Source organism: Arthrobacter sp. FW306-1B-G06A, from assembly GCF_058781765.1.
This window is the reverse complement of the sequence record NZ_JBYSXB010000002.1, coordinates 1-114,368: the sequence shown is the minus strand read 5'-3', so window position 1 is coordinate 114,368 and position 114,368 is coordinate 1. Positions and strand designations below refer to the sequence as shown.

Below are 114,368 nucleotides of genomic sequence, written 5' to 3'. Positions count from 1 at the left end.
GCCTTTGATGTCATCCGCTGGACCACGCGCGGACTGATTTCCAGCACCTGCCGGCCCACGGTCATCGGGCTGGAGAACGTGCCCAAGGAAGGGCCCTTCATCGTGGCCCCGAACCATTTGTCTTTTCTGGACAGCGTTATTGTCCAAGCCTTGATGCCGCGCCCGGTGGGCTTCTTTGCCAAGGCCGAGTATTTCACCACCAAAGGCTTCAAAGGCCGCGCGATGAAGGCGTTCTTCCAGGCCGTTGGATCCATTCCGGTGGAACGCGGAGAGCAGGCAGCCAGCGTGCAGGCCCTCAAGACCCTCCTGGACATCCTGGAGAACGGCAGGGGCATCGGCATCTATCCGGAGGGGACCCGCTCGCGCGACGGCTTGCTCTACCGCGGGCGGACCGGTGTCGGCTGGCTTGCCCTGACAACGGGGGCGCCGGTGGTGCCGGTTGGCCTCATCGGCACGGACAAGCTGCAGCCCGTGGACCGGAACACCGTTCGTCCACAGCATTTCACCATGAAGGTCGGCGAGCCGCTGTACTTCGAGAAGACCGGTCCGGACCATTCCCTGCCGGCCAGGCGCGAAGTCACGGACAAGATCATGGATGCCATTGCGGTATTGAGCGGCCAGGAACGTTCCACGAGCTACAACCAGAGCAAGTCCGCGGAGTAGCCCTCCGCGAAGCGGGCCCGTACGGGGGAGCGCGATTCCCTTACTAGACTGGATCTGTGGCAGATCCAGCGAGTTATCGACCCCAGACGGGAGAAATCCCCACCACCCCCGGCGTCTATCGGTTCCGGGATCCGCACGGCCGTGTCATCTACGTGGGCAAGGCGAAGAACCTCCGATCCCGGCTGAACTCGTACTTTGCCAACCCGGCGGGTTTGCTGCCGAAGACGCACGCGATGGTGCACGCGGCCAGCAGCGTCGAATGGACCATGGTGGGCAGCGAGCTTGAGTCGCTCCAGCTCGAATACACCTGGATCAAGGAATTCAAGCCCCGCTTCAATGTGGTCTTCCGCGATGACAAGACGTATCCGTACCTTGCCGTGAGCATGGCGGAGAAGCTCCCGCGGGTACAGGTCATGCGCGGGGAGCGCCGTAAGGGCACCCGCTACTTCGGGCCATATACGGCCGGGGCCATCCGCGAAACAATGGACACCTTGCTCCGCGTCTTCCCGGTCCGCAGCTGCAGTCCCGGCGTTCTGAAGCGCGCCCAGGCCAGCGGCCGGCCATGCTTGCTCGGCTACATCGACAAATGCTCGGCCCCGTGCGTCGGCCGCGTCACCGCCGAAGAGCACCGGGCCATCGCCGAAGACTTCTGCTCGTTCATGGGTGGCGAAGCCAAACGCTTCATCACCCGCCTCGAAAAGGACATGGGCGCCGCCGTCGCCGAGCTGGACTACGAGCGGGCGGCCCGGCTCCGGGACGACATCATCGCGCTCCGCAAAGTGTTCGAGCGCAACGCCGTCGTGCTTTCCGAAGACACCGACGCGGATGTCTTCGCCCTGCACGACGACGACCTTGAGGCTTCCGTGCAGGTATTCCACGTCAGGGGTGGCCGGGTGCGCGGCCAGCGGGGCTGGGTCGTGGAAAAAGTCGAAGACGCCACCACTCCGGAACTCATCGAACACCTCTTGCAGCAGGTCTACGGAGAGGACAGCGACAACCAAGGCCGTATTCCGCGCGAAGTCCTCGTCCCTGAGATTCCGAGCAACCATCACGAACTGCTCGAATGGCTCGGCGGCCTCAGGGGCGCCAAGGTGGACATCCGGGTGCCGCAGCGTGGCGACAAGGCCGCCCTCATGTCCACCGTCCGCGAAAACGCCGAGCAGGCGCTGAAGCTCCACAAAGTCCGGCGCGCCGGCGATATCACGGTCCGTTCCCAGGCGCTCCAGGAACTGCAGGAAGCGCTCGAGCTTCCCGTGCCGTTGCTCCGGATCGAGTGCTACGACATTTCCCATGTGCAGGGCACCAACGTGGTTGCGTCCATGGTGGTGGTGGAGGACGGCCTCCCGAAGAAGGCCGACTACAGGAAGTTCTCCATCACCGGTGCGGCGGCAAGCGACGACACCGCTGCGATGCACGACGTCCTCACCAGGCGCTTCAGGCACTACTTGCAGGATAAATCCGCCCAGCTTCCCAAGAGCGGAGAAGTTCCGCACCCGGGAACAGGTGAACCGCCGTCGTCGGAGGATGCTGCCCTCACGGGTGCCAAGGCGAAGTTCGCCTATCCGCCCAACCTCGTCGTCGTCGACGGCGGGCAACCCCAAGTGAATGCGGCCGCCCGGGCCCTCGCGGAACTGGGCATCGACGACGTCTACGTCGTGGGCCTCGCCAAGCGCCTCGAAGAGGTCTGGTTGCCGGACAGCGACTTCCCGGTGATCCTGCCCCGCACCTCCCAGGGGCTCTATCTGCTCCAGCGCATCCGCGACGAAGCCCACCGTTTCGCCATCACCTTCCACCGGCAGAAACGTGGAAAGGCCATGACGGTGTCGGCGCTTGACGGCGTTCCGGGTCTCGGCGAAGCCAAACGGAAGGCGCTCGTGGCGCATTTCGGTTCGCTCAAGAAGATCAAGGCGGCAACGGCCCTCGAGCTCACGGCCGCGAAGGGGATCGGCCCGGCATTGGCGGAAGCGGTCGTCAGCCATCTCGCGGCGGCCGGTGCCTCCGGAGAGGCCGCTCCTGCCGTGAACATGACCACCGGCGAAATCCTTGAAATTTAGCTAGGGTAATAAGCGGACCCCTCCTGAAGGGGTCCGCTTGTGGACCATCCCAAAAACTTTGGACCATCTCAGAAACGGGGAAACTTGATGTCAGAGCCAACAGCAGGATCCGGCGAGGAGCAGGACGGTCTGGTACCCGTCAAGCCTGTCGAAGCGGAACTGCTGGTGGTGACCGGCATGTCCGGAGCAGGCCGGAGCACCGCCTCCGACGCCCTGGAGGACCATGGCTGGTACGTCGTCGAAAACCTTCCCCCGCAGATGCTGGGGACGCTGGCGGAAATCGTCTCGCACGCGCCACAGTCCATCCCCAAGCTTGCCGTCGTCGTGGACGTGCGCAGCAAGGGCCTCTTCACCGATATCAGGACGGCGCTCGGCGCGCTCAGCGCCACCGGAATCACCTTCCGCGTCCTCTTCCTCGATGCCAGCGACAACGTCCTGGTGCGGCGGTTTGAGCAGGGCCGCCGCCCGCATCCGCTCCAGGGCGGTGGCCGGATCCTGGACGGCATCGCGGCGGAGCGGGACGTCCTGAAAGAGCTAAAAGAATCCGCGGACGTCGTCTTGGACACGAGCACGTACAACGTCCACGGCCTGGCGACCGCCATCACCGAACTTTTCACCGACACAGGCCCTGTGGCGCTGCGCTTGAACGTCATGAGCTTCGGCTTCAAATACGGCCTGCCCGTGGACGCCAACTTCGTGGCGGATGCTCGCTTCATCCCCAACCCGCACTGGGTTCCGAAATTGCGTCCGCACACAGGGCTCGACGCCGACGTCAGCGACTATGTCCTGGGGGCCGCTGGCGTGAAGGACTTCGTCGACCGTTACGTCCTCGCCTTGGAGCCCGTCCTCGACGGCTATCGGACGGAAAACAAGCACTACGCCACCATTGCCGTCGGTTGCACCGGCGGCAAGCACCGTTCGGTCGCGGTCGCCGTCGAACTCTCCAAACGGCTCGCGCAATACCCGCGGGTCACCGTCACCACAAGCCACCGCGATCTGGGTCGCGAATAATGGGGGTCCTGACCGGACCCCTGCCGCTGGTTCCACCGAAAGGCACGCCGGGCAGCCAGCCCGCCAAAGGCCCCTCGGTTGTGGCGCTCGGCGGCGGACACGGGCTTTCCGCGTCGTTGTCGGCGCTGCGGCTCCTGACCTCCGAGCTCACCGCTATTGTCACCGTTGCCGACGACGGCGGATCCTCCGGGCGGCTCCGCGAAGAGTACGGCGTCCTTCCGCCGGGCGACCTTCGAATGGCGCTGAGCGCACTGTGTGACGACACCGATTGGGGCCGCACCTGGCGGGACGTCATGCAGCATCGCTTCAAGACTCCAAGCGGCCGCCAAGGCTCCCTGGACGACCATGCCATGGGGAACCTGCTCATTGTCACCCTCTGGGAGCTTCTGGGCGACGCCGTGGCCGGACTGAAATGGGCAGGCGCCCTCTTGGGTGCCCGCGGCCAGGTCCTCCCGATGTCCACCCAGCCGCTGAACATCGAGGGCGACGTCCGGGTGCCATTGCCCGGGGGCGGGTACGAGTTCCAGATCGTCAAAGGCCAGGCCAAGTGCGCCGTTGCCGGATCGCTCGAAAACGTCAGGCTCCTTCCGGAAGACGCGCGCGCCTGCATCGAAGCGTTGACCGCAATCGAGCTTGCGGACTGGATCATCCTGGGTCCCGGCTCCTGGTACACGTCAGTGTTGCCGCATTTGCTGCTGCCGGAAATGCGCCAGGCCCTGTGCGACACCCCCGCCAAACGCTGCCTCACCATGAACCTCGCCATGGACACCAAGGAAACCTCCGGGATGTCCGCGGCGGACCACCTGGATGCCCTGCGCCACTATGCGCCGGAGTTCAGCGTGGACGTTGTCCTGGCCGATCCCACCTCGATATCGGACCTCAAGGAATTCGAACGCGCTGCCGGGATGATCGGTGCGGAGGTGGTCTTGGGTAAAGTGGGGGCGTCGAGCCGCCGTCCAGTCCACGACCCGCTGCGTCTGGCATCGGCGTATCACGATATCTTCGGGAATAGTTAGGAACATGCGATGGCACTGACCGCATCGGTCAAGGAAGAACTTTCCCGGCTGGACATCAAGAAGTCGTCCGTCCGCAAGGCCGAAGTTTCGGCCATGCTGCGTTTTGCCGGCGGGCTGCACATCATTTCGGGCCGCATCGTGATCGAGGCTGAGGTTGACCTCGCCTCAACGGCGCGGCGGCTGCGCGCCGCGATCGCCGAAGTCTACGGGCACCAGAGCGAGATCATCGTCGTCTCCGGCGGGGGACTCCGTCGGGGTAGCCGCTACGTTGTCCGCGTAGTGCGCGACGGCGAAGCCCTGGCCCGCCAGACCGGCCTCCTCGACGGCCGCGGGCGACCCGTGCGCGGCTTGCCGTCCGCCGTCGTCAACGGTTCGGCGTCGGACGCGGAGGCTGTGTGGCGCGGCGCGTTCCTGGCTCACGGTTCCCTCACCGAACCCGGCCGGTCATCCTCGCTCGAGGTCACGTGCCCCGGGCCGGAATCGGCGCTTGCCCTGGTGGGCGCTGCCCGCCGCCTCGGCATCCAGGCCAAGGCCCGGGAAGTGCGCGGCGTGGATCGCGTGGTCATCCGTGACGGCGACACCATCGCCGCGCTGCTCACCCGGATGGGCGCGCATGACGCCCTCATGGTGTGGGAGGAGCGCCGCATGCGGAAGGAAGTCCGGGCCACGGCCAACCGCCTCGCGAACTTCGACGACGCCAATCTGCGCCGTTCGGCCCAGGCCGCCGTCGCGGCTGGCGCCCGCGTGGACCGGGCCCTGGAAATCCTCGGTGACGACGTTCCGGACCACCTCAAGTACGCGGGTGAACTCCGGGTCGCGCACAAGCAGGCCAGCCTCGATGAATTGGGCCGGCTTGCCGATCCGCCCATGACCAAGGACGCGATCGCGGGAAGGATCCGCCGGCTGCTGGCCATGGCGGACAAGCGGGCCGGCGACCTGGGGATCCCGGGCACCGAGGCAAATGTGACCCCCGAAATGATGGACGAATAGGGCGCCCGTCCTAGAATCGTCAGGGTGTAGATTTCCGGCCGGTTCGCCGGTCGGATGAACAAAACGAGAGTTACCAAACGGACCCCGGTCCACTACATTGGAGGATTTCGTGACAGAGTACGTACTGCCCGAGCTCGGCTACGACTACGCAGCACTTGAGCCGCACATTTCGGCGAAGATCATGGAGCTGCACCACAGCAAGCACCACGCCGCCTATGTAGCAGGCGCCAACAACGCTTTGGCCCAGTTGGCCGAGGCGCGCGACAAGGGCGACTTCGCCAACATCAACCGCCTCTCCAAGGACCTCGCGTTCCACACCGGCGGCCACATCAACCACTCCGTGTTCTGGAACAACATCTCCCCGGACGGTGGCGACAAGCCCGAGGGTGAGCTGGCTGCGGCCATCGATGACGCCTTCGGCTCCTTCGATGCTTTCCGTGCCCAGTTCTCGGCAGCCGCGCTTGGACTGCAGGGTTCCGGCTGGGGCTTCCTTGCCTACGAGCCCATCGGCGGCAACCTCCTCATCGAGCAGCTCTACGACCAGCAGGGCAATGTCGCAGTCGGCACCACGCCGCTGCTCATGCTGGACATGTGGGAGCACGCTTTCTACCTGGACTACGTCAACGTCAAGGCCGACTATGTCAAGGCCTTCTGGAACATCGTCAACTGGGCCGACGTCGCAAAGCGCTTCGAAGCGGCCCGCGCGAACGCCACCGGGCTGATCGTTCTCTAGGGACTCCGCCCAGGATCGGTGAGTGACGCGGAATACACGGGGATGTAACAAACTTCACATTCAGGTGAATTTCGCCCAAATACCGGATTGTCTGCCCCCGCAGTTGCGGGGGCAGACGTAGTTAAACGTAAGATGGGTCACGGAAGGCGGTTAGCCTTCAGCAATGTGGCTGGTCGCCCTCCGATCTGATAATCACTTCTGCCCAATGGTGTGCGGGAATTGTTAGTTGGAATCAAGATCCGACTCACTAGGTGTGCTTGCAAGAGCACCAAGGAGACTGAAATAGTGACCACCCGTATTGGTATCAACGGCTTTGGCCGCATCGGCCGCAACTACTTCCGCGCAGCACTCGCCCAGGGTGCCGACCTCGAAATTGTTGCGGTCAACGACCTCACGAGTCCCGAGGCACTTGCCCACCTTTTGAAGTACGACTCCGTCGGCGGCCGCCTGACCCAGTCCGTCGAAGTCAAAGAGGGCAACCTCATTGTCGACGGCAGCATCATCAAGGTCCTCGCAGAGCGCGACCCTGCAAACCTGCCGTGGGCCGAACTGGGCGTCGACATCGTCATCGAGTCCACCGGCTTCTTCACCAAGGCCGCCGCTGCGCAGAAGCACATCGACGCAGGTGCCAAGAAGGTCCTGATCTCCGCTCCTGCTTCGGACGAAGACATCACCATCGTCATGGGCGTCAACCACGAGCTCTACGACCCCGCAGCACACCACATCATTTCCAACGCTTCCTGCACCACCAACTGCCTCGGCCCGCTGGCCAAGGTGGTCAACGACGCCTTCGGCATCGAACGCGGCCTCATGACCACGGTGCACGCCTACACGGCGGACCAGAACCTGCAGGACGGCCCCCACAGCGATCTCCGCCGTGCCCGCGCCGCAGCGATCAACATGGTTCCCACCTCCACTGGTGCTGCCAAGGCGATCGGCCTCGTCCTTCCGGAACTCAAGGGCAAGCTCGACGGCTACGCCATCCGCGTCCCGGTCCCCACCGGTTCCGCCACGGACCTGACCGTCACGGTTTCCCGCGAAGTAACCGTTGAGGAAGTCAACGCGGCTCTCAAGGCAGCTTCGGAGACCGAGCAGTTCAAGGGCATCCTCAGCTACACGGCAGACCCGATCGTCTCTTCTGACATCGTCGGCGACCCCTCTTCTTCGATCTTCGACTCCGGCCTCACCAAGGTCATCGGCAACCAGGTCAAGGTTGTTTCCTGGTATGACAACGAATGGGGCTACTCCAACCGCCTCGTTGACCTCACGGAGCTCGTCGCATCCAAGCTGGGCTAGGGTAGACACATGACATCTCACACCCTCAACGAACTGATCGCTGAAGGTGTCCGCGGGCGGTACATTCTTGTCAGAAGTGACCTGAATGTGCCGCTCGACGGCTCTACAGTGACCGACGACGGCCGCATCAAGGCCTCCCTCCCGGTCATCGAAAAGCTCTCGGACGCCGGTGCCCGCGTGCTCGTCACGGCCCACCTGGGACGCCCCAAGGGCGCTCCCGAGGCCAAGTATTCGCTCAAGCCGGCTGTGGCGCGGCTTGCGGAGCTCGCGCCATTCAAGGTCCAGCTCGCGGAAGACACCGTTGGTGAGTCCGCCAAGGAGCTGGCCGGGTCCCTGGACGATGGAGACGTCCTGGTCCTGGAGAACGTCCGTTTCGACGCCCGCGAAACCAGCAAGGACGACGCCGAGCGCGGCGCCTTCGCCGATGAACTCGTGGCGCTCACCGGCGACAACGGTGCCTTCGTGGATGACGCCTTCGGCGCTGTCCACCGCAAGCACGCCAGCGTCTACGACGTCGCCACCCGGCTTCCTTCCTACCAGGGTGACCTTGTGCACACCGAGGTGGAGGTTCTGCGCAAACTCACCACTGATACCCAGCGCCCGTACGTCGTGGTCCTCGGCGGTTCCAAGGTCTCTGACAAGCTCGCAGTGATCGACAACCTCCTCGGCAAGGCAGACACCATCCTCGTCGGTGGCGGAATGCTCTTCACCTTCCTCGCAGCGGCCGGTCACAAGGTTGCGGGCAGCCTGCTTGAAGCTGACCAGATCCCCGTGGTCCAGGACTACCTCAAGCGCGCCTCCGACGCCGGTACCGCCTTCGTCATCCCCACCGACGTCGTGGTCGCAAGCCGCTTCGCCGCCGACGCTGAACACGAAGTGGTCGCCGCTGACGCGATCGAGGACAGCTCGTTCGGCGCCTCCGGCATTGGCCTGGACATCGGACCGGTATCCGCGGAGGCTTTCGCCGAGCAGATCAAGGCCGCACAGACCGTGTTCTGGAACGGCCCCATGGGCGTCTTCGAATTCGAAGCCTTCTCCGGCGGCACCCGTGCCATCGCCCAGGCCTTGACTGAGACGCCGGCATTCACCGTGGTTGGCGGCGGCGACTCCGCCGCGGCCGTCCGGACCCTCGGCTTTGAGGACTCCCAGTTCGGACACATTTCCACGGGCGGCGGCGCCAGCCTGGAATACCTTGAAGGCAAGGATCTTCCCGGCCTGAGCGTTCTGGACCGCTAAGGCTACATGGCCGGCGGGGGGCCCTTCCTTGAAGGCAAGCGCCCCGCCGGCTTTCCCTATCTCAACGCATCTTTGGAGCACACGTGACAACTTCTGCCAACGGAAACTTCATCCGCAAGCCCTTCATTGCCGGCAACTGGAAGATGAACATGGACCACGTCCAGGGCATCACCCTGCTGCAGAAGCTGGCTTGGACCCTCTCCGACGCCAAGCACGACTACAGCCGGGTGGAGGTGTCAGTCTTCCCCCCGTTTACCGATCTGCGCGGTGTGCAGACCCTCGTCCAGGGCGACGAGTTGGACGTCGTCTATGGCGGACAGGACCTCTCGCAGTTCGACTCCGGAGCGTACACCGGCGATATCTCCGGCCAGTTCCTCAACAAGCTCGGTTGCGCCTATGTCCTGGTGGGCCACAGCGAACGCCGCACCATCCACAACGAGGACGACCAGGTCCTCAACGCGAAGGTCAAAGCAGCCTTCCGCCACGACGTTACGCCGGTCCTGTGTGTCGGCGAGGGCCTTGAGGTCCGCCAGGCCGGCACCCATGTGGAGCACACGCTGGCCCAGTTGCGCGCCGGCGTCGAAGGCCTCACCGCAGACCAGGCCGGCGAACTGGTTGTCGCGTACGAGCCTGTCTGGGCCATTGGTACTGGCGAAGTCGCGGGTCCCGAAGACGCACAGGAGATGTGCGCCGCTATCCGTTCAGAGCTCGCATCCTTGTTCGACGATGCTGTGGCCGCCAAGACCCGCCTCCTTTACGGTGGTTCGGTCAAGGCCAACAATGCGGCAGCGATCATGGCCGAAAGCGACGTCGACGGCTTGCTGGTGGGTGGCGCGAGCCTGGACCCCGCCGAGTTTGCTAACATTGTCAGGTTCGAGAGCCACCTCAGCGCGGCTTAGTCCGTTTCCGGTTCCGCTCCCGTTTTCCGTTCTTCTGAAAGGCCGTCGTGGACGTTCTTCAAGTCATTCTGCAGATTCTGCTGGGCATTACCAGCCTTCTGCTGACGCTGCTCATCCTCCTCCACAAGGGACGTGGCGGCGGGTTGTCCGATATGTTTGGCGGTGGCATGAGCTCAGGATTGAGTTCTTCAGGTGTCGCAGAGCGAAACCTCAACCGCTTCACCATCGTCTTGGGCTGCACTTGGGGTGTCGTGATCATTGGACTTGGCCTCATCATGCGCTTCACCGCGGGCGGAGACTCCTAGCACTGCCGTCGCCGGGATCCTCCCACTAGACTAGGCTGCATGGCCTTCAAGCCATGCAGCCGAACTCTCAAGGGGATCGACGATGGTTCATGGTACTTCTGGATTCCGGGGCACACGGGCCGGCGTAACAGCTGGATCGGCCCCAAGAAACCAACCCGACTCTGTAGTCGGCGAAAGCTTGCCGCGTATTCGTGTTCCCTATTGGTGCGCCAAGGGACATGAGACGCGGCTTGTTTTCGTTAAACTCCCGGAAGATCAAATCCCGATCCGGTGGGATTGCCCGAAGTGTGGCCTGGTTGCCGTCCGCGAACAGGGCGAAGCCACCATGGAACGTGCGGACGAAGAAATCTTCAAGAGCCACCTGGACTACGTTAAAGAAAGACGCTCCAGCCAAGACGCGGAGATTGTCCTGGCCGGAGCGCTCAAGCGGCTACGCGCCCGCGGGGTCCTTTCGGACGAGCTGCTGGGGGACGCGTGAGGCTGCATTCTCATCGATAAGCCACAGGGTCCTCGAGCGGCCACTGGGCCCGGAGGCGGGAACCTGCACCGGGTTGGCCCCGGCAAGTGCCAGCCCCACGGCGCCGGCCTTGTCCTCGCCTGCCACGACCATCCAGATTTCCTGGGCGGAGTTGATGGCGGGCAAGGTCAGCGAAATCCTCGACGGCGGTGGCTTGGGGGAGTTCTCGACCCCCACCACCGTACGGTCCTTCACGCGGATACCTGCCTGCTCCGGGAAGAGCGAGGCAATATGCGCATCCGGACCCACCCCGAGCAGCAGGATGTCGAAGCGGGGCAACTCGCCTGCCTCCTCGGGACGGTTGTCCGAGGTGTCCGCGGAGTGCTCGGCCTCGGCAGCGGCTTTGAGCCGGGCCGCGTAGTCCGCCGCGGCCTCGTCCGCGGTGGCGAACTCATCCGATGATCCCGGTTCGTGCACGCGGGCCGGGTCCACTGGCAAGCTGGAGAGCAGTGCCTCACGCGCTTGCACGGTGTTGCGGTCGGTGCTGTCCTTGCCGACGAAGCGCTCGTCACCCCACCAGAAGTTCACCCGGGACCAGTCAACGGCCGGCGCCGCGGGCGAATCGGCAACCGCTTTCAGGGTGCCGATGCCCACGGTTCCGCCGGTGAGGACCACAGTGGCTTCTCCGTGCTTGTCCTGGACGTCCACCAGCTTGGTGATGAGCCGTGCTGCGATCGCGGCCATAAGGACGGCGGAGTCGGGATGGATGCTTACTCTTGGGTCAGCGCTCACTGGGACGGTCACTCCTTGCTATTGGTTCGGGGCAGTCCCATAGTAATCACTTCTCCGAAGACATCGTCCGGATCAAGACGGCGCAATTCTTCGGCGAGGCAGTCCCGCAGGCTGCGGCGAGGCAGTGAAATCCGCTGCGCGGGCTGGCCCGGCTGGGTCAGTTCCGCAATGGTGAGGCCAGGACGGATCAGCTGGACGTCGCCTGTGGCGCGGCTCAGCCGTACCCTGCGGATGCCTGTTCCCGCCGGGTCGGCAACAATCTGGACCGGAGCGTCGAGGAACAGGGTGAGCCAGGCGGCCAGCAGCAGCGTGCTGGGCGAGTCCGAAGCACCCTCGACGGCGATGGCCGTGACGGGGGATTCGTCTACCTGGTCCAGGGCTGCCGCGAGCTGGAGGCGCCAGTTGGTCAGGCGTGTCCAGGCCAGATCGGTGTCGCCGGCCCGGTACGTGTTCCGGATCCGGGCCAGCGCTGCTGCGGGGTCGGCCTCGTTGGCGGAGTCCGTGATGCGGCGGTGCGCGATCCTGCCGATGGATGTCTCGCAGGCGTTCTCGGGTGCTCCGTGCGGCCACCAGGCCACGATCGGCGCGTCCGGGAGCAGCAGTGCCGCGACGAGGGATTCGCTTTCCTTGGCGAGTTCACCGTAACCGCGCAGCACGATGACTTCTGATGCTCCGGCGTCGCCACCCACGCGGATCTGGGCGTCGAGGCGGTTCGGCGCTTCGCTGCCTGCGTCCGCGAGGACGATGATGCGGCACGGATGTTCGCGGCTGGCCTCGTTGGCTGCCTCGATGGCTTCTTCCTCAAGCCCGGACTTGGTCACCACCACGAGGGTCAGGACGCGTCCAAGGGCGATCACACCTCCCTGCTCGCGCAGGGAGGTGATCTTCTTGGAGATCTTGGAGGTGGTGGTGTCGGGAAGATCTACGATCATGGCCTTCTCCAGGTTCGTCCGTCGCGGGCAAGCAGCTCGTCGGCCGAGGCCGGGCCCCAGCTGCCGGGAGCGTAGGGTTCGGGCTGTTCGTCGAGTCCGGCCCAGTATTCCTCGAAGGGGTCCAGGATCTTCCAGGACTCCTCGACTTCCTGGTGCCGGGGGAAGAGCGGGGGCTCGCCCAGCAGCACGTCCAGAATCAGGCGCTCGTACGCCTCGGGGCTGGACTCCGTGAACGAGTGGCCGTAGCCGAAGTCCATGGTCACGTCGCGGACTTCCATCTGCGTGCCGGGAACCTTGGACCCGAAGCGGATGGTGGCGCCCTCGTCGGGCTGGACCCGGATGACCACGGCGTTCTGGCCGAAGTCGTCCTCGCCGTGGCCGCGGAAGAGCAGGTTGGGTGCGCGCTTGAACACCACGGCGATTTCCGTGACGCGGCGGCCAAGACGCTTGCCGGCCCTCAGGTAGAACGGTGCCCCGGCCCAGCGCCGGGTGTTGATGTCCAGGCGGATGGCCGCGTAGGTTTCCGTCTTGGAATCGGCCGGAATGCCGTCTTCCTCGAGGTAGCCCTGCACCAATTCCCCGCCCTGCCAGCCGCCGGTGAACTGGCCGCGGGCCGAATGGGTGGAGAGGTCCTCGGGAAGCCTGACAGCAGCGAGGACCTTTTCCTTCTCGGCACGCAGGTCATCGGCGTTGAAGGAAATGGGCTCCTCCATGGCCGTCAGGGCCAGCAACTGCAGCAGGTGGTTCTGGATGACGTCGCGGGCCGCGCCGACGCCGTCGTAATAGCCTGCCCGGCCCCCGGTGCCGATGTCCTCGGCCATGGTGATCTGGACGTGGTCAACATAGTTGGCGTTCCAGAGCGGCTCGAACAGCTGGTTGGCGAAGCGCAGGGCCAGGATGTTCTGGACCGTTTCCTTGCCAAGGTAGTGGTCGATGCGGAAGACCGCGTCCGGCGGGAAGACGGACTCCACGATGTCGTTGAGCTTGCGCGCGGACTCCAGGTCGTGGCCGAAGGGCTTCTCGATGACCACGCGGCGCCACTGCCCGTCGCCGGCCTGCGCCAGCCCGTGCTTGGAGAGCTGTTGGCAGACCTGCTCGAAGGCCTTGGGCGGGATGGACAGGTAGAAACCGTGATTGCCGCGCGTGCCGCGGGTTTCGTCGAGTTCGTCCAGCGTGGCGCTGAGGCGCTTGAAGGCCTGGTCGTCGTCGAATTCTCCCTGGACGAAGCGGATGCCCTCGGAGAGCTGGTTCCAGACGGCGTCGTCGAACGGGGTGCGGGAGTGCGCCTTGACGTTCTCCTTGACCTCGTTCGCGAAGTCCTCGTTGCTCCAATCCCGCCGGCCGAAGCCGACGAGCGCGAAGCTCGGCGGCAACAGCCCGCGGTTGGCGAGGTCGTAGACCGCCGGCATGAGTTTCTTCCGGGCAAGGTCGCCGGTGACTCCGAAGAACACCAGCGACGATGGCCCTGCGATGCGGTTCAGGCGCCGGTCCCGGGGATCCCGAAGGGGATTGCGGTGGCTTGCCTTTCCGGTGGACCGGTAACCGATTTCAGTTTCTGGCATGTTTGGGTTTGTGCCTTAGCTTTCGAGCGCGCTGGCCTGGCCGGCCAATGCGGCGACGATTTCCTGGAGCTGGGCAACGCCGGCTCCGCGGTCCGTGAGGTGCAGACGCAGTACCGGGCGGCCGTGGTTCTCGAGAACCTGGGCATCGCCGGCCGCCTGGGCTGCAATCAGCTGACCGAAGGTGAACGGCCGTTCCGGAATGGCGATGTCGCCGGTCGCGGAAGCGGTCACTTGCAGGAACGAACCGATGGCCGGTCCGCCCTTGTGGAATTGCCCGGTGGAGTGCAGGAAGCGCGGACCCCAGCCAAAGGTGACCGGACGGCCGCTGACTCCGGCGAGTTCGTCCCGGATGCCCTCGAGCTGAGCGAACGCGATCCGGTCGAAATAGGCCTGGACGCTTAGGTAGCCGTCCGTGCCGAGTTCGCCGAGGAGTGACTTGACGGCATCGGCGGCCGTTGCCGCGTCGCCGAGCCACGCACCTCCGCGGACCTCGATCGCGCCGTCGACGAAGTTCGCCGGCGTCGGCTCGGGACGTGCGTCCAGCAGGCCGCGCGCGGCAATCTTGGCTGCCTCGACGTCGGGCTGGTCAAAGGGGTTGATACCCAGCAGGCGGCCGGCGACCGAGGTGGCGAATTCCCAGACGAACATCTGGGTGGCGAGGCCACCGGCGATGGCGGCTTCGTTTTCGCCGAGTTCGACGTCGGATTCCGCACCGACGAGGCGGATCACCAGGACGTCTTCCGCACCGCTGCTGACCTCGGGTGCGGAAGGACCTGCAACAACCGGCAGGACCCCCGTGCCGAGCTTGCCCGTGGATTCGGCGATGAGCTGTTCGGCCCAGTCCGCGAAGCCGACGATTCCGGAACCGTCTTCGACGATGACGATCTTGTTGCGCAGCGGGGTGGTTCCGCCCAGGGCGGCACCGAGCCGGAGCCCGATGTTTTCGGCGGAGTCCTCGTTGAGGATTTCTGCAGCTTCCTCGGCCTCATCCAGGAACGCCTGGATGTCGACGCCGGCAAGGCCGCTGGGGACCAGGCCGAAAGCCGTCAGCGCCGAAAAGCGGCCGCCGACGTTCGGGTCGGCGTTGAAGACGGCACGGTAGCCGGCTTCACGGGAGGCCTTGTCCAGCGGGGAACCGGGATCGGTCACGATAACGATGCGGCTCTTGGCATCGATGCCGGCCTCGGTGAAGGCCTGCTCGAATACCCGTCGCTGCGAGTCAGTCTCCACGGTGGAGCCTGACTTGGAGGAGACCACGATGGCGGTCTCGGCGAGGCGGTCCGCGAGGGCAGCACCGACCTGTTCGGGGTCTGTGCTGTCCAGCACGGTCAGCTCGACGCCAGCGGTGCCGGCAATGACCTCGGGGGCAAGCGAAGAGCCGCCCATGCCACACAGGACAATGCGGGAGACGCCTTCGGCCCGGAGGGCATCCCGGAGTTCCAGGATCCCTTCGACCAAGGGCTGGGAAACGGTTGCCGCTTCCACCCATCCGAGACGGATGGCGGATTCGGATTCGGCATCCGGACCCCACAAAGTGTGGTCCTTGGCGAAAATCCTGGTGGCAATCCGGTCTTCGACAAGTGCCGGGATGTGTTGCTCGATGGCCTGCTGCGCAGCACCGCTGGCGTCGTAGCTGAGAGTGCTCATGTGGGTTAGGAAGCCTTCCGTGCAGAGGCGAGGGCACCTTCGACGTCGGCCAGAAGTTCCTTCCAGCTGGCGACGAACTTGTCCAGGCCCTCGGATTCGAGGATTGCGACGACGTCGTTGTAGGAGATGCCCAGGCCCTCGAGTGCGTTGAGGACGTTGTTTGCTTCTTCGTAGGTGCCGGAGATGGTGTCACCCGTGACGACGCCGTGGTCGAACGTGGCGTCGAGGGTCTTTTCCGGCATGGTGTTGACGACGCCGGCCGCGACCAGTTCGGTCACGTACAGGGTGTCCGGGTACGCCGGGTCCTTGACGCCGGTGGAGGCCCACAGCGGGCGCTGGGGGAGCGCGCCGGCTTCGGCCAGGACTGCCCAACGCTCGGTGGAGAACAGCTCTTCGTAGACCTGGTAGGCGAGGCGGGCGTTGGCGACGCCTGCCTTGCCCTTGAGGGCCTTGGCCTCATCGGTGCCGATGGCGTTGAGGCGCTTGTCGATCTCGGTGTCCACGCGGGAGACGAAGAAGGACGCCACGGAGTGGATCTTGGAGAGGTCGTGGCCGTTTTCCTTGGCCAGCTCCAGGCCGGACTGGAATGCGTTGATGACGGCGCGGTAGCGCTCCAGGGAGAAGATCAGGGTCACGTTGACGCTGATGCCCTCGGCCAGGGTTGCCGTGATGGCGGCGAGGCCTTCGAGGGTTGCCGGGATCTTGATGTGGACGTTGTCCTTGTTGACCTTCTTGTACAGGTGCTTGGCCTCGGCGATGGTGCCTTCGGTGTCCCACGCGAGGCGGGGGTCCACCTCGATGGAGACGCGGCCGTCCACGCCGTTGCTCGCTGCCGCGACCGGGGCGAAGAGGTCGCAGGCATCGGCGACGTCGGTGGTGGTGATCTCGAAGACAGTCTCTTCGACGGTTGCGCCCTTGGCGGCCTCTTCGGCAATCACGGCGTCGTAGTCGCTGCCGGCGGTGATGGCGGCGTGGAAGATGGACGGGTTGGTGGTGACACCAACGACGTTCTTCTCTTCGATGAGCTTCTGCAGGCTGCCGCTGGAAAGGCGTTCGCGGGAGAGGTCGTCAAGCCAGATGGACACGCCGGCGTCGGAAAGCTGCTGGGTGGGAGTCGTAGTCATTTCTTTAATCTCCTTGGAAATCTGTTCGTTGCTGTCGGATTCGTCTCAAACGCTTTTTCAGCTATTGAGACCCGCGAGGGAGTCCTTTGCGGCGGCGGCGACTGCTTCTGCCGTGATGCCGAACTCCTTGAAGAGGCGCTTGTAGTCTGCCGAGGCGCCGAAGTGCTCGAGGCTGATGGAGCGTCCGGCGTCGCCGACGAATTCCTTCCAGCCCAGTGCCAGGCCGGCTTCGACCGAGACGCGGGCCTTGACGGCGGCGGGGAGCACGGACTCGCGGTACGCGGAGTCCTGCTTGTTGAACCACTCGACGCACGGCATGGAGACGACGCGGGTGGCGATGCCTTCGGCCTGGAGCGCTTCGCGGGCGTTCACCGCGAGCTGGACCTCGGAACCGGTGCCGATCAGGATGACCTCGGCCGGGACCGTAGCGCCGTCCTTTGAAGCCTCTGCCAGGACGTAGCCGCCCTTGGCGACCCCGGCGGTGGAGCCGAAGGTGTCACCCTCGGCAAGGCCTTCGCCGCGTGCGTAGGTCGGGATGTTCTGGCGGGTCAGCACGATGCCTGCCGGGTTCTCGTGGTTCTCAAGCATGGTCTTCCATGCCGCGGCAACCTCGTTGGCGTCGCCGGGACGGACAACGTCCAGGCCCGGAATGGCGCGGAGGGTGGACAGCTGCTCCACCGGCTGGTGGGTTGGGCCGTCTTCGCCCAGGCCGATCGAGTCGTGGGTCCAGACGTACAGCGAAGGGACGCCCATGAGCGCGCCAAGGCGGATCGCGGGACGCTGGTAGTCACTGAAGATCAGGAACGTGCCGGAGAACGCCCGGGTCCGGCCGTGCAGCGAAATGCCGTTCACGATCGACGCGGCAGCGTGCTCGCGGATACCGAAGTGCAACACCCGGCCGTACGGGTTGCCCTTCCACGCGCCGGTGGAGCGCGAGGCCGGGATGAACGACGGCGAACCCTCGATGGTGGTGTTGTTGGACTCGGCGAGGTCGGCTGAGCCGCCCCACAGTTCCGGAAGGACCGGGCCGATCGCGTTCAGGACCTTGCCGGAAGCGGCGCGGGTGGAAACTTCCTTGCCTGCTTCGAACACCGGCAGTGCGGCGTCGAGCTCGACGGGGAGCTTCTTGGCCTCGATGCGCTCAAGCAGTGCCGCGCCCTCGGGGTTGGCGGTCTGCCACGCCTCGAAGGATGCCTGCCATTCGCTGCGCTCGGCTGCGCCGCGCTCGACGACTGCACGGGCGTGCGCCAGGACGTCCTCGTCAACCTGGAAGGAACGCTCGGGATCGAAGCCCAGGACTTCCTTCAATGCTGCGACTTCTTCGGCACCGAGGGCGGAACCGTGGATCTTGCCGGTGTTCTGCTTCTTGGGGGCCGGGTAGCCGATGATAGTGCGCAGCGAGATGATGGACGGTTTGCCGGTCTCGGCCTTGGCGGCGAGCAGGGCACCGTAGAGCTCCTGGACGTCTTCGACGTATTCGCCGGTCTTGGTCCAGTCCACGCGCTGGGTGTGCCAGCCGTAGGCCTCGTAGCGCTTGAGGACGTCTTCGGTGAAGGCCACGTCGGTGTCGTCTTCGATGGAGATGTGGTTCTCGTCGTAGATCACCACGAGGTTGCCCAGTTCCTGGTGGCCGGCCAGCGAAGAAGCTTCCGAGGTGACGCCTTCCTGGAGATCGCCGTCGGAGGCAATGACCCAGATGGTGTGGTCGAACGGGCTCTCGCCGGCGGGAGCATCGGCGTCGAACAGGCCGCGTTGGCGGCGCTGCGAGTAGGCGAAGCCCACCGAGGAGGCCAGGCCCTGGCCCAGCGGGCCGGTGGTGATCTCGACGCCGGCGGTGTGCTTGTATTCCGGGTGGCCGGGGGTCAGCGAGCCCCAGGTGCGCAGGGCCTCGAGGTCCTTCAGCTCCAGGCCGTAGCCGGAAAGGAACAGCTGGATGTACAGGGTCAGCGACGTGTGTCCGGGGGACAGGATGAACCGGTCGCGGCCGATCCAGTCCGGGTGCTTCGGGTCGTGGCGCATCAGCTTCTGGAACAGCAGGTAGGCGGCCGGCGCAAGGCTCATGGCCGTACCGGGGTGACCGTTGCCGACCTTCTCGACGGCGTCAGCGGCCAAAACGCGGACGGTGTCCACGGCGCGCTGGTCCAGGCTTGTCCAAGTCAGTTCTTGCTCTTCCAAATGTGGCACGTAAACCGAGCCCCTCTCTGTGCTGACGGCTGGTGACGGCACATGGCAAGCCTCGGGCACAGGATGGCGCCCGCTGCGAAGTTCCTACCAGCCGTTCACCATTGAAACGTTGATCTATCATCCAGACATGCAAATCTGAGAATACGCTTTCTCGGAAACCTGCGTGAGCTGATCTGCAGACAGCTTAGCCCGGTTCGCCACCCCGAATGGTGGGAATCTCAAAAAATGGACGCATATTCCGTTTTATGAATCACGGCAGCGGCAAAGCGCCGGTGAACTTTCGGAAACAAAGGAAAGTTCCGGGTGCCATGGCGTCGGACAGGCCACGGTATGATATCTGGAGGCCGAACCGGGGTGCCGCCACCGCGGGAAACCCGCCTTGACAACACCAGCAAAGAACAGAGTGACTGCCAACGTGAGCACAACAGATACGCCCCTCAATGCTTCCCCGGCTGTGGGGAAGCGCGGAATGTCCCGTAAGTTCAAGGCGTATCTGGCACTGACCAAACCCCGCGTGATCGAATTGTTGCTGGTCAGCACCCTGCCCACCATGATCTTCGCGCAACGGGGCTTTCCTTCGATCGGCTTGATCCTCGCCACGTTGGTGGGCGGCGCCTTCGCAGCCGGCAGCGCAGGGGTCTTCAACTGCTACATCGACCGCGACATCGACAAGTTGATGCACCGCACCGAAAAGCGGCCCCTCGTGACGGGCGAAGTCACCCCTCGCGAAGCACTCGTCTTCGCATGGATCCTTGGAGCTGCCTCCATCGCCATCCTGTGGTTCGGGGCCAATCCGCTGTCGGCGTGGCTCGGCCTTGGTGCGATTGTTTTCTACGTTGTCATCTACACGATGATCCTCAAGCGCCGCACTGCACAGAACATCGTGTGGGGCGGCGCGGCCGGCTGCTTCCCGGTGCTGATCGCCTGGGCCGCCGTGACCAACACTGTGGAGTGGCCCGCCGTCGTGCTCTTCATGGTGATCTTCCTGTGGACTCCTCCGCACTACTGGCCGCTGTCCATGCGGTACGGCGAGGACTACCGCAACGCCAACGTCCCCATGCTGGGTGCCATCGCAGGTGCCAAGGTGGTTTCCGTGCAGGTGGTTCTCTACGCCTGGGCCATGGTTGCGTGTTCGCTGCTTTTGGTGCCCGTGGGCCGCGCCGGCTGGGTGTACACCATCGCCGCCGTCCTCGCGGGCGCCTGGTTCCTGTATGAATCACACGCCCTCTACAACCGGGCACAGGGCGGGGACGTCTCGAACAAGGGAGCCATGAAGGTCTTCCACGGCTCCATCAGCTACCTGACGCTCCTCTTCATTGCCCTCGCGGTGGACCCGTTCATCGGTTCCCCGATCATCGGCGGCTGACGGCCCGTCACACTCGCCCTCTACATCCCCGTCACCCCCAAACGCCCGCTCACCTTTACCGCCTTTTCCCCGAACGCCCGCTCACTGATAGCGCTAAAACGAAAGACCCTCTTTCACGTCGCATGACGTGAAAGAGGGTCTTTCCTTTGGCTTTCGCAGGGGCCATCAGCCGCCAGGGGCTAGAGCTTCGGGCTGAACCGGGCCACATCCGCCGCGTTCGTGGCGGCACTCATGAGCAGGGCGGCGCCCAACATGTGCGCGCCTACCAGGAGGGCGGGGATGCCGTTGTAGTACTGGGCAAAGCCAATGACCGCCTGCAGGACCGTCACGGCGAGCAGCAGCAGGGCAGCTGTGCGGAACAAGCCGGTGATGCCCTTGCGCAGGACGAAGTAGACGGCGAAGACGGCTCCCGCCGTGATGAGGTACGCGGGCACTGCGTGGATATGCGAGAAGAGGTCCCAATCGAGATCGTTGCGCGGCGCGTTCGCGTCGCCTGCGTGGGGTCCGGCACCGGTCACCACGACGCCGAGGCACACGGCGACTGCCGAGAAGAACGCGACGGCGGTCATGACGGGGCTCATTGCGCCCGGAATCGGCGCCAACGTCAGCTTCATGAAGCGGCCGGTCCGTCCGTAGGCGCGGTTGACCAGGAGCGTGGAGAAGACAACCAGGGCCATCGAAACCAGGAAGTGCAGGCCGACAACCCAGGGGTTCAGATTCGACAGCACGGTGATGCCGCCGATGATGGCCTGGGCCGGAATGCTCGCGAGCAGGCCCACGGCGAGGAGGAAAAGGTCGCGGCGTTCCTTACGGAGGTTCCACAAGTACACCAGCATCAGGACGGCGACGGCGGCCAGGGCGAACGTCAACATGCGGTTGCCGAATTCGATGAAGCCGTGGATGCCCATCTCCGGCGTGTTCACCAGGGAACCGCTGGTGCAGCGCGGCCACGTGGGGCAGCCGAGCCCCGAGGATGTCAGCCGGACCGCGCCGCCGGTGACCACCAGGACCACCTGGCCGATCAGCGACAACATCGCCAGCCTGCGGACGGTGCTGTTGACCTCCGTGGGGAGCTTGGCGGTCAACTGCTGGATGGACTTCGGGAGGCGGGAAGCCGTGCTCACAGTTTTCTCAATTCTCGGTACTCAATTCACGCTGACGTTTTGGTTCCACAACGGGACGCTCAGTTCCATTTGAACCAGCGGACGGCGGCCGCGCCAGGAACGATGGTCCACAGCAACAGCACAAGAACGTAGGGCAGGGAGACGCTGCCATGGAGGAAAGCGTCCCTGAGCGACTGCCCCAGGGCTCCCGAGGGCAGGAAATGCACAATGTTCTGTGCCAGTTCCGGCAAACGCTCGGCAGGAACCACGATTCCGCCGAGGGCGCCCAGCAGAATCCAGAGCAGGTTCGTGATGGCGAGGGTTGCCTCCGGCCGCACTGTACCGGCAACCAGAAGCCCGAGCGCGGTGAAGGCGGCAGCGCCGAGAACCAAAAGCACCAGGCCCGGAAGCCAGCCTTCGGGACGCGGATGCCAGCCCAGCAACCCGGCCACGGCGCCGATCACCAGGACCTGGAGGACCAGGACGGCCAAGACGGCGATGATCTTTCCGGCGATGAGGCCGGTCCGGCCCAAGGGAGTGGTCGAGAGGAAGCGGAGCACGCCGTAGCGCCGGTCGAAGCCCGTGGCGATGCCTTGGCCCGTGAATGCCGTGGACATGGCGCACAATGCGAGGACGCCCGGCGTCGCGATGTCCACACGGCTGGCGCCCAAGCCATCGAGCAGCGGTGTGACGGCGAGTCCCACCAAGGCCAGCAAGGGCATGATCACAGCCAGGATCAGCTGCTCGCCGTTCCGGATCATGGTCAAGGTTTCGTAGCGCCCCTGCAGCAGGATCCTGCGCATCAAAGGTGCGGGTCCGGCGTGGGGTGTGCTGCGCGCGGGGCTCGCAGTGGTCATCGGATGTCCCTTCCGGAAATGTCCAGGAATACGTCTTCCAAGCTGCGCGCCTCCAAGCGGAGGGACGCCGGCATAATGCCCTTTTCGGCCCACCAGGCCGTGAGTTTGGCCAGATGTTGCGGAGTCAGCGTGCCTGCGATCGCGTAGCTGCCTGCCCGGCTTTCCGTGATCGTGAGTTCGTCGCCGATGGCCGCGGCTATGTCGAGTCCGGCCGGGGCATCGAAGAACAGGGTGCGTTCGGTCACGCCGTCCATGGCCTCGTGGCCGTGGCTCAACAAGTCGGCGACGGTGCCCTCTGCGACGTTGTGACCGGCGTCGATGATGTAGACGTAGTCCGCAAGCCTCTGGGCGTCATCCATGAGGTGTGTGGTGAGGATGATGCCCATGCCGGCATCCCGCAGTTCGGCGATGAGCTCGAAGACGATTTGGCGGGACTGGGGATCGAGGCCCGCGCTGGGCTCGTCCAGGAACAGGACTTCGGGGTTGCCGATCAAGGCGGCCGCAAGCGAGAGCCGTTGCTTCTGGCCGCCCGACAGGCGGCGGACTCCGGTGCGGCTGAAAGTGTCGATGCCCAAGCGCTCCACGAGTCCATCCAGGGGCAGCGGGTTTTGGTACATGCCCGCAATGTGCCGAAGCAAGGGGATGGGCCGGGCCGACGGCGGGAGGCCGCCGTCCTGCAGCATCACGCCGACGCGCGAACGAAGGTTCGCGCCGGCCGTATCGGGGTCTTCGCCAAGGAGCGCGATGCGGCCGCCGGTACGTTTTTGAAGGCCTTGCGCGCATTCGAGCGTTGTCGTCTTGCCCGCACCATTGGCACCCAGCAAGGCAGTGATCTGGCCGCGCTCTGCGAACATTGACAGGCCGCTGACTACCCGGAGCATCTTGCCGTCAAGGGAAGCCAGCGGGCCAACGTCCTTGATGAGTCCATCGATGGTGAGGACAGGGGATTCGGGGGATCGCACCAGAGTATTCTACGTGAAGTAGTAGGGGTGCGGCGGGCAAGGTGCCGCAGGCCAGCCTTGCCTTACTGGATGCTCGGACTAAATTACGACATGATTGTGTTGTGTATTCCATGAGGAGTTCTGTTTCCGTGCCCGCAGGGCATAGCGCGGTCATGCCTGTGCCCGGTGGCACAGCTGCTGGCGCGGCTGACGCGGAAGACCGCACCCGCGACCGTGTACTCAACGCGGTGTTGGAGCACGGCCCCGTCAGCGCGGCTGAACTCGGCGACATGCTGGGTTTCACCCCCGCAGCCGTCCGCCGTCACCTGGATCACCTCCAGCGCGCCGGGGTCATTGAGGTAAAACGCGTCGCGAAGGCGGGTGCCGGCGCAGGCCGGCCGGCCCGTCGCTATGTCCTCAGCTCACAAGGGCAGTCGAAGCTCGGGGATGACTACCTGAACATTGCCAGTTCCGCGTTGCGGAAGCTCCGGGACCTCGCAGGCGAGGAAGCTGTCAGGGACTATGCGGTGGAGCGCTTCGCCGAAATGGAAGAGCGCTACGCACCCGAAGTGGACCTGGCGGGTTCCGACATTGCGGCCCGCGCTGTGGCACTGTCCAAGGCGCTGAGCAGGGACGGATATGTCGCGTCCGCTGCGTCTATTGAGACCAAGGCGCCGTTGCCCGCTTCCCTCTCGAGCGTCCAGCTGTGCCAAGGCCATTGCCCCATCCAGCAGCTCGCCGCGGAATTTCCCGTTTTTTGCGACACCGAGACCGAATTGTTTTCCCGTTTGGTCGGCGTCGACGTCCGCAGGCTTTCCACCCTCGCGCAGGGCGGACATGTCTGCACCACCCACATTCCAACCGGCAGGCCGGCCGCCAAGGAAGCCCTCGGGTTTCCGAAGCTGCGGGCCACGCCCCATGTCGAATCCAACAATCAGTAAGAAAGGCCGTGATGACGGGTCAATTAGCTGAAGGAACAGCAGAGAAAGCGCTAGCTGACGGTGCTGTGATCTCGGAGATTCTGGAGAAGAATCCCGAGCTGCACGGTATTGGCAACTACGAGTACGGATGGGCCGACAAGAACGACGTCGGCGCCAACGCACGCCGTGGTCTCAACGAAGAGGTAGTCCGCGACATTTCGGCCAAGAAGAACGAGCCGCAATGGATGCTGGACCTGCGCCTTAAGGGCTTGAAGTACTTCGACCGCAAGCCCATGCCCACCTGGGGTGCAGACCTCTCCGGCATCGACTTCGACAACATCAAGTACTTCGTGCGCTCCACCGAGAAGCAGGCTGCCACGTGGGAAGACCTCCCCGAGGACATCCGCAACACCTACGAGAAGCTGGGCATCCCGGAAGCCGAGCGCAGCCGCCTCGTGTCCGGCGTGGCCGCGCAGTACGAGTCCGAGGTCGTGTACCACCAGATCCGCGAGGACCTGGAAAAGCAGGGAGTCATCTTCCTGGACACCGACACCGCCCTGCGTGAGCACCCGGAGATCTTCCAGGAATACTTCGGCACCATCATTCCGGTGGGCGACAACAAGTTCGCTTCGCTGAACACGGCCGTATGGTCCGGCGGTTCCTTCGTGTACGTCCCCAAGGGCGTCCACGTGGACATCCCGCTGCAGGCCTACTTCCGCATCAACACCGAGAACATGGGCCAGTTCGAGCGCACCCTGATCATCGCGGACGAAGACTCCTACGTCCACTACATCGAAGGCTGCACCGCTCCGATCTACACTTCGGACTCGCTGCACTCGGCAGTGGTGGAAATCATCGTGAAGAAGGGCGCCCGCGTCCGTTACACGACCATCCAGAACTGGTCCACCAACGTGTACAACCTGGTCACCAAGCGCGCCATCTGCGAAGAAGGCGCCACCATGGAATGGATCGATGGCAACATCGGCTCCAAGGTGACCATGAAGTACCCGGCTGTCTACCTGGTCGGCGAGCACGCCAAGGGTGAGACCCTGTCCATCGCCTTCGCCGGCGAAGGCCAGCACCAGGACACCGGCTCGAAGATGGTCCACATCGCGCCGAACACCAAGAGCTCCATCATTTCCAAGTCCGTTGCCCGCGGCGGCGGCCGTGCAGCCTACCGAGGCCTGGTCCAGGTCCGCGAAGGCGCCAAGCACTCCGCCAACACGGTGCGTTGCGACGCCCTGCTGGTAGACACCATTTCGCGTTCCGACACCTATCCCTACATCGACATCCGCGAGGATGACGTGGTGATGGGTCACGAGGCCACCGTTTCCCGAGTCAGTGAGGAGCAGCTCTTCTATCTGATGTCACGCGGTATGCCCGAGGACGAGGCCATGGCAATGATCGTGCGCGGCTTCATTGAGCCGATTGCCCGTGAGTTGCCCATGGAATACGCCCTTGAACTCAACCGCCTGATTGAACTGCAGATGGAAGGATCCGTCGGTTAGCAATGACTGAAATCACTACTGAAAAGGCCCGCATCGGCGCGCCCTCGGCACAGCCATTTATTGACGGCTTCACCGAAGAAGGCGAGAACCTCTCGCCTGTCAACACCGGCACGAACACCTCTTCCACCTCGGAAAAGACCTCGGAACAGGCTCCTTCGGCCGGACCGCTTGCGGGCGCCTCGGCCAAGAGCCACTCCCACGGCGGCGGCGTTGGAATTCCGGACAGTTCGCGCGCAGGTCGACTGACCTCGTACAAGCTGGCCGACTTCAAGCCCCTCACCGGACTGGAAGAAGACTGGCGCTTCACCCCGCTCAAGCGGCTTCGCGGCCTACACAACGAGGTCCTCTCCGGTTCGGCACCGTCGGTCGCCGTGACCGCCCCGGAAGGCGTCGTCGTCGAGACCGTGGGGCGGGACGACGTCCGCATCGGCTCCGCAGCCATCCCGGAGGACCGCGTGTCCGCCAACGCTTGGGAGAACTTCACCGAGGCCACCGTCATTACGGTGCCCGCCGAGCTCCAGCTCGACGGCGAAGTGTCCGTCCTGCTGACCGGCACCTCCACTGAAGCTTCCGCCCAGCACATCGTGATCGTGGCAGGGCGCTTCTCCAAGTCCCGGATCGTCCTGGACCACCAGGGCAGCGCGATCGTTTCGGAGAACGTCGAAATCCTCGTCGAAGACGGTGCCGACCTGACGGTCATCTCGCTCCAGGAATGGAACGACGACGCCGTTCACGCCTCTTCGCAGCAGGCCAAGCTGGGCCGGGACGCCAAGTTCAAGCACATCGTGGTCAGCCTCGGCGGCGACGTCGTGCGCATGACTCCGTCCACGCGCTTCACGGCGCCGGGCGCGGAAGCCGAGATGTTCGGCCTGTACTTCGCCGACGCCGGCCAGCACCTCGAGCAGCGCTTGTTTGTTGACCACGCCGTGGCCAACTGCAAGTCCAACGTCCTCTACAAGGGCGCCCTGCAAGGCCGCAACGCGCACACGGTGTGGGTCGGCGACGTCCTGATCCGCAAGGAAGCAGAAGGCACCGACACCTACGAGGCCAACCGCAACCTGGTCCTCACTGACGGTGCACGCGCCGACTCGGTGCCGAACCTGGAAATCGAGACCGGTCTGATCGAGGGTGCCGGCCACGCCAGCGCCACCGGCCGCTTCGACGATGAGCACCTGTTCTACCTGATGGCACGCGGCATTCCGGAAGACGTCGCCCGCCGTTTGGTGGTCCGTGGCTTCCTCAACGAGATCATCCAGCAGATCAAGGTACCGGCACTCGAAGAGCGCCTCACCGAAGCTGTTGAGCGTGAGCTCGCCGCGAGCGACAACTAATTCAAGCCAAGCAGGGAAAACAGACTATGAGCGATCAGCCACAAGGCGAACTGGTATGCAACGCCAACGAGATCCAGGTCAAGCAGGCGCTGCGCATCCTGATCGATGACTACCCCGTAGCCATCGTCAAGGACTCGATGGGGGAGATCCACGCCATCGGCGACACCTGCTCGCATGCGGACATTTCGCTCGCCGAGGGTGAAATCGAAGGCTGCGCGATCGAATGCTGGGGCCACGGCTCCCAGTTCGATCTCCGCACCGGACAGCCCTTGCAGCTCCCTGCCTATGACCCCGTCCCCGTCTTCGCCGTCACCCTCGACGGTGACGACGTCTACGTGGACGTGACCAACGTTGTGAACGGCGCGTCAGTACAGAACTACTGAGCGCCAAGTGCCTAAAGACTTACGAAAGAAAGAAGAGCATGTCTACTCTTGAGATCAAGGACCTGCACGTCAGCATCGAGACGGAGCAGGGTACCAAGGAGATCCTGAAGGGCGTCAGCCTGACCATCAAGACCGGCGAGACCCACGCAATCATGGGCCCCAACGGTTCGGGCAAGTCCACCCTGGCGTCTACCATTGCCGGCCACCCGCGCTACAACGTCACGAGGGGCACCATCACGCTCGACGGCGAAGACGTATTGGCCATGACCGTTGACCAGCGCGCCCGTGCAGGCGTCTTCCTGGCCATGCAGTACCCCGTAGAGGTTCCGGGCGTCACCATGACCAACTTCCTGCGCACCGCCAAGACGGCAATCGACGGCGAAGCTCCCGCTCTCCGCACCTGGACCAAGGATGTCAAGGCGGCCATGCAGCAGTTGCGCATCGACGCCGACTTCGCACAGCGCAACGTCAACGAGGGCTTCTCGGGCGGCGAGAAGAAGCGCGTGGAGATCCTCCAGCTCGAACTCTTCAAGCCGAAGTTCGCCGTGCTTGACGAGACCGACTCCGGCCTGGACGTCGACGCGCTCAAGGTCGTCTCCGAGGGCGTCAACCGCGCCCACGCCACGGGCAACATGGGTACTTTGCTCATCACCCACTACACCCGCATCCTGCGCTACATCAAGCCGGACTTCGTCCACGTGTTTGTTGATGGCCAGGTTGTCGAAGAGGGCGGCCCCGAATTGGCCGACCGCCTCGAAGAAGAAGGCTACGACCGTTACGCCACGGGCGCCGGCGCAGCCACCATCGCTGCTGCCGCAGCAGCACAGGCCTAGTTAGGACTCCCGCCATGACCGAAATCAACGCGGCTCGCACCAGCCTCGAGGACGTCGAGGAGGCGCTCAAGGATGTCATTGACCCGGAACTCGGTGTCAACGTGGTGGACCTTGGGCTGCTCTACGGTCTGAAATACTCGGAGGAGGACGGCGCCCTGCTCATCGACATGACGTTGACGACGGCGGCCTGTCCGCTGACGGATGTCCTCGAGGAGCAGGTCGGCCAGTCCCTCGACGGCATCGTCGACGACTGGCGCCTCAACTGGGTATGGATGCCGCCATGGGGTCCCGAGCGGATCACTGACGACGGCAAGGACCAGATGCGGGCACTCGGCTTCAACATCTAGGATCCCCACCGCTTGCTTAAAGTACGACGACGGCCGGCCACCTTTCGCGAAAGGTGACCGGCCGTCGTCGTACCCGCACAGCGTCACAGAAGGCCGGGGAGCTGGCGCAGAGGCTAAAATTCGATGATGCCTTTTCTGGACAAACTTCAGCTCTGGGCCGATGACCGCCCCGACGACACCGCCGTCGTCGTCGGCGGCAAACGGCTCAACTGGGCTGACCTTCGGGACGCCGCAACGTTGCGCCTGGGCGAGACCGCCGCGACGACGATACTCGCCGAGCCCAATTCCCTGGACTTCGTGGTGGCGTACACGGCCGCGGTGGCCGGCGAGCGGCGCTGCGCCGTGCTCGACCCGTTGTGGCCGCACGCCATGATCGATGAGGTCACCGGGAGGATGAGGCAAGCCGGGTCCGCCACCGGCCTCCACCATGGCGAAGGCGAACAGCTGACCGACGGCGATCCGGACTCCACGTTCCTGATCGGCCTGACATCCGGAACCACGTCCGTCCCCAAGGCCTTCACCCGTTCACGGCGTTCGTGGCAGGTCTCGTTCGACGCCTCCATCGAATTCTTCGGGCTGACGCCGGAGGACAGGACGCTTGCGCCCGGACCGCTGGCCGCGAGCTTGAACCTCTACGCCTTGTCCGAATGCTTGTATGCGGGGGCGGCTTTCCATACCCTGGAGACCTTCGACGTCGGCGATGTCCACGCGGCCATCGCTTATGACGGGGTCACCCGCCTTGTCCTCGTGCCTACTATGCTGCGCCTCTTGAGTGAGCGCGGATTGACCGGGGGCGTGGACGCATCCGGTGTTCGGAGCATTATTTGCGCAGGCTCGAAGCTGGACGCCCGTACCCTTGAGGCGGCCAGGCGGTGGGCGCCCAATGCGGCAATTTTCGAGTATTACGGTGCGTCCGAGCTCAGTTTCGTTTCCGGAACGCGCCTTGCCGCCGGGGAACCGCTCGACGCCGGCGGAACGGGAATCGGCCAACCGTTTCCCGGCGTCGAACTCAAGATCATGGACGACGACGGCGCGGAGCGGCCCGAAGGGGCAGACGGGAATATCTGTGTCCGCTCCGGCATGGTCAGCAACGGGTATCTGTGGGGCGACGACGGCCAAGCGCTGCGGTGCTTTGACGGTTGGTACACGGTGGGGGACCAGGGCTATGTGGACTCCGGTGTCCTGCACATCCTCGGCCGTCGGTCCGACATGATCATCACCTCCGGGAGGAACGTCTATCCCCACGAGGTGGAACTCGCCCTGGCATCGGTCCCCGGGGTCTCGGCGGCTGTAGCGGCCGGGATGTTGGACGAAGTGCGCGGCCAGAAAGTCGTCGCCGGAATCGTACCCGCCTATGGTTCGGTGACGGCAACCCAAGTGAAGACGGGACTGGACGGTTTGCTCGCCCGGGACAAGCGACCCCTGCGGTATTTCACGCTGTCCGAATTGCCCGTGACGGACCGCGGGAAGGTCAGCCGCCAAATGTTGCTCGACTGGATTGAGAACAACGATCCGCGGGCGAAACCCCTTGCCTAGCCGCGAGCGGGGCACGGGGCTGGACCCTTCGCGCCAGCCGGTGATCATCGCCGCCTTGCGTACACCAATTTGCCGGGCCAATGGGCAACTGAAGCCCCTTCGCGCCGAGGAACTCCTCGCTCCCGTGCTGCGCTCACTCCTCAAAACCACCGGTGTTGCCGGCCCGGACGTCACCGACGTCGTCATCGGGAATGCGGTGGGCGGGGGCGGAAACCTGGCCAGGTATGCCGCATTGCTCGCGGGACTGCCGGTGGGTGTTCCAGGACTGACCGTGGACCGGCAGTGCGGTTCCGGACTCGACGCCATCGCCTTGGCCTCCCGGCTCGTGGCCGCGGGGGGTAACGGCGTCTTCCTCGCCGGGGGAGTGGAGAGCATCAGTACTGCTCCGTTGCGTGCCAGGCGAAATCCGGACCCCGACGGCGAGCCGGACTTCTACACCCGCGCCACCTTCGTGCCGCCCGGGTTCGGGGATCCGGACATGGGTGTGGCCGCTGAAAACGTAGCGCGGGAGTGTGGCGTCAGTCGCGAACAACAGGACGGGTTCGCCGTGCGGAGTCACGAGCGCGCCGTCGCTGCCCGTGCCGCCGGCGCATTCGCCTCCGAAATTGTTCCCTTGGAAGCCGGGGGCACCGTGGTGCAGGCGGATGACGGACCCCGGGCATCCCTCAAGGCCGGACTCATGGCCCGCTTTCCGTCGGCATTCGTACCGGGCGGCACTGTGACCGCCGGAAACTCGTGCTTCGACGCTGACGCGGCCTCCGCCGTCGTGATCACTTCACTCGAGCGAGCACGGCAGCTTGGTGCCGCCGACGGATTGCTCGTCCTGGGCTGTGACACCGCGGGCGTGGACCCGGAATTGCTGGGGCTCGGAGCTTCGGTGGCGGCCAGACGGTTGCTGGCCGGGCTCGATCTTGAACCTGCGGAACTGGACCTCGTGGAATTCAACGAGGCATTCGCTTCGCAGACCCTCGCCTGCCTTGAGGCGCTGCTAGTGGAACCGGAACGGGCGAACCTCGACGGCGGTGCGTTGGCGTTGGGACACGCCTACGGTGCGTCGGGCGCTGTCCTGGTAACGCGGCTACTTGCCCAGGCCCGCAGGATTGCCGAAGATCAGCCCGGCCGGGAGAGCCTGGCACTGGCAATGATCAGCATCGCGGGTGGCATGGGCACGGCGGCAATGTTCCAGTACTCCCAGTTGCAGGGCAATTAGTCTTCCGCGTCGCCAAGACCGCGCGCGGCCAGGGCATCGCCGGTCTGGCGCGCATAGGCAACCGTGGTGATGAATACCGGCAGTACCAGGGCGCGGGGATTGCGTTCGAGGCCGCGCGCACGGGCTGAGTCACGGACATCGGAGAATGCGCCGGCGATGAACGGAAGGCTGCGTAGCATAATGGCGATGGTCAGCGCGAAACGCTCGGGGTCCGCCCCGAACCGCTTGAACGGCTTGGACAGGGCAACCACCCCGTCCAGCAACGCCTGCACCGGAGTCGTGACCGTCAATACCGACGCCGCAACGACGCAGACCAGCACATTGAGCACGATCCGCGCGGCTACGGGGCCGCCCAGTTGCCACCATTGGAAGGCGCCGATCACGGCGAGGATGGGCGTCACGAGCCACACGGAACGCGCGAGACGTTTGAGCCCCGCGCCGCTGAGCAGGAAGAGCACGCACATCACCCCGAGGACGGCTGCCGAGACAAGCCAGTCGACAACGAGGAACGACGCCAGGCCGCAGCCGGCAACGAGCAGGAACTTGAGCCATAGGGGAGTGCGGTGCACGATCGAGTCGCCCGGCACATAATTCGGGATCAGGACCCCGTGGCCCCTCACGTCGCCTCGACCTTGCCTTGTGCGGGCTCAGCGGCGCACAGCGCGCGGTAGTGTTCGACGGCGTCGGCTGCTCCGCCGTCGAACACTATCCGTCCGCAATCCACCACGAGGGCACGATCCGCTTCGAGGGCGAGGTCGAGATCGTGGGTGGACATGATGATCTGTTGCTCCAGGCCCGCAAGCGTCCGCCTGAGCAGCTCCCGGTTGCGCAGGTCCAGCAATGTTGACGGCTCGTCGAGGACCAACACGCCGGGGTTTACCGCGAGGACTGCGGCCAGGGCGAGTAGTTGCCGTTCGCCGCCGGACAGCTCGTAAATGCTTTGGTCGGCAAGGTCGAGGAGCCCGAACCGTTCCAGGACAGCTTCCGCCCGGGCTGTACGCTCCTTGGAGTTCTTGATGGAACGCCGCAGTGATAGTTCGACGTCTTCCCGCCCGGTCGGCATGACCAATTGCGACAGGGGGTCGGTGAAGACGAATCCCACCTGGCTGCGGACCTGGCGGACGTCCCGCAAGCTGTCGGCGCCGTTGACGCTGACGGTGCCTTCGCTGGGGGCCACCAAGCCGTTGAGCAAGCGCAGAAGGGTGGACTTTCCCGAGCCGTTGGCCCCGATGACTGCGACGCGTTGCTCCGTGAGTTCCAAGGAGACGTCCTGCAGCAAAGTCTTGGGCGCCGGGCTGCCATCGATGGCTACGCGCACCGCGACTTCGCTGAGAATGATGGTGTTCATGTACTGATTGTTCCCGCTTTACTTGACGCGGCGGACCAGGATGTCCGGGAAGGCCTTGTGGAGCGAGACGGCGATGATCGCAGCAAGGACGTTCTTGATGGTGTCGCCGGGGTAGTAGGGCAGGTCGGCCAGGAATGCCTTGGCGAAGTCGAACTTGCCATTGACCATGAAGCCAAGCACTCCGAGGCCGTGGATGAGGACGATGGTGCTGATCATGGCTGCGGCAAAGAGGAAAACGGCGCGGTACTTGACAGTCTTGCGGATCACGATCGCTGCCAGCCAGCCGGTGGCGGCCGCCGCCAAGGGAAAGGCGATGATGTAGCCGGCCGACGGTGTCGCCAGGATACCGAGCCCGCTCCGGCCCCCGCTGAAGATCGGCAGTCCGGCGAAACCAAGCAGGGTGTAAAGCCCGACGGCGGCAAAAGCCCGCCCGCCGCCGAGTACGAGGCCCGTGAGGATGACGGTGAGGGTCTGCAGGGTGATCGGCACGCCCAGGGCGCCCACCGGAATGCCTGGAATCAGTGTTGAGGCGGCCACGAGGGCTGCGAATACCGCGATGAGGCCGATGTCCGTGGACGTCCAGCGGGTTCGGGGTGAAGTTTTTCGCGTGGATGCGGTTTCGGTGCTGCTCATCGTGAGTCCTATCTGGTGCCGGGGCAGAGGGAATCCCCTGAAACCGACACTACAGAGCGGCCTGACACTGCATTTTGTAGGGTGTCCACGAGCAACGCGCCCGGGCCTTGGGGCCAAGGTACAAAGAGCGGCGCTGTTGGTTGCCGGAGCCGCCCTGGCTAAGCCTCGACGTCGTCTGCTGTTGGGGTAAAGCCCGCGCGGTCAACCCTGCGGTGGTAGTGCATTCCAGCCAGTCCGCCCAGTGCCGCGGCGATGAGGGTCACTGCTGCCACGACCAAGGCGGCGATGATGCCGATGGTGCTCAGCTGTCCCTCATTCACCGGAATCCTCGGGAAACTGTTCACGGTGGCGAGGATATTGAACCGCGGTCCGGCGAACAAGCCCAGCAACGCGACCAGCACGGCGACAATAATTGCCCAAAACCAGACCATGAGCCCCTGCCTGATGCCGTTGAACCGGGCCATGCGTCCGGCAACGTAGCCGCCACAATAATAGGAGAGGAACAGGATCACCAGAAGCGCGATGATCCCGGCAATGCCAACGGGCTGCGATGATGCCAGGTTCGCTGCGTCACTGACGTTCGCGTTGTTCGCGAGTCCAACAGCGATCCCGGCCGCCGCCACGAGGGCGACGAGGAGCACGGCCATTCCCGTGGCGGTCAGCCAGCCGAAGAAGGCCGAGCCGATCTTGATTCCGCCGAACTGCTCCTTTTCGCGGGCGATGACTGTCTCGCGGGTGGCGGCGTTTGGGTCTGATGCGGCGGGAACCACGGGGTAGCTGCTCGTCTCGTCGACGTAGCTGTTGTCAGTGTAGCCAGGGCCGGTGCCAGGTACATCTCCTACCCGGTCACGGCGTGGTTCGGTGTAAGGGACTTCATCCTGGCCGCGGTCGGCCCGGACGTGTTTGCCATCGGATCCTGTTGTGCTGCTCATCGAGAGCCTCCTTCGCAATCGTCCTACCTTCACCTAACCACGCACCGAAAATAGTAGCAAGGGTGCTTACTATTTCCGGGCCCTTCGTGCCGGGCCTTGGCGCTGGCGAGTGTGGGACCCCGTGGGCGGTAGAATCGTAAAGGCCGTTTGTTCGGCCCCTCCACTTCAGCCGCGCCTTGACTTCGGGTGCTGCGGGTGTTCCCCATTGAAAGGCATCCCCCGAATTGATTACCGTCCAGGAACTCGAACTGCGCGCCGGCGCCCGCCTGCTCATGGACCAGGTGAGCTTCCGCGTGGACAAGGGGGACAAAATCGGTCTGGTGGGCCGGAACGGTGCAGGCAAGACGACCCTCACCCGCGTCCTCGCCGGTGAGGGACTCCCCGCTGCCGGCAAGGTTGCCCGCAGTGGCGAGATTGGCTACTTGCCCCAGGATCCCCGGACCCCGGACATGGAACAGCTTGCACGCGACCGCATCCTTTCCGCCCGCGGCCTCGACGTGGTGGTGGGCAAGCTGAAGCAGGCGCAAACGGACATGTCCAGCGAGGACGCCACGGTCCAGCGCAAGGCCATGAACCGCTACGACCGTTTGGAAGCCGAGTTCCTCGCGGGAGGCGGTTATGCGGCCGAGGCGGAAGCCGCAGCTATTTCCTCCAACCTGGCACTTCCCGAGCGTCTCTTGAACCAGCCGCTCAAGACACTCTCCGGCGGCCAGCGCCGCCGCGTGGAACTAGCCAGGATCCTCTACTCGGACGCCGAGACCCTCCTCCTGGACGAACCCACGAACCACCTCGATGCGGACTCCATCACGTGGCTCCGCGACTTCCTCAAGGGCCACCAGGGCGGGCTGATCGTGATCAGCCACGATGTGGAGCTCCTGGAAGCCACCGTCAACAAGGTCTACCACCTGGACGCCAACCGGGCGCAGATCGACTTCTACAACATGGGTTGGAAGCGCTACCTGCAGCAGCGAGAAACCGACGAGCGCGCCCGAAAGCGCGAACGCGCCAATGCCGAGAAGAAGGCCCAGGTCCTCATGGACCAGGCCAACAAGATGCGTGCCAAGGCCACCAAGGCCGTGGCCGCGCAGAACATGGCGAAGCGTGCCGAACGGCTGCTTGGCGGCCTGGAAGCAGTCCGCGAGAATGACCGCGTGGCAGCCTTGCGTTTCCCGGATCCTGCTCCGTGCGGCAAGACTCCGCTCACGGCAGAGGGTTTGAGCAAGTCGTACGGCTCACTGGAAATTTTCACCGACGTGGACCTGGCAATCGACCGTGGCTCCAAAGTGGTCATCCTGGGCCTCAACGGTGCCGGCAAGACCACCCTCCTGCGGATGCTCGCGGGGGTGGACAAGCCGGACACCGGCGATATCGTCCCGGGCCACGGGCTCAAAGTGGGCTACTACGCGCAGGAACACGAAACCCTGGACCACGACCGCACGGTCCTGGAGAACATGCGTTCATCGGCTCCGGACATGAAGGACGCAGAGGTCCGCGGGATCCTCGGGTCGTTCCTGTTCTCGGGTGACGACGTCGACAAGCCGGCAGGTGTGCTTTCCGGCGGTGAGAAGACGCGGCTGGCCCTCGCCACGATCGTGGCCTCAAGTGCCAACGTGCTGCTACTCGACGAACCCACCAACAACCTCGACCCGGCCAGCCGCGCCGAGATCCTGGGCGCACTGCGAAACTATTCCGGCGCCGTCGTGCTCGTCAGCCACGATGAGGGCGCCGTGCAGGCCCTGAACCCGGAACGTGTTGTCCTGCTTCCGGACGGGGTCGAAGACCACTGGAACGAAGACTACCTGGACCTCATCACGCTCGCTTAGGGCTGAGGGTCAGGGCATTTCCCACGGCGTCAGGGCATTTCCCACGGCACGGAGGCAAGCGGGCGGCCCAGTTCAATGTAGCTTTTCAGATTGGACAGGACCGCCGACCAGCCGCGGCCTGCGATCGCCAACTGTTCGTCGTCGGCGATGTTCCTGTGATGGACCGTGAGCCTTGCAATGCCGTCATGCGACTCGATGGTGAACGTGACAACGTCGGGCTTCACAACCGCCGGAACCGCGGGATCCTCCCACGTGTTCACCAGGCGCGCCGGGGGTGTTGCTTCCAGGATGGTTCCCACGACGTCGGCGGTTCCGGAGCCGTCCGTGCGCTGGTGTTCCCATCGTGAACCTGCCTTCCAATCCGAGACATTGGCATGGCCCCAGTATTCAGCGCTTTGGGCTGCGTCCGTGAGCGCCGTCCAAATCTGGTCCGCGGTTCCTTCGATGTACGTGACGTAGGTGTATTCAGCCATGCTCAACAGCCTAGCCCCAGGCCGCAGCGGAACGACGGCTCCGCCGGATCAATAGCCCGGCGGACTGCTGGCTCAGCGGACCTTGAGGGGCTGGGCGGCCGTAATCCGCTGGAGTTCGCTGTAACTGATGGAGAACATCGAGTTATGGTCACCCGCGCCCGCCCAGAGCAGTGGATGCTCCTGGAGCGAGATGTCGAGGATGGTTCGTAGGGGCCGCGGGTGTCCAAGGGGAGCCACGCCGCCTACGGCCTGGCCGGTGTGCTCCAAGACGAAGTCCGGGCTGGCCCGGCGGATCCTGGCTGTGCCCAAGGAATCCGCGACCAAGGCGGTGTCCACCTTCGCGGCCCCGCTCGCGAGAATCAACAGGGGAGTGCCGTCGAGTTCGAAGACGAGGCTGTTGGCGATGGCCGCAATGGCGCAACCCAGCAAGGATGCTGCCGCAGCGGCGGTGGGGACATCGTCGTCGAAGGTGAGCACCGTGTCCTGGGCGCCCGCCGCGGTCAGGGCGGACTTCACGTTCAACACGGAGGCCGGGATCGTTTCAGTAGCCTTGCGCATCCAGGATGGCGTCTTCCTCTTCTTCGGCCGTTGGCCGCTTTGATTTCCGTGGCGCGGGTGCCTTCGGACGAGGCATCGCGCTGATTTCTTCTTCCTCGTCCTCGGCATCAATCCGGGCATTGCGGGCCTGTTGCCTGGCAGCGTAGCCGAAACCAACGAACATCAGCACGCCGAACGCGAACCACTGCAAGGAGTAGGAAAGGTGGGTGCCCTCGTCGGTGGCCGGCTTGGCGAACGGCGCGGGCATCACCTGGACGGCGGGCGATTCCGTGGCGAGCTGCCCGTAGGCCCCGGTCATGATGGGATAGCCAAGTTCCGTGGCATATGAAGGGAGGTCGATCGATGCCAGCTGGCCGTCCACCGCGCCGCGGCCCAGATCCGGTTCAGAGGCCTTCAAGCGGGCGACGACGGTAACCTCGCCGGCAGGCGGGGCCGGGATGCTGTCGGGGTGCCCGGGTGTCTTGTTTCCGATGGGCAACCATCCGCGGTCAATCACCACGGCGTCGCCGCTCGACAATCGGAACGGGACCACTACTTCGTACCCGGGCTGGCCGTTGAGGGGACGGTTACGGACGACTCGTTGGCCCGCAACGTCATACCTTCCGTGGAGGTCAACTTGTGCCCATTCCCGTTCGGGGTCCAGGGACTGGAACTCCGCCTTGGCGGCGGAGAAGGGAAGGGGAGCGGCCGAGTAGTTGGTGACAACGCGGTTGATCTCGGCCAACGTCTCGGCCCTGCGGTCCATTTGCCAGCGACCCAGCAAGACGCAGCCGGTGGCGAAGATCACGGCCAAGACGAAGTAGCCCAGCCACTTGCTGGAAAAGAGAAAGCGGTACATTCAGCTGGCCTCGCCTGGGTCAGTGGTCATCGCGAACGGGATGGTCTCTTTCCAGAGGCCGCGGGTCTGCAAGTAGTCCTCCAACCATTCCCGGTGTTCCTCGCAGGACAGCCATACTTTGCGGCGCTCGGGAGTGTGGATGCGGGGATTGTTCCACAGGAGCTGCCACGTCGCCTCGGCGCGGCACGCCTTGCGTGAGCAGACGGCCGGATGAGTCCCGCCCCGGCCTGCGTGCTCTTCATTCTCCAGCCCAAGGCCGCCCATAGTGAAGATATTCATGAAGCCGCCTGTTCTTCCCCGCCGAGCGGATATCGCTGCTTGCTGGCACCGGTGTTGTCGGCTGGTTCCGGACCGGAAGCGTCCTGGACGGTGGCGTCGTCGCCGTCGTCGTCGATGAGTTCGCCTTCCAGGACGGTGACGGGCGCCGCCGACGGCGCCCCTTCTTCAGCCGGTGCCGCTTCCAGCTCGACGGCCGGGACGTAGTCCAGCAAGGCGTCGCTGTGGACTTCGGCCTTGTCGCTGCCATTGGCGATCACTACGGCAATCCAGGGCAGGAACACGGCCCCTGCGACAGCGATGATCTTGAACCAGCCGTCGACCACGAAAATGAGGATGAGGCACACCAAGCGGATACCCATTGCCAAGGCGTACTTGATCATTCGTTCGCGCATGTCGTCCGAGTGGGCGGCGGCGGCGTCGGTAATGCTATGCACCACGGGGTCACCTGATACGGCGTCGGGGTCCCCGGGCGCCTGCAGGGGACTGCTATCTCTTGTCACGGCTGATTCATCACGCTCCAACGGCTTCCCTCAATTCTCTCACCCTTGAACGGGCCTCCCAAACCGCGCCAGGTGCAGCTACCCGCGGCCGGGGCCTCGCGGCGGCTAAGATCGATGCAGGAAATCACCCACTTTCAAGCGGCACGGTCCTGCCGCGGAACTCTGGAGAGCAGCATGTCTGAAGCAGTATCAACCGCCCGCAGCGTCCTCATCACGGGCGGAAACCGCGGCATCGGCCTGGCTATCGCAGAGGCATTCCTCGCCAACGGCGACAAGGTCGCCGTGACCTACCGCAGCGAAACCCCCCTTCCCGAGGGCATCCTTGGCGTCAAGGCCGATGTGACGGACGAGGCCTCCCTCGACGCAGCGTTCAAGGAAGTCGAGGCCGCCCATGGACCCGTGGAGGTTTTGGTAGCCAACGCCGGGATCACCAAGGACACTCTCCTTTTGCGCATGAGCGAGGACGACTTCACGTCCGTCATCGACACCAACCTCACGGGCGCCTTCCGGGTGATCAAGCGTGCCTCCAAAGGCATGATCCGCCTGCGCAAGGGCCGGGTTGTGCTGATCTCTTCCGTGTCGGGTCTCTACGGCGCACCGGGACAGATCAATTACTCGGCCTCGAAGGCGGGCATGGTGGGCATCGCCCGTTCCCTCACCCGCGAACTTGGTAGCAGGGGCATCACGGCGAACGTGGTGGCACCGGGGTTCATCAACACGGACATGACCGCCGAGCTTCCCGAAGACACCCAGAAGGCCTACTTGGCGAGTGTTCCGGCCGGCCGCTTTGCCGAAGCCTCCGAGGTGGCCAACGTGGTCCGCTGGATTGCCAGTGACGAAGCCGCATACATTTCCGGTGCCGTCATCCCCGTGGACGGCGGCCTGGGCATGGGCCACTAGATCACCAATCCCGCTGGCATGATTGACTCGGAATTAATAGAAGTTGGATGTTTTCAACAAGTTGGACGTTTTGAATAAAGGAGCACGAATGGGACTGCTGGACAACAAGACGGCAATCGTCACCGGTTCTTCGCGCGGCATCGGCGCTGAAGTAGCCAAGATCCTGGCTGGCGAGGGCGCTGCCGTCGTCGTCAACTACCGCCAGAAGGCCCCCCGGGCCAACAAGGTAGTCGGCGAGATCCAGGCGGCCGGCGGCCGTGCCGTAGCCGTTGGCGCGGACCTGACCACGCAGGAAGGCGTCCAGGCGCTGGCCAGCGCCGCCATGGAGGAATTCGGTTCGCTGAACGTCCTCGTGCTCAACGCTTCCGGCGGCATGGAGTCCGGCATGGAAGAGGACTACGCCCTCAAGCTGAACCGCGACGCCCAGATCAACATGCTCAACGCCGCAGTTCCGCTGATGCCGGAAGGTTCCCGCGTGGTGTTCGTCACGAGCCACCAGGCGCACTTCGTCGAGACCGTTCCCACGATGCCCGAGTACGAGCCCGTTGCCCGGAGCAAGCGCGCCGGCGAAGACGCATTGCGTGAACTTCTGCCGAACCTTAGCGACAAGGGCATCTCCCTCGTGGTGGTTTCCGGCGACATGATCGAGGGCACCGTGACGGCCACCCTGCTGGACCGCTCGAACCCTGGCGCCATCGAGGCCCGCCGGGCCGAGGCCGGCAAGCTGTACTCGGTGGAGGAGTTCGCAGCCGAGGTGGCGAAGATGGCCACGGCCGACGTCGAGAGCGGCCACACCGTGTACGTCGGCGGCGCCGATTACTTCGGCAAGAGCGCCTGATCACCTCTTAGCGCATAAAGAAGCGGCCCGGGACTGTCTGAATGACACTGTCCCGGGCCGCTTCGTCGTTGCGCGTGCATTTCCGCCTAAACGCCGGCGATATGCCGGACCGCGTCCAGGTACGGCATGTTGATGGCGGCATCGGCTACCGCCCGGACGGCAGGCTTGGCGTTGAACGCCACACCGATGCCCGCAGCGCCCAGCATGTCCAGGTCATTGGCACCGTCGCCCACTGCGATGGTGTGCTCCAGGTCGATTCCCTCGGCGGCTGCCCACTCGCGAAGGTACTTCTCCTTGGCGGCGCGGTCGATCACGTCGCCAAGGACCTTGCCCGTCAGGAAGCCGTCAACGATTTCAAGTTCATTTGCGATCCAGTAGTCCAGGCCGAGTTCCTCAGCGATGGGCCGAAGGATCTGGTTGAAGCCACCGGATACCACCGCCACCGCATGGCCGGCGGCCTTGAACGCGGCCACGAGTTCCGCGGCCCCCTCGCTCAGGCGCACCTCGGCGCGGACGGCGTCGACGACGGCGGCCGGCAGGCCTGCGAGGACCGCCACCCGGGCGTGGAGGCTTTGCGCGAAGTCCAGTTCGCCGCGCATCGCAGCCTCGGTCACGGCGGCTACTTCCTCGCGTTTGCCGGCGTGCGCGGCAAGCAGTTCGATCACTTCCTGTTGGATCAGGGTGGAGTCCACATCCATGATGAGCAGCTTGCGCGAAGCGTCACGCAGCGCGTCGGCGACAATCGCGGTGTCCATGCCCGGTGCGGAGGCCTCGGCGACCCTGCGCCGGAGGCCTGACAAGTCGGTGTCAGTAGCCCCGTCAACGGCCAGGCCCATGGTGTAGACCCCGAAGCGCTCGTCGCCCGAACGCGACTCCGACGTGAAGGTAGCCCCCGATCCGGACAAGACCTTGCGCAGGTGTTCAAGCTCCGAAAGGGACAAATTCACGCCATAGCTGACCGCGGTCAAGTTCGAACTCATGGCTGCAATCTTAGCGAGCGGGGAACCGCCGCCCGAACTCGTGCTTCATCCACGTCGTCGCGCAAACCATGTGACCGGGGTTCCAGTTATCTATCGCCCCTATTTTTGTCCTAGTGTCTACTCCTATGAGTGATGTTCTTGAATTGGCTTCCGTCAGCGTTGTCCGAGGTACCAAGACCCTGCTGGACAAGGTTGACTGGCAGGTCAATGAAGGCGAACGCTGGGTCATCCTCGGTCCCAACGGTGCCGGAAAGACCACTCTGCTCCAGATCGCCGCAGCCCGGATGCATCCCACCAGCGGGAAGGCCGGGATCCTGGACGAGACGCTAGGCCGGGTGGACGTGTTCGAGCTCCGTCCGCGGATCGGCCTTTCCTCGGCGGCCCTGGCTACCCAGATCCCGGAACAGGAAAACGTGTTGAACGTCGTGGTCACCGCAGCCTACGGTGTGACCGGCCGCTGGCGTGAGGGATACGAGCGCGACGACGAGCGCCGGGCCTTCGGCCTTCTCAACGAATGGGGCATGGGTCCGCTGCTGAACCGCTCCTTCTCTTCGCTTTCCGAAGGCGAGCGCAAGCGCGTGCAGATCGCCCGGGCCCTCATGACCGACCCGGAGCTGCTCCTCCTCGACGAGCCGGCCGCCGGCCTGGACCTCGGCGGACGCGAAGAGCTCGTCCACAAACTCGGTGAACTCGCCCGTGACGAGGACGCCCCCGCCATGGTCCTCGTGACGCACCACCTTGAAGAAGTTCCTCCGGGATTCACCCACGCCATGCTGCTTCGCGACGGCGGGGTGGTTGCCGCAGGACCCATCGAGGAAGTCCTGACCGCGGAACATCTCAGCAACACCTTCGGCCTGCCCCTGGATGTGACCGAAAACTCCGGCCGATACACGGCCACCGCCCGCCGCTAGGCCGGCAGCGAGAAGCAGTGGAGATCCTTAGCGGCATCCTGATCTTTTTCGCGGGCTTGTGGGCCGGAACCATCAACAGCGTTGTCGGCTCCGGCACCCTGGTGACGTTCCCGGTCCTCATCGCCCTGGGCTACGCGCCCGTCACGGCGACCATCAGCAACGCCATGGGGCTTGTGGCCGGCAACGTGACAGGGGCCTGGGGCTACCGACACGAACTCAGGGGCAGGGGCCGGCAACTGCTCAGGCTCTTGCCGGCGTCGCTGCTTGGCGGCATCACGGGTGCTTGGCTGCTGCTGCACCTTCCGGAAAAGGTCTTCTACTACGCCGCTCCCATCCTGATTGTGGTCGCGCTGCTCATGGTGCTCTTCCAGCCGAAACTCCAACGGTGGGTCCAGGACCGGGCCGGCAACCCGGAGCACGCCATCCACGACAAGCGGCACACCGTGATCCTGGTGGTGTTGGTGTACCTCGCGGGGGTCTACGGCGGCTACTTTGTCGCAGCCCAAGGCATCCTGCTCGTTGGCATTCTGGGTGTCTTCATGACCGGCACCATCCAGAACGCCAACGCGATGAAGAACATCCTGGTGCTGGCCGTCAACGTAGTGGCAGCCTGCTCCTACCTCTTGTTTGCCTTTGGCCGGATCGAATGGCCGGTGGTGGCAGTCATCGCGGTCAGTTCGTTGATCGGCGGTCTGGTGGGCTCCAAAGTGGGACGGCGTTTGAAGCCCCTCGCGCTGCGCATCGTGATCTTCGCGCTCGGCATCGTGGCCCTCGGGTTCATGATCGCCAACCTGCTGAAATAGGAACCCCGTGACTTTCCACTACCTCGAGTCGGCCGACGATCCGTGCGTTGCCGACTACACACAACTAACGGATGTCCACCTCCGCAAGCTCCGCGAGCCCGCGGAGGGCATGTACATCGCAGAGTCGTCACGGGTCCTGCGACGCGCCCTCGCGGCCGGGCACCAACCCCGTTCCTTCTTCCTGGCGGAGAAATGGTTGGAAGACCTCGACGACGTCTTCCAACAGTTCCCGGAGGTCCCGGTCTACATCGGCAAAGCTTCGCTGCTTGAGGAAATCACCGGATTCCACCTGCACCGCGGTGCCATGGCAGCCATGCACCGGCCCGCACCGGTGCCCCTCGAGGAACTTCTCGCCGATTGCGTTCGTGCACGAGGGCGATCAAGGATCGCAGTGCTTGAGGACCTTACCGACCATACAAATGTCGGAGCCGTGTTCAGGTCAGCCGCGGCCATTGGCGTCGACGCCGTGCTGGTGTCACCTCAGTGTGCCGATCCGTTGTACCGGCGCTCGATCAGGGTCAGCATGGGCACAGTTTTTCAGGTGCCGTGGACAAGGGTCGACCCGTGGCCAGCTAGCATCGAACAGCTGAAAGAGGCGGGCTACTTCGTGGCAGGCATGTCCCTGGGGGAGGGAGCCATCACTCTGGATGAGCTGGTGGCCCAGGATCATCAAAACCTGGTGCTGGTTTTCGGAACCGAAGGCGACGGGCTGAAGCCCGAGACAGATCAACTACTTGATGCCCGCGTGACGATTCCGATGATGAACGGCGTCGACTCGCTGAACGTTGCTGCGTCGTCGGCTGTCGCCTTCTACGCGACGAGGTAACGAATGGCATGAAGGAAAATCTGAGACGGGTCAGGGTGCCCAGACATGCATCTGACCGGGTCATTCGCTTGCTCGAGTCATCACCGCAGGGGATCGTCTTTGCGCCGTGCCGCCTGCTTCAGCTCGGCGATCCGCAGCCGAAGGAAAACAATGACGAGGACCAGGGCGTACACCGCCAGTCCAGCCAGCACGAACGTGACGATCGCGTACAGAACCCAATAACACTGAAGGCTGGACTTAAATTCACTGGTTCCCCCCAATAATCGTTAGCCCTAGGCTACGCGGGCGGGGACAGTTATCAGATCAGGTGGACGCCGCCCTCTGGCGTCACGTCGCTGTCACAGATCGGGCGCGGGTGGTGTCTTCATGTCATAGGACCCAGAACCGACCCGCAGGAGGAGTCATGACCAGCAGGATCCCCGCCGCAGAGATCACCGGTTTCTACGGCGCACTCATCAAGAAATTCAGCGCGAAGATGTTTGGCAAAGTCCCGGAATCGTTGGGCGTCATGTGGCACAACCAGCCCGTTCTCAAGGCATCCATGGGCTTCGGACAGAAGCTGCAGAAGTGGAACAGCTGTGACGAGTCGCTGAAGTCCTACGCGCACATGGCCGTGGCCTCACTCATCGGTTGCACGTGGTGCCTGGACTACAACTACTTCATGGCCCACAACCACGGCCTCGACCTGGAAAAGGCACAGCAGATCCCGCGCTGGCGTGATTCCGGGGTCTTCACGCCCCTGGAGCGGGACGTGCTGGAATATGCCGAAGCGATGAGTACGACCCCCGTAACGGTCACTGACGAGCTCGCTGCCCGGCTGCTGGAGCAGCTCGGCGCACCGGCCCTGGTTGAGCTGACCAGCGTTATCGGCTTTGCCAACCTCACGACCCGCGGCAACGTCGCCCTGGGCATTGAGTCCGAGGGTTTCGCGGATGCCTGTGGCTTGAAGCCGCTCGCGGCACGAAGCGGCGCGCGGTAGCGTGGCGGGCATGAGCAGCTCCGGCGCCGCCGACAGCTTGGACCTTTTCGTCACTCATCGCAGCCTGCTCTTCACCGTCGCCTACGAAATGCTCGGCTCCGCCGCCGATGCCGAGGACGTGGTGCAGGAGGCCTGGCTGCGGTGGTCTGACCTGGGCGCCGGAGCCCGCGTGGAGGTGCGTGACCCGCGGGCCTATTTCGTCCGTATCGTCACCCGCCAGGCGCTCAACCGCCTCCGCACGCTGTCACGACGGCGGGAGGATTACGTCGGGGAATGGCTGCCCGAGCCCCTGCTCACCGTGCCGGATGTCGCCGAGGACGTGGAACTGGCCGAAAGCGTCTCGATCGCCATGCTCACCGTTCTCGAATCCCTCACCCCTGTGGAGCGGGCGGTCTTCGTACTACGGGAGGTTTTCGACGTGCCCTACGAGGAGATTGCCGAGGCCGTGGGCAAGTCAGCGGCCGCCGTGCGCCAGATCGTCAGCCGTGCGCGCTCTCATGTGGCCGCCCGCCGCCCCCGCATGCGCGTGGACCGCAGCGAGCAGCAGGAAGTCGTCGAACGGTTCTTGGCGGCGGTCACCACCGGGGATGTGCAGGGCTTGATGGATGTGTTGGCGCCGGACGTCGTACTCATCGCCGACGGCGGCGGCCTCGCGCAGGCGGTTCGGGTGCCGGTGTACGGTGCGAAGAAGGTGACAAATCTGCTGCGGTCCTTCCCAGAGGCCGCGCTCAACCCGAAAATCGCTCTGCTTTGGCTCAACGGCGGCCTCGGCATCCGGATCGACGACGAAGCAGGCGGTCCGTCGCTCATCAGCCTGGTGGTGGAGGACGGCAGGATCGCGCGGATCTTCGCCATGCGTAACCCGGACAAGCTGGGCCACTTGGAGGAGGAGACCCAGTTGGTGCGCTAGCCGCTCCGACCCTCCATTGCGATCTCGGCGCAAGTCGGCGTGGCCTCGTACAGCTGAAGTGGGATCCACCGCTCCACATGCGGACTTCTGAGACAAAGTGCAGCATGATTCTTTGGCTGGGGTCTGCTGTCTCTTCGCCAACTCGAGCCCGCGATTCCGACCCGTCGAACACTAGACGGGCGAGCCAAGCAACAGCCGGCGCTCTGCCCCGGTCGGGCACGCCTGCGGCGCGAAGGGTCTGAGCGTCGTTATCCGGCTCATCCGATAGGTGGACCAGGCAAAACCGAATCGGCGCACAAACTAGTCCCCGAGGATGACGTTTCCGTCGACGCCGCAAAATAAAGTGAAAGACGGCTATCACCTTTGGCGTTGCTGATTCCAAGTCAATCAGAGGTTAGGGGACAACTTGATGAATGCACTGAAGAAGTTGCTCACGGGAACCGCGGCAGCGGCAGCTTCCGCGGACTTCTCCATGTCGATCCCGGACGGGTACGTCGCAGAACTCACCAACGACGGCGGCGTGCAGCTCCGCAACCAGTCCGCCCGCATCGTGATTCCATTCATCAGTGCCCCATGGGCACTCGACTCCAACGGCAAGAAGCTCCCGACGTCGTATACCGTCAACGGGTCCAAAATCACCCAGCACGTCAACACCAACGGTGCTGCCTATCCAATCGTCGCGGATCCCTCGATCCAGTGGATTCCATACCCGGTCGTCGCCATGTACGGCTGGGAGGCTGACACCACAGTCCAGCTCAGGGCTTCTCCTGTGGGGTTGCTACGGATCCAGGATTTGGAATCCTGGAGCCGGGGCCATACCCATGCCAGCCCGCGACTGCGCATAACGCACGAGGAGAAACATGCTTGTCTTCCGGTACATCTATAGTGCTGTATTCGTCTTCGCAATGTTCTGGGCGATCTTCCTCGAAGACCTCCCTGTCTTCGGGCGGCTCGTCTTCCCGCTCTTTGTGCTCATTCCTCTGATACTCAACGAAATACAGATCCAGAAGACGCGGAAGCTGAAAGCAGAACTCCGCTCACGCGAGGCAGAGTCCTTGCCGAACGACGTCCACCACGACTACAGGGAAGCAAACTAGCCAGGACACTTGCAGGCACTCCTGACAGGCGCGGCCAATGAGGAGACCGCCCCCGCGGCTGACCTCGGTTCGTTTGGCCCTGCGGTTTCCGCTATGATTGGTTGTTGGCCCGACCGCTGAAATTTGCAAATGGAAGCAACGGACCACCTCCATTCATACCTGGCAACTGGCAAAATCCAGCTGCGTGAACAAAGGTCCCATTATGAAGTCTGATATCCACCCGAAGTACGAAGCTGTTGTATTCAACGACCTGGCTTCCGGCGTCAAGTTCCTGACCAAGTCCACCGTGTCTTCTTCCAAGACCATCGAGTGGGAAGACGGCAACACCTACCCGGTCATCGACGTCGAAATCTCCTCGGAGTCCCACCCGTTCTACACGGGCAAGCAGCGCATCATGGACTCTGCAGGCCGCGTCGAGCGCTTCAACGCTCGCTTCAAGGGCTTCGGCGGCAAGAAGTAATCAACTTCACCTCCAAGCTTCTGTGAAAGCCCGCACCCGCCGTATCTTCGGTGGCTGCGGGCTTTTGCGTTTTCCGGCAGGATGGAAGCCATGACTTCCAGCATGGCTTTCGAGCAACCCGATCCCCTGCTCCACGGCGAATACAAGGTCCCCGGCGGAAAGCTCGTGGTGGTCGACCTCGACGTCGTGGATGGGCAGTTCGCGCACGTCTCGCTCAGCGGAGACTTCTTCCTGGAACCGGACGAGGCCCTGCAGGACATCAACCGGGCGCTCACGGGCCTTCCGGAAAGTTCGACGCCGGCAGAGATTTCCGCTGCCGTCTCCGCCGCATTGCCCGCGGACGCTGTCCTGTTCGGCTTCTCTGCCGACGCCGTCGCCGTCGCTGTCCGCAGGGCGCTGTCCAAGGCGAGCGGGTGGGCGGACCACCAGTGGGAGGTCATCCCGCCGTCGGTCCTTCCCACCCACCTCAATGTAGCGCTGGACGAGGTCCTCACCGAACAGGTCGGGGCCGGGCTACGCAAGCCCACCCTGCGCTTCTGGGACTGGGAAGAGCCGTCGGTGGTAATCGGCAGCTTCCAGTCTTACCGCAACGAGGTGGATCCCGACGGCGTTGCCCGCCACGGCATCACGGTGGTCCGCCGCATCAGCGGCGGGGGAGCGATGTTCATGGAAGCGGGGAACTGCATCACCTATTCGCTCTATGTGCCACAGAGCCTCGTCGATGGCATCAGCTTCGCCGACTCCTACGCGTTCCTGGACGCGTGGGTCATGGCTGCCCTGGAAAAACTGGGCATTACCGCGTTCTACGTCCCGCTCAATGACATCGCCACCGAGCAGGGAAAGATCGGCGGTGCGGCGCAAAAGCGCCTCGCCAACGGCGGCATGCTGCATCATGTCACCATGAGCTACGACATCGACGCCGACAAGATGGTGGAGGTTCTGCGCATCGGCAAGGAAAAGCTTTCCGACAAAGGCACCCGCAGCGCAAAGAAGCGCGTGGATCCACTCCGACGGCAAACCGGCCTGGCGCGGACGGACATCATCAAAGCCATGCAGGAAGTCTTCACCGAGCGCTACGGCGCCACGGAGTCCCGCATCACCGACGCTGAATTGGCGATAGCCCGGGAGCGGGTGCAGTCAAAGTTCGGTACTGAAGAATGGCTGCACCGTGTCCCTTAACTGCACCGTGTTCCTTAACTGCGGGTGTTCCCTCCTTAACCGGCCCGGTACGCGTCCACTGCGTGTTCCAGGACCGGACCGTAGAGCGGCCATGAATCGGCGGGAGCCGCCACGATGAGGACGCTGCTGCCCTTACTCCCCGCTACGAGGCAAGCCATTTCCCGGTATTGGTTGTTGCCGACGCGGGTCACGTAGCTGTCCTCGACACAGGATCCCGTACCGCCAAGGAAAGCCATTCCGGATCGCTCGGCGATTTTGGTGGGCGACGAGGAGTTCTCGTCCGCCAAGTGATCAATCCTGAAGGTGCTCCAATTGTCCAGCGACTCGCTGCCCTGCCGGGGCGTGGCGTTGAAGTAGATCCGAGGTTCACCCGTTGGGGACGAGACAGCCGCGGACACGCTGCCCGGGTCGCTTTCCGCAGGACTCGCATCGGCAGGGACCGAAAGGACCCCGGTGCCATCCGGGAGGTCCATGGTTCTCCAGCCTGCCGGGGCCGGTGCTGCCGTGAACCACCCGAACGGCGCTTCCGCAGACTGCTCGGGGCGGGAACCCGGGCTTTGACCAGCGGAACTGCAAGCTGCGACGGCGATTATCGCAGCAGCCGTGCCCAAGGAGAGCCCGGCAGACAGTGCCGGTTTAATGCGAGGCGGCGTGCTAGCGGTTTCCATCGCCGTCGTCCGGTCCGCCGTTATCGTCGCCGTCGCGGTCGCCGCCATTGGGGTGCCGCGGGGTCGGCGGCGCCATGTGCGGTGGCGCCGGTACCGGCGGCGGGACCACGGCTGGCGGCGCTGGGGGTGGCGGAACGACGGCTGGCGCTGCGGGTGGAACCGTGGCTGGAACGACGGCGGGTGGGGCAGCAGGCGGTGCGACCGGCGTCGCCGTCGGCGCGGGTGACGGTGTGCTTGGGGCGGGCGTTGTACTCGCCGGCGGCCTTGCGGGCGCCGGAGCGGCAGGTTGTCCGCCGAAGCAGCCCCCGAGCAAAAGGCTGGCACCCAGCGCCGCGACGGCAAGCACGGGGCGAGGAATCTTCATGGTGACCGTCCTCAAGAAAGGCCCATGCGGAGCGCCGGGCTTTGCATCTAAAGACGATGCCGGCGATCCCCTTGGTTCAAGGCCAGCAGTCCACCCCGGGATCGCCGGCTCCTGCGTCAGCCCCGGTCGAGCGCCACAGCTTCCCGTTGCGGGGCACCGGCGGCTTGCGCCGCCAGGGCGCGGAACAAATGGCTTCGCTGCTCAATGACGATGCGTCGGAGCGCCCGCGGGGCCGACGTGTGGGTGCCTAGCCAATCGTCCGTGCGTCGAAGCACCGGATGATCTGCCGGCGCCATGCCGGCCTGAAGATCCTGGGCCGAGGGGAACAGCCCCCGGACAATCCGGCCCGCGATCTCGATGCTCCGGGACTGCCATATGTCTTCCAGGCAGTCGAAGTACGGTTCGGTGAAGCCGTCCAGGAGCCCGGACGGGGCAAGGGAGAAGCCTGCGATTGTCGCGCCCAGAATCTCGTTGGAGAGCCCGGTGTCGTTGACTGCGGCATTCCATGCGGCCGTCTTGACGTCGGCATCGGGACGGGCAGCCGCGGCCAGTGCATGGCCTTCGCGTCCGGAGGCGGTGTGGTCCAGGGCGAGTTCGGCATCCAATTCCGGGAGCGTGGCCGCTCCGTTCGCTGCCAATGCCTGCCACAGGCTCCACCGGAGATCCGCATCCACCGCCAGCCCGTCCACTACGACGTTGCCGGAGAGAATGCCGCGGAAGAATTCGACGTAGGCGCCATCATGCCGCGACAAGTCTGCCAGGGTCCTGGCCCACGCGAGTTGCTGGTCCGAACCCGGCTCGGAGCTTCGCAACCGCATCGCGCTGGCAGCCATCAGGCCCTCCCGGACCTCATCGCGCTGCGGAGCCGGTACGTAGCGCTCGACGGCGGTCACCGCGTTGCCGAGAACGTTGAGGAGGACGCCGATTCCTGGCTCGGCGGGCGCGAAGCGCTCGACGGCGGCGACGTACAGTGCCGCCGGGGTCACGGCGTCGCGAGCTGAATCCCATAAGGCTGTCCAGCACAATGCCCGGGCCATCGGATCGCTGATCCGGTCCAGGGAGGAACGTACTGTTGCTTCGGACCCCGCATCCAGGCGGACCTTCGCATAGCTGAGGTCGTCGTCGTTGACGAGAAGGAGGGCCGGGCGCTGCTTGCCGGCGAGTCCGCCCACGGTAGTGTCGGCACCTTCGAGGTCGAGCTCGATGCTCTCTGTGCGGAGCAATTGGCCGCCGTCGTCAAAGTTATAGAGACCGATCCTGAGCCTGTGCGGGCGGTCTTCCTGCTTGCCCGTGATGGGGTCCACAGAGTCCTGGCGTAGGGTGACTGCCTCCATGGCATCGCCGCTCCCGGAGATTTCGGCCGCAATAGTGGAGATCCCCGAGGTCTGCAGCCACTGCCGGGCCCAGGTTCCAAGGTCCCGGCCCGATGCCGTGCCCAGGGCTTCCAGGAGGTCGGTCAGCGAGGTGTTGCCGTATTCGTGATCCCTGAAGTAGCGTCGCGAGCCGGCAATGAACGCCTCGAACCCGACGTAGGCCACCAATTGCTTGAGGACGGAAGCGCCCTTTGCGTAGGTAATGCCATCGAAGTTCTGCTTGGCGGCTTCCAGGTCGGGAATGTCCGCCACGATGGGGTGGGTCGTGGGCAGCTGGTCCTGCACATAGGCCCAGGACTTGCGCTTGTTCGCAAAATTCACCCAGGCGGTGTCCCAGTCCGTGGCCTTGTCCACGCCGAGGGTGCCCATGTAGTCGGCGAAGGATTCCTTGAGCCAGAGGTCGTCCCACCAGGTCATGGTCACGAGGTCTCCGAACCACATGTGGGCCATCTCGTGCATGAGGGTGTTGGCGCGGGCTTGGTACTGGGCATCGGTGGCCCGTGAGGTGAAGACGTACTTCTCCGTGAAGGTGACCAAGCCGGGATTTTCCATCGCACCGAGGTTGTACTCCGGCACGAACGCCTGATCGTACTTGCCCCACGGGTAGGGGTAGTCGAAGAGATCGTTGAAGAAGTCCAGGCCGTTCTTCGTCAGCCGGAAAAGCTCCGCGGCGTCGAAGGACTCCTGCATGGATGCGCGGCAATAGAGCGCCAGCGGAACCTCAAGGCTGGTGCCGTCGTCGAGCGTCTTGCTCCAGCGGTCAGTAGCGCGGAAATAGGGACCGGCGAGGACGGTGGTGATATAGGTGGACATCCGCTTGGTGGTGGCGAAGTCCCAGCGGCTCGTAGCCGGGTCGCTGGTCAGTTGCGTCCGTGCAAGCTCTGCGCCGTTGGAAGCCACCTGCCAAGCGGAAGGCGCCATGACGTGGAAGGTGAATTCGGCCTTCAGGTCCGGCTGCTCGAAGTTCGCGAACACGCGGCGGGCATCCGCCGGTTCGTATTGCGTATAGAGGTAGCACTGCCCGTCGGCCGGATCGACGAAGCGGTGCATGCCCTCGCCGGATCGGCTGTAAAGGGCGGTTCCGGTGACCGTGACCTGATTTTCGGCCTGGAGATTGTTGAGGTGGATCCTGTCGCCGTCCACCACCTCGGCGACGTCGAGTCCTTTTCCATTGAGGAAGACGCTGTGCACGCCGCCGTGGATGAAATCCAGGAACGTGGAGGAACCAGGCTCCGCGGAGAAGTCAATGATGCTGCGGCTGGTGTACCCCGGCACGCCGGTATCTGCGGCTTCGCGGACGTCAAGGGAGACATCGTAGCTGTGGGTGCTGATCAGGGCTGAACGGGTGGCGGCTTCAGCGCGCGCCAAGTTGTGATTCGACACCCAGCTATCTAATCATGAGGAAGACTGCGCCCAGGGCCAAGATGGCGATAAGGAACCAGGAGCCAAGCGCGACTAGCGCGGCGCGGCCACCCGTGTGCAACAGCGTGCGGACGCGGACCGCCGAACCCAGCCCGAACAAGGCCGAGGCGAGCAGGATGTCCTGGAGCCCTCCTGCGGCGTCCAGCACGCCAGGAACCAGCCAGCCAACGGAACGGACGGCCACCATCGCGATGAACCCGAGCACGAAGAGAGGGACGATCGGCGGAAACTTACCGCCGTCGTCGTTCGCCTCCGTACCGTTGCGCGACTTCCGCCGCATGGACCATCGTTGCGCAAGGCCCGCCCCGGCCACGATGGGGGCCAGCAGGACCACCCTGGTCAGTTTCACGACGACGGCGAGCGCCAGCGCCACCGGACCGGCAGTCTGTGCAGTCGCGACTACCTGGCCGACGTCGTGCACGGAAGCCCCGGTCCAGGCGCCGAATTGTTCCGGGCTCAGGCCCAAGGGGTGCATGAGCAGGGGCAGCACGCCGATCGCGAGCGTGCCGCAAAGGGTCACCAGGGCAACCGGCAGGACGGTGTCCTGGTGTTTGATGCGGCGTACCGCGGCCATGGCTCCGATCGCGGAGGCACCGCAGATGGAGAAGCCGGTGGCTATCAGAAGGGCGCCCTCGCGGGGAAGCTTTACCAAGCGGGCCAGCCCATAGGTGCCCGCGAAACTGAGGAGCACGACGGCGGCAATCAGGACGAGAGCAAACCAGCCAAGGTCGAGGACATCGACAACGCTGACCTTCAGGCCCAACAGCACGATGCCCGCCCGCATGTGGTGCTTGCCCGCGAAGTCGAGGCCCGGGCGGGCGCGTCCGGCAGCCCATGCCGCCGTGCCCGGTATATTTGCAGCTAACAAACCCAGCGCTACAGCGGCTGTCATGGCAGGGATGGGGGGAAGCAGGGCATGGACAATGAAGGCAAGTCCAGTGGCTGCCACTGCCATGACGATCCCGGCTCCCAATCGGGAGACCGGGGCCGGGAAACGATTGGAGTGCATTCGTCAACCTTGATGCATGCAGGCGCTGAAATGCGAACCGGGTTCACGCTTGGTGTCGCAACATGCAGAACGCGAAATGCGTTCGTAATCGAAAAGGTGATTGTCTGAATCCCATGTCAGAGCTATTCCGGGATTACTCCGAGGCCGCCGCGCGTTCCGGCGCCTACGACGAAATGTTCGCCCCAGGCACCGTTGCCCGAAAGTCCTACGGCCAGGTGGACGGCGCACTTCGCGAGCTTTCGCTTGCGGATGTGAGCGCGCGTGCCGAGTCGATGGCGCGGACCTTCTTGGACCGGGGCGTGACCTTCGATTATGCGGGGGAGGAGAGACCCTTCCCGCTGGATATCGTGCCGAGGGTGATTCCGGCTGACGAGTGGGATGTCCTCGAGCGCGGGGTGGCGCAGCGGGTGCGGGCGCTGGAGGCTTTCCTGGACGATGTCTACGGGCGGATGGCGGTGGTCGCTGATGGCGTGGTGCCGCGGGCATTGGTGACCACGAGCGCGCATTTCCACCGTGCCGTGCATGGTTTCGAACCGGCCGGTGGCGTGCGGGTGCACGTGTCCGGTATCGACGTTGTCCGCGATGCGGCGGGCACCTTCCGGGTGCTGGAGGACAACGTCCGTGTGCCTTCCGGCGTGTCCTACGTGCTGGAGAACCGGCGGGCGATGGCGAAGGGTTTGCCGGAGGCGTTCGGGCAGCAGCACATCCGTCCGGTCGAGGAATACCCGCGGCGTCTGCTCTCGGCGTTGCGGAAGACGGCGCCGTCGGGGGTGGATGATCCCACGGTGGTGGTGTTGACGCCGGGGGTGTTCAACAGCGCGTATTTCGAGCACACGTTGCTGGCCGGGTTGATGGGTGTTGAGCTGGTCGAGGGCCGGGACCTGATCTGCCGGGGGAACCGGGTGTACATGCGTACCACGGCCGGTGAGCAGCGGGTGGATGTGATTTACAAGCGGATCGATGATGAGTTCCTGGATCCGTTGCAGTTCCGTTCGGATTCGATGCTGGGCTGCCCGGGGCTGGTGAACGCGGCCCGGGCGGGCGGGGTGACGATCGCGAACGCGGTGGGCAACGGGGTGGCCGATGACAAGCTGGTCTATTCCTATGTGCCGGATTTGATCCGGTATTACCTGCATGAGGAGCCGGTGATCGCGAACGTGGAGACGTTCCGGCTGGAGGAGAAGGAGGCCCGGGAGCAGGTCCTGGACCGGCTTGCCGAACTCGTAGTCAAGCCGGTGGACGGGTCCGGGGGGAAGGGCCTGGTGATCGGTCCGGATGCGTCGGCCGAGGAGCTGGAGGCGTTGCGGAAGCGGGTGCTGGCGGATCCGCGGGGCTGGATCGCGCAGCCGGTGCTGCAGCTCTCCACCGTGCCGACGCTCTCGGGGGAGAAGTTCGGGCCCCGGCACGTGGATTTGCGTCCGTTCGCGGTCAACGACGGCGACGAGGTCTGGGTGCTGCCGGGCGGGCTGACCCGGGTGGCGTTGAAGGAGGGTTCGCTGATCGTGAACTCTTCCCAGGGCGGCGGGTCCAAGGACACCTGGGTGCTCTCGGACTCCCCGCAGCTGCCCGCCGTCGAACTGCCCCGTTCCTCCATCACGGTGCGTGAACAGGTCTCGGTCTGGCCCGTCGAAAGCAACTGGCGGGACCGCCAATCGGACCAGCAGCAGTGATCCGTCACGCTATGGTGCCGGAGCAGGATACATTCATCGTCACAACGCAGGACCCGAAGGAGGCACAGCCCCATGCTGAGCCGTATTGCTGAATCCCTTTTCTGGATCGGCCGTTACGTGGAGCGGGCCGACGGAACGGCCAGAATCCTGGACGTCCATCTAGAACGCCTAAACCACCTTCCGCTCGAGGAGCAACGCAGTGTGGCGAGGGAACTCCTGGCTGTCATGGGAGCCCGGCCACAGAGCGAGGAATTCGGCTTGCCGGAGCTGCTGCACGCCCTCGCCTACGACAAGACGAGTGCCACCTCGATTGCCGGGTCCCTGGGGGCCGCGCGTGAAAATGCGCGGCGCGCGCGCGAGACTGTGTCCTCGTCATTGTGGGAGAGCCTCAACACCACCTATTACGGGCTGAACCAGCACCGTAAAGACGTCGTGGGTACGTACCGCTTCTGCAACTGGGTCCTGGAACGCACCGCAATGGTCAGGGGCCTCGCGGACACCACGGTGAGCCACGACGAAAGCTGGCTCTTCCTGGTCCTCGGCCGCTCGCTCGAACGCGCCGACATGACCGCGCGGATGCTCTCCACCCGGGATGTGCTCTCCGCCGGAATGTCCTGGGTGAACATGTTGCGTTGCGCCGGCGCCTACGAGTCGTTCCTTCGGACCCGCCGTGCGGCGTTCGGAGACCAACACGCCGCGGAGTTCCTCCTGCTGGACCGTTTGTTTCCCCGCTCCATCGTCTTCGCCCTGCGCGACGCCGACGAATGCCTGGCCAAGCTGGATCCCTCCGCCCAGCGGGTGGGCTTCATCAACGACGCCCGTCGGATCGTCGGCCAGGCCCGTACCTTCCTTGAGTTCCATCGCACGGACGATCTCATGTCCGAGCTGCCCGAGCACATGGACCGGGTGCAGAAAGCCGTCACGCAGGCCTCCGACGCGATTTCCCGTAAGTACTTCAATCAGGCGGATGAACTGGCCTGGGTGGGAGAAGTTTCATGACCCGGCTGAGCATCGTCCACAAGACGGCCTACAAATACAACCGCCGAGTGACCCTGTCGTACAACGAGGCACGCATGACCCCGTTGACCGATCCGCAACAGGTGGTGCTTGAATCCTCGCTGAAGATCACGCCGTCGCAAGCTGCCGTGAGCACCTACCGTGACTATTGGGGCACCCGCGTCACCGCCTTCGATATGCAGATGCCGCACGAGCGCCTCGAAGTGGTGGCAACCACCACCGTTGAGGTCCACCGGGTGGAGCGGGTCGCCCTGGACGACGAGATTGTGGGCTGGGATGTGATGGCTTCCGACGAGATCCGGGACCAGTTCAGCGACTGGCTGCCCCAGTCGCAGCTCACGGGTCCGGGGGAGGAAGTCCTCGGCATCATTCCCGCCGTCGTCGCCGGCAAGAATCCGCACGAGACAGCCATGGCCATTTTCGAATGGATGCGCGGCGAAATGAGCTATGTGAAGGGCACCACGGGCGTCACCACCAACGCCGAAGAAGCCTGGAACCAGCGTCAAGGAGTCTGCCAGGACCTGGCCCATTTGGCTATCGGCTCACTCCGCAGCTGCGGTATCCCGGCCCGGTACGTGTCCGGGTACATCCATCCGCGGCCCACGGCCGAGATCGGCGAAACCGTCGCGGGCCAATCCCACGCGTGGCTGGAATGGTGGGACGGCGAATGGCGCAGCTGGGATCCCACCAACCACAAGCCTGCCGGAGATCTCCACGTCACCGTGGCGCGGGGCCGGGATTACCGGGATGTTCCGCCCTTGAAGGGGATCTTGTCCGGGGGCGGCGGCTCAGGCCTCACCGTCACTGTCGAGATAACCCGGCTCACTTAGCAGGACCGCGGCCCTCCGCCTGGATTTACCAGGGGGAGGGCTTGTAGTCCTTCAGGAAGACGCCGTACTGGTCTTCGCCGTTTTCGCCCATGACGATGGGATCGTAGACACGCGCCGCTCCATCCACGAGGTCGAGCGGTGCGTGGAAGCCTTCCTCCATGAGCCGCACTTTGGTGTAATGCGGGCGTTCGTCCGTGATCCATCCGGTGTCGACGGCGGTCATCAGGATCCCGTCGCTGTCCAGCATCTCTTGCGCACTGGTCCGCGTCATCATGTTCAATGCGGCCTTTGCCATGTTTGTGTGCGGGTGCCCGGGGCCCTTGTAGGCGCGGGAGAACTGCCCTTCCATGGCCGAGACGTTCACGATGTACTTCCTGCGTGCGGTGGAACGCTTCATGGCCCCTCGGAGTCGGCTGACCAAGAGGAACGGCGCCGTGACGTTGCAGAGTTGAACCTCGAGCATCTCCAGCGGATCTACTTCGTCCACCACCTGGGTCCAGCTATTGATGGCCGCGAGGTCGGGAACCAGGCCGCCGGCATCGATCGCGGTGCCTGTCGCTATCCGCTCCAACGACGCGGAGCCCGTGGACAGCGCGAGCGAGGTAATCGCATCTCCCGCGAGCACGGGATGTTCCGTGACGCTGTGGGTGATGGCCAACGGGTGTTTGTCGTGGGCATGCCCGAAGGTGACGAGTTCGGGGCCGCCGTTGGCTGCCTCCAAGGCCTCAGGCAGCGGCTCGTCCTCGGCATCGACCAAGGGCTTGTACGCATTCCCCGAACGCCGGACGGTCTGGGCGGCGTTGTTGATGATGATATCGAGCGGGCCGGCTTCGTTGAGGGAATCGGTGAGGGCCATGACCTGTGAGGGGTCCCGGAGGTCGATGCCCACAATCCTGAGCCGGTGCAACCAGTCAGCACTGTCTTCCATGGCGGCGAAGCGTCGTGCCGCGTCTTTGGGGAAGCGGGTGGTGATCGTCGTGTGTGCGCCGTCGCGGAGCAAGCGGAGGGCGATGTACATGCCGATCTTGGCGCGCCCGCCCGTGAGGAGGGCGCGGCGTCCGCTGAGGTCGGTGCGGGCATCGCGCTTGCTGTGGCTGAAGGCCGCACATTCCGGGCACAACTGGTGGTAGAACGCGTCTACCTGCGTGTAGTGCTGCTTGCAGATGTAGCAGGGCCTGGAACGGATGAGGTGGCCGGCGATTTCGCCCGTCGCCGAGGTTGCCAGCTTGTTGCCGCGGGTTTCGTCGTCGATCCTGTCCGGGGCCGCGGTGGCGGTCAGTGCGATGACGGCGCGGTCGGCTTCCGCGATCTCGTCCCGTTTGGTGACCCGGCGATGCCGCTTGACGGCTTTGAACATCTTTCCCGTGGCACGACGGATTGCGACGTAGTCCGGGTGCTCCTCGTCGTAGGCGTGGATGGTGTTCAAGACCTTGAGGCAGGCCTGGATTTCTTCAGGCGTCAAATCGGCGGGGCTCATTGGGTCAATTTTACAGGGTCAGGCACAGCAAAGCCTCCCGGGCAACAGAGGCTGGAGGCCTGCTGTCGGCCGGGAGGCCGGGGGCTATCCTGGTTCCGGTGTTCCGGGTCAGACCTCTACCGAGTCCGCCTGGATTTTCGTGACCTGCTCCGCGGAGTCCCTGATGTCGGGGAACTTCTCCGTGGCAGCCTTGATTGCTTCCGGCACCGAGCGGCGGTACTCGGCAGCCAGGGCAAGCTCGGAACCGTCAGGCTCCGGTACTACCTGACCCTTGGCGAGTACGGTGATTCCGGATTCGGTGACCTTGAAGCCGCGCGCGCGGTCGAGGTCGGCATCCAATCCAATGGCGGCCCCGGCAGGAACCTTCACGTTCTTGTCGATGATGGCCCGCTTGATGACGGCGCCTTCACCGATGCGCACCTTGTCCATCAGCACCGAGTCCTGGATCCTGCTGGCCGGTCCAACGTAGACATCGTTGGAGAGGACGGACCCTTCCACGATTCCTCCGGAGATCACCGAGCCGCTGGCCACGATGGAGTCCAAAGCGGTGCCGACCGTGTTGTTGTCTCCCCGGACGAACTTGGCCGGCGGAGAGATGCTCTGCCGCGTGTAGATGGGCCATTCCGAGTTGTACAGGTTGAACACGGGGACCGGGGAAATCAGGTCCATGTGGGCGTCATAGAACGAATCGATGGTTCCAACGTCACGCCAGTAGGTGCGGTCGCGGTCGGTGGATCCGGGAATGTCGTTGAGCGTGAAGTCGTAGACGCCGGCCTCACCCTGGGACACGAAATAGGGGATGATGTCGCCGCCCATGTCGTGCTTGGTGTCCAAGCGCTCCGCATCGATGCGAAGTGCTTCCACCAGGGCATCGGCGTCAAAGACATAGTTGCCCATGGAAGCAAGGAACTGCGAGGGATCGGCGGCGAGGCCTTCCGTTTCAGCGGGCTTTTCCACGAATGCCGAGATCTTCTGGGGATCGTTCTTGTCGACCTCGATGACGCCGAACTGGTTGGCCATGTTCAGCGGCTGGCGGACGGCCGCAACCGTGGCCTTGGCTCCGCTCGCAACGTGCTGTTGAACCATTTGCTGGAAGTCCATGCGGTAGACGTGGTCCGCTCCGACAACCACCACAATGTCCGGGTTGGCGTCGTGAATCAGGTTCAGGGACTGGTAGATGGCATTCGCGCTGCCGAGGAACCAGCTCTTGCCCACGCGCTGCTGGGCCGGAACCGAGGCGACATATCTTCCCAGCTGGGTGGACATCCGCCAGGTCTCGGAGATGTGGCGGTCAAGACTGTGCGACTTGTACTGGGTCAACACCACGATCTGGAGGTACCCGGAATTGACCAGATTCGAGAGAGCGAAATCGATCAACCGATAGCCCCCCGCAAACGGCACCGCAGGTTTTGCCCTGTCTGCCGTCAATGGCATAAGGCGGTTTCCTTCGCCGCCTGCCAACACAATTGACAATACTTTCTTCAACGCCATGGTGTTTGCTCTCCCTGTACGTCTTTGTAGCCCCCGAAAAAAGCCCGGGTTGCCGGACCCTTTCACACTAGAACACATACTCCGGAAGGACTACGTTAGGTAGCGTGCGCGTAGACATTGTGACTAAAGAGTTTCCACCCGAAATCTATGGCGGGGCCGGTGTGCATGTTGCCGAGCTCAGCCGCGTCTTGGCGAAGCACGTGGATCTGCAGGTGCGTGCCTTTGGCGCGCCCCGTGATGCGGACTTCCACGGGGCAACGGTGACGTCGTATTCCACACCGGATGATCTGGGAGCGGCCAATGCCGCTGTCCAGACCCTTGGCGTGGATTTGCGCATCGTGCCGGACATCGCCGGAGCGGACCTGGTCCATTCCCATACCTGGTACGCCAACATGGCCGGCCACCTGGCGTCCCTGTTGCATGGGATACCCCACGTGCTCAGCGCACATAGCCTGGAGCCGTTGCGCCCATGGAAAGCGGAGCAGTTGGGTGGCGGTTACGCGTTGTCCTCGTGGGTTGAAAAGACCGCCTATGAGGCTGCCGCCGCTATCATCGCCGTCTCGGAAGGCATGCGGAAGGACATCCTGCGCAGCTATCCGAACGTGGATCCCGCCAAGGTCCGCGTGGTCCACAACGGCATCGACGTCGACATGTGGCAGCCGGACGAAGGCGAAGACGCAATCCGTGCCCTCGGCATCGACCCCGCCAAGCCGAGTGTGGTCTTCGTCGGGCGCAACACCCGGCAGAAGGGCGTTCCTTACCTCCTGAAGGCTGCGGCCAGCCTGCCCGACGATGTGCAGCTTGTGCTGTGCTTGGGCGCGGCGGACACTCCGGAACTCGCGGCCGAAACGGCCCGGCTCATCGAGGAATTGCAGGGCAAGCGCGAAGGTGTCCTGGTCATCGAACGCATGCTTCCGCGGCATGAGCTCATCCAGGTCCTCAGCCATGCCACGGCCTTCGCCTGCCCGTCGATCTACGAACCCCTCGGCATCGTCAACCTTGAGGCCATGGCATGTGGCGCAGCCGTGGTGGCCAGCGCTACAGGCGGCATCCCCGAAGTGGTTCAGCACGGTGAAACAGGACTGCTGGTGGAACTGGAGCAGGTCACGGACGGTACCGGCACCCCGCTGGATCCCGAAAAGTTCGTCGCAGATTTCGCCGCCGCCCTCAACGAGGTGGTGTCCGATCCTGCGCGAGCCAAGGTCATGGGCGCCGCGGGCCGCGTCCGGGCGGAGGAACACTTTTCCTGGGAATCGATCACCGAAACAACCCTTGAGGTCTATCGCTCGGTCCTCACCCCGTAGCCCACCAGCCCAACTGACTCGCAGTAAGTGTCGTTATGAGGGCTCATAACGACAACAAATGCGAGTCAGTTGGGGAAGAACGACGGCGGCGCCGCACTCCCGCTGAGGGGTGCGGCGCCGCCGTCGTTAAAGGATTCGGCAGATGTTCACCGGCCGGTCACGGCAGGATGCTAGCTGGATTTTCTTCCCTTCAAGGCGAGGAGGCTCTTCTCCTCGGCGGGTGCCTCGCCGCTTGCCCTCTGCGCCTGGAAGTAGCCCCGGGCTTCGTCCTGGCGTTCCTTCTCGGCCCCCGAGGCGATGGCCGCCCGCAAGTGCTCCGGACCGTAGCCGAAGGAATCGACCAGGTCCAGGGCGTGGGGACGGATCTTGACGAGCAGCCTGTTGATGTAGGCCCCCACAGTGCGTCCGCGCTGCATGGAGAGGCGGCCGTTCATGAGGTACCAGGACAAGTGCTTCTCAATGAGCGAAAGGCCGAACAGGTCGCGGAGCCAGGTCAGCACTCGCAAGGTGCCCGGATCGCCGACCTTGCCAAGGGCTTCCGTGAACGCTTCCCATTGCAGTAGCTCGGCGTGGGCCTGGGCGGCTTCAATCAGATCGTCCTGGTGCTGGTTGAACAGGGCGGCGCCTTGGTGCTGCGGAAGCTTGTTCGCACCCTTGAGCGCCGAACCGACCTCCGCCACCATGGACTGCACCCGGTCCGTCAGGAGCGTGCGTTGGCCTTCCTCGTCCCGCAGGGCCAAAGCAGCCTTCTGGACTGATCCGGTGTCCGCCACGAACTGCGCCACTTGCCGCAGGCCGGTCCGGTTGATGGCGACGTCGGCAGCCTGGGCAGCGACGAAGCGGGCCAGCACGCCAAAGTCGACATTGCGGAACTCTTTGGCATAGTCCGCCAGGAGGCGCTTGGCCACGAGCTGCAGAAGCACGGTGTTGTCACCTTCGAAAGTGGCATAGACGTCAAGGTCCGCACGCAGCGAGGCGAATCGGTTCTCGATCAGGAATCCGGCGCCGCCGCAGGCCTCGCGGCACTCTTGCAGGGTGTCGAGGGCGTGCCAGGTGCTCATCGGCTTGAGGGCGGCGGCCAGGGTCTCGAGGTCCTGGCGGTCGGCGTCGGTGTCGTGCCGGCCGGAGAAGACATCGTCGAACTTTTCGAGCAGCTGCTCATGCGCGAAGCTCGCCGCAACGGTGGTGGCAAGGCGAGTGAACAAGCGGCGCTGGTGCCGCTGGTAGTCCAGCAGTACTTCCTCGTCCGTGGGGGATGAGGCGTTGAACTGGCGCCGTTCGGCGGCGTACCGGATGGCTGTCGTCAAGGCCACCTTGCTGGCTGCGACTGCGGCTCCGTCGAGGGAGACCCGGCCTTGCACCAAAGTACCGAGCATCGTGAAGAAGCGCCGTCCCGGGCTGGCGATCGGCGAGGTGTATTCGCCGTCGGGGGCGACGTTGCCGTAACGGTTGAGCAGGCTGGTGCGCGGGACGCGGACGTCGGTGAAGTGGAGGCGGCCGTTGTCGATCCCGTTGAGCCCGCCCTTGATACCGTCGTCCTCGCCGCCGATTCCGGGCAGGAACTCTTTGGTGTCCGGGTCCCTCAGCTCGACATAGAACGCGTGGACGCCATGGTTCACATTGCGGGTGACCAGTTGGGCGAATACGACGGCGGCCAGGCCATCCTCGGCTGCGTTGCCGATGTAGTCCTTCCACGCTGCGCGGAACGGAGTGTTGATGGCGAACTCCTGGGTGGCCTCGTCGTAGGTGGCCGTGGTGGCAATGCTCGCAACATCGGAGCCGTGCCCGGTTTCGGTCATGGCGAAGCAGCCGGGGATCTCCAGGCTCATGATCCCGGGCAGCCATTTGTCCTGGTGCTCTTTCGTGCCGAGATGCATCACGGCTGAACCGAAGAGGCCCCACTGGACGCCGGCCTTGATCTGCAGTGATGGGTCGGCAGTGACGAGCTCCTCGAAGCCGGCGATGTTGCCGCCGTGGTCATCCGAACCGCCCAGGCTGGTGGGGAAAGCCCGGTGCACGGCGTTGTTGTCCACGAGGTACTTGAGCTGCCCGAAGACGCGCTTGCGGTGCTCGGTATGCGTCAAGCCTTCGATCTTGTGCACCTCGGGGCGGCCCGCGAGGTCACGTGCCGTGTGCCGGATGTGGGCCCACTTGCCGAGCAGCAGTTCGCCAAGGGCCGCTACGTCCACCGTGGGGGCGGGCTCAACTGGCTGTGTGGTTGCAGCCGTTTCCGCGGCCACCCGGTTGCTGGAGGAGGTGCGGTCCACTACTTCAGTCATGGTCATTCCTTCTTTGGTTCCGAACAACGTGGAGTCATTGCTGATATTCAGGGGAGTTGATCTTGAGTTCCGGGGCGATTCCCACGCACAGCCAATCGGTGATCCGGGCCGCCATGGTTTCCTGGTCGGGCTTAGCGGGGGAGGCGGGACTGCCGAGCCACCTCTCGCCGGCATTGCGGACAAGCCCGATGGCGGCGGTGGGCCAGTAGTCGATCAACGCTTCCTTTTCCGCCCCCAGGTGTTCCCGCATGGGCCTGGCGATCATGGCGCTGATTGCTTCGAAGAAGTGGCCAAGGGCTCCCGAAGCTGCGATGGCGTCTTGCGCCGATGGTTCCCCTTGCGAGAGCCGCGTGATGAACGCGTAGACGGCGGGGCTGGACTCCGCCATCTGCAGGTACGCGGAAACCATGGCGAACAGGCCTTCGCGGGGAGTTTGAGCGCTTTCTGCCGCTTCCTTCATTCGTCGTTGCATTTGTCCGAGGACTACTTCGCCCATGGCTTGCTGCAAGCCGGCTTTGTCCCCGAAATAGCGGTAGTACACCGACTTGGAGGTGCTGGCCGCGGTCGCGATGTCCTCCATGGAGGCGTCGCTGCCCAGTGCATGGACGGCTTTGCGGGCGGCCTTGATGAGTTCCCGCCGGCGTTCTTCGCGGTGGACCTGCCAGCGGGCGGCACGGCCGTCGACGGCGGGAGCCTCGCTGTCCGCGGGGGGCGGGGTCACGGCGTCGCGGTCGGCGGGAAGTCCTGGGCTGGGGATGTTCACGATACTCAGCGTATCAGGTACGCTGGGTATCAGTAACCCGATGTGATCTAAGGAGCAACGCATGCCTGCAGCAGCACATTCCGCGAGCGCGCCACACGAATCCCCGGTAGCCCCGGGTACAGTCCGCAAGGCAGTGGTGGTTGGCGGGAACAGGATCCCCTTTGCCCGTACCGGGGGCGCCTACACCAAATCCTCGAACCAGGACATGCTGACGGCTGCACTGGACGGGCTGATCGCACGCTTCGGCCTTCAGGAGGAACGGCTCGGTGAAGTCGCAGCCGGAGCTGTCCTGAAGCACTCCCGCGACTTCAACCTGACACGCGAAGCGGTGCTTGGCTCGGCCCTTTCGCCGGAGACACCCGCCTACGATCTCCAGCAGGCGTGCGCCACCGGCCTTGAAACCGTCCTGGGCCTCGCCAACAAGATCAAGCTTGGCCAGATCGACTCGGCCATCGCCGGCGGCGTCGACTCTGCCTCCGATGCCCCGATTGCCGTCAGCGAGGGCCTCCGCGAGGTCCTGCTCGACCTCAATCGCGCCAAGTCCCTGCCCGATCGACTCAAGGTCCTCTCGCGGCTGCGTCCCAAGGACCTCGCCCCGGATGCTCCGAAGACCGGGGAACCGCGTACCGGCCTCTCGATGGGAGAACACCAGGCGCTGACCACGGCCCAATGGAAGATCAGCCGCGAAGCCCAGGACGAGATCGCGTTCAACAGCCACCACAACCTCGCCGCGGCCTACGATCGTGGCTTCTTCGATGACCTCGTCACTCCATACCGCGGGCTGAGCCGTGATTCGAACCTCCGGCCCGATACGTCCATGGAGAAGTTGGCCACCCTCAAGCCCGTCTTCGGCAAGAGCCTTGGCGCGGAGGCCACCATGACGGCCGGCAACTCGACTCCGCTCACGGACGGCGCCTCCACGGTGCTCCTCGGCACTGAGGACTGGGCTGACGCCCGTGGCCTGCCCAAGCTGGCCGTCGTCGTTGACGGAGAGGCGGCCGCCGTCGATTTCGTCCACGGCAAGGACGGACTCCTCATGGCCCCGGCCTTTGCGGTACCGCGACTCCTCGCACGCAACGGGCTGTCCTTCGAAGACATCGACTTCTTCGAAATCCACGAAGCCTTCGCGGGCACCGTCCTGAGCACGCTCGCCGCATGGGAAGACGAGGAATTCGGCCGAACCAGGCTGGGACTGGACGGTGCGTTCGGCAAGATCGACCGCGCCAAGCTCAACGTCAATGGCTCGTCCCTCGCCGCCGGACATCCTTTTGCCGCCACTGGAGGACGCATCGTGGCTTCGCTGGCGAAGATGCTCCACGACAACGGCCCGGTTGACGGCCGCCCTGCGCGCGGACTCATTTCCATCTGCGCTGCCGGAGGGCAGGGCGTCGTCGCGATCCTCGAGGCCTACTCCGCTCCGGAAGGTCGGTAACCGGCATGACGGACAAATACACGCAGTTTGTCAGCCACGGGATCGGCAAGGACCTGGCCAAAAAGCTCGGACTGCCCCAACCTGCCGTGCTCCGGAGGTACAAAGAGGGAGAGCCGCTGGTTCCGGGTCCGGTCCTGGTACTCGGGAGCGGCAACGGCAGAACCGCCGGCTCCGACGACTTGGCTGCCGCCCTGGCGGGCTGGGGCCTCGACGTTCGGCGTTCCGCCTTGCCCAAGGAAAAGCTGGGTGCGATCGTCCTGGTGCTTGACGCCGTCGAGCATCCGGAAGAGCTTGCCGGACCAGTTCTCACTGCGGCTCCGTCGCTCCGCGATTTGGCCCCCGGCGCGCGGGTGGTCACGATCTCCCGCACCTCCGCGTCCGCTGCCACCCCGGCTGTTGCCGCCGGCCGTCAAGGCGTCGACGGGCTGCTGCGTTCGCTCGCCAAGGAACTCCGGGCGGGTGCCACGGCCAACGGCATTCTCCTCGGGGACGGTGCCGGCACCACGAGCCCGAGCACGCTCGGCGCGCTGCGCTTCTTCCTGTCCGGCCGGTCCGCGTTCGTGGATGGTCAGTTCCTGACCGTCACCTCAGGCGCCGGCCAACTTTCCGCCGACCCCGACAAGCCCCTGGCCGGGAAGGTCGCCGTCGTGACGGGGGCCGCCCGTGGGATCGGCGCGGCGATCGCACGGACCCTGCACCGGGACGGCGCCCGGCTCGTGGTGGTGGATATTCCCGCTGCGGGTGACCACCTCGCCGCCGTCGCCAACGAGGTTCATGGCACTGCCCTGCAATTGGACATCACGGCCGGGGACGCCGGGAGGCGGATCATCGACCACGCCGTGGAACGCCATGGCGCGCTGGACATCGTTATCCACAACGCGGGTATTACCCGGGACAAGCTCCTGGCCAACATGGATGAGGGCCGCTGGAATTCCGTCATCGGCGTGAACATCGCCTCGCAGTTGAGCATCAACGAGGCACTCCTTGGTGCGGAACAGCTCCCCAAAACCCCGCGGATCGTATCCGTGGCCTCCACGAGCGGCATCGCGGGCAACCGCGGTCAGACAAACTACGCCGCATCCAAAGGGGGAGTGATCGGCATGGTGAGGGCCACGGCACCCTTGCTGGCTGAACGCGGCAGTTCCATCAACGCCGTCGCGCCCGGCTTCATAGAGACAGACATGACCGCCCGGATCCCCTTCGCCACCCGGGAAGTAGCCCGCAGGCTTAATTCGCTGCAGCAGGGAGGCCTGCCCGGCGACGTGGCAGAGGCAATCGCGTTCCTGGCATCGGACGAGGCCGGTGGAATCACGGGAGAAGTGCTCAGGGTCTGTGGACAGAACCTGGTGGGTGCATGACTACGGAACAACCGCTCATCCTGGGGGAACTGCCGTCCCTCTCTAAGCTGTATGTGAACGCGGCGGCGACGGCGGCACGGCGGAGGGTGATGGGGTTCCAGGCAGCCACCGCGCTGCCCCACGGGAGCCACGAGGTCCGCGGGGTGCGGGCCGACGTCGCGAACCTCACCGCCTACCAGCACCTGATCGGGGAGACAGCGAGTGACGCACTGCCGGCGGGCTTCATCCATGCCCTTGCGTTCCCGGTTGCCATGAGCGTGCTGAACCGGGACGATTTCCCGCTTCCCTTGCTGGGGATGATCCATTTGAAGAACCATGTGGAGCAATTGCGGGCAGTCCAGTTCAGTGAGCCGCTCGACGTCCGGTCCTGGGCAGAGCACATGCGCGGCCACAGGGCTGGAACCCAGCTGGACGTCGTCGCCGAAGTCCGGTCAAGCAACGGCGGGGCCTTGCTCTGGCGCGGCGTCTCGACGTACCTCGCCAAGGGGGTCTTCCTTCCGGGAGTCGACAAGGCCGCCGCGGCCGCCGCTCCACCGGAGTTCAGGGCGCCCGCACCAACCGCCGTCTGGCAGCTCGGAGTGGATACCGGCCGCCTGTACGCCGCCGTATCCGGGGACTTCAATCCGATCCACTTGAGCCTGCTCTCGGCCAAGGCGTTGGGCCTGCCGCGGTCGATCGCGCACGGCATGTACCTTGCGTCCCGGGCCTTGGCTGACGTGGGCTCGGTGAAGTCGGAAGCGTTCCGGTGGGACGTGAACTTCGAGGCGCCGGTGTTCCTTCCGGCGCGGGTGGCCCTGGAAATCGGCACGGTCCACTCCGCGTCAGGCTCGTGGGAGCGTTCGGACTACGTGGCCTGGAACCCGCGAAGCGGCAGGAGGCACTTCAGCGGATCCGTGACGGCGCTGTAGGGCGCCGGTTTCGGGGTTCCAGGTTCAGGGGCAAGCTTCAGGGTCACGGTCCAGGGTCCAACAAGAGCTACGACGACGGCGGTCACCCACGCGGGCGGCCGCCGTCGTCGCGCCTGACGGAGCCGGATTCAGAGCCGGGTCGCGGAGCCGGGTTCGACGGCGGATTCATTGCCGGTGGTGAATTCCCGGTAATGCAATTTAATAAATGTGATGAACGCCGCATTAGCGTCCGAAAAGGCAAATTCAGGTTAAACAAACAAGGCCTGGAATTCTCAGAATTCCAGGCCTTGCAATTGTGCGCGGAGGGGGACTTGAACCCCCACCCCCTTTCGAGGACTAGCACCTCAAGCTAGCGCGTCTGCCATTCCGCCACCCGCGCAGGTGGTGTTCGGAGCGTTCGTTCTGCGCCTCTCGGCGCTTCTCTTTCCTCCGAAGCAGCGAGAAAAACTCTAACACGGTTTCTGGGAAATAAAAAAACCGGAGCTCGAGATGGCGCTGTCAACGGCAATTGGGCCTCGCCAATCCGCGCCAAAACGCGGGAAAGCGCGCGGCCAAACGGGCATGCGGTGGGTAGGCTGAGGGAAGCGCGCGGGTAGCGTCCGCACCATCTGCCTTCCCGCCGGAGTACGTCCATCCCAGCCAGCAAGGAGAGTTCCATGACTGATATCCGACCCGAGGACGAAGTAGTCCGGATCTGCCAGGAACTCATCCGCATAGACACCTCGAACTTCGGTGACGATTCCGGTCCTGGCGAACGCGCCGCAGCGGAATACACGGCGGCGCTTATTAATGAAGTTGGATTGGACGCGGAAATCTTCGAGTCGGCTCCGGGCCGGGCCAATGTTGTCACGCGCATGGCCGGGGAGGACCCCTCGGCCGGCGCCCTGGTGGTGCACGGCCACCTCGACGTGGTTCCGGCGCTCAAGGACCAGTGGTCCGTGGATCCCTTCAGCGGCGAACTCAAGGATGGACTCATCTGGGGACGCGGCGCCGTGGACATGAAGGACATGGACGCCATGATCCTCGCGGTCATGCGTGACTTCGCCCGGACGGGACGCAAGCCCAAGCGCGACATCATCTTTGCCTTCTTCGCCGACGAGGAAGCCGGGGGCAACCACGGCGCGCGCTACGCCGTCGAGCATCGCAGGGAACTCTTCGACGGCGCAACGGAAGCGATCTCCGAGGTAGGTGGGTTCTCGGCCACCATCGGGGGCCAGCGCACCTACCTGCTGCAGACCGCGGAGAAGGGACTTTCCTGGCTGCGCCTTGTGGCGCACGGCCGTGCCGGGCACGGCTCGCAAATCAACACCGACAACGCGATCACCCGCCTGGCCGGGGCAGTCACGAGGATCGGCGAATACCCCTGGCCGATTGAGCTGACCCCCACTACCCGTCAGTTCCTCGACGGCGTGACGGAACTGACCGGCGTCGAGTTCGATCCGGACAATCCCGAGGCCCTGCTGAAGGAACTCGGCACCGTCGCCCGCTTCGTCGGAGCCACCCTTCAAAACACCTCGAACCCCACGCTGCTGAGCTCCGGATACAAGCACAACGTCATCCCCGAATCGGCCGAAGCGCTGGTGGACTGCCGCACGCTCCCCGGTCAGCAGGAGATGGTCTTCGAAACCGTCAAGAAACTCGCCGGAGACGGCGTGGAGGTCAGCTACGTCAACAAAGACGTGTCCCTGGAAGTGCCGTTTGCCGGCAACCTGGTCGACGCCATGATCGATGCCTTGCACTCGGAAGACCCCGGCGCCAAAGTGCTGCCCTACACCTTGTCCGGCGGCACCGACAACAAGTCGCTCAGCAAGATCGGCATCACAGGCTACGGATTCGCCCCGTTGATGCTCCCGGAGGAACTCGACTTCACTGGCATGTTCCACGGGGTCGACGAACGCGTTCCTGCCGATTCGCTCAAGTTCGGGTCCAGGGTGCTCAACACCCTGCTCAGCAACTACTAGGGAGAACGCCTTGACCCCCGAAGAGATCCTGCCGGACGAGATGCTCCGTCGCATCCGGGACCGCGCAGCGGGGTACGACCAGAACAACTCGTTCTTCCACGAGGATCTTGAGGAGCTCGCCGCGGCGGGATACCTGAAGATCTTCGTCCCGGAGTCCGACGGCGGACTGGGGCTCGGGCTCGAAGCCGCGGCGGCGCTTCAGCGCCGGCTTGCCACGGCTGCCCCGGCCACGGCGTTGGCCGTCAACATGCACCTTGTCTGGACCGGCGTCGCGCACGTCCTGGCGAGGCGCGGCGACGGCTCCCTCGACTTTGTGCTGAAGGAGTCCGGACACGGCGAGGTCTTTGCCTTCGGGATTTCCGAGCCCGGAAATGACTCCATGCTCTTCGACTCAGGGACCACGGCGGAACCGCAGCTGGACGGCGGGTACAGCTTCACCGGGCGGAAGATCTTCACGAGCTTGTCGCCGGCATGGACCCGCCTCGGCATCTTCGGCAAGGATGGCGGCGCACGGGAGGGGAGTGGTGAGCTGGTTTTCGGCTTTATCCAACGCGACGCACCCGGCCACGAGACACTGAATGACTGGGACACCCTGGGCATGCGGGCAAGCCAATCGAACACCACGCTCCTCCACGGCGCCATGGTGCCGCCGGAACGGATCTTCCGGAAACTGCCCGTAGGACCCAACCAGGATCCGTTGATCTTCGCGATCTTCGCGTGCTTCGAAACGCTGCTTGCCGCGGTCTACACAGGCATCGCGGAGCGGGCGTTCACGCTGGCGGTCGAGGCCGTCAAGCGCCGTACCTCGGCCAAGTACGGGGGCCGAAGCTTTTCGCAGGACCCGGACATCCGCTGGAAGATTGCCCACGCCGCCATGGCAATGGATTCCATCCAGCCGCATTTGGCGTCGGTGGCCCGTGACGTGGATGCCCTGGTCGATCACGGGTCGCAGTGGTTTCCCAAGTTCGTGGGGCTCAAAGTGCGGGCCACGGAGAACGCCCGGACCATCGTGGACGTGGCGATACGAGTTTCGGGAGGCTCCAGCTACTTCCGGGGCTCCGAACTCGAACGGCTGTACCGCGATGTGCTGGCCGGGATCTTCCATCCCTCCAATGAGGAATCCGCGCACACCACAGTTGCCAACGCGTGGCTTGGTCCGCTCGAAAGCTGAAACACTCGAACGCTGGAGCGGGGACCCTGAAATAACGGCCGTGCTGCTTACACGGTGCGCTGTACGTTGAGTACTCTGCGGCGCAGCCAGAACCGGCGACCGCCGCCGATATAGAGGATGCTCCGCTCCAGTTCCCACTTGCCGTATTCGGAGTGCTCCACGAGCCGACGCCGCGCCTCGGGCAAGGAATCGTCAGGGCTGACGGTCAGTACGAGGTACTCGTACTGCCTTGCGTAGTCCCGCTGACGCTCCACTGAACTGCTCAGAAATTGTTCTCTCATCCCTCTCCATTTTCGTCTTTTTCGGGCTAACGTGAAGTCATGAGCATCGATCCGCGTGTCGCGCTTCAGTCATTGACAGCAGCCTTGGAAGAGCACCTGATTGCCGCTTCCGCCCGCCGGGGCGAAGGAGATCCCACTGTGGAGGCAGCGTTTTTCGCCGTTGCAGATGCCTTTGAGGTATATGAGGACTCACTATACGAGGCCTACTCGGAAGTCACACCACTTCAGGTGTTCGACGACGATGAAGAAGATGACGACGAGGACAACAATGAACTCCTCGACGAAGACGAGCTGGAGATCCTCGACCAGTAAGCCCGATCAGTAATGCCCGAGTTTCAGTTGAGTCAGATCGCTGAAACGTCTTCCAGTGCCCTCGAAATTTCGGCGGGAAGAGGCGAAAGCTGCGCATCGAGCAGTTCCTTGAGCTGGACCGCATTGCGTGCGCCCACTATGGCGGTGGATACCCCAGGGCGCGAGAGCAGCCAGCTCAGGGAAACATCGACGGCGGACCGTCCCAAGCCGCGCGCAGCCATGGCTGCCGCTTCGACGATCCGCGCTCCCCGCGCATCGAGGTACTTCTCGACGTAGCCGCTGAGGCGGCCTTCAGCCGCCCGTGATTCGGACGGAATCTGTCCGCGGTATTTGCCGCTGAGCACTCCGCGGCCGAGGGGCCCCCACGCCATGAGGCCGAGGCCGGCGTCCTCGATGGCAGGCACCAGTTCGTCTTCGGGCTTCCTGTGCAGGAGCGAGTATTCGGATTGGTTGGCCACCAGGGTGAATCCCGCGATCGCCGCAGCCTTGGCGGTCTGCCAGCCGTTGTAGTTGGAGATGCCGACGTACCGTGCGCGGCCCGAGCGCAACGCGAGGTCCAGCGCGGAAAGGGTTTCCTCCAGCGGTACGTTTCCGTCCCAAGCGTGCGCGAACCAGATGTCCACGTAGTCGGTTCCCAAGCGGGCGAGGCTGGCATCGAGAGCGGATAGCATGGATCCGCGGGACGCATCGACGCTGCGCCGGCCGTCCGACGTCGAGACGCCCGCTTTCGTGGAGAGGACAACCTCCGAACGCGCCACAACGTCACCCAGCATGGAACCCAGCAGGGCTTCGGCCCGTCCACCGGCGTAGGAAGCGGCGGTATCGATCATGGTGCCGCCGGCAGCGATGAACGTATGGAGCAGTTCCCGTGCATCCTGTTCGTCCGTTTCTTCCGCCCAGGACATAGTGCCCAGGGAAAGGGTGGACACCCGAAACCCGCTGTTGCCGACGTAACGCTGCTGCATAGCTGATAGCTTACGGGGAGATCGGGTAGATCATGACGTAGGGTCTATTCACGTGAACTGGATAGAAGCAGCCTTCCTTGGCCTCGTGCAGGGCCTGACAGAATTCCTTCCGATTTCTTCAAGCGCACACCTGCGAATTGTCGGCTCGTTCCTGCCCAATGCGGCGGATCCCGGAGCTGCTTTCACGGCCATTACCCAGCTAGGCACCGAGACGGCCGTCATCGTTTTCTTTTGGCGCGACATCGTCAGGATTGTGGGCGCCTGGTTCGGATCGCTGCGGGGGAAAGTCTCCAGGGATGATCCCGACGCGCGGATGGGCTGGTTGGTCATCCTCGGCAGCGTGCCTATCATCGTGCTCGGCCTGCTCTTCCAGGACCAGATCGAATCCGTCCTGCGCAGCCTGTGGATCGTCGCCACGATGCTCATCGTCTTTGGCATGATCCTCGCGGTGGCCGACGCCGTGGGCAAGCAGGAACGCGAGCTGAGCCAATTGACCTTCAAGCACGGCATCCTTTACGGGCTGGCCCAGGCCATGGCTCTCATCCCGGGCGTCTCCCGCTCCGGCGGAACCATCACGGCCGGCCTCTTGATGGGGTACACGCGTGAAGCCGCCGCACGGTATTCGTTCCTGCTTGCCATACCCGCTGTCTTCGGCAGCGGCCTGTACCAGCTGTACAAGGTGGTCTCGAAGGAAGGAATCACCGGACCCTTCGGCCTTCCGGAAACAGCCTTGGCCACCGTCATCGCCTTCGTGGTGGGCTTCATCATCATTGGCTGGTTCCTGAAATTCATTTCCACCCACAGCTACCGTGCCTTTGTGTGGTACCGCATTCTTCTGGGACTAGCCCTCTATGTATTGCTCGGTTTCAATGTCATCAGCGCCTAGCACTATGGTTGAGGCTGTGAAATCGTGGATCTCCCGCCCTGTGCCTGAACTACCCGGCAGCATGCCCCCGTTGAGGCTGTTCGACACCGCCCTCGGGTCCCTCGTGGAGGTCGAGCCACGTGCGGAGCAATCCATGTACGTCTGCGGCATCACGCCGTACGACGCCACCCACATGGGCCACGCCGCCAGCTACGTCGCCTTCGACCTGCTCAACCGGGCATGGCGGGACAGCGGCCAGCGCGTTGCGTACGTCCAGAACGTCACCGACGTCGACGATCCGCTCCTGGAGCGGGCCACCGCCACCGGCGTTGACTGGCGGGAGTTGGCGGCGAGCCAGATTGAGCTTTTCCAGACCGACATGGACGCCCTCAATGTGCTGGCCCCGAATTACTACATCGGAGCCGTCGAAGCGATCCCGATGATCGTTCCGGCTATCGAGAAATTGATCGCGGACGAGCTCGCCTACCGTGTGCACGGCACGGGTGGCGAACCCGACGGCGACGTCTACTACGACGTCGAGGCAGCCGGCAAGGCGTCGGATAGCCCGGACGCGTGGACCCTCGGGGACATTTCGGGGCTCGGCGAAGTGGAAATGCTCGAGCTTTTCGCCGAGCGCGGCGGCGATCCCGGCCGCTCCGGCAAGCGGAATCCCCTTGATCCCCTGCTATGGCGCGTTGCCCGCGACGGCGAGCCGAGCTGGCCGGGCGCAAGCCTCGGTGACGGACGTCCCGGCTGGCACATCGAATGTACGGTCATCGCGCAGAAGTACCTGCCGGAACCGTTCACCGTGCAGGGCGGCGGATCTGACCTCGTTTTCCCGCACCACGAAATGGGCGCCGGACACGCGTATTCGCTAAGCGGCATTCCCCTGGCACGCCACTACGCCCATGCTGGAATGGTGGGCCTGGACGGTGAAAAGATGAGCAAGTCCAAGGGCAACCTGGTGCTGGTGTCCAAGCTCCGTGCAGCAGGCGAAGAGCCCGCCGCAATCCGCCTGGCGATCCTGGCCAACCACTACCGCTCGGATTGGTCCTGGACCGATGAAGGCTTCGCCCAGGCCAAGGAACGCCTCAACACGTGGCGGGCCGCCCGGGACATCGCTCCCGAGGGAACAGCGGCGGAATTGCTGACGCGGATGCGTGCCGAGCTGGCCAACGACCTGAATGCTCCCGGCGCGGTCGCCGCCGTCGATGCCTGGGCCGCGGCGGCTCTCAGTAATCCGTCTACCGCTAATCCGAGTGCACTGGATTCCGCCCTGGTGAGCGACGCGATCAACGGATTGCTCGGCGTCGAGCTTTAAGCAACGCGGGGTCACTTACGGCCCATAATGTCCCCTTGGACGGGCCGTAAGTGACCCCGCGTTGGGTTAGGGCTTGTCCTTGCCCCTGCGTTTGAGATAGCGCTCGAACTCGCGGGCGATGGATTCGCCACTGGCCTCCGGCAGGTCGGCCGTGTCCTTGGCCTCCTCGAGCTGCCGCACGTAGGCGGCGATTTCGGGGTCTTCGGTGGCCAGTTCGTCCACGCCCCGCTCCCAGGCCTCGGATTCCTCGTTGAGGGCGTGGGTGTCCAGCGGCACCTGGAGCAGGTCCTCGATCCTGTTCAAGATGGCCAGTTGCGCCTTGGGGGAGGGCGGTTGGGCGACATAGTGCGGCACGGCCGCCCACAGCGACACCGTGGGCAAGCCCGCGAGCAGCGCGAATTCCGCCAGCACGCCCACAATGCCTACCGGACCCTCGTACTGCGAAGCCTCCAGGTTCAACCGCTGCCGCAATCCGCTGTCGTCCGAGGTGGTGCTCACGGGGATCGGGCGGCTGTGCGGGACATCGGCCAGAAGGGCGCCGATCAACACCACATAGTCGACCTTGAGCGTTTCAGCGTGGACCAGAAGCTCGGCCGTGTAGGCACGCCAGCGGTAGGACGGCTCGGTGCCGAGCACGAACACCACATCGACGTTGCTGTCCGGGACGCTGGCCTTGTACAAGCGCGTGGAAGGCCACTTCACTTTGCGCGTCCCGGCGGCCGTGCGTCGCACAGTCGGCCTGGTGAACTGGAAGTCGTAATAGTCGTCGGCATCAACGGATGCCACTTTCTTTCCTTGCCACAACTTGTTCAAGTAGTGCAGGGAATCGCTGGCCGCCTCACCGGCGTCGTTCCAACCTTCGAAAGCCGCGAGCATCACGGTGATGCGCTGACCTTCGGCTACAGGCTGGAGAAGGCGCTCAGGCTCCGGTGAAGTGGCCTGTCCGTCAGGGGCTCCGTCCAAACTGTTCATTCACTCACCCTACGTCCAACACCGCCACCGATGCATGGCGTGCGGGGACCGGCGTGGCCATACTTCGCCCCGGGCGTAGAGCGGCAATCGCCCTGCCTCCTTCCACGTAGACTTTAGGCATGCTTGCTTCAGCCACCCAGCCCTTTGTAAAAGCCGAGCTCAAAGCCGCGCTATGGGACATGGATGGCACCCTGGTGGACACCGAGCCGTATTGGATTGCCGCAGAGCGCACCCTCGTGGAGTCCTACGGAGGCGCCTGGAGCCATGAACAAGCCATGCAGCTCGTAGGGCAATCGCTCATGCACTCGGCCGGCATTCTCCAAAAGGCTGGAGTGAACCTGGAGAAGCGGGAGATCGTTGACTCCTTGAGCGCCCAGGTCATCGACCGCCTCCGCGTCGAGGTGCCGTGGCGGCCCGGTGCCAAGGAGCTGCTGGACGAGCTGTATCAATCGGGCGTCCGCTGCGCCCTCGTGACGATGTCCGAAGGCCCGATGGCGCGGGAAGTCGTCGCCAACCTCCCCAAGCCCTACTTCGAGTTCCTCATCACGGGGGACACCGTCAGCCGAGGAAAACCCCACCCCGAGGCTTACCTCGCCGCCGTCGAGCGGCTCCGGGACACGGATCCTGCGCTGACCGTGGATCACTGCGTCGCCCTCGAGGATTCCGTGCCGGGCGTTGCGTCCGCGATCGCCTCCGGGGTGGTCACGGTGGGAATTCCGCACCAAATGGCTTTGCCCGAGGATGCCCGCCGGGCAACCTGGGACACCCTGCAGGGACGGAAGGTCTCCGACCTTGAGGCGCTTGTCGCCGCCCGCGCTTCCGCCACCATGCCCGCTGCGGCATTCCTTGGACAGGCAAACTAAGTGAGCACTCCCCGGAACGGTGGCCACAGCACACGCAGCAGCAGGAAGGACGGGATTCCGCTCGGCCGCATCGCGGGAATCCCCGTGTACCTTGCGTACTCCTGGTTCATCATCGCCGCGTTCACGGTGATCGCGGTTGGCCCGGTCGTATTCGTGCAGCACCCCTCCCTGGGAAACGGAGCGTACTTCGTTGCCTTTGCCTATGCGGTGCTCCTCGCCCTTTCCGTGCTGGTCCACGAACTCGCCCATGCCTTGAGCGCCAAGGCGTTCAACTGGCCCACGGAGAAGATCGTGTTGAATCTGTGGGGCGGCCACACCCAGTTCGAGAGCTTCATTTCGTCTCCTGGCCGCTCGGTGCTTGTGGCCTTGGCAGGACCCGCCGCCAACTTTGTCCTCGCTGCAGCCGCCTGGCCGCTGGTGGTGGCCCACGTCTTCGGCGGGGTGGCGGAGGAATTGGCCAACAGCTTCATGTGGGCCAATCTGTTGATCGGCATTTTCAATGTGCTCCCGGGTCTGCCCCTTGACGGAGGGCGGTTGGTGGAATCCGCGGTATGGAAAGTGACGGGAAGCCAGGAAAAGGGGACAGTGGCGGCTGGCTGGGCCGGAAGGATCGTCGTCATCGTCCTGGTTGTTGGGTTCATAGCCCCGCCGCTGCTTAGCGGGAGCCCGATTAATTTCACTTATATGCTCATCACCCTCCTTGTCTGCAGCTTCCTGTGGATGGGCGCCTCGGGCGCGATCAAGCAGGCCACGCTCCGTGGACGCCTCCCCTCGGTGAGTGCCGCCGCCTTGGCCGAACCCGCCGTCGGAATTCCGAACTCGGCCACGGTCGCCGAAGTCCTGCGCGTGGCACCCTACGGCACGCCCGCCGTCGTGATCTGCGGACCGGATGGCCGGCCACAGGGTCTGGTAGATCCGGCTGCGACTGCAGCCGTGCCGGCCTCCGAGGTATCCACGACCTTCGTGACCGCGGTTTCCACCCCGCTCGCCGACGGTGCCTACGTCCCCTGGACGTCCAGCGGCCAGGAACTGATCCAGTATTTGGCGCAGCTCAGCGGCGCCGAATACGCGGTCGTGGACGAACGCGGCACGGTCATGGGCCTTCTGCGTCAGCAGGCGGTAGTGACAGCCATTACAGGTAAAGTAGCCCGACGGAGCGGACGCCCGTAGGACCTTCCCGGTAGAGTTACCTGCCGGTCGTGAAATAACCCGGCCGGCAGTGCGCATCACTAAGCAGTAACTGCGGCAACAAATGACGGCCCAGCCGTACAGGAGCGAGGAAACACCCATGAGCAGCGAAACCGCCGCCAACTACACGGCCACCGGCGCCGCCGACACCGCCATTCAGCCGACTGGTGCGGCCCGGCGCCGAGGGCCCTTCCGTGTGGGCGAGCGGGTTCAACTCACGGACGAACGCGGCCGGATGAACACCATCACCCTGGAGGAAGGCGGCGCTTTCCATACGCACCGCGGCTTCCTGAACCACGACGAAATCATAGGCCAGGTTGACGGTTCAGTGGTGGCCAACAACATCGGCCAGCAGTACCAGACCCTCCGTCCCTTGCTCTCGGACTTCGTGTTGTCCATGCCCCGCGGTGCCGCAGTGGTGTACCCCAAGGATGCCGGCCAGATCGTCACCATGGCCGATATCTTCCCGGGGGCCCGCGTTGTGGAGGCCGGCGTTGGTTCCGGCGCCCTTTCGATCTCCCTGCTTCGAGCAGTCGGCGACAACGGGTACCTCCACTCCTTCGAGCGTCGCGAAGAATTCGCCGACATTGCCCGCGGCAACGTGGAAACCATTTTCGGCGGTCCGCACCCGGCCTGGAAGATCTCTCTTGGCGACTTCCAGGAGGAAGTCGTCCGCTCCGAAGGGCCCGGATCCGTGGACCGCGTGGTGCTGGACATGCTCGCTCCGTGGGAATGCCTCGACGCCGTAGCCACCGTTTTGGCCCCGGGCGGCGTGTGGATCAACTACGTGGCCACCGTGACCCAGCTCTCCCGTACCGCTGAAGCGATCCGCGCCGACGGCCGGTTCACGGAACCGGACGCCTGGGAGTCCATGGTGCGCGGCTGGCACCTTGAGGGCCTCGCTGTCCGTCCCGACCACCGCATGGTGGCCCACACGGGCTTCCTTTTGGTGACGCGTCGCCTCGCCGACGGCGTGACCGGGATCTCCGTCAAACGGCGACCGTCCAAGACCGAGTTCAGCGAAGAGGACCTGAATGCCTGGACTCCGGGGGCGGTAGGAGAGCGTGCGGTTTCCGACAAGAAACTGCGCCGGGCCGCACGGGATGCGATTGCCGGCACCAACGTCAAGGACGACCCCACACCCGCCCCCTAGGGAAAGATCACAAACTGGTCCGCATTCCGGATGTCACAGGTTACCCAACGCTTTTGAGGGCTAAGGTCTATTTATAGAAAGCGGGAAGGAGCGGATGCTTCGTGGATACGTCGAACAATGACTTCGGGCGAACAACGCCGGAGGAGCCATCGAACAAGGCTGTGACTGAAGGAAAAGCGGGACACGGGGGTGGGGCAATCCAACCGGTGGACGACTCCGCGGAACTCACTGTCGCGGAACGCCAGATAAACATCCTTCGAGACAAACTGCGCCATATCGACCGTCAGCTTGCCGCCGCCACCCAGAACAACACCAAGCTCGTGACCATGCTGGAGACGGCGAAGGCCGAAATCCTGCGACTCAAAGGCGCCCTCGAGCAGGACGGTCAACCACCGTACAGCTTCGGGACCATCCTGCAGATCAATCCAAGGCGCCAGCCGACGGCAGGCAGCACCGGCCAGGCGGCCACCGAGGAATCGGTCGACATCTTCAATGCCGGCCGCAAGATGCGCGTGGGCGTCAGCCCGCTCGTGAACATCAACCAGCTGGCCGTTGGGCAGGAAGTCCTCCTCAATGAGGCCCTCCTCGTGGTGACAGGCCTGGGCTACGAACGGGCAGGCGAACTTGTCACGCTCAAGGAAATGCTGGGCACGGACCGCGCCCTCGTCGTGGGCAGGGCCGATGAAGAGCGGGTAGTCAGGCTCTCAGGCGCATTGCAGAAGGTGCACCTGCGCGTCGGCGATGCTTTGTCGCTCGATTCCCGCACGGGCTACGCACTGGAGAAGGTACCCCGGGCAGAGGTCGAAAACCTGGTCCTCGAGGAAGTCCCGGATATTACGTACGAGGACATCGGCGGCCTGGGCCCTCAAATCGAACAGATCCGCGACGCGGTGGAACTGCCGTTCCTGCACCCGGACCTGTACCGCGAACACGGTCTCAAAGCCCCCAAGGGCATCCTGCTTTACGGCCCTCCGGGTTGCGGCAAGACGCTGATCGCGAAGGCCGTTGCCAACTCGCTCGCCGCCCGCGCCTCCGAACGGGCCGGCAACGTAGACCTGAAGAGCTATTTCCTGAACATCAAGGGGCCTGAACTCCTTGACAAATACGTCGGTGAAACAGAGCGGCACATCCGCCTGATCTTTGCGCGTGCCCGGGAGAAGGCCTCCGATGGCAGCCCCGTGGTGGTGTTCTTCGACGAAATGGACTCGCTGTTCCGCACCCGCGGCACCGGGGTGTCCTCCGACGTCGAAACAACCATCGTCCCGCAGCTCCTGAGCGAGATCGACGGCGTCGAACGCCTGGACAACGTCATCGTGATCGGTGCCTCGAACCGTGAAGACATGATCGATCCGGCTATTCTTCGTCCCGGGCGGCTTGACGTGAAGGTCAAGATCCAGCGGCCCGACGCCGAGGCAGCCGCCGACATTTTCGCCAAGTACATCACCACCGACCTTCCATTCCACGCGACGGATCTGGCAGAGCATGGCGGCGACGTCCAGGCCACCGTCGACGCCATTATCCAGCGCACCGTTGAAGCCATGTATTCGACGGAGAAGTCCAACGAGTATCTCGAAGTCACCTACGCCAACGGCGATACCGAGATGCTCTATTTCAAGGACTTCAACTCCGGCGCGGTTGTCCAGAACGTCGTGGACCGGGCCAAGAAGTACGCCATCAAGGACCTCCTGCTAACCCAGCAGAAAGGCCTGCGGATCGACCACTTCCTGCGCGCCGTCGTCGACGAATTCCGCGAACACGAGGACATGCCCAACACCACCAACCCGGACGACTGGGCACGCATCTCGGGCAAGAAGGGCGAACGCATCACCTACATCCGCACCATCGTCCAGGGCAAGGCCGGCCAGGAGCCCGGGAAGTCGATCGAAACGACTCCCAACACCGGCCAGTACCTGTGACGGCCCGGCCGGAAGGCCTGCCTTCGGACAAGCTTCCCGTGGGCGGGGCCATGCGGGTCATGGGTTCGGAAACTGAATACGGCATCCATGCGCCCTCCGCTCCGGGGGCGAACGCCACGATGATGTCCGCGCGGATCATCCAGGCCTACGCCAACCTCACGCGACAGCGGGCGGCCGGCGGGGCCGAGACCCGCTGGGACTATACGGACGAAGAGCCCCTGCATGACGCACGCGGTTGGACGGTGGAGCGCAGTGCCGCCGACCCCAGCCAGCTGACGGACAGGCCCCCCGTGCTCGACGCCGAGGCAGTCGCCTTGGCGTACGGGCGCCAAGAGCTCGAAGCCGACGGCGGCGACGAGTCAGGCTCGTTGCTGATGAACATGGTCCTCGGCAACGGGGCGCGCCTGTACGTGGACCATGCCCATCCGGAATATTCGAGTCCGGAGGTCACGAATCCCCGGGACATCGTCGCGTGGGACGCGGCCGGCGACCTCGTCGCCCTGGCCACGGTTCGGAAAGTCGCCGCGGATCCGGATCTGCCGGCCATCAACCTCTACAAGAACAACACCGACAACAAATCTGTGTCCTACGGTTCCCACGAAAACTACCTCATGCCACGGTCGGTACCTTTCGGGGACATCGTCCGCGGCCTGACGCCTTTCTTCGTCACGCGCCAGGTCATCTGTGGTGCCGGACGGCTCGGCAAGGGCCAGGACGGTTCAACCGCCGGATTCCAGATCAGTCAGCGTGCGGATTTCTTTGAGGCCGAGGTGGGACTGGAAACCACCATCAGGCGCCCGATCATCAATACCCGGGATGAACCGCATGCGACGGCGGACAAATACCGGCGCCTGCATGTCATCATCGGCGACGCCAACCTGAGCCAGGTGTCGAACTACTTGAAGTTCGGCACCACGGCTTTGGTCCTGAGCCTCATCGAAGCCGGCCAGGCTCCGAAGATCGAGGTGCATGAGCCGGTGGCCGGCCTCCAGGCAATCAGCCACGACACCTCCCTGACTGCCACGGTCAGGCTTCTTGACGGACGGCGCGTCACAGCGCTCGATATCCAGTGGATGTACTACGAGGCAGCGGCCAAACTTGGACAGGAAACCGGGGTTTCTGATTCCTTCAGCGGAGACGGCCACACCCGGGATGTCCTGGAACGGTGGGAGTCGACGCTGGGGCTCTTGGGGACCAACCCCGCCGGTGCCGCGTCATCGGTCGAATGGCTCGCCAAAATGTCCTTGCTGGATGGTTATCGGAACCGTGACGGCCTGGAATGGAACGATGCCCGCCTGGGCCTCGTCGATTTGCAATGGTCCGACGTGAGGCCGGAAAAGGGCCTCTATTACCGGATGCTTTCCCGCGACCGCATGCAGACAATCGTGGACGAAGCCGCCATCAGCCGCGCTGTCGTCGAACCGCCGCCGGACACGCGCGCGTTTTTCCGCGGGAAGTGTGTTTCCAGCTTCGGCAAGGACGTGGTCGGTGCCAGTTGGGATTCGGTCATCTTCGACGTTCCCGGCATTGGAAAACTGCAGCGCGTGCCCACCCGGGAACCCCTCCGCGGCACGGAAGCACTCACCGGACAACTGTTTCGGAAACACGACACGGCGGGCGCATTCCTCCGCGAATTGCTCGGCCTGGACCCGGCCCCGCCTGCCTGAACAAGCAGCCGGCTAAAGGGCGTCAAACGGGCCCTTAAAACCGCAGCGTGGCGGCCCGCCCCGTGGCAGTATGGCATTACAGGAAGTCCCCGTTGCCGGGGATGGACAGAATGGAGAAGGAAATGGCAGCTCAGGAGCAGCAGCAACCGCAGTCGCGGGACGTCGAGGTAGAGACCGACGCCCCCGAGGCGCCGCCCGCAGCGCCGGAGGCCCAGGCCTCGGTAGCGACGCAGGGCGTGGACGATCTCCTCGACGAAATCGACGGCGTGCTTGAATCGAACGCCGAAGAGTTCGTCAGGGCATTTGTGCAAAAGGGCGGCCAATAGCCAGCCGCCAGCTAAGCCAAGGGCCCGGCCGGCGCGAGGCCGCCGGGCATCGGATGTCAGAGTCGAAGGAGCGCAGCAATGCAGGATCCATCAACCGGCCACCCGGCCACCCAAGCAACGTCTTCGTTCATAGAGCATCTGCAACGCTCCAGGCCTGAACTCCTCCCCTTTAATCAAGCGCTGCCCGCGGGACAGATTCCCCCCGTGCCCCATGCCACAACGATCGTCGCCCTCAGTTACCCCGGTGGCGTCCTGATGGCGGGGGACCGGCGTGCCACGATGGGCAATGTGATCGCCAGCAGGCACATCGAGAAGGTCTTCCCGGCCGACGAATACTCCGTCCTGGGAATTGCCGGGACCGCGGGCCTGGCCATCGACATCACGCGGTTGTTCCAAGTGGAACTGGAACACTACGAAAAGATCGAGGGCACTCTGCTGAGCCTGGACGGCAAAGCCAACAGGCTTGGCGCCATGATCCGGGGAAACCTGCCGATGGCCATGCAAGGCCTCGCGGTGATCCCGCTCTTCGCGGGCTTCGACCAGGCAGCCGGCGTGGGACGGCTTTTCTCCTACGATGTCACCGGGGGACGGTACGAGGAATTGGAGCACCATTCGGTCGGCTCGGGTTCGGTCTTCGCACGCGGCGCCCTGAAGAAGCTGTGGCGGCCGAACCTCACCGAAGACGAGGCTGTCGCCGTCGCGGTTGAAGCCCTCTACGACGCCGCCGACGACGACTCCGCCACGGGCGGTCCGGACCCGGTCCGGCAGCTCTGGCCGGTGGTCTACACGGTCAACCGTGCAGGTGCCCGCAGGGTGTCGGAACGGGAGCTGGCAGCGATCGCCGGCGCGATCGTTGAATCGCGCGCAGTCGCCGGACGGGAGGCCTGAGATGACCCAGCAGTTTTATGTTTCGCCCGAACAACTGATGAAGGACCGCGCGGACTTCGCGCGGAAGGGCATCGCCCGCGGCCGGTCCGTCGTCGTGATCAGTTGCGCTGACGGCATCGCGCTGGTGGCTGAAAACCCTTCGCCGTCGCTCCACAAGATCGGTGAGATCTACGACAAGATCGCCTTCGCAGCCGTGGGGAAGTACAACGAGTTTGAGAGTCTTCGGCAAGCCGGTGTCCGCTACGCCGACGTCCGCGGCTATTCATACGATCGCGAGGACGTCACCGCACGCGGTCTGGCCAGCGTCTACGCGCAGAGCCTTGGCGCCGTCTTCACTGCGGAACAAAAACCTTTCGAAGTCGAACTGGCGGTGGCAGAGGTCGGGCACACGCAGGCCGAGGACCACCTCTATCGGCTGACTTTCGACGGCTCGATTGCCGACGAGAACGGTTTTGTGGTGATGGGCGGCTTGGCCGAGCAAGTAGCCGAGACGGTGGGCCGCGGTTGGAAGGCTGACCTCAGCCTGGCCGGGGCGCTTCGATTGGCCGTCAAGGCGCTGGCCACGGACAAGGAAGTGGACGCGCTTCCCGGGACGGCAGTCGAAGCCGCGGTGTTGGACCGGAGTCCGGAAAGCGGGCGCGGATCCCGGAGGGCATTCCGGCGGCTCAGGGCTGACGAAATCACGCAACTGCTGGCAGGGGAGGCCTGAGATGGACAAGAGGATATTCGGGATCGAAACGGAGTTCGGTATTTCGTACTCGAGCCCCGACTCACGGCCGTTGGCTCCCGAGGAAGTGGCCAGGTACCTCTTTCGCAAAGTAGTGAGCTGGGGACGCTCCTCAAACGTCTTCCTCACGAATGGCTCGCGCTTGTACTTGGATGTCGGCTCGCACCCGGAGTACGCCACCGCGGAATGCGACGACCTCGCGCAGCTGATCGCCCACGACAGGGCGGGGGAGCTCATCCTCGATGACCTCGTTGATGAAGCACAGGCCCGGCTTGCGGCGGAGGGATTCAACGGAACGGTCTACCTGTTCAAGAACAACACCGATTCCGCCGGCAATTCCTACGGCAGCCACGAAAACTACCTGATTCCGCGGCGGGGCGAGTTCTCGCGGCTCGCGGAGATCCTCATTCCCTTCCTCGTCACGCGTCAGCTGATCGCAGGTGCGGGCAAGGTCCTGAAGACGCCCCACGGGGCCACGTTCGCGTTCTCCCAGCGTGCCGACCACATTTGGGAAGGCGTGTCTTCGGCGACGACGAGATCCCGCCCCATCATCAACACCCGTGACGAGCCGCACGCCGATGCCGAGTTCTTCCGCCGTCTGCACGTGATCGTCGGCGATTCCAACATGTCCGAGACCACCGCGCTCTTGAAGGTGGGAACGGTGGATCTGCTCCTGCGCATGATTGAGGCCGGAGTGATCATGCGGGACATGCGGATGGAGAACCCCATCCGAAGCATCCGGGAAATCTCCCATGATCTCAGCGGTAAGGCCTTGGTTCGCCTGGCCAACGGCAGGCAACTGACGGCCCTGGACATCCAGCGGGAGTACCTTGCAAAGGTCACCGCTTTTGTCGCATCGAATGGAGCCCACAATCCGCACGTGCCGCTCATCCTGGATCTTTGGGAGCGGACGCTGGACGCGATCGATAGCGGCGATACCAGCGGAATAGACACGGAAGTGGACTGGGCCATCAAGAAGAAGCTGATGGATGGGTACATGCGCCGCCATGGAATCGGCCTGGACTCCCCGCGGATCGCGCAATTGGACCTGACGTATCACGACATCTCACGCAAGCGCGGGCTCTTCTTCCTGCTCCAGTCCCGCGGCGCGGCGCGGCGTCTGGTTGCCGACACGGATATCAAGGATGCAGTGGATGCGCCGCCGCAGACCACCCGGGCAAAACTCCGCGGCGACTTCGTCCGGCGCGCCCAGGAACTCGGCCGTGACTACACCGTGGATTGGGTCCATCTGAAGTTGAACGACCGCGCGCACCAGACGATTTTGTGCAAGGATCCCTTCCGCAGCGTCGACGAAAGAGTAGATGCCCTCCTGGACTCGATGAGCTGACTCCCAGCTTCACCCGCTACTCTGGAGGTTGGCCTTTTAACAGGCCTCTACGCGCATGGCCGAGCCTGGCCCGTCCATGCCCTCCTTTTGCCCCGACGAAAGTTCAATTTGTGCGACGTCTACTAGCAATTCTTATCCCCGGCCTCTTGCTGATGACCGCATGCGGCGGAAGCCCGGCACCAACAGCAACCCCGGAGCCCACCAGTCAGTCCGCCGGCGAAGTCGCCAAGCTGGATTCCCTTAAGGTCTCCGACAATGGAGACAAGAAGGCACCCGGCCTGGAATTCAACAAGCCGCTGGACGTAACGCAGCCGACCATCAAAATGGTCAGCGACGGCACCGGCGACAAGGTGAAGGCCGGACAGGTGGCGCAGATCACCTACATTGCCGTCGATGGCAAGGACGGCAAGACCCTCGAAGACACTTTCCCGACAGGGTCCCAGCCCGTCGAACTGAACGACCAGCTCAAGACCGGCAGCGCTGTGCTCTACAACGCTCTGGTCGGTGCGAAGGTCGGCGCCGACATCGCTTTCGCCGTCCCGGGAACTCCTGCTTCGGCTGAAGCAGCGGCAACGTCATCCCAGCTGGTGGTCTTCAAGGTCACCGGCGTCAAGGACGCTGTCAAGCCCCTGGACAAGCCCGAGGGCGATACCGTTACCCCGCCCGCCGGCCTCCCCACGGTCAAGGTCGACGACAAGGGAATTCCGCAGATTTCCGTTGACGGCGCGAAGGCGCCGTCGGCCCTCGTCGCCCAGGACCTCATCAAGGGCAAGGGCGCGGTCGTCAAGGAAACGGACACCCTGACGGTCAACTACGTCGGCGTCACCTTGGCTGATGGCAAGAAGTTCGACTCCAGCTACGACAAGGGCCAAACCGCCAGCTTCGCGCTCAACGGCGTCATCAAGGGCTGGACGCAAGGCCTTGCCGGCAAGACGGTCGGCTCCCGCGTCCTCTTGGTCATTCCCAAGAGCCTCGCGTATGGCGACGGCGCCGCGGCCCAGGGCCAGCCCACAGGCGACCTCGTCTTCGTCGTGGACATCCTGGGCGCCCAGTAAGCATCCGCAAACCTCCATAACACCGTCCCTATCAAATTGAGGAGTACCCATGTCATTTGGTCAGCGCGATTACGACCGCACTAAGCCGGAGATCGACTTCCCGGAGGGCGACGTCCCGACGGAACTCGTTATCAAGGACATCATCGTTGGTGACGGCGCCGAGGCTCAGGCCGGCGACACCGTCTCCACCCACTACGTTGGCGTTGCTTGGTCCACCGGCGAGGAATTCGACGCGTCCTGGGGCCGCGGCGCACCGCTGGACTTCCGCGTGGGAGTCGGCCAGGTCATCCAGGGCTGGGACCAGGGCCTGCTTGGCATGAAGGTCGGCGGCCGCCGTCGCCTTGAAATCCCGTCCGAGCTTGCCTATGGCTCCCGTGGAGCGGGCGGGGCCATCAAGCCCAACGAAGCCCTCATCTTCGTGGTGGACCTCGTAGCAGTCCGCTAGGTTTCGCAGCATGGGAAGGCGCGTCTGCAGCCGGAGAAATCCCCCCCCCCCCCCCCCCCCCCCCCCTTCCGCCTTTGCCGGAGGAATTTAGTAACGTAGCAGGCGTGCCCGCATCACGTACCGAACGACTCCTGAACCTGCTGATCGCCCTTCTGAACACGAAATACGGGCTGTCACGGGCCGTTCTCAGGCAGCAGGTCTATCACGATTCCGGCGAGAGCGACGTCGCGTTCGGACGCATGTTTGAGCGGGACAAGGCGGAGCTGAAGCGGTTTGGCTTCGACATCGAAACGCTCCTTGACCACGGTTTCGGCTCGGACGATCCCGCTTCGACCCGATACCGGATCGGCAAGGAGTCCAATCGATTGCCGTACGTGCACCTGACGCCGGCCGAGGGTACGGTTTTGCTTCTGGCCGCGCAGCTGTGGGAACGCGCGGCGCTTGGCTCTGCCGCCGCAAGCGCGCTACGTAAGCTGCAGGCTTCCGGCGACCTTGCCGACGTCGAACTCCCCGCCGGAGTCCAACCGCGCATCAAGCCCGCCGGCCAGGCTTTTGACGACATCATCGTGGCCATGAACGGCCGGCACCCTGTGAGTTTTGGCTACCGTGCCGCGAGTACCGGCAAAGACGAACGCCGGATGGTAGAGCCCTGGGGCCTCGGGAGCCGGTTCGGCCAGTGGTACCTGGTGGGCTACGACAGGGGCCGGAAAGCGAAACGGTTTTTCAGGCTGTCCCGGATGACGAGCGATGTTCACGTTGAGACGGCGTATCACTGCGAAATCCCCCCAGGGTTTGATACCCGTGCCGAACTGGACGGCCTCAATGAACTTCCCTTGCAGGAGGCCCAACTCGACGTCGCCGAAGGCCGTCTGCTGGGTCTTCGCAAGCGCGCGGTGGGTGTCGGCGGAGCCGGAGGCGTCAGTGGCTCCCGGATGGGAAGGGACCGCCTCTCCGTGCCGTACCGGGACAGCGAACTGCTCGCCGAAGAACTGGCCTCCTACGGTCCCCACGTGCTCGTGGAGGGACCTCCCGAGCTGCGCGACGCCGTGATCCGTCGCCTTGAGGCTGCCGCCGCGTTCGCCTCGGGCCCCGCCGTCGAGGTCCGCTTCGAAGACGCCGGACCGGCACCGCGGGCGCGTAAGCGGACCTCGGAAGACCAGCTCAACCGCATGCTCCAGCTGGTCCCCTTCCTTGTCCATAACCAGGGCCTGCCCATCCAGGAAGTGGCGGACCGTTTCGGTGTCACCCGCGAGGAACTAGTCGAGGACCTGAAGATCCTGATTTGCTCCGGCCGCCCCGAAGGCTATCCGGATGACTTGTTCGATATCGATTGGGAAAACGAGCACGTCTACATCCGCGAGCACCTCGACCTCAACCGGCCCATCGGCTTCAGTGTTGATGAGGCTTCCGCCCTGCTGACGGGCTTGGCGACCCTGGGCGGGCTTCCCGCCCAAGCCGGAATGTCGGAGGACGAGCAAAGCGGAGCCCTGCAGTCAGTAACACTGAAGCTCACCGGCGCGGCAGGGGAGGCCGGCCGTTTGGCGGCGGCAGTCGCTGGCCCGCCCGTCGCCCCGGCCGACTCCGGCGCGTTCGACACCATCACCCGCGCGATCCAGGAAGGCCGCCAATTGCGGCTTCGCTACCTGTCGCAGCAGCACGACTCCGTGTCCCAACGGGACGTCGACCCTTTCCGGCTTTATTCCTTGGACAACACCTGGTACTTCGAGGCGTACTGCCACAGCAAAGCCGGGCTGCGGAACTTCCGCCTGGACCGCATCGAGGAGATCGCGCCCAACGGCCGTTCCGTTTCCAAGAGCGCAAGCACCGAGGAGGGCGTCCCGGTGAAGCTGTACACACCGAACGACGACGACGTGGTGGTCGTGCTCCAGCTGACCCGGCAAGGCGCGGGGCTGGCGGATGACTATTATGCGGAACGGACGGCCGTGCTTCCCGACGGCGGCTTGCTTGCCGAGGTCCGGTTCGGAAATGCGGACTGGTTGCCGATGTTTGTCGCACAGCACGGCGGTGCGGCCCGCATACTGGCGCCAGAGGGGCTTGCCGACGCCTCGGTCGCCTGGCTGGCTGCCGCACTTGCGCAGTACAAGCAATGAAGGCTGGTTAGACTACTCAGATGCCTTGGTGGTCCTGGATCCTTTTATGGCTCGCGCTGATCGCGGTGTCGCTGCTTTGCTACGTCCTGTTGGGCGTCCGGCTTTTCCGGAAGTTCATGGCCACGGTGCGTGAATTGAGTGCCGCAGGCGAGCGGCTGGGGCACCGCACGCACCTTCCCGAACGCCCCGACGACGACGGCGAGTCTCCAGTGAAAGTGTTCGGTGCGGCCGTTTTTGCCTCACCGGAACAGATGCGTCATGATTACGTGACGGCCAAGGCCTCCCGCCAGGAAGTGCGTCGCCAGAAGCGCGTTAAGCGCAAAGCGGAACGGGGCCAACCCCAGTCTCTGCACGACATCGATTTCAGTTAGACGTAGGATGTATTCCAACGAAAGGACTTCCCGTGGGACGACTATTTGATGGCCCTTGGCCAATTGTCATTATCATCATCGTGGCCCTGCTGCTCTTCGCGGCACCCAAGCTGCCTGCCATGGCCCGCAGCCTCGGCCAATCGATGCGCATCATCAGATCCGAAGTCAAGGAAATGAAGAACGACGGCAAGCCGGCGGCCAAGGACGACACGGACCCCGTTGAAGGCAAAGTGGTCAACCACCCCGAAGCGAACAAGAGCGGCAACGACACCGACGTTCCGCCTGCAAGCCGTAGCTAAGCAGTAGTGGCAACGAAGACGGGCCGCAAAGCCAACCCCGAAGGGCGGATGGCGCTCCTAGACCACCTGAGGGAGCTTAAGAACCGGCTGATCAAGTCTGCCATCGGCATTCTCCTAGGCGCCGTGGCAGGGTGGTTCCTCTATGAGCCGGTAGTCAACAGCCTGTCGGATCCATTGGTCAAGATCGCGCAGGAGACCAAACGCACCGCGGTCCTGAACTTCGCTAGCGTGGCCGATCCCTTCGACTTCAAGCTCCGCATTGCTATCCAGATCGGCCTGGTACTCTCAAGCCCTATCTGGATCTACCAGGTCTGGGCATTCATCACTCCCGGCCTGACCAAGAAGGAACGCCGGTACACGCTCGGGTACATGGCCGCCGCTGTGCCATTGTTCCTGGTTGGCGTGTACGTCGCCTGGCTGGTGATTCCGAACGTCGTGCGGGCACTGCTGCAGTTCACTCCACAAAACGGTGCCAACAACATCGACGCTTCCCAGTACTTGACGTTCGCTACGCACATGCTTCTTTTCCTGGGTATCGCCTTCCTGGTACCGGTGGTGCTGGTGGGCGTCAACATGGCGGGCGTCTTGAGCGGCAGGACCATCCTCAAGGCCTGGCGCATCACGGTCTTTCTCGTGTTTGTCCTGGCAGCGGTTGCCGCGCCCGGTGCTGACGCGCTGTCAATGTTCATGCTTGCCGGCCCGCTCCTGGTGCTGTTCTTCGCCGCGATTGGTCTCTGCATGCTGAACGACAAACGTCGCGCCCGCCAGCAGTCGAAGATTGCCGCCGAGACGGAAGCCACGGCCGACCTCGCCACACCCGCCTCCGATCTGGAGAACCTGTAGTCCCACGGCCACTAGGCTTGAAGCATGTCCTCCAATTCAGGGGCCCTTTCGCCCTCAGAAGCCTTTCAAGCAGCAGCGCAACGGAGTGCCGAGTCGAAAACTTATCTTGGCACCTTTGCCCAGTCGCTGGAGTTCGAGCTTGACCCTTTCCAGCGTGACGCGTGCCGTTCGCTCCAGGAAGGCAAGGGAGTACTCGTAGCGGCGCCCACGGGGGCCGGGAAGACAATCGTCGGCGAGTTCGCCATCTACTTGGCCCTCGAACGCGGGCTCAAGGCGTTCTACACGACGCCGATCAAAGCGCTGAGCAACCAGAAGTTCTCCGAGCTATCGGCGAAGTACGGTGCCTCAAGCGTGGGACTGCTGACCGGCGACACCACCATCAACGGCGAGGCTCCGATCGTGGTGATGACCACTGAAGTCCTGAGGAACATGCTGTATGCCGATTCGGACACCTTGGGGGACCTTGGCTACGTCGTGATGGATGAGGTGCACTACCTGGCAGACCGCTTCCGCGGCGCAGTCTGGGAAGAAGTGATCATCCACCTACCCAGCGAAGTGCAAGTGGTTTCCTTGAGCGCCACGGTGTCCAACGCGGAAGAGTTCGGCGCGTGGCTGGACACGGTGCGCGGACACACCGACGTGATTGTCTCCGAACACCGTCCCGTCCCCTTGTGGCAGCACGTCATGGTGGGGCGTGAGATCGTTGATCTCTTCGCGGGGGATACCACCTTTGACGAGATCGCTCCGGAGGCAGCAGACGGCGAAGGATCCGTGCCGGAGCCAGTGCGGGAGCCCGACAGGAATCCCCCGCAAAGGGAATTCGAGGTCAACCCGGAGTTACTTTCCATGGCACGGGCGGAAAGCCAGATGAACTTCCGCGGCCGCTTTGGCCATGGCGGACGCAGCCGCCGGCGGCAGGACCGCCAGCGTGACAACACAGCCAGTGAGCAGCGCAGCCCGGTGCGCAAGGCCAGCCGGCCCCAGATCATTGCGAGCCTGGACCGTCAAGGACTGCTTCCGGCCATTACCTTCATCTTCTCCCGCGCCGGTTGCGACGGAGCTGTTGCGCAGTGTGCCGCGGCCGGGCTGTGGCTCACGACCGAGCGCGAACAGCAGATCATTGCGTCCCGGGTGGACGAGGCGAGCCGGGAGATTCCCGCCGACGACCTCGATGTCCTGGGCTTTTGGAGTTGGCGCGACGGGCTGCTCCGCGGGCTCGCGGCGCACCACGCCGGTTTGCTGCCGACCTTCAAGGAAGTCGTCGAGAAACTCTTCGCCGATGGCCTGGTCAAAGCCGTTTTCGCCACGGAGACCCTCGCCCTGGGCGTCAACATGCCCGCACGCTGTGTCGTCCTGGAGAAGCTCGACAAGTTCAACGGCGAAGCCCACGTCAACATCACCGCGGGGGAGTACACCCAGTTGACCGGCCGGGCGGGACGGCGCGGAATCGACGTCGAAGGCCACGCAGTGGTGCTTTGGCAACCGGGTACGGATCCTGCTGCCGTCGCTGGCCTCGCTTCGCGGCGCACCTATCCGCTCAACTCAAGCTTCCGCCCTACCTACAACATGAGCATCAACCTGATTGCCCAGTTCGGGCGGCCCCGGGCACGGCAGATCCTCGAATCGTCGTTCGCCCAGTTCCAGGCGGACCGTTCAGTCGTCGGGCTGGCCCGGCAGGTGCGAAGCCGTGAAGAGTCCCTGGCCGGCTATGCCGAATCCATGAAGTGCCACCTCGGCGATTTCACCGAGTACGCCAAGCTCAGGCGGGATCTCAGCGAGGCAGAACAATTCGCCTCGAGGAGCACCTCGCGGGCCCGCAAGTCGCTGACCGTTGACTCCCTGAGCCGGCTCATGCCCGGCGACATCGTCAAGGTTCCGGGCGGACGCACGCCGGGTTACGCCGTCGTGCTCAATGCCGATCCGAACTCGCGCGAACCTCGGCCCGCGGTCCTGACGGAAGACAACCAGCTTCACAGGATCGGTGCCCACGAAGTCGAAGGGCCGGTTGATCCCGTGTCCTGGATCCGGATTCCCAAGGCGTTCAACGCCAAGCTGCCCAAATCCCGCCGTGATCTGGCATCCGCCATGCGGAATGCCGTGCGGGAGGGGCGTCCGCCGGCCCGCGGCACGAACCGGAGCGAGGACTTCGGGCGCGCCCGCTACATGCCGGACCAGGAAAAGAAGATCGCAGACCTTCGCCGGGCACTGCGAGCCCATCCGTGCCACGGCTGCAGCGAGCGTGAGGACCATGCCCGTTGGGCCGAACGCTGGTGGAAACTGCGGCATGAAACCGATGGGCTCATCCGGCAGATCCAGGGCCGTACCAATACGATCGCGAAGACATTTGACCGGGTCTGCGATGTCCTCGCCGTTTACGGTTACCTCCAGACGTCCGACGCCGGCCATGTCACCATCAGCGCGGACGGCCAGCGCCTGCGCCGCATCTACGGCGAAAAAGACCTACTGATCTCCCAATCCATCCGCCAAGGGGCCATCAAGGACCTCGATGGCGCCGAACTGGCTGCGCTGGCCAGCACGATGGTCTACCAAGCCAAGCGCGACGATCGCGGCCTGCGACCCAAAATGCCGTCCGTATCCCTCGAAACGTCCGTGGACATCGTGGTCCGGGAGTGGTCTGCGTTGGAGGACGTCGAGGACAAGAACAGGCTCCCGCTCACCGCCGAACCGGAGCTGGGACTTGTCTGGCCCATCTTCAAGTGGGCGAAGGGCCGCCATCTCCAGGAGGTCCTCAGCGGCACCGACCTCGCTGCAGGCGACTTTGTGCGCTGGGCGAAGCAGGTCATCGACCTGCTGGACCAGATGGCGAAGATTCCAGGGCTCGAACGGCGCCAAACCAAGATGTGCCGCGAAGCGATCGATCTGGTCCGGCGCGGCGTCGTCGCCTACTCCAACGTCTCCTGACACACCACAGATTCCCAGCAAGGAGCATATCCATGACTCATCCAGGCGTGCCCGCCGAAACCCGGCCCCGCAAGGTCACGATGTACCGGAACGGCTCCGTCTACACAGCCGCTGATCCCTTCGCGACGGCAATGCTGGTTGACGGTGACACTGTTGCCTGGGTTGGCTCTGAGCAGGCTGCAACATCGATTGCCGACTCATCGATGGAGGTGATCGATCTCCGGGGAGCCTTGCTGGCGCCCGGTTTCGTAGACTCCCACATGCACCTCACGGAGACCGGAATTGCTTCCGATTCCCTCCACCTGGCCGGGGTCCGCTCGGCGCGGGAGCTGCTCGACGCCGTCGCCCTGGCCGCCAAGGCACTCGGTACCAGCGGCGTCGTGCTTGGCCACGGTTGGGACGAGTCGGTGTGGTACGAAAAGACGCTGCCCACGCCCGAGGAGCTCGACCGCGCGGCGGGCGGGCGCAAGGTGTACCTGGCGCGCGTAGATGCGCACTCGGCTCTTGCCTCATCCGCCTTGGCATCCGCGGCCGGGCTGGACGGCCTCGATGGCTACGACGGTTCGGCGCACGTCCTGAGGGCCGCCCACGCCGCGGCCCGGCTGGTCGCCAGGCAGTTCCCCGACTCCGAGCGCCGCCGATACCAGGAACTGGCCCTGCGCGAGGCTGCGGCCCACGGCTATGTCGCCTTGGCCGAGATGGCGGCCCCGCACATTTGCAGCGTCGACGACCTTCGGATGTCTGCGTCGTGGAACTCTGCGTCGTGGAAGGAGGGCAGCGCGGGCGTGCCCGGGATCCTTCCCTATTGGGGCGAACTCGCCACATCGGCCGAGCACGCCTCTGCCATCCTGGAAGGCTTGGGCGTGCCCGTCCTTGGCCTGGCGGGGGACTTGAACATCGACGGTTCCGTCGGTTCGAGAACGGCTGCCCTCAGCGCAGACTACGCCGACGCTCCAGGCCACCGTGGAAGCCTCTACGTCTCCGTCGACGAAGCCGCCGGCCACATTGCGGCCTGTTCAGCGCTCGGTATCCAGGCAGGCTTCCACGTCATTGGCGACGCAGGACTGAAGACGGCGCTGGACGCTTTTGACGTTGCCGCATCGGAGGTGGGGGAGCAGCGGGTCCGTGCCGCCGCGCACCGTCTTGAGCATGTGGAAATGGCCGATGCCAGCGATCTCGCCCGGCTTGCGAAATATTCGATCACAGTGAGCGCACAGCCCGCCTTCGATGCCACCTGGGGCGGGGCGGGAAAACTGTACGAGCAGCGCCTGGGGGCGCGAAGCGTGGCCATGAACCCCTTCGCTTCGTATTACTCCACTGGCGTGCCGGTGTGCTTCGGAAGCGATAGCCCGGTCACCCCGTTGCGCCCATGGTCCAGCGTCAGGGCATGCTTGGAACACAGCAATCCGGATCAGCGCATTTCGGCGCGGGCAGCGTTCCTCGGACACACCCGGGCCGGTTGGCGGGCAGGCAAAGAGCGCAATCCGCTGATGGGACAGTTGGTTCCCGGGGCACCTGCGAGTTTTGCGGTGTGGGAAGTCGAAGAGCTGATGGTGCAGGTGGCCGACGACCGCGTCCAGTCCTGGTCTACCGATCCACGTGCACGGACGCCTCTCCTCCCCGCGCTGGACAGCGGTAGCGATCCCGCTTGCCTGCAGACCGTACGCGAAGGCCAGGAGATCTTCGCGAGCGAAATTTTGCGGTCATAGTTGCAGATAGCTTTGCTGGTCCTGGGGGCCCTGACCTGCATGTATAGATAAAGCCCCAGCTCAGGCGGCGCTTGACAGGATTTGTGAAGTCCGTAGCATTTAGGGTCAACAGGCTTCCACAGGAAATACCTGGTTGTCTGGCCGCGGTGGGGTCCGCTGCCAAAAACAGTCAACGGACCCGTTTTCCAAGACCGTGGCACTCGTAGTGGGCAGGTCCACTGCGCCGCAGAAAACGGTTCGGCCTCGAGTTCAACACGCGTGCCGGCACTGGACCTGCGCTAGTGGGCCTGCCCGCGGCCAAGTGCGACCCATGTGGCGGACGCCACAGGTGTCCCCAGGTACGTTAAGTTGTCGTTCTATAATGGAGAGTTGCGCCTGAATGCCAGCCACGCTGCTGCTCCGGCCCACTGACCGCTCCATCAAGGAAAGGCCTCTTCTTGCGTGTCCTGACGATCATCCCCACGTACAACGAGCTGGAATCGCTACCCAAGACCCTCGGACGGCTGCGCGCGGCTGTGCCCGCCTCAGACGTCCTGGTTGTCGACGACAACAGCCCTGACGGCACGGGACAGCTAGCCGACAGCATCGCCGCCGAGGACGGCCAGGTCCATGTCCTACACCGCAAGGGCAAGGAAGGCCTCGGAGCCGCGTATATCGCCGGATTCAAATGGGGCATGGCCGCCGGATACGACGTCCTTGTCGAGATGGACGCCGATGGTTCGCACCAGCCCGAGCAGCTGCCGTTGCTGCTTGACGCGATCAACGACGGCGCCGACCTTGCGATGGGCTCACGCTGGGTTCCCGGTGGCGGCACGGTGAACTGGCCGTTCTACCGTCAAGCGATTTCACGCACGGGGAGCACCTACGCCCGGCTCATGCTTGGCTTGAAGATCAAGGACATCACCGGCGGCTACCGCGCGTTCCGGCGCAGCACGCTAGAGGCGCTCAAGCTGGACCAGGTCGAATCGGTTGGCTACGGTTTCCAGGTGGATCTGGCGTGGCGGGTCGCCAAGCTCGGCCTGAAGATCGTCGAATGCCCCATCACATTTGTTGAGCGCGAGCTTGGTGCCTCCAAGATGAGCGGCAATATAGTTGTTGAGGCCATGATCAACGTCACCAAGTGGGGGCTCGCCTCCCGGTGGGCCGCGCTGACCCGGAAGAAGACCCCGGTCTCAAAGTAGCTTTAACAGACAAGGCCGGTTCCGCACTCTCTGAAGAGTGCGGAACCGGCCTTTTCCGCAGTCCGGCGCTATTTGACCAGGTTCGGCCACCGCTTGGACGTCAGTGCTTTGTTGCCGCGCTTGCGAGCGATGGAGGTTCGGCCCAGCCAACTCCGGCCCCGGGGCGGCCTCGCTTCGGGAAGGGCTGGCGCGGAGATTCCGGATGCCGGTCCGGGTGCTGCCGGCTGGCCCGGGCACAGGTCCGTGATCAGTCCCATTCCCGCGCATGCCCGCACTTCGCGGATTCCCACCACTGCGGCGCGTTTTGTCTCAAAATCCTTCGAGACCGCCATGACGGTCCCGTCCGCTGCCTTAAGCCGGAACCTGTAGCGTTCCCGGGCATCGACAAATAGTTCAAACTTTCCTGCCACGCTGACCTCCCCAATAGAGACATATCGTCCTTCTAACGACCGTACCCGCCGGTCACCTCAAAACAAAGCACCCTTAGCGTTTAGCCCCATGCGCCGCGCAGATCCCGGATTCCGCAGGCATGTGGTTGCCGGATGGGGCGCCGACGTGTAGTTTTGGCGATGCAAAGTAAGCTTAGTAATACCCGCCACCGCCGGGTCCGCGGTTCAGCAGGAGGTACACCAGTGGGTATCGGATCATCCATCTTCCTTATTGCGATAGGCGCCATTCTGGCCTTCGCGATCCCCGGAGATGTCGTGTCATTCATCGACCTCCATATGGTCGGCTACATCCTTATGGTCGTCGGCGTCATCGGCTTGATCGTTTCCCTCTTCGTGTTCGGCCCGCGCCGGACCCGTCGAATCAGCGAAAGCCGCGCCACAGTAGACCCCGTCACGGGGGACCGCATCGTGACCCGGGACACCCGCGACGGCGGAATCTAGCAACAGCAGGAACGAAGGGGAGGGTCGGCGTGCCGGCCCTCCCCTTTTCCATGTGCCCGGACGGCGATCAAACCCATTGTTGCCGCGTCCTCAGACCAAGCGCCGGTTCCTAACCGCCGTTTCCCTTGCCGTTGCCTTTGTGGCGCCCCGGCGGCACCGGTGCTACAGGAGCCGGAGCAACCGGCGTCGATATCTCAACGCTCGGTGAAGGCGTCGGCGTGGGGGTGCTGGGCGTGGGCGTTGCCGAGACTGACGGGTCCGGTGCGGCGGGCGCAGGCGGCTGGAAGGCACTCACACCAACAATCACCAGTGCGGTGGTAAGAAGTGCCGCACCGACGGCCCACGCCTTTCGGCGCGCTCGGATTACGGGCTTCCCCCGCCCCGCCATTGCCGCGGGCTGCACCCGCATCTGGACGGTGGCCTTCGCGGTGCGGGGCGGGCGATCGGGCATGCGGGGAAGGGTCTGCGTGGCTCCATTCGGGGCAACGGGCGTTGGCGCGGGAACGCCGGAACTGAAGGCATCCCGCAGTGCTTGCTCAACCTCCAGTGCGCCGGGCCGGGCGGAGGGCTCAGTCGATGTCATGGCGGTGAGGAGGTCAACCCACCGCGTCCCGAGGGCCTCCGGCACACGGGGCGGCCGGTGGAGCCGCGCAACGGCCGACTCCACGCTGGTTCCCGGGTACTCGAGCTTTCCGGTCAGGCATTCGAGGAGGAGAAGGCCGAGGGAGTAGATATCGCTGGCCGGTCCGAGGGCAGAGCCGGTGGCCTGTTCCGGACTCAAGTACGCGGCGGTTCCCACCATGGTCCCCGTTGCCGTCAGGCGCGTTCCCTCGATGATGCGGGCGATTCCGAAGTCGGTGAGCTTGGGCCGGATGGGTGACCCTACCGGGGCTTCAGGCAGGAGGACATTCGCAGGTTTGATATCGCGGTGGATGATCCCGCGCCCATGGACGTATTCCAGGGCCGACGCCAGATCCGCTCCTATGTGGGCTACGTCTTGGGTCGTCAGCGGCCGGTCCCGCAATCTGGAATACAGATCCGGACCATGAATCAGTTCCATAGTGAGGAATGTCCGGGCATGCTCCGGGTCCCGATGGTCGGTACCGGCATCGAAGAGAGTCACGAGTGACGGATGGTTGAATGTCGCCAGGAGCCGCATCTCGTTTTCATGCCGGGCAAGCTCGTCCGGCCCTCCGAGCTGGGGAGCAAAGAGCTTTAGCGCCACGTCGCGGCCTAGCCTCTCGTCCTGTGCCCGGTACACCGACGCAGTCGCGCCGCGGCCGATCAGGGTTCCCAGCCTGTACCGACCCGCAATAAGAGCATCGCTGTCTCCAGTGATAGGGCCATCCGGCACGGGTTTACCTCGCATTCTTCGAACCGACGGAGCCCGTACAGTCTAGGCCCCCTTTGCCGGGGACATGGACATTCGTCCCCTGTGGGGTAATCGTCCCGAATGGAGGGAAGGTTACGGTTCGGCGCGGCGGGCCAGATCGAGCTTCCCATCGCTTCAAGCTTGGTGCGGCCGCGTAGGCCCCTACCGCGTAGGCCCTACAAAGAAGGTGCTCATCGACTGACCGGTTCAGGGTTGCCGAGGAGTCGCAGTTCATCGCGCCGGGGGAGCCCCTCCCAGTCGCCGGGCACGAGACACACAAATGCACCGGTTCTGACGGCTGTCTGAAGACGCTCCCCAGCCCCCAAGCCTTCGACGAATTCGGCGAGGTATCCGGCCACGAACGCGTCGCCGGCGCCCACGGTATCGAGGACGTCGATTTCCATGGCTTCCTGTCGGAAGAGTTGGCCGTCGATGAATGCCAACGCGCCATCTGCGCCCAACTTGATAATCACTTGGCCCGGACCCATGGCGGCGATGCGCCTGGCGGCCTCTTCGGCGTCGCTGACTGTCCCGACTGCGAGTTCGGCCTCCTCAAGGCCCGCGAAGACGATGTCCACGTGCGGGATGATCTCGCGGTAGGCGCTTCCGGCGGCCTCGGCGTCCCAGAGCTTGCTGCGGTAATTCAGGTCGAAAGATACCGGAACACCGGCTGCTTTGGCTGCGGCGACGGCGTAGTGAAGGGTGGAAGCGGCCTGCGGAGAGAGTGCCGGGGTGATCCCGCTGACATGGAGCAACGCCGCCCCCGCAATCAGCCGTTCGTCGACGTCGTCGGGCGCAATCCGGGAACCCGCACTGCCGGAGCGATAGTACGCAACTTTCTGGGCTGTGGGGGTCCGGCGTTCCTTGACCATCAGGCCGGTCGGCGCGTCGTCGTCCACCGTCACGTGGACGACGACGCCCTCTGCGCGGATCTCCCGCTCTACAAGCTGGCCGAGGGAATCCGCGCCGATGCGGCTGCACCAGACAGCTTGGACACCCAGGCGTTGCAGGCCGATGGCGACATTGGACTCAGACCCTCCGATGCCGAGGCTCATGGTGGCCGCATGGGCCAGCGGGCCGGCCTTGTCCGAAGCCATGAGCGCCATGGTTTCGCCAAGGGTGACGACATATGTTCCGTGACTCATCGGGATTCACGCGCCCCATCAACGAGGTTCCGGACCCGTCGCGCCCGCGTGGTCAACTCAGGCAGACTCCCGCCCTTGAAGGCATCGCCGAGGAGCGGCCCTCCCAGGCTCACCGCCAATGCGCCTGCGCGGATCCATGCAGGTACGTCTTCGATAGTGAGGCCGCCTGACGGGACCACTTGGATGTCAGGGAAGGGGCCGCGGAGTTGCGATATGTAGCCGGGCCCGACCGTGGATGCGGGGAAGAGTTTGACGGCGGTGGCGCCTAGCTTCCAGCCGGTGTGGAGCTCGGTGGGAGTGAGCCCACCGGGAAAGACGGGCACGCCGCGTCGAGTGCAGGCAGTGATGACGTCCGGTTCGGTGATGGGCGTAACGATGTACGCGGCGCCCAGGTCGAGTGCCGTTTCGGCCTCAGCAGGAGTGGTCACCGTGCCGACGCCGATTTCCACGGCATCGCCGAAGCGATCGAGCAACAGGGGAAGCTCCTCAAACACTCCGGGCGTGCTCAAGGTCAACTCGATACTGAGCACGCCGCCGACCCGAAGGGCTTCGATGACGGGGCTGTAGTCCTTGGCATGCTTGGCCCGCAACACTGCCACGACCCTGGTGTCGAGGAGGATGGCGGATGGCGCCGGACTGGAGACGGTGTCCGGGGTTTCGAGATGGAACATGGATGCCCTTCGTATCTTGGTTGGCTGGCGGGCCTTCCCGACGGCGGCACTTGCCGCCGTCGGTTGCCCTTCGGGTGCTATTGGACGGGCTGCGCTTCGGAGGTCACCGCGATAATCCCGCTTTTGCCGTGTGCCGCGTCCTCGGGGTCCGTGAGGTCGCGGTTCAGGGTTTCCGGTGACATGCGGGTGGCGATGAAGCTGATCAGCATGGTCGCCGACATATAGATCGCCACGGGAATCCAGGAGTTGCTGAACATCCCCAGCAGTGCCGCGCAGATCATGGGAGCGATGCCTCCGCCGATGATGGAAGAGAACTCGCGGCCCAAGGTGACGCCTGCGTAGCGGTAGCGGCTACCGAAGATCTCCGGGAAGTAGCTCATGTGCACGCCCACCACGCCTTGGCATGCCAGGACGAAGCCGACCACGATCACCAACACGATGGCTACCGGCGAGCCGGTGGTCAGCAGCAGGAACGCTGGGGCCGGGAACAGGATGAGTGCGCCGGTGATAAGTGATACGACGCGCCGGCGCCCGATCTTGTCGGACAGGATTCCGAAGGAGACCGCCGCGACCCCGCCGCAGAGCGAACCGATGAGCAGCACAGGGGGAATGAACTTCGGGTCCGTTCCGATCACGGTGATGAGGTACGAGGCCATGAACACCTGGATCGTGTATGACTGGGTGCTGACGCCGAGGTTCATCAGGATGACGCGCAGGACGTTGGCCTTGCCGTATTTGGCAACTTCCCGCAGGGGTGCCGGGGGTTCCGTGCGGGCCTGCTTGATCTCTTCGAAGACCGGTGATTCGTCCAGCTTGCGCCGGATGACCAGCGCTGCGATGGTCACGAAGATGCTGGAGAGGAAGACGAGCCTCCAACCCCACGTGAGCATGTCGTTGGGCGCCAGCGACTGGGCCGCGATCCACACGAGTGCGCCGAGCGCCGTTCCTGCGGCCGCGCCAACCATGATGAGGGACGCCAGCTTGCCTCGGGTTCCAGGGGCGGCGGATTCGGTGAGGAGCGTTGCTCCGCCTGACTGCTCCGCTCCGGCGCCAAAGCCCTGGGCAGCGCGGCAGACACACAGCAGGATCGGGGCAAGGAGCCCTACCTGGCCGAAGGTCGGCAGGAGCCCGATGGCCAGGGTCGCCCCGCCCATGAGCAGCAGGGTGACCACCAGGACCCACTTGCGGCCAAGCCGATCGCCGAAGTGGGAGAAGAAGATCCCGCCGAGGGGCCGGAACAGGAATCCGACGGCGAACGTGCTGAAACTGGCCAGCAGCGCCGCCGCGGGGGAAATGTTCGGGAAGAAGAGCTTGCTGAACACGAGTGCCGACGCGGTGCCGTAGATGACGAAATCGTACAGTTCAAGCGTGGTGCCGATGAGTCCGGCGACGGCGGCTTTCCGGACCTTGCTTTGGTCCACTGGCGTGGGCGGGAGGTTCGCTGCTGTGGTCATTTCCATACTCCTTTGAATGGATGTCCGCTGGCCCGTACGTGGGCCGAGTCAGTAGGTGATGAGGACTTTGAGGTTGGTGGGGTCGCTCACGGGCGCCGTGAGTGCGGCCGCGGCGTTCGCGAGGTCAAACGTGGAGGTGATGATGGACCGGAGGTCCACAGCCCCCGATGAAGCGAGCTGAATCGCCGTCGGGAACGCGTTGGCGTACCGGAACGCGGTCACCAAGTCGATTTCGAAGCGTTGGAGGAAGCCGAGCGGGATCCCGTCGACGGTGGGGCGGGCCTGGCCGACGACGGTTGCCCGGGCGGCAGGGGCAAGTGTCAGGATTCCGTCAGCCAGCGCGCGGGTGTTGCCGGAGCATTCGATCAGGCGATCCATGTCTTTCAGGTCCAAGGCCGTCACCGACGTGTTGATGGTCCGGGTGGCGCCGAACCGGGCAGCAACAGCCAGACGGTCGTCGTTGACGTCGGTCACGACGATCTCCGACGCGCCGCGGCAGGCCGCCACTTGCGCCACGAGCAGGCCGATCGGCCCGGCGCCTGTGATGAGCACCCGGTGCCCGGCCCGCACCTGGGCGCGTTCAACCGCCCAAACGGCGACGGCGAGGGGCTCGATCGCTGCCCCGATCTCGGCCGGGATGTTGGCCGGGAGCTCGTGGAGGGCGGCGTCGGGCACCACCACGTGGCGGGCGAAGAGACCGTCCGTGGGCGGGGAGCCGAAGCAGGTCCCCGCCGGGCAGAGGTTGTAGCGTCCGGAGAGGCAGGTTGGGCAATTCCGGCACGGGAGCGCCGGTTCAATCACGACGGCGGTGCCCGCGGCAATGCTTGCAGCTTCACCGGCCGCAATGACGACGCCGGCTCCCTCATGGCCGAGGACAGTGGGCTGCCGGAGGACATTGGTGCCGTTGCGGCCGTCGGCGAAGTAGTGCATGTCCGAGCCGCAGATGCCGCCCGAACGCATTTCAACGATGACATCTTTCGGCCCCATGGCTTTGAGGGGTTTCTCTTCGATCCGGAGTTCGCCTGCGCCGTGGAGCACTGCGGCTTCCGTGGTCAGCGGCAGGGAGGTTCCGTCAGCGCGGCGGACTGTTTGGGTGGTCATCGGATGCTCCGGGTCTGTGCGGGAAGTAGTGACGTTGACTCGGCGGCAGCGTTTGCGGCGGCGAGGGGACCTTGCCGGTGGATGATGTCGATCAGCTCGCCTGTGCGCCGGACGAAGCTTTCGCGGGTCGCGAGTTCGTCACCTAGGAGATGGTGTTCGCCGAGTACCTTCGCCGCGAGGTCCCGCCCGGAGCTGGATCGCTCTGCGAGGTCCTGGAGTGTCCCGCGGGCGGGGTCCTGCATCGCGTTGGCGTGGTTGCCGGGGTCGAATCCTCGAAGAGGTGCGATGCATGAGAGATACGCGGCGACGGTGAGGGCGAGGTAGTGGGGCATGGCCCCGGCGTCGAGCATTTCCAAGGCGGGAATCGGGATCCGCTGGCGGAGTTTGACGGATCCGTCGCTGCCTACCTGGCTGGTCCGGTGCCCCAATGCCGAATTGCGCCAACGCAGGAAGAGTTGCTCCTCGTAGGCGTCGACGTCGACGGCCCCTGGCACAGTGACGCTTGGCAGGTACTCGTCGCGGAGGACCCGGCGGGCGGCGGCTTCGATGTAGTCGATGCCAGCAGCATCGGGAATGGTGGCCGCTCCGGACAGCGCTCCGAGGTACGCGATCAGGGAATGGGTGCCGTTCAAGAGCCTGACCTTGAGCTGCTCGTAGCCTGCGACGTCGTCCGTGAAGATCGCACCTCCGGCCTCCCAAGCAGGGCGGCCGGCTATGAAGTCGTCCTCCAGGATCCACATGGTGAATGGCTCTGCCGGCACGGGGATCTGGTCCGCATAGCCGAGTTGTTCGGCGACGAGGCTACGGTAGCGGTCCGTCGTGGCGGGCACGATCCGGTCCACCATGGATGACGGAAAGGTGACGTTCGCATCGATCCATTGCAGCGCCTCGGCGGCCTCGCCGGCCGGGAGCAATGAGGCAAATTCGCGGACGAGCCGTTGGGTGTGGTGCCCGTTGTCCGCCAGGTTGTCGCAACTGAGGACCGTCACTGGTTTACCGTGGGTTCGTGCCCGCTGCTGAAGTCCGCGGACGATCTGCCCGATCGGGGTGCGGGGGGCAGCGCCGTTGGCGAGATCGTGCTGCACGTCAGGGTCGGAAACGTTCAGCGAGCCTGTTGCCGGGCTGTAGGTGTAGCCGTTTTCCGTGACCGTCAGGGACACGATGCGCGTGGTCTCGGCACCGATGACGGCCACCACGCGCTGCGGTTCCTGTGCCGCGACGAAGGCATCTGTGTGCACGCGAGGGGTCGAGAACTTCGATCCCTCGGGTGAGATTTCCACCACGGTGTAGAGCATGTCCTGGGCGTGCATGGCGTCGGTAATGGCCGAGGAACGGCTGGAAACTCCGATGATTCCCCAGTCGCCGCCGCGGGAGCCTATGGCGGCTTCCGTGTACACGGCCTGGTGTGCGCGGTGGAAGTTTCCGAAACCGAGGTGCACGATGCCGGGAGCCGGGGCGGCAGTTCGCCGCAGGATTCCTGGTGTTCCCGCGTTCAGCGGCGGCAGGATTGGCGTGGCCATGGGTCACCAGTCCTTCATGGAGCCGTCGAGCTCCCGCGCGATGGGCAGGAAAGCCTGCGTGTAGGGGAAGCGTGCAGCGGCATGTTCATCCACATGGACGCCCAGGCCTGGCTCGTCACCCGGGTGCAGGTAGCCGTCCTCGAAGCGGAAGCTCGATTGGAACACCTCCGAGACCAAGGGGTCGTACCCCATGTACTCCTGGATGGCGAAGTTGCTGGTGGCCAGGCCGAGGTGCAGCGAAGCCGACAGGTTGACGGGGGAGACGTCGGACGGGCCGTGGGGTGCGCCCTTGATCTGGTAGACCTCGGCGAGAGCCAGGATCTTGCGTACGTGGGAGATGCCTCCGGCATGCACGACGGCGGTGCGGATGTAGTCGATGAGCCGTTCAGTGATGAGCAACTCGGCGTCCCAGACGGTGTTGAAGACTTCGCCGATGGCCAAGGGAATGGTGGTCTGCTGACGCAGCGTACGGAGCAACCGCTGGTTCTCGGCGGGGGTGACGTCCTCGAGCCAGAACAGGTCCACGTCTTCCAAAGAGCGGGCCAAGCGGGCGGCTTCGGTGGGGTTGAGCCGGTGGTGGACGTCGTGGAGGAGCTTTAGCTCGGGACCGACGTGCTCACGGACTGCGGAGAGGATCTTCGGGGCGTGGCGCAGGTAGGCAGAGGTGTCCCAGTCTTCTTCGACTGGACCGGCACCGCGTCCGGCCGGTTCATAACTCGCGGCACCCTTGGTGACGCCATAAACCTTGTCGAGGCCGGGGACGCCGGACTGGGCACGGACGGCGCGGAAGCCCTGCTCGCGGCGTTGGTCTATCGAGTCCAGCAACTCCGGAAGGTCCCAGCCGGTGGCGTGCGTGTACGTGAGGATCTTGTCGCGGGCCGCGCCGCCCAGGAGTTGGTAGACCGGAACCCCGAGGGCCTTGCCTTTGATGTCCCAGAGGGCGAGGTCGATGGCGCCGATCGCGGCCATGGTCACCGGCCCGCGGCGCCAGTATGCACCTTTGTAAAAGTATTGCCAGGTGTCTTCGATGCGGTCCGCGTCCCTGCCCAGCAGGGCCGGCGCCAGGTGATCGCGCAGGTAGCTCGCGACGGACAGTTCGCGGCCGTTCAGTGTCGCGTCACCCCATCCGACGATGCCGTCGTCGGTGGTGATCTTGAGGGTGACGAAGTTGCGGCTGGGGCTGGTTACCAGGACGTCGACGTCGACGATTTTTCGGGTCATCGGGAAATCACTACATTCTTCAGCGGCTGGTTCGTGGAAAGGCGGGTGATGTTTTCGGCAATCTCGAGTGCACGGCTGCGGAAGGTCTCCGCAGTGACGCCGGAGGAGTGCGGGGTCATGATGACGTTGTCCAGCCGGCCGAACGGCAGGGTGGAAGGGTCGCTGCGGCCGTCAGTGCCCGGGTATTGGTACCAGACATCAATCGCAGCGCCCGCGATCCGCCGGTCTTTCAGGGCTTCGTAGAGGGCGGCTTCGGCGACGACCGGTCCGCGGGCAATGTTGACGAGCAACCCGTCCGGGCCGAGATCGTCGAGTTCGGCCGCGCCCACTATGCCGGTGGTTTGCTCCGTGAGCGGAATGCTGACCACGAGGATGTCCGATTCGCTCAGTGCCTCGCCGAGGCGTTCAGTGGTGCCTGCCCACCGCAAGGCGTTGGCGTGTGCGTCGACGCTTCCGCTGCGGGTGATGGCGATGCCTTCGGCGCCGAAGGCCTTGAGGAGCGACCATGCCGCTCCGCCGATGTGCCCGAACCCGAGGAATGTCACCACAGCGCCGCGCAGTGTTTCCGGCTGGCGGATTTCGGAGGAGTAAACGGACGAAGACCAGACACCGCTCCGAAGCGCCGCGTCTTGACCGATCAGGTTGCGACGGAGGGCCACCAAAACCGCGGCGATGTGTTCGGCAATGGAGCTTTCGTGGTGGAAGGTGTTCGCGCACACCGCCCCTGCGGGCAGTGCGGACGCGTCGATACCGTCGTATCCGGCACCGCCCACGTGGACCAGGCGCAAGTTGCCCGCGGCCGAGCCCATGGCTTCGGTGAAACGTGGCCCGACGTAGACGTCGGCATCTTTGAGGTCGGTGAGCACCGCATGCTCGCTCCAGCTGTCGTGCCAGGAGGCAAGGGCGCCCTCGGGGAGCGCGGTTTCGAAAGTGGAGCGGTGGGGCATCAGGTTGGGGTCTGCGATGACGATTCTCATGGTTACTTTCCCTGGAGGGCTTGCTCTGCGGTGCGCGCGGCAAAAGTGGAGCCACGCACGATGAGTTGTGAACTGAGGTGCACGGCTTCAGTTGCTGTCGGCTTTCCTGCCATCTGCTCCAGGAGGAGCTCAAGGCTGAGGGCGCCGCTTCGGTCAATGGGTACGCGGATGGAGGTGAGCCCCGGCTCTGCCGCGGCGGCAATGTCGAGGTCGTCGATGCCGACAACGCTGATGTCCTCCGGGCAGTGGTAGCCAAGGGTACGGGCGCCGGCGAGCATGCCGATGGCGATCAGGTCGTTGTAGGCAATAACAGCGGTGGCACCGCTGGCGACCACCGACGCCGCCGCGGCCAATCCGCCGTCGACCGTCGCATTCTGGTTCCCCACGGTCACAAGCTCGATGCCCCAATCGGCGCAGAAGCGGGTGATCGCTGCACGGCGTTGGCCGTTGGCCCACGACGACGCGGGTCCGGGGATATAGGCGAGCTTGCGGTGGCCGAGTGCATAGAGATGCTCGACGGCTTGGCGGATTCCCTCGCCGGCCTCCATGAGCACCCGCGCGGCGTGCTCGGCCTCGCCATTGATGACCACCAGCGGCGCGCTACCGGCGAGATTGTGAATCTGCTCGGAAGGCAGGCGGGGCGAGCAAAGGATGATCCCATCCACGCCCGTCGCGAAGGATTCGAGATGTGCCTGTTCCCGCGAGGAGGACTCGGAGGTGTCGGCGAGGACCATCCGGTGGCGGCCATGCCATGCCTGGTCCTGGATGGCTTTGATGAGGGCGGCGAACACCGCATTTGAAATGTCGGGGACGATGACGCCGAACGTCCGGCTGCCCGTCACTCCGGGCACGTCGTAACCCAACTGCTCGGCAGCGGCCATGACCTTCTGCCGCGTTTCGGCTGCCAGCCGGCCGGGATCCCCGAACGCCCGCGACGCAGTTGCCAGGGAGACCCCCGCCAGCTTTGCGACATCCGTGAGTTTTGCCGACATCTGTCCTCCAGTTGCTTCGTTGAAACCTTGTCCTGCAAGTATGGAAAGACTTGTACAAGTTTGTCAATGACTTGCACAAAGTTGTTGCGACTGCCGGCTTGCCTGGATCCGTTGAGCGTCGCGTAGCTCCGGAGTAGGGTGGCCCCACCCACCTCGCACCACCAATTGAGGAGCGACCATGTCACATCGCAAACTTCGACTGGCCACCATGACGGCAGTACTCGCGCTGAGCGTGACGAGCGGGGCCCTCGCCAACCCCGCCTCTGCCGAACCACGGCAGACTGAAAAGACCGCCACCGCCACCGGATACGGCGGCGCGGTCAGCACCGTAGACCCTGAAGCATCCGCTGCCGCCATCGAGGTCCTCCGCAAAGGCGGCAACGCGGCGGACGCCGCCGTCGCCGCCGCCGCGACGCTAGGCGTGACCGAACCGTACAGTGCCGGGATCGGTGGTGGCGGCTACTTCGTGTTCTACAACGCGAAGACCGGCAAGATCGGCACCATCGACGGGCGCGAGACCGCGCCGGAGGCGATGCTGCATGACGCGTTCATCGATCCCGCCACGGGGAAGCCGTACAACTTCACTCCCGAGCTCGTTACCAGTGGCGTTTCAGTCGGTGTCCCCGGAACAGCGGCAACCTGGGAGCGCGCTCTGGAGCGTTGGGGTACTTTAAGCCTTGGAGATGCCCTCCAGCCGGCCATCAAGGTTGCGAGCCGGGGCTTCGTCGTTGACCAAACCTTCCGCCAACAGACACTCGACAACAAGCTCCGTTTCGGGGCGTTCAGCTCCACAAGCAAGCTGTTCCTCCCAGGAGGCGACGCACCCGCCGTCGGCAGCGTCTTCCAGAACCACGACCTCGCCGCGACTTATCGGCTCCTCGCGAAGCAGGGCATCAGCGCCTTCTACGGCGGCCCGCTGGCAGCCGAGATCGCGGCCACAGTCCAGGCCCCGCCGAAGACTGCCACCACCACGCTGCCCATCCCGGTGGGGCACATGACCACAGCCGACCTCGCCGCCTACAAGCCCCTGGACCAAGCGCCCACCCACGTCGACTACCGCGGCCTCGATGTCTACGGCATGGCGCCGTCGAGCAGCGGGGGCACGACGGTAGGCGAGGCGCTCAACATCCTGGACACGGTCAACCTTTCGGAGATGTCCAAACCCGCCGCCCTGCATCACTACCTCGAGGCGAGCGCGCTCGCGTTCGCGGACCGTGGAAAGTACGTTGGGGACCCTGCCTTCGTCGATGTGCCTACGGAAGCGCTCACCGACCCGATCTTCGGCAAGGAACGCGCCTGCCAGATCGACCCGCTGCACGCGGCTACGAAGCCCGTCGTGCCGGGGGATGTGACCGGGTACGACGGCGTGTGCCCGGCTTCCGGTGCCGCGCTCGCCGATGAGAAGGACACAGAGAACATCTCGACGACCAACATGACGGTCGCGGACAAGTGGGGGAACGTGGTCGAATACACGCTCACCATCGAGCAGACCGGCGGATCAGGCATCGTGGTACCGGGACGCGGATTCCTGCTCAACAACGAGATGACCGATTTCTCGGCCGTCTACAGCGCGAGCGACCCCAACCGAATCGATCCCGGCAAGCGCCCACGCTCGTCGATGTCCCCGACCATCATCCTCAAGGATGGCAAGCCGTTCCTCGCTCTCGGCTCGCCCGGCGGATCGACGATCATCACAACCGTGCTGCAAACCATCTTGAACAGGGTGGACCTGGGCATGAGCATTTCCGACGCGATCGCCGCACCGCGTGCCTCCCAACGGAACACGGCAAAGGTCACGGCCGAACCGGAGTTCATCACGGCGTACGGTAGCCAACTCACACCATATGGCCACCAGTTCACGCCATCCGGCGACGCATTCACCTCGGCGGCGGAGATCGGTGCCGCAACCGCGATCGAGTTCAGGCCCGGCGGGCTCATGATCGCTGCCGCCGAGCCGGTCAGACGAGGCGGCGGCTCGGCGATGGTGCTGAAACCATCGCCGTGAGACGAATGCGGAATCCATTCAGGCTGCTGACACCGGGGGTGGGGCCGGGGTAGCTTGTCCCCATGGCTACCGAAGCAACCACCCTCACCGTTGACGGGCCGAACGGTCCTCGCGACATACGGATCTCCAGTCCTAGCCGGGTCCTTTGGCCCGAGATCGGCCTGACCAAGCTGGATCTGGCGCGCTATATCGTTGAGGTCGGGGAAGCATTCATCTCCGCAAACGGCGGCCGGCCGGTCTCGCTGCAGCGCTTTTCGGACAACATCGACGGCGATCAGTTCTTCTCCAAGAATCCGCCGAAAGGAACACCGGAGTTTATCCGGTCCGTGAAGGTTGTTTATCCGAGTGCGCGCTCGCATCCCCAATTGGTGCTCGATGAGCCGGCAGCTGCAGTGTGGGCCGTCCAAATGAACACAGTGGTCTTTCACCCTTGGCCCTCGCGGGTCGAAAACACGGACAACCCTGACCAGCTGCGGATCGACCTGGACCCGCAGCCTGGAACGGATTTCGACGACGCGATTCCCGCAGCCCTTGCGCTGAAAGACGTACTCGCGGAGGCCGGATTGACCACTTTCATCAAGACCTCCGGAAACCGTGGGCTCCACGTCTATGCCCCGATCGAGCCTTCGCATGAGTTCTTGGACGTACGGCATGCCGTGATTGCAGCCGCCCGGGAGCTCGAGCGCCGAATGCCGGACAAGGTGACCACGGCCTGGTGGAAGGAAGAACGTGGTGAAAGGGTGTTCGTCGATTTCAACCAAGCCAATCGTGACCGGACCATAGCAGGCGCGTACAGTCCGAGGGCGCTCGCCCACGCTCCGGTCTCTTGTCCAATCACGTGGGACGAACTTGAATCGGCGGACCCGAAAGGCTTCACCATCCTCACGGTGCCTGGCAGGTTGAAATCGGTGGGGGACCCTTGGGGTGACATGAACTCCAAAGCCGGCAAAATCGACGTCCTGCTTCAATGGTGGGAACGCGATCTCGATGCAGGGCTTGGGGAAATGCCGTTCCCGCCTGACTACCCGAAGATGCCGGGCGAACCGCCGCGTGTGCAGCCGAGCCGAGCGCGCAAGCACGACTGAAAGACAGCCCGGGAAGGTGGCCCCGGCAGGCAATGAGTGGAAGAATGAGGGCTGGACCAAAACGGCCGGCGGCGCATCTTGCCTGCTGAGACCCAGGTGAGTCCCCCAGTGCGCCGTCGGTCTTGACCTTGTCGAGCTCTTACGCCGCGCCGGTCCATCTTGGCGCGCTTGCCGCGTGCCGGAGTTCCTTGGCGCGGGTGCGGAATCCGTCGGACGCCGTGCGCGGTTCGTCGCATGCCGGGGGAGCCGCACGGTGGGGGACCGCGCTCGGACGCACAGTCACGGCCGGTTCACGCACGCTTGCCACGGGGCAAAGGTCGGTGACCAGCCCCATGCCGGCACACTCCCGCGCAGCGGCGATGCCGGCAACAACTGCGGGCTTGTCCTCGAACGGCGTCGAAACAGCGATGACCGCCCCGTCAGGTGATTTGAGGCGGAACCTGAAGAAGGACTCCCCGTCAAGAAACACTTCGAATATACCAGCCACTGCTACCTCCCGGTCTGCGGTCCCTGCTCGGTAGCGACTTCACTACGAGCGGGTCGGAGCATCGCTGCATTCCCGTCCGCTGCTCTGGTTGAACAACCACCGTGAATCGTCTTTCACGTGATATTCAGTCTGTTCTGACTGCGTTGAGGCTAACAAGACCGCGTGAGTAAATCCTGTGTAAAACGTGTGCAACCCCGGGGCGGGTCAGCTGCCACTTGCCCGGTTCATCAGGTGCTCGAGCAGCGCCAGTTCCGGAAATCCGGGGTGGCGCGCAATGCTGGACCTCAGTTTTGCACGGAGGTGTTCGCCACTCGGTTCGGTTCCGCCGAGGACTTCGTCGATGATTTCCTGCGCCTGCTCACGCAGGGCGGCCAGGGTGTCGCGGTCGTCACCGGGAACCAGAACCGGTTCCGGCTCGACGAGCGGGTCTTCAGACTCCAAAGGTTCCGACACTGCCAGCTCCTGATATTTCATCCCGGCAACTCCCAGTTAGGTCCGGAATTCGCCCCCATCCACTAGATAGTAATGAGGGCGCCCGGGTTGTTCACCGCTAAATGCTCAGAACGACGAATATGGCTTGGAAACGACGGTTTGTGACGCGGACCCGACGGCGGCGCCGTTCCGCCGTCGGGCCGTTGCTTTTCAGTCCATGACGAGGTCGCGGGCGGCGGCGGCAATGTGGCGTGCCGAAATGCCCGCTGCGTTGAGCAAGTCCTTGGGCTCACCGGAACCAGGAAGTTCCCTCACGGCGAGAAGCGCGATATGGAGTTTGGGCGTGTTGGCGCTCGCAAGCGCTTCGAGGACAGCCGAGCCGAGGCCGCCTTGGGCGTAGTGGTCTTCGGCGACAACAATCCGGCCATCTGTTTCGAGGCACGTCCGGCGCAAGGTGTCGACGTCGATCGGCTTGACGGAGTAGAGGTCGATGACGCGCGCTCTGATCCCCGACTCGGCCAGCTGCTCGGCGGCAGCGAGGCATTCGTGGAGTGTGACGCCGGCGCCGATGAGCGCCACCTGGTCATCGGGGCCGGCACCGTGGACCTTGCTTCCGCCAAGGGGGAACTGTTCGTCCGGACCGTAAATCACGGGATAGGCGCCCCGGGTGGCGCGCAGGTAGGAGATTCCGGGTGTGTCCGCCATGGCGCTCACGAGCTGCGCTGTGGACGGAGCGTCAGCCGGATAGAGCACCGTGGAAGTGTGCACCGCCCGCATGGCGGCAATGTCCTCCAGGGCCATCTGCGAGGGACCGTCTTGCCCGATTTCAACGCCGGCATGCGTGCCGACGAGTCGGATGTCCACCTCCGAGACTCCGGCCATGCGGATAAAGTCGAATGGCCGCGAAACCAGGAAAGCCGCGAAACTTGAGGCGAAGGCCACGTATCCGCGGACTGAGAGGCCGATGGCGGCGGCCACGAGTTGCTGCTCGGCAATGAAAACTTCAAAATACCGCTCAGGGGCCACTTCCTCGAAGTCCCGTGCATGGGTCGAATTCCCCACTTCGCCGTCGAGGACCACCACTTCGGGGCGGGCCGCCAGCGCGGACACGGCGGCCCCAAAGGCGGCCCTGGTCGCCACTTTGTCGCCGACCTTCCAATCCGGGAGCGTGACGGAAACGTGAGTGCCCGGCGTGATTGCTGGAGTGCCGGGTTCCGGAGGACAGGTGGTCACGCGGACGCTGCTTGGCCCTCCAAGGGCCGCTATGGCTTTCTCGGCCATGTCTGCCGGGAGCGCCTTGCCGTGCCAGCCGTTCTGGTCTTCGATCTCAGGTACCCCTTTGCCCTTGATCGTCTTGGCCAGAATGACCGTCGGCTTATCGGGATCGCTCGTGGCCCTGCTCAGTGCATCGTCTATCTGGGAGAGGTCATGGCCGTCGATGATGAGGGCCTGGGCTCCGAACGCTTCGACCCGCCGGGCGTAGGCGTCCATGTTCCACTGAAGTTCTGTGGGGCCGTCCTGGCCAAGCCGGTTGACGTCCACGACGGCGGTGAGGTTGCCGAGCTCGTAGTACGCCGCCTTGTCCACTGCCTCCCACATGGACCCTTCAGCTAGTTCGCTATCGCCGCACAACACCCATGTATGGAAGGGAAGCTTGTCCAGGTACCGTCCTGCGAGGCTCACCCCGACGGCGATCGGCAGCCCTTGTCCCAGCGAGCCGGTCGCCACATCCACCCAAGGCAGCACCGGCGTCGGGTGTCCTTGAAGCCGGGCACCGAACTGACGGTAGGTATTCAGCAGCTCATCTTCCTCGACGACGCCCACAGCCCGATACATGGAATACAGCAGGGGTGAAGCATGTCCCTTGGAGAAAATGAGGTGGTCGTTGTTCGGCAACGCCGGCTGTTCCCAGTCGTAGCGAAGGTGCCGCGTGAGGAGGACCGCCATGAGGTCCGCGGCCGACAGCGACGACGTGGGATGACCCGAACCGGCGTTGGTGCTGCACCTGATGGAGTCCACACGCAATTGCGTAGCCAGGGCCCGAAGGGAGTCCATGTCTTCCGTTTGCATCGGTGCCGGCCGCAATTCTGGGTCTTTTGACATCTCTCAGTTGCCTTTCATACGCTCCGAGCGGGTGGCCTGTCCTACGTGTCCGGCCTACAAGATCGTCAGGGGCGGCTCTCCCAAGGGCCGCGAGGGCGGGAAGGGAAGGTCCGGGCCCGGCTCGGGGACAGGGGAAGGCCCCGGCTCGGGCAGCGGAACCGGCTCGGGGGTTCCCGGGCGGGGTC

General features: G+C 64.4%; 109 protein-coding genes and 1 tRNA gene (2 of these 110 only partly in view). 66 read left to right on the top strand and 44 right to left on the bottom strand.

Features of this window, described 5'->3' with window-relative positions; all coding sequences use genetic code 11:
- Positions 1-8 carry the 3' end of an HAD hydrolase-like protein gene (locus tag AC3WJM_RS01570; protein ID WP_059389286.1) on the top strand. Its footprint begins 709 nt before the window's first position, so the window shows 8 of its 717 coding nt (coding positions 710-717); the start codon falls outside the window, past its left edge; its stop codon occupies positions 6-8.
- Positions 1-663 carry the 3' portion of a lysophospholipid acyltransferase family protein gene (locus AC3WJM_RS01565; RefSeq protein WP_059389285.1) on the top strand. The gene continues 6 nt to the left of window position 1, outside the view, so only the last 663 of its 669 coding nucleotides appear in the window; its start codon lies beyond the left edge, outside the window; its stop codon occupies positions 661-663. Before AC3WJM_RS01570 ends, AC3WJM_RS01565 begins: the two co-directional genes overlap by 14 nt.
- 56 nt (positions 664-719) lie before the next feature.
- Complete coding sequence (gene uvrC / locus AC3WJM_RS01560; protein WP_307053013.1) at positions 720-2,717, top strand: excinuclease ABC subunit UvrC; 1,998 nt, start codon at positions 720-722, stop codon at positions 2,715-2,717.
- 87 nt (positions 2,718-2,804) lie between these two features.
- On the top strand, positions 2,805-3,728 hold the full coding sequence (gene rapZ / locus AC3WJM_RS01555) for an RNase adapter RapZ (RefSeq protein ID WP_492271057.1): 924 nt from the start codon (positions 2,805-2,807) through the stop codon (positions 3,726-3,728).
- The gene (locus AC3WJM_RS01550; protein WP_059389284.1) at positions 3,728-4,744 is read left to right on the top strand and encodes a gluconeogenesis factor YvcK family protein; all 1,017 of its coding nucleotides are present in this window, start codon (positions 3,728-3,730) and stop codon (positions 4,742-4,744) included. The genes rapZ and AC3WJM_RS01550 overlap by 1 nt, the downstream gene beginning before the upstream one ends.
- Before the next feature lie 9 nt (positions 4,745-4,753).
- Complete coding sequence (gene whiA / locus AC3WJM_RS01545) at positions 4,754-5,734, top strand: DNA-binding protein WhiA (RefSeq protein ID WP_133202987.1); 981 nt, start codon at positions 4,754-4,756, stop codon at positions 5,732-5,734.
- Between the two features lie 109 nt (positions 5,735-5,843).
- Entirely contained in the window at positions 5,844-6,467 is a 624-nt protein-coding gene (locus tag AC3WJM_RS01540; RefSeq protein ID WP_059389282.1) for a superoxide dismutase, read from the top strand.
- A 285-nt stretch (positions 6,468-6,752) separates the two neighbouring features.
- Entirely contained in the window at positions 6,753-7,763 is a 1,011-nt protein-coding gene (gene gap, locus AC3WJM_RS01535; protein WP_059389281.1) for a type I glyceraldehyde-3-phosphate dehydrogenase, read from the top strand.
- A gap of 9 nt (positions 7,764-7,772) precedes the next feature.
- Positions 7,773-8,999: a phosphoglycerate kinase gene (locus AC3WJM_RS01530; RefSeq protein ID WP_307053014.1), complete on the top strand. Its 1,227-nt coding sequence runs from the start codon at positions 7,773-7,775 to the stop codon at positions 8,997-8,999.
- Between the two features lie 83 nt (positions 9,000-9,082).
- Positions 9,083-9,898, top strand: coding sequence for a triose-phosphate isomerase (gene tpiA, locus AC3WJM_RS01525; protein ID WP_059389279.1), 816 nt, complete (start codon positions 9,083-9,085; stop codon positions 9,896-9,898).
- Between the two features lie 47 nt (positions 9,899-9,945).
- Positions 9,946-10,203 (top strand): preprotein translocase subunit SecG, encoded by a 258-nt coding sequence (gene secG, locus AC3WJM_RS01520; RefSeq protein WP_059389278.1) that lies wholly within the window; start codon positions 9,946-9,948, stop codon positions 10,201-10,203.
- Between the two features lie 82 nt (positions 10,204-10,285).
- A complete protein-coding gene (locus AC3WJM_RS01515; protein ID WP_284988220.1) occupies positions 10,286-10,681 on the top strand; it encodes an RNA polymerase-binding protein RbpA in 396 nt (131 codons plus the stop codon).
- On the opposite strand, the gene pgl is transcribed toward AC3WJM_RS01515, so the two are convergent.
- The 6 genes from pgl to tkt are packed head-to-tail and all read right to left on the bottom strand — an operon-like array spanning position 10,634 to position 18,892.
- Positions 10,634-11,452: a 6-phosphogluconolactonase gene (gene pgl, locus AC3WJM_RS01510; RefSeq protein ID WP_284988219.1), complete on the bottom strand. Its 819-nt coding sequence runs from the start codon at positions 11,450-11,452 to the stop codon at positions 10,634-10,636. The genes AC3WJM_RS01515 and pgl overlap by 48 nt on opposite strands.
- A gap of 8 nt (positions 11,453-11,460) precedes the next feature.
- Complete coding sequence (locus tag AC3WJM_RS01505) at positions 11,461-12,384, bottom strand: glucose-6-phosphate dehydrogenase assembly protein OpcA (RefSeq protein ID WP_492271056.1); 924 nt, start codon at positions 12,382-12,384, stop codon at positions 11,461-11,463.
- Positions 12,381-13,946, bottom strand: coding sequence for a glucose-6-phosphate dehydrogenase (zwf, locus tag AC3WJM_RS01500; RefSeq protein ID WP_059389277.1), 1,566 nt, complete (start codon positions 13,944-13,946; stop codon positions 12,381-12,383). Before zwf ends, AC3WJM_RS01505 begins: the two co-directional genes overlap by 4 nt.
- A 15-nt stretch (positions 13,947-13,961) precedes the next feature.
- The gene (locus AC3WJM_RS01495) at positions 13,962-15,593 is read right to left on the bottom strand and encodes a glucose-6-phosphate isomerase (protein ID WP_492271055.1); all 1,632 of its coding nucleotides are present in this window, start codon (positions 15,591-15,593) and stop codon (positions 13,962-13,964) included.
- A 5-nt stretch (positions 15,594-15,598) separates the two neighbouring features.
- Positions 15,599-16,717: a transaldolase gene (gene tal / locus AC3WJM_RS01490; RefSeq protein ID WP_284988216.1), complete on the bottom strand. Its 1,119-nt coding sequence runs from the start codon at positions 16,715-16,717 to the stop codon at positions 15,599-15,601.
- A gap of 57 nt (positions 16,718-16,774) precedes the next feature.
- On the bottom strand, positions 16,775-18,892 hold the full coding sequence (gene tkt / locus AC3WJM_RS01485) for a transketolase (RefSeq protein ID WP_284988315.1): 2,118 nt from the start codon (positions 18,890-18,892) through the stop codon (positions 16,775-16,777).
- 412 nt (positions 18,893-19,304) lie between these two features.
- Here tkt and AC3WJM_RS01480 point away from each other — a divergent pair, with 412 nt between their 5' ends.
- Positions 19,305-20,267 (top strand): heme o synthase, encoded by a 963-nt coding sequence (locus AC3WJM_RS01480; RefSeq protein ID WP_059389275.1) that lies wholly within the window; start codon positions 19,305-19,307, stop codon positions 20,265-20,267.
- A 179-nt stretch (positions 20,268-20,446) separates the two neighbouring features.
- Here AC3WJM_RS01480 and AC3WJM_RS01475 read toward each other — a convergent pair whose 3' ends face one another.
- Genes AC3WJM_RS01475 through AC3WJM_RS01465 form a run of 3 tightly spaced genes read right to left on the bottom strand, consistent with a single transcriptional unit; the run spans position 20,447 to position 23,189 of the window.
- Entirely contained in the window at positions 20,447-21,391 is a 945-nt protein-coding gene (locus AC3WJM_RS01475; protein ID WP_059389274.1) for a COX15/CtaA family protein, read from the bottom strand.
- A 59-nt stretch (positions 21,392-21,450) separates the two neighbouring features.
- Positions 21,451-22,227, bottom strand: a complete 777-nt coding sequence (locus tag AC3WJM_RS01470; RefSeq protein ID WP_492271054.1) for an ABC transporter permease — start codon at positions 22,225-22,227, stop codon at positions 21,451-21,453.
- Complete coding sequence (locus AC3WJM_RS01465) at positions 22,224-23,189, bottom strand: ABC transporter ATP-binding protein (RefSeq protein ID WP_284988214.1); 966 nt, start codon at positions 23,187-23,189, stop codon at positions 22,224-22,226. The genes AC3WJM_RS01470 and AC3WJM_RS01465 overlap by 4 nt, the downstream gene beginning before the upstream one ends.
- A 152-nt stretch (positions 23,190-23,341) precedes the next feature.
- Between AC3WJM_RS01465 and AC3WJM_RS01460 the strand changes: the two genes are divergently transcribed.
- The 8 genes from AC3WJM_RS01460 to AC3WJM_RS01425 all read left to right on the top strand — a co-directional run bounded on the left by AC3WJM_RS01460 (position 23,342) and on the right by AC3WJM_RS01425 (position 31,236).
- The gene (locus tag AC3WJM_RS01460) at positions 23,342-24,109 is read left to right on the top strand and encodes a helix-turn-helix transcriptional regulator (protein WP_059389270.1); all 768 of its coding nucleotides are present in this window, start codon (positions 23,342-23,344) and stop codon (positions 24,107-24,109) included.
- A gap of 11 nt (positions 24,110-24,120) precedes the next feature.
- Complete coding sequence (gene sufB / locus AC3WJM_RS01455; RefSeq protein WP_284981344.1) at positions 24,121-25,596, top strand: Fe-S cluster assembly protein SufB; 1,476 nt, start codon at positions 24,121-24,123, stop codon at positions 25,594-25,596.
- Positions 25,597-25,598: 2 nt separating this feature from the next.
- Entirely contained in the window at positions 25,599-26,927 is a 1,329-nt protein-coding gene (sufD, locus tag AC3WJM_RS01450; protein WP_306959620.1) for a Fe-S cluster assembly protein SufD, read from the top strand.
- A gap of 26 nt (positions 26,928-26,953) precedes the next feature.
- Complete coding sequence (locus tag AC3WJM_RS01445; RefSeq protein ID WP_059389267.1) at positions 26,954-27,310, top strand: non-heme iron oxygenase ferredoxin subunit; 357 nt, start codon at positions 26,954-26,956, stop codon at positions 27,308-27,310.
- 38 nt (positions 27,311-27,348) lie between these two features.
- A complete protein-coding gene (gene sufC / locus AC3WJM_RS01440) occupies positions 27,349-28,143 on the top strand; it encodes a Fe-S cluster assembly ATPase SufC (RefSeq protein ID WP_284988212.1) in 795 nt (264 codons plus the stop codon).
- A 14-nt stretch (positions 28,144-28,157) separates the two neighbouring features.
- Positions 28,158-28,490 (top strand): metal-sulfur cluster assembly factor, encoded by a 333-nt coding sequence (locus AC3WJM_RS01435; RefSeq protein WP_059389266.1) that lies wholly within the window; start codon positions 28,158-28,160, stop codon positions 28,488-28,490.
- A gap of 126 nt (positions 28,491-28,616) precedes the next feature.
- The gene (locus tag AC3WJM_RS01430) at positions 28,617-30,026 is read left to right on the top strand and encodes a class I adenylate-forming enzyme family protein (protein WP_492271053.1); all 1,410 of its coding nucleotides are present in this window, start codon (positions 28,617-28,619) and stop codon (positions 30,024-30,026) included.
- The gene (locus AC3WJM_RS01425; protein ID WP_492271052.1) at positions 30,019-31,236 is read left to right on the top strand and encodes a thiolase family protein; all 1,218 of its coding nucleotides are present in this window, start codon (positions 30,019-30,021) and stop codon (positions 31,234-31,236) included. Before AC3WJM_RS01430 ends, AC3WJM_RS01425 begins: the two co-directional genes overlap by 8 nt.
- On the opposite strand, the gene AC3WJM_RS01420 is transcribed toward AC3WJM_RS01425, so the two are convergent.
- The 4 genes from AC3WJM_RS01420 to AC3WJM_RS01405 all read right to left on the bottom strand — a co-directional run bounded on the left by AC3WJM_RS01420 (position 31,233) and on the right by AC3WJM_RS01405 (position 34,149).
- Entirely contained in the window at positions 31,233-31,856 is a 624-nt protein-coding gene (locus tag AC3WJM_RS01420) for an energy-coupling factor transporter transmembrane component T family protein (RefSeq protein ID WP_059389265.1), read from the bottom strand. The genes AC3WJM_RS01425 and AC3WJM_RS01420 overlap by 4 nt on opposite strands.
- Positions 31,853-32,584, bottom strand: a complete 732-nt coding sequence (locus AC3WJM_RS01415; protein WP_492271051.1) for an energy-coupling factor ABC transporter ATP-binding protein — start codon at positions 32,582-32,584, stop codon at positions 31,853-31,855. Before AC3WJM_RS01415 ends, AC3WJM_RS01420 begins: the two co-directional genes overlap by 4 nt.
- A gap of 18 nt (positions 32,585-32,602) precedes the next feature.
- Entirely contained in the window at positions 32,603-33,217 is a 615-nt protein-coding gene (locus tag AC3WJM_RS01410) for a biotin transporter BioY (RefSeq protein ID WP_059389263.1), read from the bottom strand.
- Positions 33,218-33,375: 158 nt separating this feature from the next.
- Positions 33,376-34,149 (bottom strand): YrzE family protein, encoded by a 774-nt coding sequence (locus tag AC3WJM_RS01405; RefSeq protein ID WP_492271050.1) that lies wholly within the window; start codon positions 34,147-34,149, stop codon positions 33,376-33,378.
- Between the two features lie 224 nt (positions 34,150-34,373).
- Here AC3WJM_RS01405 and AC3WJM_RS01400 point away from each other — a divergent pair, with 224 nt between their 5' ends.
- Positions 34,374-35,972: an ABC-F family ATP-binding cassette domain-containing protein gene (locus AC3WJM_RS01400; RefSeq protein ID WP_306959633.1), complete on the top strand. Its 1,599-nt coding sequence runs from the start codon at positions 34,374-34,376 to the stop codon at positions 35,970-35,972.
- Positions 35,973-36,001: 29 nt separating this feature from the next.
- On the opposite strand, the gene AC3WJM_RS01395 is transcribed toward AC3WJM_RS01400, so the two are convergent.
- The 5 genes from AC3WJM_RS01395 to AC3WJM_RS01375 form a co-directional block, all read right to left on the bottom strand.
- Positions 36,002-36,445, bottom strand: a complete 444-nt coding sequence (locus AC3WJM_RS01395; protein ID WP_059389261.1) for an SRPBCC domain-containing protein — start codon at positions 36,443-36,445, stop codon at positions 36,002-36,004.
- A gap of 72 nt (positions 36,446-36,517) precedes the next feature.
- Complete coding sequence (locus tag AC3WJM_RS01390) at positions 36,518-37,003, bottom strand: YbaK/EbsC family protein (RefSeq protein ID WP_492271049.1); 486 nt, start codon at positions 37,001-37,003, stop codon at positions 36,518-36,520.
- The gene (locus AC3WJM_RS01385; RefSeq protein WP_492271048.1) at positions 36,987-37,841 is read right to left on the bottom strand and encodes an SURF1 family cytochrome oxidase biogenesis protein; all 855 of its coding nucleotides are present in this window, start codon (positions 37,839-37,841) and stop codon (positions 36,987-36,989) included. The genes AC3WJM_RS01390 and AC3WJM_RS01385 overlap by 17 nt, the downstream gene beginning before the upstream one ends.
- Complete coding sequence (locus AC3WJM_RS01380) at positions 37,842-38,120, bottom strand: hypothetical protein (protein ID WP_059389258.1); 279 nt, start codon at positions 38,118-38,120, stop codon at positions 37,842-37,844.
- Positions 38,117-38,641, bottom strand: a complete 525-nt coding sequence (locus AC3WJM_RS01375) for a DUF3099 domain-containing protein (protein WP_332602125.1) — start codon at positions 38,639-38,641, stop codon at positions 38,117-38,119. The genes AC3WJM_RS01380 and AC3WJM_RS01375 overlap by 4 nt, the downstream gene beginning before the upstream one ends.
- Before the next feature lie 153 nt (positions 38,642-38,794).
- Between AC3WJM_RS01375 and AC3WJM_RS01370 the strand changes: the two genes are divergently transcribed.
- Both AC3WJM_RS01370 and AC3WJM_RS01365 read left to right on the top strand, forming a co-directional pair.
- A complete protein-coding gene (locus AC3WJM_RS01370) occupies positions 38,795-39,520 on the top strand; it encodes a beta-ketoacyl-ACP reductase (protein ID WP_059389256.1) in 726 nt (241 codons plus the stop codon).
- 88 nt (positions 39,521-39,608) lie between these two features.
- Positions 39,609-40,358 carry an SDR family oxidoreductase gene (locus tag AC3WJM_RS01365; RefSeq protein WP_492271047.1) on the top strand — a complete coding sequence of 250 codons (750 nt, stop codon included), beginning with the start codon at positions 39,609-39,611 and terminating at the stop codon, positions 40,356-40,358.
- An 86-nt stretch (positions 40,359-40,444) separates the two neighbouring features.
- On the opposite strand, the gene serB is transcribed toward AC3WJM_RS01365, so the two are convergent.
- Positions 40,445-41,338, bottom strand: a complete 894-nt coding sequence (serB, locus tag AC3WJM_RS01360) for a phosphoserine phosphatase SerB (RefSeq protein WP_284988201.1) — start codon at positions 41,336-41,338, stop codon at positions 40,445-40,447.
- Positions 41,339-41,463: 125 nt separating this feature from the next.
- On the opposite strand from serB, the gene AC3WJM_RS01355 reads away from it, so the two are divergent.
- From AC3WJM_RS01355 to lplAB, 9 genes are all read left to right on the top strand, one after another.
- A complete protein-coding gene (locus tag AC3WJM_RS01355; RefSeq protein WP_059389255.1) occupies positions 41,464-42,249 on the top strand; it encodes an ABC transporter ATP-binding protein in 786 nt (261 codons plus the stop codon).
- Positions 42,250-42,266: 17 nt separating this feature from the next.
- Positions 42,267-43,052, top strand: coding sequence for a sulfite exporter TauE/SafE family protein (locus AC3WJM_RS01350; protein WP_059389254.1), 786 nt, complete (start codon positions 42,267-42,269; stop codon positions 43,050-43,052).
- Positions 43,053-43,059: 7 nt separating this feature from the next.
- Positions 43,060-43,878, top strand: coding sequence for a TrmH family RNA methyltransferase (locus AC3WJM_RS01345; protein WP_332602128.1), 819 nt, complete (start codon positions 43,060-43,062; stop codon positions 43,876-43,878).
- Between the two features lie 403 nt (positions 43,879-44,281).
- Complete coding sequence (locus AC3WJM_RS01340) at positions 44,282-44,857, top strand: carboxymuconolactone decarboxylase family protein (protein ID WP_492271046.1); 576 nt, start codon at positions 44,282-44,284, stop codon at positions 44,855-44,857.
- Positions 44,858-44,867: 10 nt separating this feature from the next.
- Positions 44,868-45,767: an RNA polymerase sigma-70 factor gene (locus AC3WJM_RS01335; RefSeq protein WP_492271045.1), complete on the top strand. Its 900-nt coding sequence runs from the start codon at positions 44,868-44,870 to the stop codon at positions 45,765-45,767.
- A 409-nt stretch (positions 45,768-46,176) separates the two neighbouring features.
- Positions 46,177-46,653, top strand: a complete 477-nt coding sequence (locus tag AC3WJM_RS01330) for a hypothetical protein (protein ID WP_492271044.1) — start codon at positions 46,177-46,179, stop codon at positions 46,651-46,653.
- Positions 46,628-46,864 (top strand): hypothetical protein, encoded by a 237-nt coding sequence (locus AC3WJM_RS01325; protein ID WP_059389251.1) that lies wholly within the window; start codon positions 46,628-46,630, stop codon positions 46,862-46,864. The genes AC3WJM_RS01330 and AC3WJM_RS01325 overlap by 26 nt, the downstream gene beginning before the upstream one ends.
- 202 nt (positions 46,865-47,066) lie before the next feature.
- Positions 47,067-47,324: a type B 50S ribosomal protein L31 gene (locus tag AC3WJM_RS01320; RefSeq protein ID WP_009358283.1), complete on the top strand. Its 258-nt coding sequence runs from the start codon at positions 47,067-47,069 to the stop codon at positions 47,322-47,324.
- An 81-nt stretch (positions 47,325-47,405) separates the two neighbouring features.
- Positions 47,406-48,503 (top strand): lipoate-protein ligase LplAB, encoded by a 1,098-nt coding sequence (gene lplAB, locus AC3WJM_RS01315; RefSeq protein ID WP_370872639.1) that lies wholly within the window; start codon positions 47,406-47,408, stop codon positions 48,501-48,503.
- 35 nt (positions 48,504-48,538) lie between these two features.
- Here the strand turns inward: lplAB and AC3WJM_RS01310 are convergent, their stop codons facing one another.
- The 4 genes from AC3WJM_RS01310 to AC3WJM_RS01295 all read right to left on the bottom strand — a co-directional run bounded on the left by AC3WJM_RS01310 (position 48,539) and on the right by AC3WJM_RS01295 (position 53,339).
- Complete coding sequence (locus AC3WJM_RS01310; RefSeq protein WP_492271043.1) at positions 48,539-49,171, bottom strand: hypothetical protein; 633 nt, start codon at positions 49,169-49,171, stop codon at positions 48,539-48,541.
- Positions 49,158-49,535 (bottom strand): hypothetical protein, encoded by a 378-nt coding sequence (locus AC3WJM_RS01305; protein WP_307053030.1) that lies wholly within the window; start codon positions 49,533-49,535, stop codon positions 49,158-49,160. The genes AC3WJM_RS01310 and AC3WJM_RS01305 overlap by 14 nt, the downstream gene beginning before the upstream one ends.
- 116 nt (positions 49,536-49,651) lie before the next feature.
- Positions 49,652-52,291: an aminopeptidase N gene (pepN, locus tag AC3WJM_RS01300; protein ID WP_492271042.1), complete on the bottom strand. Its 2,640-nt coding sequence runs from the start codon at positions 52,289-52,291 to the stop codon at positions 49,652-49,654.
- A gap of 4 nt (positions 52,292-52,295) precedes the next feature.
- Entirely contained in the window at positions 52,296-53,339 is a 1,044-nt protein-coding gene (locus tag AC3WJM_RS01295) for a YeiH family protein (RefSeq protein ID WP_492271041.1), read from the bottom strand.
- Between the two features lie 113 nt (positions 53,340-53,452).
- Here AC3WJM_RS01295 and AC3WJM_RS01290 point away from each other — a divergent pair, with 113 nt between their 5' ends.
- From AC3WJM_RS01290 to AC3WJM_RS01280, 3 genes are all read left to right on the top strand, one after another.
- Positions 53,453-55,009, top strand: a complete 1,557-nt coding sequence (locus AC3WJM_RS01290; RefSeq protein ID WP_492271090.1) for a circularly permuted type 2 ATP-grasp protein — start codon at positions 53,453-53,455, stop codon at positions 55,007-55,009.
- A gap of 72 nt (positions 55,010-55,081) precedes the next feature.
- Positions 55,082-56,008, top strand: coding sequence for an alpha-E domain-containing protein (locus AC3WJM_RS01285; protein WP_078108851.1), 927 nt, complete (start codon positions 55,082-55,084; stop codon positions 56,006-56,008).
- Positions 56,005-56,856, top strand: coding sequence for a transglutaminase family protein (locus AC3WJM_RS01280; RefSeq protein WP_284988187.1), 852 nt, complete (start codon positions 56,005-56,007; stop codon positions 56,854-56,856). Before AC3WJM_RS01285 ends, AC3WJM_RS01280 begins: the two co-directional genes overlap by 4 nt.
- A gap of 25 nt (positions 56,857-56,881) precedes the next feature.
- Here AC3WJM_RS01280 and AC3WJM_RS01275 read toward each other — a convergent pair whose 3' ends face one another.
- On the bottom strand, positions 56,882-58,333 hold the full coding sequence (locus AC3WJM_RS01275) for an SDR family oxidoreductase (RefSeq protein WP_059389247.1): 1,452 nt from the start codon (positions 58,331-58,333) through the stop codon (positions 56,882-56,884).
- A 108-nt stretch (positions 58,334-58,441) separates the two neighbouring features.
- Positions 58,442-59,824, bottom strand: a complete 1,383-nt coding sequence (gene glgC / locus AC3WJM_RS01270) for a glucose-1-phosphate adenylyltransferase (RefSeq protein ID WP_059389246.1) — start codon at positions 59,822-59,824, stop codon at positions 58,442-58,444.
- Positions 59,825-59,928: 104 nt separating this feature from the next.
- On the opposite strand from glgC, the gene glgA reads away from it, so the two are divergent.
- Positions 59,929-61,128: a glycogen synthase gene (gene glgA, locus AC3WJM_RS01265; RefSeq protein WP_306959666.1), complete on the top strand. Its 1,200-nt coding sequence runs from the start codon at positions 59,929-59,931 to the stop codon at positions 61,126-61,128.
- A gap of 170 nt (positions 61,129-61,298) precedes the next feature.
- On the opposite strand, the gene AC3WJM_RS01260 is transcribed toward glgA, so the two are convergent.
- Positions 61,299-63,407, bottom strand: coding sequence for an acyl-CoA dehydrogenase family protein (locus AC3WJM_RS01260; protein ID WP_492271040.1), 2,109 nt, complete (start codon positions 63,405-63,407; stop codon positions 61,299-61,301).
- A 34-nt stretch (positions 63,408-63,441) separates the two neighbouring features.
- The gene (locus AC3WJM_RS01255; RefSeq protein ID WP_492271039.1) at positions 63,442-64,233 is read right to left on the bottom strand and encodes a TetR/AcrR family transcriptional regulator; all 792 of its coding nucleotides are present in this window, start codon (positions 64,231-64,233) and stop codon (positions 63,442-63,444) included.
- Here AC3WJM_RS01255 and AC3WJM_RS01250 point away from each other — a divergent pair.
- The 3 genes from AC3WJM_RS01250 to AC3WJM_RS01240 are packed head-to-tail and all read left to right on the top strand — an operon-like array spanning position 64,232 to position 67,868.
- Positions 64,232-65,602, top strand: coding sequence for an acetyl-CoA C-acetyltransferase (locus AC3WJM_RS01250; RefSeq protein WP_492271038.1), 1,371 nt, complete (start codon positions 64,232-64,234; stop codon positions 65,600-65,602). The two genes, AC3WJM_RS01255 and AC3WJM_RS01250, sit on opposite strands and share 2 nt — an antisense overlap.
- A gap of 5 nt (positions 65,603-65,607) precedes the next feature.
- Positions 65,608-66,960, top strand: coding sequence for a 3-oxoacyl-ACP reductase (locus tag AC3WJM_RS01245; RefSeq protein ID WP_492271037.1), 1,353 nt, complete (start codon positions 65,608-65,610; stop codon positions 66,958-66,960).
- Complete coding sequence (locus AC3WJM_RS01240; RefSeq protein ID WP_284988182.1) at positions 66,957-67,868, top strand: MaoC family dehydratase; 912 nt, start codon at positions 66,957-66,959, stop codon at positions 67,866-67,868. The genes AC3WJM_RS01245 and AC3WJM_RS01240 overlap by 4 nt, the downstream gene beginning before the upstream one ends.
- 296 nt (positions 67,869-68,164) lie before the next feature.
- Here AC3WJM_RS01240 and AC3WJM_RS01235 read toward each other — a convergent pair.
- A tRNA-Leu gene (locus AC3WJM_RS01235) sits at positions 68,165-68,247 on the bottom strand.
- Positions 68,248-68,524: 277 nt separating this feature from the next.
- Between AC3WJM_RS01235 and AC3WJM_RS01230 the strand changes: the two genes are divergently transcribed.
- Complete coding sequence (locus AC3WJM_RS01230) at positions 68,525-69,829, top strand: M20/M25/M40 family metallo-hydrolase (RefSeq protein WP_059389243.1); 1,305 nt, start codon at positions 68,525-68,527, stop codon at positions 69,827-69,829.
- Positions 69,830-69,839: 10 nt separating this feature from the next.
- Positions 69,840-71,000 carry an acyl-CoA dehydrogenase family protein gene (locus tag AC3WJM_RS01225; protein WP_492271036.1) on the top strand — a complete coding sequence of 387 codons (1,161 nt, stop codon included), beginning with the start codon at positions 69,840-69,842 and terminating at the stop codon, positions 70,998-71,000.
- A 47-nt stretch (positions 71,001-71,047) separates the two neighbouring features.
- On the opposite strand, the gene AC3WJM_RS01220 is transcribed toward AC3WJM_RS01225, so the two are convergent.
- The gene (locus AC3WJM_RS01220; RefSeq protein WP_059389241.1) at positions 71,048-71,281 is read right to left on the bottom strand and encodes a DUF5703 family protein; all 234 of its coding nucleotides are present in this window, start codon (positions 71,279-71,281) and stop codon (positions 71,048-71,050) included.
- A 39-nt stretch (positions 71,282-71,320) separates the two neighbouring features.
- On the opposite strand from AC3WJM_RS01220, the gene AC3WJM_RS01215 reads away from it, so the two are divergent.
- On the top strand, positions 71,321-71,593 hold the full coding sequence (locus AC3WJM_RS01215; protein WP_059389240.1) for a hypothetical protein: 273 nt from the start codon (positions 71,321-71,323) through the stop codon (positions 71,591-71,593).
- A gap of 32 nt (positions 71,594-71,625) precedes the next feature.
- Here the strand turns inward: AC3WJM_RS01215 and AC3WJM_RS01210 are convergent, their stop codons facing one another.
- Positions 71,626-72,558, bottom strand: a complete 933-nt coding sequence (locus AC3WJM_RS01210; RefSeq protein ID WP_306959680.1) for an aldo/keto reductase — start codon at positions 72,556-72,558, stop codon at positions 71,626-71,628.
- Positions 72,559-72,610: 52 nt separating this feature from the next.
- Here AC3WJM_RS01210 and AC3WJM_RS01205 point away from each other — a divergent pair, with 52 nt between their 5' ends.
- Together AC3WJM_RS01205 and mshC are read left to right on the top strand one after the other, a co-directional pair.
- Positions 72,611-73,444, top strand: a complete 834-nt coding sequence (locus tag AC3WJM_RS01205; protein ID WP_492271035.1) for an undecaprenyl-diphosphate phosphatase — start codon at positions 72,611-72,613, stop codon at positions 73,442-73,444.
- 16 nt (positions 73,445-73,460) lie between these two features.
- Positions 73,461-74,744 (top strand): cysteine--1-D-myo-inosityl 2-amino-2-deoxy-alpha-D-glucopyranoside ligase, encoded by a 1,284-nt coding sequence (gene mshC, locus AC3WJM_RS01200; RefSeq protein WP_284988177.1) that lies wholly within the window; start codon positions 73,461-73,463, stop codon positions 74,742-74,744.
- Between the two features lie 66 nt (positions 74,745-74,810).
- Here mshC and AC3WJM_RS01195 read toward each other — a convergent pair whose 3' ends face one another.
- On the bottom strand, positions 74,811-75,716 hold the full coding sequence (locus AC3WJM_RS01195; protein WP_284755619.1) for a PAC2 family protein: 906 nt from the start codon (positions 75,714-75,716) through the stop codon (positions 74,811-74,813).
- Positions 75,717-75,835: 119 nt separating this feature from the next.
- Between AC3WJM_RS01195 and AC3WJM_RS01190 the strand changes: the two genes are divergently transcribed.
- The 18 genes from AC3WJM_RS01190 to AC3WJM_RS01105 all read left to right on the top strand — a co-directional run bounded on the left by AC3WJM_RS01190 (position 75,836) and on the right by AC3WJM_RS01105 (position 96,728).
- Positions 75,836-76,579: an HAD family hydrolase gene (locus tag AC3WJM_RS01190; RefSeq protein ID WP_492271034.1), complete on the top strand. Its 744-nt coding sequence runs from the start codon at positions 75,836-75,838 to the stop codon at positions 76,577-76,579.
- A complete protein-coding gene (locus AC3WJM_RS01185; RefSeq protein WP_306959685.1) occupies positions 76,580-77,749 on the top strand; it encodes a site-2 protease family protein in 1,170 nt (389 codons plus the stop codon).
- 118 nt (positions 77,750-77,867) lie between these two features.
- On the top strand, positions 77,868-78,920 hold the full coding sequence (locus tag AC3WJM_RS01180) for a tRNA (adenine-N1)-methyltransferase (protein ID WP_284988174.1): 1,053 nt from the start codon (positions 77,868-77,870) through the stop codon (positions 78,918-78,920).
- A gap of 101 nt (positions 78,921-79,021) precedes the next feature.
- Complete coding sequence (gene arc / locus AC3WJM_RS01175; RefSeq protein ID WP_084784542.1) at positions 79,022-80,836, top strand: proteasome ATPase; 1,815 nt, start codon at positions 79,022-79,024, stop codon at positions 80,834-80,836.
- Positions 80,837-80,886: 50 nt separating this feature from the next.
- Entirely contained in the window at positions 80,887-82,503 is a 1,617-nt protein-coding gene (dop, locus tag AC3WJM_RS01170) for a depupylase/deamidase Dop (RefSeq protein ID WP_306960223.1), read from the top strand.
- Between the two features lie 122 nt (positions 82,504-82,625).
- Entirely contained in the window at positions 82,626-82,829 is a 204-nt protein-coding gene (locus AC3WJM_RS01165) for a ubiquitin-like protein Pup (protein ID WP_059389233.1), read from the top strand.
- Positions 82,830-82,907: 78 nt separating this feature from the next.
- Positions 82,908-83,717, top strand: coding sequence for a proteasome subunit beta (gene prcB / locus AC3WJM_RS01160; protein WP_492271033.1), 810 nt, complete (start codon positions 82,908-82,910; stop codon positions 83,715-83,717).
- A gap of 1 nt (position 83,718) precedes the next feature.
- Complete coding sequence (gene prcA / locus AC3WJM_RS01155) at positions 83,719-84,426, top strand: proteasome subunit alpha (protein ID WP_284988172.1); 708 nt, start codon at positions 83,719-83,721, stop codon at positions 84,424-84,426.
- A gap of 1 nt (position 84,427) precedes the next feature.
- Positions 84,428-85,792 carry a Pup--protein ligase gene (gene pafA, locus AC3WJM_RS01150; protein ID WP_284988171.1) on the top strand — a complete coding sequence of 455 codons (1,365 nt, stop codon included), beginning with the start codon at positions 84,428-84,430 and terminating at the stop codon, positions 85,790-85,792.
- Positions 85,793-85,902: 110 nt separating this feature from the next.
- Positions 85,903-86,847 (top strand): FKBP-type peptidyl-prolyl cis-trans isomerase, encoded by a 945-nt coding sequence (locus AC3WJM_RS01145; RefSeq protein ID WP_306959697.1) that lies wholly within the window; start codon positions 85,903-85,905, stop codon positions 86,845-86,847.
- Positions 86,848-86,896: 49 nt separating this feature from the next.
- Positions 86,897-87,292: an FKBP-type peptidyl-prolyl cis-trans isomerase gene (locus AC3WJM_RS01140; RefSeq protein ID WP_059389230.1), complete on the top strand. Its 396-nt coding sequence runs from the start codon at positions 86,897-86,899 to the stop codon at positions 87,290-87,292.
- Between the two features lie 104 nt (positions 87,293-87,396).
- Entirely contained in the window at positions 87,397-89,403 is a 2,007-nt protein-coding gene (locus AC3WJM_RS01135) for a helix-turn-helix transcriptional regulator (RefSeq protein WP_492271032.1), read from the top strand.
- A gap of 20 nt (positions 89,404-89,423) precedes the next feature.
- Positions 89,424-89,774, top strand: a complete 351-nt coding sequence (locus AC3WJM_RS01130; protein ID WP_059389228.1) for a hypothetical protein — start codon at positions 89,424-89,426, stop codon at positions 89,772-89,774.
- Positions 89,775-89,806: 32 nt separating this feature from the next.
- Positions 89,807-90,073 carry a Sec-independent protein translocase subunit TatA gene (gene tatA / locus AC3WJM_RS01125; RefSeq protein ID WP_059389227.1) on the top strand — a complete coding sequence of 89 codons (267 nt, stop codon included), beginning with the start codon at positions 89,807-89,809 and terminating at the stop codon, positions 90,071-90,073.
- A gap of 48 nt (positions 90,074-90,121) precedes the next feature.
- Positions 90,122-90,916, top strand: a complete 795-nt coding sequence (gene tatC, locus AC3WJM_RS01120) for a twin-arginine translocase subunit TatC (protein WP_059389226.1) — start codon at positions 90,122-90,124, stop codon at positions 90,914-90,916.
- A gap of 24 nt (positions 90,917-90,940) precedes the next feature.
- Positions 90,941-93,838 carry a DEAD/DEAH box helicase gene (locus tag AC3WJM_RS01115; protein WP_492259000.1) on the top strand — a complete coding sequence of 966 codons (2,898 nt, stop codon included), beginning with the start codon at positions 90,941-90,943 and terminating at the stop codon, positions 93,836-93,838.
- A gap of 32 nt (positions 93,839-93,870) precedes the next feature.
- The gene (locus AC3WJM_RS01110) at positions 93,871-95,547 is read left to right on the top strand and encodes an amidohydrolase (protein WP_492271031.1); all 1,677 of its coding nucleotides are present in this window, start codon (positions 93,871-93,873) and stop codon (positions 95,545-95,547) included.
- 437 nt (positions 95,548-95,984) lie between these two features.
- Positions 95,985-96,728 carry a polyprenol monophosphomannose synthase gene (locus AC3WJM_RS01105; RefSeq protein WP_059389224.1) on the top strand — a complete coding sequence of 248 codons (744 nt, stop codon included), beginning with the start codon at positions 95,985-95,987 and terminating at the stop codon, positions 96,726-96,728.
- A gap of 68 nt (positions 96,729-96,796) precedes the next feature.
- On the opposite strand, the gene AC3WJM_RS01100 is transcribed toward AC3WJM_RS01105, so the two are convergent.
- Positions 96,797-97,138, bottom strand: a complete 342-nt coding sequence (locus tag AC3WJM_RS01100; protein WP_307053961.1) for a YegP family protein — start codon at positions 97,136-97,138, stop codon at positions 96,797-96,799.
- Positions 97,139-97,360: 222 nt separating this feature from the next.
- Here AC3WJM_RS01100 and AC3WJM_RS01095 point away from each other — a divergent pair, with 222 nt between their 5' ends.
- Positions 97,361-97,618, top strand: a complete 258-nt coding sequence (locus AC3WJM_RS01095; RefSeq protein WP_078107972.1) for a DUF6458 family protein — start codon at positions 97,361-97,363, stop codon at positions 97,616-97,618.
- 109 nt (positions 97,619-97,727) lie between these two features.
- Here AC3WJM_RS01095 and AC3WJM_RS01090 read toward each other — a convergent pair whose 3' ends face one another.
- The 9 genes from AC3WJM_RS01090 to AC3WJM_RS01050 form a co-directional block, all read right to left on the bottom strand.
- On the bottom strand, positions 97,728-98,972 hold the full coding sequence (locus AC3WJM_RS01090) for a serine/threonine-protein kinase (protein ID WP_307053962.1): 1,245 nt from the start codon (positions 98,970-98,972) through the stop codon (positions 97,728-97,730).
- 209 nt (positions 98,973-99,181) lie between these two features.
- Positions 99,182-100,135 (bottom strand): sugar kinase, encoded by a 954-nt coding sequence (locus AC3WJM_RS01085; RefSeq protein WP_307053963.1) that lies wholly within the window; start codon positions 100,133-100,135, stop codon positions 99,182-99,184.
- The gene (locus AC3WJM_RS01080) at positions 100,132-100,806 is read right to left on the bottom strand and encodes a bifunctional 4-hydroxy-2-oxoglutarate aldolase/2-dehydro-3-deoxy-phosphogluconate aldolase (protein WP_284988162.1); all 675 of its coding nucleotides are present in this window, start codon (positions 100,804-100,806) and stop codon (positions 100,132-100,134) included. The genes AC3WJM_RS01085 and AC3WJM_RS01080 overlap by 4 nt, the downstream gene beginning before the upstream one ends.
- A gap of 77 nt (positions 100,807-100,883) precedes the next feature.
- Entirely contained in the window at positions 100,884-102,260 is a 1,377-nt protein-coding gene (locus tag AC3WJM_RS01075; protein WP_492271030.1) for an MFS transporter, read from the bottom strand.
- 48 nt (positions 102,261-102,308) lie between these two features.
- Positions 102,309-103,361 carry an alcohol dehydrogenase catalytic domain-containing protein gene (locus tag AC3WJM_RS01070; RefSeq protein ID WP_441437902.1) on the bottom strand — a complete coding sequence of 351 codons (1,053 nt, stop codon included), beginning with the start codon at positions 103,359-103,361 and terminating at the stop codon, positions 102,309-102,311.
- Positions 103,358-104,881 carry a mannitol dehydrogenase family protein gene (locus tag AC3WJM_RS01065; protein ID WP_492259007.1) on the bottom strand — a complete coding sequence of 508 codons (1,524 nt, stop codon included), beginning with the start codon at positions 104,879-104,881 and terminating at the stop codon, positions 103,358-103,360. Before AC3WJM_RS01065 ends, AC3WJM_RS01070 begins: the two co-directional genes overlap by 4 nt.
- A 3-nt stretch (positions 104,882-104,884) precedes the next feature.
- Complete coding sequence (gene manD, locus AC3WJM_RS01060; protein WP_492271029.1) at positions 104,885-106,102, bottom strand: D-mannonate dehydratase ManD; 1,218 nt, start codon at positions 106,100-106,102, stop codon at positions 104,885-104,887.
- The gene (locus AC3WJM_RS01055; protein WP_492271028.1) at positions 106,099-107,079 is read right to left on the bottom strand and encodes a 2-hydroxyacid dehydrogenase; all 981 of its coding nucleotides are present in this window, start codon (positions 107,077-107,079) and stop codon (positions 106,099-106,101) included. The genes manD and AC3WJM_RS01055 overlap by 4 nt, the downstream gene beginning before the upstream one ends.
- Positions 107,080-107,081: 2 nt before the next feature.
- Positions 107,082-108,071 (bottom strand): LacI family DNA-binding transcriptional regulator, encoded by a 990-nt coding sequence (locus tag AC3WJM_RS01050; RefSeq protein WP_492271027.1) that lies wholly within the window; start codon positions 108,069-108,071, stop codon positions 107,082-107,084.
- A 178-nt stretch (positions 108,072-108,249) separates the two neighbouring features.
- Here AC3WJM_RS01050 and ggt point away from each other — a divergent pair, with 178 nt between their 5' ends.
- Positions 108,250-110,076, top strand: coding sequence for a gamma-glutamyltransferase (gene ggt / locus AC3WJM_RS01045; RefSeq protein WP_492271026.1), 1,827 nt, complete (start codon positions 108,250-108,252; stop codon positions 110,074-110,076).
- Between the two features lie 62 nt (positions 110,077-110,138).
- Positions 110,139-111,161, top strand: coding sequence for a non-homologous end-joining DNA ligase (gene ligD, locus AC3WJM_RS01040; protein WP_306959734.1), 1,023 nt, complete (start codon positions 110,139-110,141; stop codon positions 111,159-111,161).
- 139 nt (positions 111,162-111,300) lie between these two features.
- On the opposite strand, the gene AC3WJM_RS01035 is transcribed toward ligD, so the two are convergent.
- From AC3WJM_RS01035 to AC3WJM_RS01025, 3 genes are all read right to left on the bottom strand, one after another.
- Positions 111,301-111,648 carry a YegP family protein gene (locus tag AC3WJM_RS01035; protein WP_284988155.1) on the bottom strand — a complete coding sequence of 116 codons (348 nt, stop codon included), beginning with the start codon at positions 111,646-111,648 and terminating at the stop codon, positions 111,301-111,303.
- Positions 111,649-111,852: 204 nt separating this feature from the next.
- Entirely contained in the window at positions 111,853-112,101 is a 249-nt protein-coding gene (locus tag AC3WJM_RS01030; RefSeq protein WP_148667615.1) for a hypothetical protein, read from the bottom strand.
- Between the two features lie 189 nt (positions 112,102-112,290).
- Entirely contained in the window at positions 112,291-114,183 is a 1,893-nt protein-coding gene (locus AC3WJM_RS01025; RefSeq protein ID WP_492271025.1) for a transketolase, read from the bottom strand.
- Between the last annotated feature and the right edge of the window lie 185 nt (positions 114,184-114,368).

Excerpts from the sequence above, each read along its gene's own strand:
- rapZ (WP_492271057.1), top strand. The coding sequence starts at position 2,805 with ATGTCAGAGCCAACAGCAGGATCCGGCGAGGAGCAGGACGGTCTGGTA.
- AC3WJM_RS01550 (WP_059389284.1), top strand. The coding sequence starts at position 3,728 with ATGGGGGTCCTGACCGGACCCCTGCCGCTGGTTCCACCGAAAGGCACG.
- whiA (WP_133202987.1), top strand. The coding sequence starts at position 4,754 with ATGGCACTGACCGCATCGGTCAAGGAAGAACTTTCCCGGCTGGACATC.
- AC3WJM_RS01530 (WP_307053014.1), top strand. The coding sequence starts at position 7,773 with ATGACATCTCACACCCTCAACGAACTGATCGCTGAAGGTGTCCGCGGG.
- AC3WJM_RS01515 (WP_284988220.1), top strand. The coding sequence starts at position 10,286 with ATGGTTCATGGTACTTCTGGATTCCGGGGCACACGGGCCGGCGTAACA.
- AC3WJM_RS01505 (WP_492271056.1), bottom strand. The coding sequence starts at position 12,384 with ATGATCGTAGATCTTCCCGACACCACCACCTCCAAGATCTCCAAGAAG.
- zwf (WP_059389277.1), bottom strand. The coding sequence starts at position 13,946 with ATGCCAGAAACTGAAATCGGTTACCGGTCCACCGGAAAGGCAAGCCAC.
- AC3WJM_RS01495 (WP_492271055.1), bottom strand. The coding sequence starts at position 15,593 with ATGAGCACTCTCAGCTACGACGCCAGCGGTGCTGCGCAGCAGGCCATC.
- tal (WP_284988216.1), bottom strand. The coding sequence starts at position 16,717 with ATGACTACGACTCCCACCCAGCAGCTTTCCGACGCCGGCGTGTCCATC.
- AC3WJM_RS01470 (WP_492271054.1), bottom strand. The coding sequence starts at position 22,227 with ATGACCACTGCGAGCCCCGCGCGCAGCACACCCCACGCCGGACCCGCA.
- AC3WJM_RS01460 (WP_059389270.1), top strand. The coding sequence starts at position 23,342 with ATGCCTGTGCCCGGTGGCACAGCTGCTGGCGCGGCTGACGCGGAAGAC.
- sufB (WP_284981344.1), top strand. The coding sequence starts at position 24,121 with ATGACGGGTCAATTAGCTGAAGGAACAGCAGAGAAAGCGCTAGCTGAC.
- sufD (WP_306959620.1), top strand. The coding sequence starts at position 25,599 with ATGACTGAAATCACTACTGAAAAGGCCCGCATCGGCGCGCCCTCGGCA.
- AC3WJM_RS01445 (WP_059389267.1), top strand. The coding sequence starts at position 26,954 with ATGAGCGATCAGCCACAAGGCGAACTGGTATGCAACGCCAACGAGATC.
- sufC (WP_284988212.1), top strand. The coding sequence starts at position 27,349 with ATGTCTACTCTTGAGATCAAGGACCTGCACGTCAGCATCGAGACGGAG.
- AC3WJM_RS01435 (WP_059389266.1), top strand. The coding sequence starts at position 28,158 with ATGACCGAAATCAACGCGGCTCGCACCAGCCTCGAGGACGTCGAGGAG.
- AC3WJM_RS01430 (WP_492271053.1), top strand. The coding sequence starts at position 28,617 with ATGCCTTTTCTGGACAAACTTCAGCTCTGGGCCGATGACCGCCCCGAC.
- AC3WJM_RS01415 (WP_492271051.1), bottom strand. The coding sequence starts at position 32,584 with ATGAACACCATCATTCTCAGCGAAGTCGCGGTGCGCGTAGCCATCGAT.
- AC3WJM_RS01410 (WP_059389263.1), bottom strand. The coding sequence starts at position 33,217 with ATGAGCAGCACCGAAACCGCATCCACGCGAAAAACTTCACCCCGAACC.
- AC3WJM_RS01405 (WP_492271050.1), bottom strand. The coding sequence starts at position 34,149 with ATGAGCAGCACAACAGGATCCGATGGCAAACACGTCCGGGCCGACCGC.
- AC3WJM_RS01395 (WP_059389261.1), bottom strand. The coding sequence starts at position 36,445 with ATGGCTGAATACACCTACGTCACGTACATCGAAGGAACCGCGGACCAG.
- AC3WJM_RS01390 (WP_492271049.1), bottom strand. The coding sequence starts at position 37,003 with ATGCGCAAGGCTACTGAAACGATCCCGGCCTCCGTGTTGAACGTGAAG.
- AC3WJM_RS01385 (WP_492271048.1), bottom strand. The coding sequence starts at position 37,841 with ATGTACCGCTTTCTCTTTTCCAGCAAGTGGCTGGGCTACTTCGTCTTG.
- AC3WJM_RS01380 (WP_059389258.1), bottom strand. The coding sequence starts at position 38,120 with ATGAATATCTTCACTATGGGCGGCCTTGGGCTGGAGAATGAAGAGCAC.
- AC3WJM_RS01370 (WP_059389256.1), top strand. The coding sequence starts at position 38,795 with ATGTCTGAAGCAGTATCAACCGCCCGCAGCGTCCTCATCACGGGCGGA.
- AC3WJM_RS01365 (WP_492271047.1), top strand. The coding sequence starts at position 39,609 with ATGGGACTGCTGGACAACAAGACGGCAATCGTCACCGGTTCTTCGCGC.
- serB (WP_284988201.1), bottom strand. The coding sequence starts at position 41,338 with ATGAGTTCGAACTTGACCGCGGTCAGCTATGGCGTGAATTTGTCCCTT.
- AC3WJM_RS01355 (WP_059389255.1), top strand. The coding sequence starts at position 41,464 with ATGAGTGATGTTCTTGAATTGGCTTCCGTCAGCGTTGTCCGAGGTACC.
- AC3WJM_RS01340 (WP_492271046.1), top strand. The coding sequence starts at position 44,282 with ATGACCAGCAGGATCCCCGCCGCAGAGATCACCGGTTTCTACGGCGCA.
- AC3WJM_RS01335 (WP_492271045.1), top strand. The coding sequence starts at position 44,868 with ATGAGCAGCTCCGGCGCCGCCGACAGCTTGGACCTTTTCGTCACTCAT.
- AC3WJM_RS01330 (WP_492271044.1), top strand. The coding sequence starts at position 46,177 with ATGAATGCACTGAAGAAGTTGCTCACGGGAACCGCGGCAGCGGCAGCT.
- AC3WJM_RS01325 (WP_059389251.1), top strand. The coding sequence starts at position 46,628 with ATGCTTGTCTTCCGGTACATCTATAGTGCTGTATTCGTCTTCGCAATG.
- AC3WJM_RS01320 (WP_009358283.1), top strand. The coding sequence starts at position 47,067 with ATGAAGTCTGATATCCACCCGAAGTACGAAGCTGTTGTATTCAACGAC.
- lplAB (WP_370872639.1), top strand. The coding sequence starts at position 47,406 with ATGGAAGCCATGACTTCCAGCATGGCTTTCGAGCAACCCGATCCCCTG.
- AC3WJM_RS01310 (WP_492271043.1), bottom strand. The coding sequence starts at position 49,171 with ATGGAAACCGCTAGCACGCCGCCTCGCATTAAACCGGCACTGTCTGCC.
- AC3WJM_RS01305 (WP_307053030.1), bottom strand. The coding sequence starts at position 49,535 with ATGAAGATTCCTCGCCCCGTGCTTGCCGTCGCGGCGCTGGGTGCCAGC.
- AC3WJM_RS01295 (WP_492271041.1), bottom strand. The coding sequence starts at position 53,339 with ATGCACTCCAATCGTTTCCCGGCCCCGGTCTCCCGATTGGGAGCCGGG.
- AC3WJM_RS01290 (WP_492271090.1), top strand. The coding sequence starts at position 53,453 with ATGTCAGAGCTATTCCGGGATTACTCCGAGGCCGCCGCGCGTTCCGGC.
- AC3WJM_RS01285 (WP_078108851.1), top strand. The coding sequence starts at position 55,082 with ATGCTGAGCCGTATTGCTGAATCCCTTTTCTGGATCGGCCGTTACGTG.
- AC3WJM_RS01280 (WP_284988187.1), top strand. The coding sequence starts at position 56,005 with ATGACCCGGCTGAGCATCGTCCACAAGACGGCCTACAAATACAACCGC.
- AC3WJM_RS01275 (WP_059389247.1), bottom strand. The coding sequence starts at position 58,333 with ATGAGCCCCGCCGATTTGACGCCTGAAGAAATCCAGGCCTGCCTCAAG.
- glgC (WP_059389246.1), bottom strand. The coding sequence starts at position 59,824 with ATGGCGTTGAAGAAAGTATTGTCAATTGTGTTGGCAGGCGGCGAAGGA.
- AC3WJM_RS01260 (WP_492271040.1), bottom strand. The coding sequence starts at position 63,407 with ATGACTGAAGTAGTGGACCGCACCTCCTCCAGCAACCGGGTGGCCGCG.
- AC3WJM_RS01250 (WP_492271038.1), top strand. The coding sequence starts at position 64,232 with ATGCCTGCAGCAGCACATTCCGCGAGCGCGCCACACGAATCCCCGGTA.
- AC3WJM_RS01255 (WP_492271039.1), bottom strand. The coding sequence starts at position 64,233 with ATGCGTTGCTCCTTAGATCACATCGGGTTACTGATACCCAGCGTACCT.
- AC3WJM_RS01245 (WP_492271037.1), top strand. The coding sequence starts at position 65,608 with ATGACGGACAAATACACGCAGTTTGTCAGCCACGGGATCGGCAAGGAC.
- AC3WJM_RS01240 (WP_284988182.1), top strand. The coding sequence starts at position 66,957 with ATGACTACGGAACAACCGCTCATCCTGGGGGAACTGCCGTCCCTCTCT.
- AC3WJM_RS01230 (WP_059389243.1), top strand. The coding sequence starts at position 68,525 with ATGACTGATATCCGACCCGAGGACGAAGTAGTCCGGATCTGCCAGGAA.
- AC3WJM_RS01220 (WP_059389241.1), bottom strand. The coding sequence starts at position 71,281 with ATGAGAGAACAATTTCTGAGCAGTTCAGTGGAGCGTCAGCGGGACTAC.
- AC3WJM_RS01215 (WP_059389240.1), top strand. The coding sequence starts at position 71,321 with ATGAGCATCGATCCGCGTGTCGCGCTTCAGTCATTGACAGCAGCCTTG.
- AC3WJM_RS01210 (WP_306959680.1), bottom strand. The coding sequence starts at position 72,558 with ATGCAGCAGCGTTACGTCGGCAACAGCGGGTTTCGGGTGTCCACCCTT.
- AC3WJM_RS01195 (WP_284755619.1), bottom strand. The coding sequence starts at position 75,716 with ATGAACAGTTTGGACGGAGCCCCTGACGGACAGGCCACTTCACCGGAG.
- AC3WJM_RS01190 (WP_492271034.1), top strand. The coding sequence starts at position 75,836 with ATGCTTGCTTCAGCCACCCAGCCCTTTGTAAAAGCCGAGCTCAAAGCC.
- AC3WJM_RS01180 (WP_284988174.1), top strand. The coding sequence starts at position 77,868 with ATGAGCAGCGAAACCGCCGCCAACTACACGGCCACCGGCGCCGCCGAC.
- dop (WP_306960223.1), top strand. The coding sequence starts at position 80,887 with ATGCGGGTCATGGGTTCGGAAACTGAATACGGCATCCATGCGCCCTCC.
- AC3WJM_RS01165 (WP_059389233.1), top strand. The coding sequence starts at position 82,626 with ATGGCAGCTCAGGAGCAGCAGCAACCGCAGTCGCGGGACGTCGAGGTA.
- prcB (WP_492271033.1), top strand. The coding sequence starts at position 82,908 with ATGCAGGATCCATCAACCGGCCACCCGGCCACCCAAGCAACGTCTTCG.
- prcA (WP_284988172.1), top strand. The coding sequence starts at position 83,719 with ATGACCCAGCAGTTTTATGTTTCGCCCGAACAACTGATGAAGGACCGC.
- pafA (WP_284988171.1), top strand. The coding sequence starts at position 84,428 with ATGGACAAGAGGATATTCGGGATCGAAACGGAGTTCGGTATTTCGTAC.
- AC3WJM_RS01140 (WP_059389230.1), top strand. The coding sequence starts at position 86,897 with ATGTCATTTGGTCAGCGCGATTACGACCGCACTAAGCCGGAGATCGAC.
- AC3WJM_RS01130 (WP_059389228.1), top strand. The coding sequence starts at position 89,424 with ATGCCTTGGTGGTCCTGGATCCTTTTATGGCTCGCGCTGATCGCGGTG.
- tatC (WP_059389226.1), top strand. The coding sequence starts at position 90,122 with ATGGCGCTCCTAGACCACCTGAGGGAGCTTAAGAACCGGCTGATCAAG.
- AC3WJM_RS01115 (WP_492259000.1), top strand. The coding sequence starts at position 90,941 with ATGTCCTCCAATTCAGGGGCCCTTTCGCCCTCAGAAGCCTTTCAAGCA.
- AC3WJM_RS01110 (WP_492271031.1), top strand. The coding sequence starts at position 93,871 with ATGACTCATCCAGGCGTGCCCGCCGAAACCCGGCCCCGCAAGGTCACG.
- AC3WJM_RS01085 (WP_307053963.1), bottom strand. The coding sequence starts at position 100,135 with ATGAGTCACGGAACATATGTCGTCACCCTTGGCGAAACCATGGCGCTC.
- AC3WJM_RS01080 (WP_284988162.1), bottom strand. The coding sequence starts at position 100,806 with ATGTTCCATCTCGAAACCCCGGACACCGTCTCCAGTCCGGCGCCATCC.
- AC3WJM_RS01075 (WP_492271030.1), bottom strand. The coding sequence starts at position 102,260 with ATGACCACAGCAGCGAACCTCCCGCCCACGCCAGTGGACCAAAGCAAG.
- AC3WJM_RS01070 (WP_441437902.1), bottom strand. The coding sequence starts at position 103,361 with ATGACCACCCAAACAGTCCGCCGCGCTGACGGAACCTCCCTGCCGCTG.
- AC3WJM_RS01065 (WP_492259007.1), bottom strand. The coding sequence starts at position 104,881 with ATGGCCACGCCAATCCTGCCGCCGCTGAACGCGGGAACACCAGGAATC.
- manD (WP_492271029.1), bottom strand. The coding sequence starts at position 106,102 with ATGACCCGAAAAATCGTCGACGTCGACGTCCTGGTAACCAGCCCCAGC.
- AC3WJM_RS01055 (WP_492271028.1), bottom strand. The coding sequence starts at position 107,079 with ATGAGAATCGTCATCGCAGACCCCAACCTGATGCCCCACCGCTCCACT.
- AC3WJM_RS01050 (WP_492271027.1), bottom strand. The coding sequence starts at position 108,071 with ATGTCGGCAAAACTCACGGATGTCGCAAAGCTGGCGGGGGTCTCCCTG.
- ggt (WP_492271026.1), top strand. The coding sequence starts at position 108,250 with ATGTCACATCGCAAACTTCGACTGGCCACCATGACGGCAGTACTCGCG.
- ligD (WP_306959734.1), top strand. The coding sequence starts at position 110,139 with ATGGCTACCGAAGCAACCACCCTCACCGTTGACGGGCCGAACGGTCCT.
- AC3WJM_RS01025 (WP_492271025.1), bottom strand. The coding sequence starts at position 114,183 with ATGTCAAAAGACCCAGAATTGCGGCCGGCACCGATGCAAACGGAAGAC.